This window comes from Dehalococcoidales bacterium (assembly GCA_041652735.1).
Taxonomy (GTDB): domain Bacteria; phylum Chloroflexota; class Dehalococcoidia; order Dehalococcoidales; family RBG-16-60-22; genus RBG-13-51-18.
On the sequence record JBAZGT010000004.1, the window covers coordinates 1 to 113,286 of the forward strand.

Here is a 113,286-nt window from a genome sequence, read left to right on the forward strand (position 1 = left end):
TATGGACTACTACAACAACCGACGTATCAAGATAAAGTTAAAGGGCTTGCCACCTGCTATTCACAGACAACAAGCCCTTTTTGCCCTATAATAAAAGTGTCTAGCTTTTGGGGGTCACTTCATCTCCCCGCCCCACTTTACAGCTTAGGATTTAGAGTTTTTTATCCCTGAGTCTTGTACCGGTTCGGCTTGAGTTTCAGCGCGGCGTTGCGCCTGGCTTCCGTGGTGGGTTTGCCCGTCACCGGGTGTTTGAAGTGGAAGGGATAGATATAGCCGGAGGGGTACTCGGTGTCGAACTCCGCCCACTCATCCGGGGAAAGCCGGGCGGGCGGCGCGGCGGGGGCGTCTTTCGCAGAGCTTTCCGGCGGCCCCTGCGGCGTTTTGCCGGAGGTATAGGCGTAGTGCATCAGCAGGCGCAGCTTGAGTATCTTCCAGACGCCGTCTTCCTTGACATAGTCCATCTCGTAGATGACGGCCATGTAAGCGGGGTCCAGGGGAAGGGTGGGGCGCGATAGAATCGTGCCGTAGCCGTACCACCGGCCGCAGGCTTTTTTGCCGTTGGGCTCGACGGTAATCACCGGCGATACCTGCATCACCATGTGCAGGAACTCCGGCGGCACATCGCGGCCCGGGTGAAAGTATTTCCGGATGCCCGCCTGCCCCTTATAGGTGCCCTCGACAAAGGTGCCGGAGACCTCTTCGCTCCTGGAAAAGCAGTCGACGATTTCTTCGCCCATCCAGTGCTCCAGGTAATAGCCGTAAGCGCACTGTAATTTCTTGATGTCCTCGATGTCCCGCAGCGTTTGCAGCTGCTTGTCTCTGGCTTTGACCTTTCGCTTGAGCGACTTTACCTCTTTTTCCAGTGCTTCCAGTCTGGATTCCACCGTCATGGCGTGTCTCCTTTGCTCAAAATATTCTTTATGCCTTCACGGTAGGGCTTCCCGATAATGCCCCGGTCCGTGATAATGGCGGTAATGTACTGGTGGGGGGTAACATCGAAGGCGGGGTTGAAAGCGCTGACGCCCTCCGGCGCGGTGGGGATGTCCTGGAAGCGGGTCACTTCCTCCGGGCGCCGCTCCTCGATGGGGATTTCCCCGCCGGTTTTCAGGGCGGGGTCGATGGTGGAAACAGGGGCGGCGATGTAGAAGGGGACTTTGTTTTCGTGCGCCAGCACCGCCAGCGTGTAGGTGCCGATCTTGTTGGCGGTATCCCCGTTGGCGGCGATGCGGTCCGCGCCGGTGATAACGCAGTCTATTTTCCCCAGTCGCAGGAAATGCCCCGCCATGGAGTCCGTAATCAGCGTTACCGGCACGCCGGCTTTTTGCAGTTCCCAGGCGGTCAGCCGCGCCCCCTGGAGCAGCGGGCGGGTCTCGGTGGCGATTACATGCAGCTTTTTACCCTGTTTAACGGCAGTAGTGATGATGCCCAGCGCGGTGCCTTCCCCGCCGGTGGCCAGCGGGCCGGTATTGCAGTGCGTCAGGACCGTCCAGCCGTCTGGCAGCAGCCCCGCCCCGGCCAGACTTAAGCGCCGGGTGGCTTCCGCTTCCTCCCGGTGGATTTTCACCGCTTCATCGGTCAAAGCTTTCTTGAGCCGGGCGGCGCTTTTAGCGCTGGAGGCGGCATTTTTCATGCGTTCCAGGGCGAAGAAGAGATTGCGGGCGGTGGGACGGGTGGCGGCAATAGCGTTGATAACGCCCTGGAGTTTTTTCAGGAAAACATCTCTATCCGCGGCGTCTATTTTCAACGCCCCCAGGGCGACGGCGTAGCCGCCGGCAATGCCGATGGCCGGCGCGCCGCGTATTTTAAGCTCCATGATGGCGGCGGCCACGGCGCGGTAGCTCTCCAGCTCCAGGTAGATTTCCTCGCCGGGGAGACGGGTCTGGTCGAGGATTCTGAGCCGGTCGCCGAGCCAGGCTATCGGCTGATAAGCCGCGTTAGCGGGTTTCGCCCCGCCGTTTTTCCCACTGCTCACGTTTTAGCTCCATCAACAGGAAGTTGTGGCTGTTGCGCTTGAGATGGCCGCAGGGTGTAAAGCCGCATTTGGTAAAGCACGCTTGCGCCCGCGTATTCCAGTCCAGCGTCTTTAGGTAGAGCCGGCCCAGGCCGGTATTATCGAAAATATGGTCCACCATGGTGTTTATCGCGTCGGCGCCGTAGCCTTTATTCCAGTAATCGCGGTCGCCGATCATAATGCCTACCTGCGCCTCGCTTTTCTTTTCATTGATGTCATAGCAGGTGCAGTTGCCGATGTGCTTGCCGTCCGGGGTCTCTATGGCCAGGGGGAAGCGGTAATTGTCCTGCTGGTGCAGCACGGAGGCGTAGTCCAGCAGGTAGATGGAAAAGGACATGATGAGCACGGAGGCGGCATCCAGCTTGGCCAGCTCGGGGTCCGATTGCCAGAGGTAATCGTTGCGGACGTCCGATAGCTTCTTTTCGCGGAGCCTGATTTTGCCGCCGGTAATGACGCTGCCGCGCAAGGGTTTGAGACCGGCAAGGGTATCGTTTTTACGCTGTTTCATACACAGGAAAGGCAGATAGCGGGAAAAGCTAATTTTCCTCTTGTCCTTCGTCATCTTCTTCACCACGCTCCCATATAGGTTCGGTGAAGTAGTCAATATACTCTTCCATGGCCTGGGCGGCTACCTGCTTGATTCTTTCCCCGGCTTCCACGGCCATTTTCGCCAGCTCGGCCAGGTCTATTTTCACGCCGATCATGCCGGATAACACTTTAAGCACCGCCAACGCCGCCATGGGATTGGGCACGCGGCTGGCATAAACGGGCACCTCGCCCAGCAGGCAGATGCCGTCGATTTCCCTTTCTTTAGCCACCCCCAGCAGCAGCCCGTTCAGCCCGGCTATTTGCAGGTTGCTGGCGCGTTCCAGGTTATAGGCGCGCAAATCAGTGGACACGAGGTGGCTGGTGGCCACGCCCCAGACCTTGGGCGGCTCCGTATGGTGGATGCGGGTGATGGCCGCGGCGCAGGTGTAAATGCGCTCCACCCCGAACCGCTGCCCCACGTCCAGGATGCAGTGGGCAAGCTCGTAGCCCTTGGCGGCCGGCTGGTCGTCCCCGATGAACAGTATCAGGTCCTGGCCGCCGGGGGCGTTCTTCCAGTAGAAGAAGTCGCTCTGGGGAAAATTGGGTTCCTCCACGACGTTTTCCCGCACCAGCACGCCGATGGGGTCGAAGAAATAGGACGGCTCCAGGTAGCCCAGCTCTTTGAAGGGGAGCTTGGCTTTCAAATAGTTGGCGATAATCATGGCCACGTTGCCGATGCCGGGCCAGGCGGCCAGGAGGTTGGGCGCTTTAAGCTTGGGCCGGGCGGTGACTTTAATAATGTCACTCATAATATTTTACCTCAAATGGCTTTTTCTCGTTATATTTTTACCAATAAATTTCAATACTTGATGTGATTACTGCAGCCGGTGTCCCCCAGAGGTTATATATATGACTCGAGGGTAAATAATAATAATCAACTAGTGACCTCCACCAACTATCATTTCTAACGTAATTTATGTTGATATCGTTTAGTTCAACAGCCCGGTACTCTTCCCCTTTTTTTACATACGCAATAGTGTCATTCGGATTGGTGCAATCAACGTATACCAATCCAAAATCTGTAGTAAGGAAAGCGTTTAAGGCATGACCTATGGGTTCGCCTTGAAACCAGAGTTGAACCTCTGCTGCGCGAATCCCTGCTGATTCGGCACGATTATGAAGGTCTTTAGAGAATTGCGAACAATCGTAAAAACCCTCAATATATATATGATTTTCAGTCTGGTCCTGCATAAGGAAAAACTTCAACTGAGCCCAGGTAGGATTTGTTGCGTTTGGATTGTCAACTAACACAACATCTGAACAATCCATACTGGCAGATAACGTAATTCCCAGACCTCCTAAGGTGCTTTGGGCTATTGTCAGCTGCTGTTGCGTCGTTGTTAAGTTGTATTGTAATTGGATCAATTCCAATTGAGAGGTATGTAGGGAATCCTTCGTCGTGTTGAGTTCCAGTTTTAAAGAGTCAAGTTCCTGCAATGCAGGCTGAAGTTGTGCTTCCGCAAAGGCAAGTTTAGTTAACATAGTATCAAGCTGTGTTGTCTTTGAATCAAGTTGTGCTTGTGTTGATAAAAGTTGTGTTTGTGTTGAGGAAAGAGTATTTTGCACGGAGGTTAATTCAGTATTTAAAGAATCCCGGTCGTTATTGATAATAACGCAATATATAATGACTCCTATCAGACTTAGTCCCAATGCAGTTAAGATATAAGTCTTCATCTTCTTCTCCCTCTCGTTCTACCCTCACTTAATACTCACAAGTGGTATCTGCAGATAACCACTTGTTATCTCCCTCGATGGGAGAGGGCCGGGGATGCAAAATCCCTCTCCGTCTCCCCCGTATCAAGTACGGGGCAGGCTCTTTAAGAAAGGGAGACGATAACCTGTACTAATTGAATGACTTGTCCCTCTTTCCTAAAGAGGGAGTAAGGGAGATTTATTCCCTTTTCCCCTCTGGATTCCCGCCCCCCGATTGTCATACGGGGCACGGCTGCGCGGGAATGACGTTTTTAATTACCCCTTACTTGACACCGATAGCCCCTGGCAGTAGAAGGGCGGGGTCTGTAAAAAGCCGCTGACCCAGCGCGTCTCGCTGCCGATGGCGGCTATGTCTTTGAACAGCCGGTACACGTTGCCGGAGACCATGGTGTCCTTCACCCTCCCCACGATTTTACCTTTTTCTATTTTATAGCCGAGCAGCACATTGCCGCTGAAATCCCCGCCCAGCATATTGCCCTGCCCCGCCCCCAGGAGCTGCTCGATGACCAGCCCCTCTTTGATATCGCTCACCATATCGTCGAAGGTGGTTTTGCCCGGCGTTACCACCAGAGCGCTGGCCGATGGGGCGGGCAGACCGCCGCGATTCCGGCTGCCGTTGCCGGTGCTCTTTTTGCCGGCCAGGGCCGCCGTCTGCAAGTCATACAGGAAATTTTTGACCGTGCCCTTGTTTACCAGCGGGGTGCGCTGGCTGGCCACGCCCTCATCGTCACAGGGGCGGCTGCCGGGCCGGTAGGCGGCCAGCGGGTCGTCCGTGAGGCTGAATTTTTTGTCAAAGACCGCCTTACCCAGCTTGCCGCCAAGGGGGGAAGCGCCTTCAAAGACGACCTTGCCGTTAAAGGCGGATAAAAGGGGCAGTATCAGGGCGCCGGCCACGCCGTTGGACGTAAAGATTACCGGCAGCGTTTTAGTGGGCGATTTCGCCCGTTCTTTGGCCATGTCCAGCTGCCGGAGCACCAGGTCCGTCACTTTATGAGGGTCGGATAAGGGGTGGCAGGAGCTATCGCCCTCCCCCACGAAAAGCATGTCCGTATCATTGACCAGGTTGCCTTCTATTTCCAGGCTGAAAAAGCTTTTTTTATATTCCGCCCGGCCTCCCCGCGAGTTAATGAGGCGGACGGTGATAATGCCGCGGCTGACGCCGCCCTCGCACATAATGCCGGGCGTGTGGCCGGTAACGGCGTCCACCATCTCCTGGCCGAGCGCTACCATATCTTTAATGGCTACGGCTTCCACCGCTTTATCATAAATATCTATGGCCGGGTATTTTAGCGCGCCGGGCAGCTGGAATTTGGCTTCCGTCCCGAAAGCGGCGGTCTCCACCGCGTCTTTTACCAGCCGCTGCGCGTCACAGTCGCCGGTGGTGGTGGCGTAGCCGGTACTGCCGTCCTTGATAATGCGCAGGGCGAGGCTGGTGGACTGGCTGGTCTGGAGCTGTTTGAGGCGGTTGGACTCGAACTTGACCTGCGTCTCTTCCGAGGAGACCTGATAGACTTCCGCTTCCGCGGCGACTTTTTTTGCCCGGTCCAGGATTTGTTCCATGTTATTTACCTCCGACCAGGCAATGACGGATGCGGATATGCGGGCTGCCGTTGGATACCGGCAGGGGGCTTTGCCCGCCCTTGCCGCAGCCGCCGCCCTGGTTCATATCCAGATCGTTGCCGATGGCGTCAATATTTTTCAAAGTGTTGAAAACGTTACCGCTCAGCATGATGGGGCGGATAGCCTCGGCGATTTTACCGTTGCGTATCATGTAGGCCTCGCCGGCGGAGAAGGTAAACATCTCCATGCTGGTCATGCCGCCGTACCATTTGCGGGCGTAAATGCCCTCTTTAATGTCCGCTATCATATCGTTAAAGGAAACGTTCCCCGGCTCGATATAGGTATTGGTCATGCGCACGATAGGCGGGTAGCGGTAGTTGATGGCGCGCGCGTTGCCGCTGGGTTTTTCATTCATTTTGGCGGCGGTCTCCCGCGAATGCAGTCGGCCGGCAAGCTTTCCCTCCCGGATGAGGTAGGTCTTCACCGAGCGCACACCCTCGTCGTCATATTTATAGCTGCCCCGCAGCCCCGCCGGGTCCGACGCCGAGTCCACGATATTAAGGTCCTCCCCGCCGAACTGCTTGCCCAGCTTCATTACCTCGCGCAGCTTATCGTTCTCGTAAACGAAGTCTGACTCCGAGAGGTGCCCGAAGGCTTCATGCGCGAAAACACCCGCCAGGATGGGGTCCAGCACCACCGTGTATTCGCCGCCTTTGGCCTGCGGCGCGGAAAGCAGCGCCACGGCGTTCTGCGCAATCTCCTTGGCCTGCTCGTGGAGCCCCTGTATCGCCTTATAGTTCCCCAGGCTGCCTACGCTGATGCTCACCTGCTGTACTTCACCGTCTTTAGCGGCGATGGCCGCCAGGTGCAGGGTGACATCCACCCTTTCCTGGGTGATGAAGCTGCCTTCCGAGTTCAAAAAGATGACTTTCTTGCGGCTGTCCGCGTAGCCGATGCTGGAGGTCTGGATCTGGGGGATGCTCCAGATGATTTCATTATATTCGTCCAGCAGGCGTTTCTTGGCCGCCAGCGGGATGTCCACCGGGTTATCCGTAACGCCGCCGGGGACATTATCCACCGCCGGCTCTACCGGCGCCAGTTGGCTTTTACCGCTACCGGCGTACCGCGCCTGCTCTATCGCCAGGGCAACGCGGTCGGGCAGTTTGTCCATCTCGTTGAAGCTGGTGAAGCCCCACCCCCCCTTAACTAAAGCCCTCACGTTCCCCCCGGAGGCGGTGGCGCGGCCGATAGATTCTATCCCCTTGCCGCGGAAAGTGATGTGGCTGGTCTGGCTTTCCTCGAAGCGGGCTTCCAGGTAGTCAGCGTTACGCTTCTTTAGTTCCGGAGCGAGGTCTCCGGCGGCAGCATCAATATCCGGCATAATAAATATCCTTTATGGGAGTGCTTACAATTAGCAAGTTTAACGGACATAAGGGGGAAAGTCAATTGATGCGGCAGGCGCGGCCGCCCTCATTTCTTGACACTCCCACGCCTGTTAGCTTAGAATATATAAGGTATTATTCTTCTCAGGTGGAACCCCATCCGCCTCATTTTAAAGTAAACAGGTACGCAATCCGCACCGTCCAAACAAACAGAGAGGAGATACAACCGTGACCTACAGTACTTTACTCTTCACCAAGAAAGACGGCATCGGCACCGTTTCCCTCAACCGCCCGGACAAGCTCAATGCCCTCAACAGCACCGTTTACACCGAGCTATATGATGTTTTTGAGTCCATTGAGAACGACGACGAAGTCAGGGCGGTTATCCTGACCGGCTCCGGCGAAAAGGCCTTCGCCGCCGGTTCCGATGTCGCCGAAATGCAGAACATGGGACCTCTGGAAATCCAGAAATTCATGGCCACCATCCGCAAGGCGTCAGATTTTATCTACGCGCTGACCAAGCCCACCATCGCCGTCATTCACGGCTACGCCCTGGGCGGCGGCAACGAGCTGGCCATGTGCTGCGACCTGCGCATCTGCTCGGAAAAAGCGCGGTTCGGCCAGCCGGAAATAAACCTGGGGCTTATCCCCGGCGCCGGCGGCACGCAGCGCCTGACCCGTCTCATCGGCGCGGCCAAGGCCAAGGAAATGATTTACACGGGAGACATGATCGACGCCGCCACCGCCCTCAGCCTGGGGCTGGTCAATAAAGTGGTGCCGCCGGAAAAGCTGATGGAAGAAGGCATGGCCATAGCCGCCAAGCTGGCAAGCAAGAGCGGCCCGGTACTGGCGGCGGCCAAGATGGCTATTAACACCGGCGTGGACACGGACATGGGCTCCGGCCTGAGCATGGAAATCAAGTGCAATGCCGTGTGCTTTGCCACCCACGACCGCAAAGAAGGCATGGACGCTTTCCTGGAAAAGAGGAAAGCCGTATTCACGAATAAATAGTGTAAAATACCTCTCCCTCAATGGGAGAAGGCAGGCTTGCCCTGAGAGAAATCGAAGGGATGAGGGTGAAAAAATCCCCCTCACCTGAATCCTCTCCCTCCAGGGGCGGGGAAATCATGCGTTCAATAATTGGTAAAGCCAATAAGGAGGTTTTTCAATCATGGCTATCAAAAAAGTATTTGTTATCGGGGCGGGGCAAATGGGTAACGGCATCGCGCAGGTGACTGCCCAGGCCGGCTACGACGTTATCATGTCCGATATCAAGGACGAGTTCGTCAAGAAGGGCATGGACACCATCAGCAAGAGCCTTGATAGGGGAGTCAAGAAGGGCACGATGACGGAAGCGGATAAAGCCGCCATCATGGCGCGCATCAAGACCACCACGGATAACAAAGATGCCAAAGACGCCGACCTGGTTGTCGAAGCGGCGCCGGAAATAATGGATTTAAAGAAAAGCATTTTCAAGCAGCTCGATACAATTTGTAAGCCGGACGCCATCCTGGCTTCCAATACTTCCTCCCTTCCCATTAGCGAAATCGCTACCGCAGTAAAAAATCCCGCAAGGTTCATTGGTATTCACTTTATGAACCCGGTGCCGGTAATGAAGGGCGTCGAGGTTATCATAGGCAAGAAGACCTCCGATGCTACCCTGGCAGCCGCCAAAGAATACATCCAGAAAATCGGCAAAGAGTCATGTGAAGCCCAGGACCACGCCGGATTTATCGTTTCCCGCCTGGTAGATGCATTGATGAACGAAGCTTTCTGGTGCATTATGGACGGCAACAAGCCGGCAGAAATAGACAAAGCCATCAAGTTCTGCCTTAATCACCCGATGGGCCCGCTGGAGCTGTGCGATTTAGCCGGTGCCGATACGGTACTGCACGGGCTGGAAACCATGAACGAAGAGTTCGGCGAGCGGCTTAAGCCCGCCCCGATTTTGGAAGACATGGTCAAGGCCGGGAAACTCGGCCGCAAGACCGGCAAAGGCTTTTACGACTATACCCAGAAATAGCCCGGTAAAACTCTGGTGAATATGGGGAAAACTGTGGAGAAAGCGGTAAAATCCAAGGGCTGGGACTGGTCCAAGGTATCCGGGGAGCACTTTAGCCGGACCGCGGACGAGTTCCTGCCCGTGGCCTTGAGGTGGCGGGAGCTTGGCAAGAAGACCGTCCTCGACCTCGGCTGCGGGAGAGGGCGTCATTCCCTGTTCCTGGCGGAAATGGGATTTGACGTCACCGCCACGGATATCTCTCCACAGGGCATAACCCAGTTGAAAGAGGAAGCGGGGAAAAGGGGGCTGGACGGGAAAATCAAGACACTCGTGTGCGACATGCTGGAGCTTCCCTTCCCGGCTAAATCGTTCGACGCGGTGCTGGCTTTCCTCTCCATCACCCACACGGATTACGCCGGACTGCAAAAAGCGATAGCCCGGGTGGCCGATATGCTTACGCCGTCCGGCCGGTTCTACGTGACCTTCAACTCCAAAAGCTCCGATGCTTTCAACCACCCGTCCAATAAAAAGATAGACAGCTACACTATCATCAAGCAACACGGTTTGGAGAAAGATATTCCCCATACCTACCTGGAGCGCGATGATATTATCAGTCTCCTGGCGGGCTTTGAAATCCTGAAGATGCAACAAATCCAGGACTACTACGATACCCGTATCAGCACCCACTTCTTCGTGGAAGCGGAAAAGAAAAACTGAAGCTTAAGCAGCTTTAAAATATTTAAATCTATACAAAAAAAGGAAGGAATAAAATGGCTAACGATAAAGATGTTGTAATTGTTGCAGCAGCAAGAACCCCGTTTGGCAGATTCGGCGGCTCACTCGCCAATATTGATTACTATGAGCTCGGCGCTATCCCCATGCGCGAGGTAATTAAGAGGGCCGGTGTTAAACCGAATGTAGTCAATGAAGTATTTTGGGGCGTGGGCGATACTTCCGCCTGCCGCGATCCCTTTACCCCCGTGGCCGGCCGCCAGTCCCTTATTAAAGCCGGGCTCCCGCATGAGACCGTCTCCATCTCCTTCGATATGGCCTGCGTCTCCGCCATGCACGCCGTGAAACTGGCCGCCATGGAAATGGCTGCCGGAGAGATCGAGTGCGCTATCGCCGGCGGCGCCACCTCCTTCGGCCAATCCCCGATGGTAGTACGCGGCCTGCGTTTCAGCGGCCACCGCATGGGCAATGTCACGATGGAAGACCCGCTCCTGGCCCTCGGCTACAAAGATTTTAACCCCGTCTCCGTGGATACGGATAATGTTGCCGCGGAATACGGCTTCACCCGCCAGGACCTGGATATCTTCGCGGCGCGCAGCCACCAGAATTATGCCAAGGCGTGGGATGCCGGTAAATTCAAAGATGAAATGATTCCGATGACTTTCCCGCAGCCCAAGGGTGAGCCCAAGATGCTGGATATTGATGAACAGTATCGCGCCGGTACCACCGTGGAAGGCCTGGCCAAATTAAAGCCCATCTATAATACCAAGATGATCACCGCCGGTAACGCCCCCGGACTTAACGACGGCGCTACCGCTATCCTGCTGATGACCCGCAAGAGAGCGAATGAATTGGGCTTGAAAGTCCTGGCCCAGGTCATCGCCTCCACCTCCGTCGCCATCAATGCCAGCCGCATGCCGGAAGGCCCTGGCATTTCGATGATCAAGGCGCTCGAAAAAGCCAAGCTGACATGGAATGATATGAAGATCATGGAAATCAATGAAGCTTTTGCCGCGGTACCGCTTGTTTCGATGAAGGTTGCTGCTAAAGGCGATGATAAACTCTACAAATCCCTTTACGATAAGATGAACCCGCTGGGTAGCGCTATTGCCATTGGGCATCCTAACACTGCCACCGGCGCCCGCATCATCATGAACCTGATGTATGAACTGCGGCGCATGGGTGGCGGCTATGCCATGGGCTCTCTCTGCGGCGGCCTTGCCCAGGCTGATGCCTGTATCATTAAGGTGGACTAACGGTATCATTCCTCTCCCCTGGGGGGAGGGGGAAACTAAAAACGGAATAGATGTCATGGTGAGCGAAGCGTGGCAATCCCTGATTTGAACTAAACCGATGATAGGGATTGCCGCGGCCTTCGGCCTCGCAATGACAGGTAAGAATAAAAAAAGGAGTAATGCATGGACGTAAAAAGCTTTTCTCTGAAAGGTAAAGTTGCCCTGGTGCTCGGTGGGGCGGGGGACCTCGGCAGAGCCATCGCCGAGACATATTCTCTCGCCGGCGCGGATGTCATTATCAGCAGTCGCAAACAGGAGAACCTGGACAAGGTAGCCGCAGAAATCAAAGCCAAATCCGGGAACAAAATCGTAGGTATCGCCGGGCACCTCGCCAAACTGGACACCGTCAAAGTGCTGGTGGACACCATCATGAAAGACTACGGACGCATCGATGTCGTCGTCAACAGCTCCGGCTCCAGTTTCATGGTACCGCTCACGGACGTCGAGGAATGGCAGTGGGACAACGTGATGAACGTCAACATCAAGGGGCCCTTCTTCCTGTGCAAACAGGTTGCCCCCATCATGAAAGAGCAGGGCGGCGGCAGCATTATCAATATCTCGTCCTACATGGGTATCCGCACGGAGGAAACGCTGGGCGTCTACTGCATCAGTAAAGCGGCGGTGCTCCACATGACCCGCGTCATGGCCAAGGAATGGGGCAAATGGAATATCCGCGTCAACTCCATCGCCCCCGCCTGGGTACACAGCCGCCTCTCCGAGCCGTTCCTGCAATTATCCGGCGTCAATGACCGGATGCTGAGCCAGACGGTGCTCGGGCGCTTCGGCGAGCCGGATGACGTCGCCGCGTTAGCCCTTTTCCTGGCTTCCGATGCCGGGAAGAACCAGACGGCCGGCTGCTTCCCGCTCGATTACGGGATGCTGACCTAAAGATAATATAGTGAGCCCTTCCCAAACATGTTTTTCTGGAGAAGGCTTCAGCCCGAGGCCAGAATCTATCATGGGGGGCAGAATACAGTGGATATTGTTGATTGGATTCCAGTCCTCGGGTATACTCGGACTAGAACCTGGGCTGGAACGACGTTAACATAATAATTAGGAGGCTTGATATGGCACTTCCATTAGCAGGTAAAGTTGTCATGGTAACCGGTGCCCGGCAGGGGCTGGGCAAGTCCATTTCCCTGGGCATGGCGGAAAAAGGGGCCGACCTGGTAATCTGTGACCGCGTCACGGATGACGGCAAGCTCGATGAGACCGCCAAAGAAATAGAGGCCCTGGGCCGCAAAACGCTGACCATGGGCGGGGACATCACCATCGAAGATGACGTCAACGCCGTCGTCAACAAATCTCTGGAGAAGTTCGGCAAGATAGACGTGCTGGTGAATAACGCCGGCGTCACCTCCCAGGACTCCTTCGAGAAAATGACCTACCGCCGGTGGCGTCTGATTCTCTCCGTCAACCTGGACGGCACCTATCTTTGTTCCAAGGTAGTCCTGCCGCACATGCAGGAAAAGAAAAGCGGCATGATTATCAACGTCTCGTCCATTCTCGCCAAGGAAATCCGCATGAACATAGCCTACGGCGTCACCAAGGCCGCCGTGGAGCGCTTTACGCTGGGTCTGGCGCGCGAGATGCGGCGGGAAGAGGGCATCGCCGTTACCTGCATCCGGCCTTACTTCGTCAAGACCGAGGTGGTCATGGGCTTCATGGAAGGGCATGACACCAGCAACTTCGAGGAGCCGGAAATCTGGCAGAAATACCCGGCGCTGATTGCCGCCAGCAAAGCGGCGGATGTCACCGGTAAAATCTGGGATAAGGCCGCCCTGGAAGAAAAATTCGGCAAAGTATAGTCGGTTTTACCAACACAATACATATGGAACGCCCCGGCTTAAACAGGCTGGGGCGTTTTTATTTGGCGGGGGACAGGTCGATAAGGTGTGCAAGCTAAGCGATCAGCTTGCCTATCAGTATAAACCGGCATCACTTTATGGGAATATCAATAAATTGTTAATTTTGTGAATAGCGCCGCCGGTTGTGATACAATCCTTTTCAGAGGCGTTTCAGGAGAGGATGAAAGCTAAAATGCTTAAAAAGTTGTGTTTTGTATTCGCCGCGGCGCTGATAGCGGCGGTCTTGCCGGGGTGCGGCGGCGGGGGCGATAAAATACAGCCGCCGGATTACGCGGACAATATCACGGAAACGATGCTTAAGGCATTGAATAACAATGATTACCAGAGCTATTGCCAGGCTTTTACCAATGTCATGAAACAGGCCACCACGGAGGAGTATTTCAATACCAACCGGACTTTCACGCTGAATAAAATAGGCAGATATGAATCCAAGAAAGTGTCCAGCGTATCCGAGAACGGCACCACCGCTACCGTCGTTTATAGCGCCAAATTTGTCAATGAGCCCGATGACGCCACGGTGCACATCGTTTTCGATACATCCGGGGATAATGTGGCGGTGTCCGCTTTCTGGATAGTGTCACCCAAGCTGTTCGAGCACTAGCGGGGATACTAGTACTTCTTTTTGGCGGCGCGCATCGCCGTGATAAAAGCCCCCACCCCCAGCAGCGCGGCCACCAGCAGCAGCACCCACCACCAGCTATTGAGGAAACCCTTGTTCGTTCCCGTAACATCCGGCAGTCCGGCGTTCACCTTGGTCGGCGTTAACGGAGCTTCAAAGGAAATGGTGCGGGTCTTGGCGTTATTGGAAAAATTGCTTTCCACCACCAAGTTATCTGAGTTGGCGAGCACGGTAATTTCGTGGTCGCCGGCGATGACTGTCCAGGTAAAGTCCGCGGTGACGATGGAGTCCATCTCAATCTCCGGGATGTCCGTGTAGCCGGCTTCCACGCCGTCTACGTACAGGGTCATGCGGGGCGCGACCGCCTTGGCGATGCCCTGGTTTTCCACCTTGGCGGTAATCGTTACCTCGTCGCCGATTTTTACGTCCAGCGGCGACCAGGTGATAGAGCGGATAATCAGGTCCGGCACGATGGTATCGAAGGTGAAAATGTCCTGGTTATTATCTTCATCCAGCTCTTCAACGTCATCGAAATAGTCCACGATAATAAAAGCCGAATGCGCGCCGGAAGAAAGAATGGTGGAAAAGGAATACTCGGCGGTCTCACCCGGCAGTATCGGCGGCATGTCCTCGGTGAAAGCGGGCGTGTCCTCGAAGTAGTATTTCAGCTGGCTGCTGCCGGCGGTACCGGTGCCGGCGTTCTTGACCGTGATGATACAGTGTATCTCGTTGCTGGCCAGCTCGTTGTTTGTTTCCCAGAAAAAGTCCTGCACTACCAGGTCCGGGGTCAGTGTGGCGAACTTCATCTCTTTATCGTTATTGACTTCATCGGACTCGATAACGGTATTATCGATATCCGCGGTGATTTTAAAGGTATGCGTGCCGGCCTCGGTTACCCAATCGAGCGATACATCATATGACGCCCCGATGCCGATCGGCGGCAGCTCCGTGGAATCCACCAGCGCGCCGTCAACATACAGGGTTGCCAGCGAGGGCTGCGTGACGCTCTTGCCCTGGTTTTTAATGGTGGCGATCACACTCACGGTATCGCCGACGGCGACGTCCAGCGGGGAAACGCCGATATCCAGGACGGTGAGGTCCGGCGGCGGCAGGCTGACTACCTTGGTATTGTTGTCCTCGTCTATTTCCAGTATCTGGTTATTGGCGTCTGCCACGATGTCAATCCGGTGCGGGCCGGCGGTAGCCACCCAGGTAAAGTGCTCCGTAACCGTGCTGCCGGGGTCCATCGACCCGATGTAGGTGAAGCCGGTCATTTCGCCGTCGACATAATACGCCAGCCGGGAAGCGCCGGCGCGTATCGAGCCGAGGTTCTGCACGATAATATCGAAGGTAACGGTGATGCCGTCCCCTATATCCAGCGGCGACCATGTAACCGTCCCGACAGCCAGGTCCGGCATGAACGGGACGATGGTACTGGACTGCTCATTGTTTTTCTCATTGCTCTCGGTAACGACCTTGGTATAGTCGGCCACGGCTTTGAAAATATGCCGGCCGTTCTGGGCCTGCCATTCGAAGACGGTATCGGTGATGTCTCCGCCCTCCGTGACGTAAACCAGGTCAGAGCCAACCAGGGTATCATCGATGTAGAACCCGACATGATACAGGCTGGCCTTGCCGCCGCCCTGGTTTTTTACGGAGACGGTGAAAACGACCGTTTCATCAACCGCCGGGTTCACCGGCAGCCAGGTAATGCTGTCAATCACCAGGTCCGCCTGTATAACGGGAACGGTCTTGGTCAGCATGTTGTTGGCTTCGTGGCTTTCCAGCAAAGCGCTATCGGAATCGGCGGCGACCATCACGGTAATGGCGCCGTATTCCGCCGTCCAGTCAAAGGTGCCGGTAACTTCCTCGCCGGCGTCCAGCGGCGGTATGGAGAGCGAGCCGCGGTAGACCCCGCCGACATGGTAGGCCGCCCGCGATGCCCCGGCGCCGCCGTTGCCCTGGTTCTTGATGGTTACGGTAAAGTGCACCACATCGCCCACGCCGGCATCCTGCGGCGTCCAGGTAATGTCTTTCACAATCAGGTCCGGGGCTGAGGTGGCGATAAGGGCGCTGAGCTCATTATTGGTCTCATCGCTTTCCACCACTTTTAAGGAATAGTCGATAACCAGCTTGATGCTGTGGGTATCGGCCAGGGCCGTCCAGGTGAAGGTAAGATAGCTGGTGCCGCCGGCCGCTATGGCGTTAACCGATATCGATGATACATACACATCGTCGATAAAATAGCCCAGGTAACAGGAATCCGCCTTGCCGCCGCCCTGGTTTTTCACCGCCACGATGAAGGTAACCTGGTCGTTGCGGGAGGGGTTTTCCGGTGTCCAGGTAACGGACTGGACTACCAGGTCCGGGGGCAAAGTGGTGAAAGGAAAAGTCTGCTCGTTATTGGTCTCGTCGCTTTCGGCGACGTAATTATCTTTATCAACTACAATCCGGATGGTGTGCTGACCATCGGAAGCAATCCAGTTGATGGTACGCGTCAGCGTCTCACCGGGATTGATGATATCAATGGACTGGGAGCCCCGGGAAATGCCGTCCACGTAAAAGAACAAATCGGTCAGGCTGGACCTGGAGGTGCCCTGGTTTTTAATGATTACGGAGAAGGCTACATTATCGCCCTTGGACGGATTTTGCGGCGACCAGGAGACCGACTGTATGGTCAGGTCCGGGGCGAGTATGGAAAAGTTGAACATCCTGGTATTATTCGTTTCGTTGGTCTCGGCGATGGCTGCATTGTAGTCCGCTACCGCCCGGATAACATGGGAGCCTTTAACCGCCGTCCAGTTGAAAGATACCAACCCGACCGCGCCCGGACCGATGGCAATAATGTCCTTGACGTCCAGCAGGGTATCGTCGATAAAACAGCCGACGTAGTTAATCCCGACGCCGTCAGCGCCCTGGTTCTTCACGGCGATGGTGATAGTTACGGCATCGCCGATGGTGGGGTCCTGGGGGGAAATGGAGATATCCTGAACGGTAAGGTCGATGCTTGCAGCGGCAGATACCCCGGGCGCCAAGAGGCCGAAGCCGTTGATGCCCAGGATAACCGCCAGTAATAGGATAAACGTCCTGGCTAATAGCGTCTTAGCGGTCCGGGGATAAGCGGACAAATGCAGTATCCTCCAATTCAGGCATATCGATATATTTAATTGTAAGATTTACGCAGATAAGAACCAATAGCCAATTAGTAGCATTACCGCAAATGATTTAGTACTAAGGGTTAGTACTCACATCAGGATTGAAGGTACGGGAAAGAAGGATAGCGGATACATGGCGGAACGCCGGGTCCAAGTTGAAAGGACGCCCGTCCGGCGGTTACTCTTTAACGATTGCCCAGGCGGGGCAGTGATTGTTGGTCAGGCACAGGCCGCAGTCGGTGCACTTTTCGGGGTCGATAACGTAGGTGGTCTCGCCCTCACTGATAGCGCCCACGGGGCACTCGAAGGCACAGCCGCCGCACTTGACGCAGAACTCCAGTATTTTATAAGTCATCGGGAATCTCTCATTCTTTCTAAGGCAAGACCGCAGGTACCGGACGCTAGTAGGTGAACATGGCGCTGGCAATCTCGGCCAGTTTCATCACCAGGCCGGGGATAATGCCCAGCAGCAGGACGCCCAGGCAGCAGATGACCAGCGCCGCTTTGGGGGCGATGGAGGAGGGTACCTTTTCCATCGAGGCCGCCTCCCCGAACCACATCACCTTGACCACGCGCAGGTAGTAGTAAGCGGAGATAACGCTGTTGATTACGGCGATGATAACCAGCCAGAGCAGGCCGTTGCTTACCGCCTGGCTGAAGATGTAGAACTTGGCCATGAAACCGGCGGCCGGCGGTATGCCGATGAGCGATATCAGGCACAGGGTCAAAGCCAGCGCCAGCAAAGGCGCCCGCTTGCCCAGCCCGGCGAAGTCCGCTATCCGGTCGCTGCCCAGTTTGCCGGTAATGGTAATCACGGCGATAAACGCCCCCAGGTTGGTCAGGGTATAGCTGACCAGGAAGAAGAGCACGCCCTTCTGCGCCATCATTACCCCGCCTATGTGGCTGGATTCCAGCCCGGTGAACACACCGGCGGCGGCCAGCCCCACCATGATATAGCCGGCCTGGGCGATGCTGGAGTAACCCAGCATCCGCTTGATGTTGGTCTGCGGTATGGCCGCCACGTTGCCGATAATCATGCTTAGAGCCGCCAGCGCCGCGAAGGTATAGCCCCAGTCATGGGCGGTGACCACGTGCGCGCTGAAGCAGGTCAGGAAGATGCGCAGGATAATGGCGAACCCCGCTGCCTTGCTCCCCACGGAAAGGAAGGCGGTGATGGGGGTGGGAGCGCCCTCATAGACATCCGGCACCCACATCTGGAAGGGGGCGGCGGCAATTTTAAAGCTGAAGCCGGCTATCAGCAGGGCGATGCCCATAAAGAGCGCCGGGCTATGGGCCGGGCTGCCGGCGGCCTGGGCGGTGATGGACTGGACGATGGCTATGAGCTGCGTCTGCCCGGTCACGCCGAAGACCAGCGTCATACCGTAGAGCAGCACCGCCGAGGCGATAGCCCCCAGCAGCAGGTACTTTAAGGCCGACTCCGTGCCCTTGTTGTCTTTAAGAAAGCCGGCCAGGATATACAAGGGGATGCTGGCCAGCTCCAGCGCCATAAAGAGTGAAATAAGGTCGATGGCCGAAGCCATGAGCATCATGCCCAGGACGGAAATCAGGATAAGGGCGTAGTATTCGCCCTGGAAGCGTTCGAACTTGACGGCGTAATCCGTGGAAGCCAGGATAACCAGGAAGGCGCTGCCCAGGAAAAGCACCTGGAAAAATACGGCGAAGTTATCCGCCGCCAGCATGTTGTTGAAGAAGGCGGGGTTGTTATCGCCCCACATCTTGATGGAGAACACCCCGGCCACGATAAGCCCGGCCAGGCTGACCCAGCGCAGCGCGTAGCCGCGGACTTTCCGGCTCACAAACAGGTCGAGCAGGATTACCAGTACCGCGGTAACCGCCAGGGCTATCTCCGGTATGAACAGCGATAAATTCAAGTACGGTTCTCCTTATTTACCTTTAGTCAGCCGCCTATGGCGTGCGTGTCTTGCTTTGCCCTTCGACAAGCTCAGAGTGAGCGGTTTTAAAAATGCTGCTCAAACCGCTCGTAATGAACCTGTCGGACCATGAGGTTATTTTTAACATTCCATCCTTTTAGCCGCCAATCATCCCCGCGATGGGGGAAATGCCCAGCTTGAAAACGTCCGTCAGGACGGCCGGGTAAAGCCCCACCAGCATTATCACCGCCACCAGCACGAACAGGTAAACCTTTTCCAGCTTATCGGCGTCTTTAACGCCGTTGTACTCCGCCTTCACCGGGCCGTAGAATGCCTGCTGGAGCATCCAGAGGATGTAACCGGCCGTAAGCACTACGCCGATGATGGCCACTATCGTATAAACGTTAAGGTGCGCCACAGCCGTGCTGGTATAGCTCCCCAGGAAGGTAATAAACTCGGCGGCGAAGCCGCTGGTGGTGGGGAGGCCTAAAGACGCCAGCCCGGCGATAACGAACACGGCGGCGATAACGGGTGTCTGCCGCGCCAGGCCGCCAAGCTTACGCAAATCACGGACTTCCACGTTATGGATGACCAGCCCGGCCAGGGCAAAGAGCAGCCCGGTGATGATGCCGTGGCTGAACATCTGCAAAGCGGCGCCGGTCATGCTCACCTGTCCCAGGGCGAAGATGCCCAGCAAAACGTAGCCCATGTGGCTGATGCTGGAATAGGCGATAAGCCGCTTGATGTCCGTCTGCATCAGGGTGATGGCGGCGCCGTAGATAATGCCGATGAGCGCCAGCACGATGAGAACCTGGGCGTACTGCTGCGCCTGGTCGGGGAACATACTCACGCAGAGCCGGAGGATGCCGTAACCGCCCATCTTGATTAACACGCCGGCCAGCATTACGCTCACGGCGGTGGGGGCATCGGTATGGGCGTCCGGCAGCCAGGTATGCAGCGGGAACATCGGCAGCTTCACGGCGAACCCGATAAACAGCAGCCAGAAAATAGCCGCCGCCGGCATGGCGCTCTGCATCATGCCCAGACCCTGGCTGGCGATGTCAACCATGTTCAGGCTGTGGGTGGTGAAATAAACGCATAAAATACCCGTTAGCATCAAGGCGCTGCCGAACAGGGTGTATATCACGTACTTGGTGGCGCTGTAGCCCCGCCGCCCCGAGCCCCAAATGGAAATCAGGAAGTACATGGGGATGACCTCGATTTCCCACATGATGAAGAACAGCAACAAATCCAGAGAAACGAACACGCCGATAATGCTGGTTTCCAGCAGCAGCAGCCAGGCGAAGAACTCGCGCGGGCGCGCGTGGACTTTCCAGGAAATCAGCACCGCCAGGAAGCCGAGGAAGGTGGTAAGCAGCAATAAAGGCATGCTCAGGCCGTCCACGCCCAGGTGGTAGTAAGCGTTCAGCGGGGCAATCCAGAGGTACTTTTCCTCGAACTGCATAAGGCCGGCCGCGGACGCCGAGCGGTCGAAGACGATAAAGAGCACCAGCGCGATAATAAACGGGATGGCCGTGAAGACCAGCGCCAGCCGCTTGATGAGCTTCTCGTCGGCGTTCTTGTATAACGCGATAACCGCCGCGCCCAGCGCCGGCAGGAAGAGTATGACTGACAGCCAGTTAAAGTCCAATTACGCTTACCTCAAAATCCCTCGGTTTTTATTCCCCAGCTTCTTTTTTGCAACTCACTCCCTTTTCTTGCCCCCTCGCTGTCAACGGAGAGGGGGACAGGGGGAGAGGTCATGCTATCCCCATAGCAGCACACCAATGGCGATAGCCACCAGCCCGATGCCGATGAACAGCCCGTAAAGCTGCAGTTGCCCCGTCTGCGCGCGCCGGATGGTATTGCCGCCCCCGGTAATGATTGCCCCGGCGCCGTTCACCGCGCCGTCGATGCCTTTTTCGTCGAACAGTTTGAAGCCGGTAAAGAGGTTCTTCATCAGTACCAGCTTCACGATGATGTTTTCATAAAGCTCGTCAAAGAAATACTTGCGGTATACCAGTTTATACAGCGGGCCGAATATCCGGCCGATAGATTCCGCCGTAACCCACTTCTTGAGGTAGACCGCGTACGCCCCGAAGATGCCCAGCAGCGCCACGATTAATGAAATCAGCGGCAGCGGCACCCCGTTCACGGTATGGGTGAATACTTTAAAGAAATTCAGGAAGCCCGCGCCGGACTCCACCTCGTGCCCGAAGAAGGTGCTGAAATTGCCGCCCACGTTCCACCAGCCGGCGCAAACCGCCAGCGCCGCCAGGAAAACCAGCGGCCCCACCATGACCCACGGCGACTCGTGGGTGTGGGAGTAGTCGTGCCCTTCCTCTTTAGCCCCGCCCCGGTATTCCCCGTGGAAAGTCATGAAGATGGCGCGGAACATATAGAAAGCGGTCAGGAACACGGTAATCATCGCCAGCCAGAAAAGCACCGGCTGGCTGGTAAACGCCGTGGCGAGGATTTCGTCCTTGCTCCAGAACCCGGCCAGCGGCCAGATGCCCGCCAGACTCAGGGAACCGATGAGGAAGGTGGCGTAGGTCCAGGGCATGGTCTTACGCAGACCGCCCATCTGCCGCATATCGAAGGTGCCGGTGGCGTGGTTGACGCTGCCCGACCCCATAAACAGGAGCGCTTTAAAGAAGGCGTGGGTGAAGAGGTGGAACATGCCCACCGCCACCGCCGCTTTAGCGATAATTACCATCTCTTCCGCCGTGGTATGCAGGTGCCCGCCGCTGATTTCTGCGGATACCGCCATGCCGGCGGCCCCCAGCCCCAGCATCATGTAGCCTATCTGGCTGATGGTGGAGTAGGCCAGCACGCGCTTGATATCGTTGGCTACCAGTCCCATGGTAGCGGCAAAGATGGCCGTAAAACCGCCGATAACGGCCACGATGGTAATGGCGTCATGGGAGAATACAAAGAGCGGCATGGTGCGCGCCACCAGGAAGACGCCGGCGCAGACCATCGTGGCGGAATGGATAAGGGCGGAGACGGGGGTGGGGCCTTCCATGGCGTCCGGCAGCCAGACATGAAGCGGGAACTGGGCGCTTTTGCCCACCGCCCCGCCGAATAGCCCGATACAGGCCCAGGTTAAAGCGGAGCCGCCCAGCACGCCGGTCACGGCCAGCGTGTGCAGCTGTAAAATATCGAAGGTCTGTGTGTTGAAATACAGTATTAAAATACCCGCCAGGAAACCGAAATCCCCGATGCGGGTGACGATAAAGGCTTTCTTGGCGGCGTCCGCGGCCGACTTCTTGTGGAACCAGAAACCGATGAGGAGATAGGAGCAAAGCCCCACCATCTCCCAGAACACGAAGGTAAAGAGCAGGTTATCAGAGAGCACCAGCCCCAGCATGGAGAAGGTGAACAGGGACATGTAGGTGTAATAGCGGTAGTAGCCGGCCTCGTCATGTTGCATGTAGCCCAGCGAGTATATCTGCACCATCAAAGAGACCACGGATACCACCACCGCCATCACGGCGGCCAGCTGGTCCATGATGATGCCCACGTGGAAATGGAAATTGCCGATAGCCAGCCAACTTACGTCCGGCACGGCTATTTCATGGCTGTCCGCGGACATCACGGATCCCAGCGCCCACACGGAGAACACCGCCGAAAGGCCTATCGCCAGGATGGTGACATAGCCGTAAATCTTTGATTTACGGTCGATAAACGGCCTCAGCAACAGCCCGTTGATGATAAAGGCGAACAGCGGCAGCAGCATGATAAGCCAGATTAGCTGGTGTGGTATCATAGCTTCCTCAGAATGTCCTCGATAACGTGTTTTTTATCCTGCGGCACCAGGACGGCATAGTCCGCTATCTCCTGCCCGATGGGCAGGCCTTCACGCGGCATGATGCGGGTGGGAATGCCTTCGCCCTCGAAGCATTCTTTCCACATTTCCGCCACGGCCAGCGACTGCGCCTTTTTAACTTCTATCCACATATATGTAATTTAAGTAGCAACTGACAAGTAACAAGTATCAAGGGGGAATAGGGGGGCGGGTTGTTACTTGTTTCTTGTTACTTTCCCTCTACATTCCTACCACATGATTGCCCAGGAACCACGGCCAGACCACGATGCCCAGGATAATTTTCCACCAGGCCAGCTGGGCAAAGCCGATAGTAAATAGCCAACCCGCGAACCAGAAAGCCCCCGCGAAACTGCCGGCATTCTTCATCGTTTTCTTCCTCCTCCTGGTTATTCGCTACCATTTCATCAGGTTGATATCATTGGTATCTATGCCGGAAAAGTGGCGGAAGATGGCGAACACTATCGCCAGCCCCACTGCCACCTCGGCGGCGGCCACCACCATCACGAAGATGGCGAAGACCTGGCCGGTCAAAAGCTGCGGTACCACGTAGCTGGAAAACGCTACCAGGCTGATGTTGACCGCGTTCAGCATAATCTCGATGCACATCAGGATTATCACGGCGTTACGCCGCGTCAGCGCGCCGTAGAGCCCGATGCAGAACAGCACCGCGGACAGCACCAGATAATGCGTCAGTCCTATCGTCACGCTACTTCTCCCTCGTAATCACGATGGCGCCCAGAATCGCCGCCAGCAGCAGCACCGCGCCTATCTCCACGGGTAAAATAAAACCGTTCTCGCTGAAAAGCCGGGACGCTAAAGGAGCAACGGTCGGTGATACGGGGTCGGCCGATGATATATGCCAGGGGGCGTCGGTGACCACATAGACCAGGATGCCCAGCAGCGCCGCGGCCACCACGGCGGCCGGTATCTCCAGCTTGTTCACCGGGTTGCCTTTCTGGACGTCCCGCGTCATCATGATGGCCAGAATAATCAGCACGGAAATGGCGCCTACATAGACCAGTATCTGCACGGCCGCCAGGAAGTCCGCGCTCAGGGTGATGTAAATGCCCGCCACGGCGATAAAGCAGAGTATCAGCGCCAGCGCGGCGCGGAAGATGTTGCGGATGAACAGCACGCCCAGCGCCGCCGCCACCATGACCACCGCCATTATCCAGAAAGCCGAGGCCAGTCCCATTACTGCTTCTTTCTCTTTTCCGTTATTTTATCCACCAGCAAAGTCTGCTCCGGCAGTTTAGCCGCGATATCCGGGTGGAAGTAGCCGCTGGCCGGGCGTTCCGGAGATTCCGCCAGGGCGTCGTCCTCCTGTACCAGGTCGGCGCGGCGGTATTTAGCCCGCTCGAAGCTGAAGCCCATGAAAAGGGCGTCGTAGGGGCAGGCCTCCACGCACAGGCCGCACTGGATACAGTAGCCGGTGTCCACCCGGTATTTGGTTACATTATATTTATTTTCCGCCGTATTGGCGGCGGTTACAATCTCGATAGCGCCCTGGGGGCAGGCCTTGGCGCAGGTGGCGCAGCCGGTGCACCGCTCCCGGCTCCAGATAAGCTCGTTGCCGCGGGTGCGGCGGGAAATATTCAGCCGCTGCTCCGGGTACTGGCTCACGGTGGGGTGGCGGAAAAGGTGCCGGATGGTGACCGTCATCCCCTTGAAAATACCCAGGCCGAAACGCTCAAACTTGAACACGGCCCCACCCCAGTCTAAAGAATTTGGACCATATCAGTACCAGCACGCCCATCACGGCGAAGTTGATGAATATCAGGAACCATGGCAAAGCGTCCGGCCAGGCCAGCACCTGGATGGCGGTGACGAAGAGGTTGATGATGGCCAGCGGGAAAAGGAACTTCCAGGCGAAGGCCATCAGCTGGTCGATGCGGACGCGGGGCAAAGTGGTGCGCGTCCATATCATCAGGAAAAAGACGGCGAAGGTCTTTAAAATAAACCAGAGCCAGGGCGGCAGCCAGGGGCCGCGCCAGCCGCTCAGGAAAATGGTGGTAATCACGGCGGACATGGCAATAGCCTCCGCGTATTCCACCAGGTAGAACATGGCGAACTTCATGCCGGAATACTCGGTCATGTACCCGGCCACCAGCTCCTGGTCGGCCTCAAAAAGGTCGAAGGGACTGCGGTTGATTTCCGCGCAGGCGGCGGCGAAGAAAAGCAGGAAGCCCAGCGGCTGCATTAAAATGAAGGGAATATCCTGTTTGGCGATAATATCGCTGATGGTCAGCGAGCCGGCGAACAGCACCACGCCGACGATGGCCAGCACCATAGGTATCTCGTAGCTGACCACGGCGGCCACGTTGCGCATGGCGCCCAGCAGCGAGTACTTGTTGCCGGAGCCCCACCCCGCCATGAAAACCCCCACCGTGCCGATGGAACTGACCGCCACGATGTATAAAATGCCGATATTGAGGTCGGCCAGGACCGCGCCGTTCATAATGGGCAGCACGGCCAGAATCATCAGCACCGGGGCGAAAGCCACGATAGGCGCGACGAAATGCACTATCTTGTCCGCGGCGGTGGGGACGATGTTTTCCTTGAGCAGCACCTTGACGGCGTCCGCCACCGGCTGCAAAAGACCGAAAGGCCCGGTGCGGTTGGGGCCGAGGCGCGACTGCATTCTGCCCATGCCGCGGCGTTCCAGGTAAATGGCGCCCATGACCATGGTCAGCAAAAAGCCGATGATGGCCACGCTGTAGAAGAGCCAGTGCCACCAGTAGCCGCCCGGCCAGTCCGCGGCTACCGCCGCCGCCGGCAGGCTGTTATTGGCCAGAACGTCAATGACAGTCACTATCTATCAACTTCTCCCATGGTAATATCGATGCTGCCGAAAATCAGGATAAGGTCGGCCACTTTCCAGCCCTTGACCATTTCCCGCAAAGCGGTGAGGTTTATCAGGCTGGTGGGCCGCACGTGGCAGCGGTAGGGCGCTATAGAGTTGTCCGACACGAGGTAATAGCCCAGCTCGCCCTTGGGCGACTCTATATGGGCGTAGGCGTCGCCGGCGGGGGGGCGGATAAGGTGGGGCACGTCCGCTTTCACGGCGCCGCCGGGTATTTGCGGCACGGCCTGCTCCAGGATACGCAGGCTCTGGCGCATCTCTTCTATCCTAACGCGGTAGCGGTCATAGCAGTCACCGGCCTCACCGGTGGGGATATCGAACTGGAAGCGGTCGTAAATGGAATAGGGGTCGTCCTTGCGCACGTCCCGCTTAACGCCGCTGGCGCGGGCGACGGGGCCGCTGATGCCGCAGTTGACGGCTATTTCTTTAGCAAGGATGCCTACGCCCTTGGCGCGGGCCAGCAGGATTTCATTCTGCTTAAGCAGGACTTCGTATTCCTCCACCCATTTCTTGAGTCGACTGATAATTTTTTTCAGCGCGGGCAGGAACTCCGCCGGGATGTCCTGGCTGACCCCGCCGATACGCATATAGTTATAGGTCAGGCGCTGGCCGCTGACCATGTCAAATAAATCTATAATTTTTTCCCGCTCGCGGAAGGCGTACATGAAGGGCGTGTAGTAAGCCCCGGCATCGTTCAGCATGGACCCCACGGCGATGCAGTGATTGGCCAGTCTTTGCAGCTCCGCCATGATAACGCGGATGTACTCGGCGCGCTCCGGGACTTTAATGCCCGCCAGCTTTTCCACCGCCAGGCAGTAGCCCAGGTTGTTGCTCATCGGGGAAATATAGTCCAGGCGGTCGGTGAGGGGGATAAAGCCGGTGTAGGTGCGCTCCTCCGCCAGCTTTTCCACGCCGCGGTGCAGATAGCCGAAAACCGGCTCGATGTCCAGGACGACTTCCCCGTCCAGCGTGCAGCGCATACGGAAAACGCCGTGCGTGCTGGGATGCACCGGCCCGAAGTTTAAAACAAAAGGCTCGGTATGGAGCGTCAACTCTTCGGTAGTCGTCACCCGTTAAAGTCCTTCCGCAAAGGATGCCCCGGGAAACCGTCCCAGAGAAAGATGCGCTTTAGGTTGGGGTGTCCCTCGAACTTGATGCCGAAAAGGTCGAAAATCTCCCGCTCCTGGAAGTCCGCCCCCTGCCACAAAGCGGTTACGGAGGGCAGGGTGGGGTTCTCCCGGTCATAGCAGCGGGCTTTAATCATCACGGAGCGGTTGGATTCCAGCGAGGTAAGCTGGTAAACCATCTCGAAATAGCTGTAATAGTCCACGGCGGTAACGTAGTTAAAATAGTCGAACTTCAGCCCCTCGCCGGTCTTGAGGTATTCCATCACGGCAAAAAGCGACTCGTTTTTGACCAGCGCGCCGTTAGCCCCGACCTCTTCCGCCGCGCCGGGGAACTTGGCGTTCAACGCCGCCGCGATTTCTCTGGCCGCCAGGGATGCCGTCACGGTCGGTCTCCCTTTCCGCCGCCGGGCAACTTTAATTTGGGCATTTCAGGGAGGTCCGGGACGGACTTGGACCTGGCGATTTTTTCCTGTATCTTGCGGATGCCGTAAATCAGGGCTTCCGGGCGGGGCGGGCAGCCGGGGACATAAACGTCCACCGGGACAATCTTGTTATAGCCCGGCACCACGGCGTAAGACGAGCGGAAAATACCGCCGCTGATGCCGCAGGCGCCCATGGCGATAACCCACTTTGGCTCCGGCATCTGGTCATAGATGCGCCGCACACTGGGAGCCAGCTTCCAGGTAAGCGTGCCGGCGGTAATCATGAGGTCGGCCTGGCGCGGGGAAGCGCGCAGGATTTCCATGCCGAAGCGGGACAAATCAAAACGCGGCCCTTCCGCCGCGATGAACTCGAAGGCGCAGCAGGCGGGGAAGCATATGCCCGTCCAGAGGGAGGAGCGCTTGGCCCAGTTGAGCACCCAGTCCACGGTGGTAAGCAGGACGTTGCGTTTCAGGTCCTCGTCCAGCCATGCAGCGGGGTCGGGGATGGGCTCGCGGGCGCCGGACTTGAGCTTCTGGATGACCTGCCCCTCGTGGCTGTCCAGCTCGGAAGCGGTGTAGATGTAATCTTTATCGCTGCTTATTTCCATTCCAGCGCCTTCTTCTTCCAGGCATAAAGATAGCCGACCAGTATGATAAACACCAGGATGAGCACGGCGTAAAGGCTGAAGGCGCCCAGCTCCCGGAGCTGTACCGCCCAGGGATAAAGGAATACCACCAGCACGTCAAGGGCTAAAAAGATGAGGGCGAAGAAGTAGTAGCGGAAATTGAACTGTACCCAGGTCTTGCCGATGGTCTCCATGCCGCACTCGAAAACGGAGTTTTTGACGGCGTTGGGGTGGTTGGGGTTGATTTTAAGCAGGCGCAGGATTATGGGGATAACGACCATCGTCAGGGAGAAGAGGACAGCCACGATAGAGAATAAACCTATTAATCCGTAACTGGCTAACATGATGTTTTAAATACCCGGCGGCGTTGGCCGGGCCGGAGCATGCGCAATACTCAGAAAATCAGCTTTGAGACACTGGTAAAGCATACCATAAATTTTTGAGGTAAAGCAAGACGGCCGCCGGAGGTTATTTCCCGCCACGCTCTACCTTGAGCAAAGTGTCTATTTCATCCAGGTGCATGTTGCGGTGGCGGGCGCGGACTAACACCTAAGTCACTTAATGCGTGTCAATCTCCGCCTTCAGGGCAGGGGGCGAAGCCTCTATTTCAGCCCGTACTTTTTGGCGATTTTTTCCAGGCCGGGCATGCACTTATCCAGCAGGGCATCGTCCACGCAATAGACCAGCCGGAAATAGCCGGGCGCGCCGAAAGCCACCCCGGGCACGGTCAGCACATGGTGCTCCCGCTGCAGCTCGTGCACGAAAGCCACGTCGTCCGGGATGGGGGTGCGAGGGAAGATATAGAAAGCCCCCTGCGGCTTGTTGACGGTGTAACCCATGCGCACCAGGTTGTCATAAATAAAGTCGCGGCGGCGCTGGTATTCGCCGACATGGATGGAAACGCCCTGGATATTGGTCACCACGTTCTGCATGAAAGCCGGGGCATTGATGAAGCCCAGCACCCGCGTGCAGAACACGAAGCCGGTTATCATGTCGTCGTGGTGCTCACAGTCCGGGTGCAAAGCCACGTAGCCGATGCGCTCCCCGGCGATGGACAAATCTTTAGAGTGGGAGGTGCAGACGATGCTGTGCCGGTGGAAGTTCAGCGGCGAGGGATATTTCAGGCCGTCGTAGATAATTCTCTTGTACGGCTCGTCACTGACGATGAATATCTCCGTACCGAACTCGGCCTCTTTTTTACGCAATATGGCCGCCATCCGCGTCAACAGGTCGGCGCTGTAGACCACGCCGGTGGGGTTATTGGGGGAGTTGATCAGGATGGCTTTCGTCTTCGGGTTGATGCTTTTTTCCAGCACATCCAGCCGCGGCAGGAAATTCTCATCGGTGGGGAGGGGTTTAACGACGCCGTCATGGTTTTCCACATAGTTAAAGTAGTCCACGAACCACGGGATGAACACGATGACCTCATCACCGGGGTCGAGGATGGTCTTGAAAGCCACGTTAATGGCGCCCGCCGCTCCCACGGACATGATAACGTCCTTCTCCGTGAGTTTGAGGCCGGTCTCTTTGGCAAGCTGGGCGGCCACGGCGGCGCGGGTGGCGGGATAGCCGGCGTTCTCCATATAGCCGTGCATCCCCGGGAAGGGCTCGTTCGCCAGGCGCTTGAGCTCGCGGCGGAACTCCGGCGGCGGCTCCATGATGGGATTGCCCAGGGAAAGGTCATAGACGTTCTCGGCGCCGAACTCCTTCTTCATGGCGATGCCTTCTTCGAACATGCGCCTGATCCATGACCCCACCTTCATGCCCTTTTTGACTCTAGCCGATACGGACACCTTCGATTTCCTTTCTGCCCGCCGCGAACGCCTTGAGGTTTATCTCGCGGATATTGTCCGCCATGCGCCGGCTGATGCTTTCCTGCCAGACGGCGATATCCAGCGGCGCGAAAACGGAAAAACAGCCGAGCATGAAGATGTTCAGCGTGCGGACATTGCCCAGAGCTTTCACTTTCCGGTTGCCGTCGATAAAATAAATCTTGTCCGTGCGCCGTTTTAACGCGGCGGCGATATCATCGTTGGAGGGGTACTTGACCTGCCCCAGCCCCACCGAAAGCGGCGGCTGCTCGTAATCGTTGATTATCACGATAGCGCCCGGCGCCAGATAATGGCTCCAGCGGGCGGCTTCCAGCTTTTCAAAGGCGAGCAGCAGGTCGGCCGTGCCTTCCTTTATCAGCGGCGAGTTCACTTTTTCCGCCAGGCGCACGTGGCTGACCACGCTGCCGCCGCGCTGCGCCATGCCCAGCGTGTCCGTCTTTTTCACGTCGAATCCGGCGGCTAAAGCCGTTTCCCCGATGATGTCGGAAGCCAGGACGACGCCCTGTCCCCCCACCCCGGTGATTAGTAAATCCATCTTTTTCACTTTAGTTTCTCCGCTCATGGTGAGCCTGTCGAACCATGAGGCTTTTCTAAGCTCACCCTTCGACAAGCTCAGGGTGAGCGGAATCATTGTCTTTTCCCCTTTTCGTTCCCGTGAAAACGGGAATCCAGACCTCACCCCCTTTAATTCCCCCTCTCCGTCGACGGAGAGGGGGTTAGGAGGAGAGGTAACTAAATTCCTATCGCCTTCTGCGGGCAGAGTTGCTGGCAGATGCCGCAGGCGTCACCGGCGCAGAGGGACGGCTCGATAAATACCTTGCCGTCCACGGTCTGGATGGCGCCGCAGCCCAGCTTGAGGCAGTAGCCGCACTGCACGCACTTTTCCGCGTCCACTTTCCGGGGATTGGCGCGCTTTTTCACCTGCATGGCGCAGGCGCCCCGCACGATAATGACGGACAGCACCGGCTGCGCCAGCGAGTCCCGCAAAGCGTCCCTTAAAGCCTTAACGTCGAAGGCGTTGACCACTTTTAAATCTTTCACGCCGATGCCCCGGCACAAGCTCTCGATATCCACGGCGTTGGTCGGCTCTCCCTGGGCGGAGATGCCGGTGCCGGGGTGCTCCTGGTGGCCGGTCATGGCAGTGGTGTGGTTGTCCAGTATCAAAATGGTGAAATGCCCGTCATTATAAACGGCGTCCACCAGCCCGGTAATGCCGGAATGCATAAAGGTGGAGTCGCCGATAACCGCCACCACCTTGCTCTTCACGCCGGCTTTTTCCATGCCCATCGCCTGCCCGATGCCCGCGCCCATGCAGGCGGTCGTGTCCAGGACGTTGAGGGGCGGGTAAGCGCCCAGCGTGTAGCAGCCGATGTCCCCGGTGATTATCAGCTTGGGCTCGGCGGGTCCTTTAGCTTCCAGCAGCTTATTGCGCTGCCCCAGGGTATTCAAAGTAAAGTAAATGCCGGTGTGGGGGCAGCCGGGACAGAGCAGGGGCGGGCGGCGGGGCAGTCCGTCAGCGGGGGACAGGATATCCGGTTTTTCCGTTTCCGGCAGCAGTCCGGCGCCGATGCCGCTTTCCGTGACGATGCGCGTGTTCAGCTCGCCCACCAGCGGGATAAACTCCTTGCCGGTTACCGGAATGCCCATCGACTTTATATTGTCCTGCAAAAACGGGTCCAGCTCCTCGATGACGATCAGCCGGTCAACGCTGGCCGCGAACTCTTTTATCATTTTTTCCGGCAGCGGCCAGGTCATGCCCAGCTTGAGGAAGGAGGCCTTGGGAAAGACCTCGCGGGCGTACTGGTAAGCAACGCCGCTGGTCACGATGCCCAGTTTCCGCCCGTTGCGGATTATTTTGTTCATGGGGAAGGTTTCTGCGTATTCCTTCAGCCTTAACAGGCGTTTTTCGATAAATGCGTGGCGGGGTAAAGCGTTGACCGGCAGCATCACGTATTTCTGTACGTTGAAGTGAAAGGCCGGACTGGCGTTTTTCACCGTCCGAACGCCCTTTGCGTCCACCACCGACTTCGAGTGCGCGATGCGGGTGGTGGTGCGGAAAAGGACGGGCGTATCGAACTCCTCACTGATATCGAAGGCGTAGCCCATGAGGTCGTAAACGTCCTGGCTGTCGCCCGGCTCCAGCATCGGCACCTTGGCCAGGCGGGCATAATGACGGTTGTCCTGCTCGTTCTGGGAGCTGTGTATCTGGGGGTCGTCGGCGCAGACTACCACCAGCCCCCCGATGATGCCCGTCATGGAGGCCGCCATAAAGGGGTCGCTGGCTACGTTCAGCCCCACGTGCTTCATGGAGACCATGGCGCGCACCCCGGTGTAAGCCGCCCCCATCCCCACCTCCATGGCTACCTTCTCGTTGGTGGACCACTCGGCGTAGATATCCTTGAAGCGGGAGAGGTTTTCCATTATCTCCGTGCTGGGCGTGCCGGGGTAGGCGGCCGCCAGTTGAATGCCGGCGTGGTAAGCGCCGAGGGCCAGGGCTTCATTACCGGAAAGCAGTTGCAAAGTCTTTGGTGTATTCATAAACGCATTTCACTAATGTTTTTAGTATATTATATCAGAAAGCGTAGAAAATATGCAATATAGTGCGCATCAAGACATATGTGAAATAGTTCACACTTTTAAATTTTACCATAGATACGAGGCCAGCTACAACGTCGCGCGGGGCTAATATGCCGCCGCTCATGGGGAAAAGGATTATGTGCCACAGTTGACATCTTTTATCCGGCATGTTATATTGCTAACTGAAAACCATTTTCAATTAGCAGGCTGAAATGTACTACACGCAGAAGAAAATAGAAAGCACTTTAAGGCAGCGCGGCTACAAGATAACGCCGCAGCGCCGCTCCGTTATTTCCGTGATTCTTAACGCGAGGGAGCACCTCACGCCCACGGCCATTCATGAAAAAGTCCACCGCGAGCACCCCTCGGTGGGGCTGGTGACCATTTACCGCACCCTGGAGATGCTGGCGGAGCTGGGGCTTATCTGTGAAACGCACGCCGGGGGTAGCTGCCGCAGCTATCTGATACGCCGCCCCGCCGGGCACCACCACCACCTGATTTGCTCGGACTGCGGCCGGGTCATAGACTTTACGGACTGCGGCCTAGGCGAGCTGGAGCGCCGGCTCAGCGCGGAGACCAGTTTCAAAATTAACGGCCATCTGCTAGAGTTCCTGGGACAGTGCCGGGAGTGCAGCCTGACCGCCGGCGCCGCCAAATAATTACCAAGACAAGAGAAAGGGATGAAGGGCAGCCTTCACACGGTAGCATCATGAACGTTCGGGGACATGGCATTTTTCACCAAAAGGGCCAGAATAGTAGCAAGATATGGGGCAGATTCGCGTTGTTTTTCGTACTCATTGTACTACTCCCTTTTACCACGCTGGCCTGTCAGCCGGGCGCCGGAACAAGTAACAGCGGCAAGAAATCTATCGTCGTTACCTATTCCGTCCTCGGCTCCATAGTTAAAGACCTGGTCGGTGATCAGGCCGATGTAACAGTCTCCATTCCCAACGGACTGGACCCGCATGAATGGGAGCCGTCCGCGAAAGACATCGAGGCAATCAACAAAGCCGACCTGGTGGTGGAAAACGGGATGGAGCTGGAGGGCGGCATGGAAAAGACGCTTCAAACCGCCAGGGACAACGGAGTCAGGTTTTTTACTGTGTCCAATCACATTACGGTGCGTCATGTCGGGACCGGAGAAGGAATTCCTTCCGGCGACCCCGACCAGGCAGTTGGCGCCGCTGACCCTCACATCTGGATGGACCCTTTAACCATGAAAAGTGTCGTCCAGGCGCTCGCTCCTGTGCTGACTCAAGAACTCAATCTGGATGTAACCGACCGGGCGGTGGAATTGGCAAGCCAGCTGGACAGCCTTAACGCCGAAGTGGCGCAGACGGTGGCCCAGGTACCCTTAAGCGAACGCAAACTCGTCACCGGACACGAGTCCATGGGATACTTTGCGCAGCGCTACGATTTCCAGCTTATCGGGGTAATCGTTCCCAGCCTATCTTCACAGGCGGAAGTATCAGCGGCAGACCTGGCGGCGCTAAAGACAGTCATCCGGGATAACCAGGTAAAGGCGATATTTACCGAGCTTGGCACATCGCCGGTCGTCGCCAAAGCCATCGGGGATGAAACGGGGATTAAGGTGATAGAGCTTACAACGCATGCGCTGCCGTCTGATGGTTCTTATTTTACATTCATGCGTGACCTCGCAGCGACCATCGTTAATGCATTAAAATAGAAATAGTCATGTTTTTAATAACGCCATTTTCCACCAATGCTTTCATGCTCCAGGCCCTTATCGCCGGAATTCTGGTTTCCATCGCCTGCGCGGTTGCCGGGACTTTCGTTATTTTACGCGGTCTGGCTTTTATCGGGGACGCGCTGGCGCACGGTGTATTGCCCGGCATCGCTTTAGCGATACTGTTAGGTTTCCCCGGTATCATCGGCGCGGCGATTGGCTCTGTGTTCATGATAGGCGGCATCACGCTGATTACGCAGAAGTCACGGCTGTCCTCTGATACGGCCATCGGGCTTTTATTTGTCGGGATGCTAGCGCTCGGCGTATTGATTGTTTCCCGCTCCAACTCATTCAGCGGCGACCTTACACGTATACTGTTTGGCGAGATTCTGGGTATCAGCAAGTCATCAATAGTTATTCAGTTTATCGCGACGATTGTTATCGCGGCGGTTGCTATCATCTGCGCCCGGCCTTTCCTGTTGCTGAGCTTTGACCCGGAACAGGCGGAGGTGGCCGGTTTTCCGGTGCGTCTTTATCACAACATCATGCTCTTCATGGTCGCGGCGACGGTAATCGTCTCTTTCCAGACGGTGGGCACGCTGCTCGTTTTCGGTTTGCTCATCGCCCCGGCCGGCGCCGGCGCCCTCTTGGCGCGGCGTATTGAAGTAATGATGGCCTGGGCCGCACTCTTCGGGGCATTATCAATGTATTCCGGCTTACTGATAAGCTATTATTTCAACCTGGCAGCCGGCGCTTCTATCATCATGGTGGCCATAATCATATTTTTTATCGTGTTTATTATAAAGAACATGGGCAGTCGGCGGGCCGTTATGCCGCAGGAGAAAGCCCATGACTAGCCGGGAAAAGATAGCGGCCGCACCGGCTCCTGCCGGGAATCTCCCGATGCAGGCGGAAAAACTGGATATAGGCTATTCCGGCGATGTGGTGGTGGCCGATATTAATTTTGGATTGAAACCCGGCGAAGCGCTCGGTCTCATCGGTACTAACGGCTGCGGTAAATCAACCCTCCTAAAAACAATAGTTGGACTGCTGCCGATGCTGGCGGGCCGGCTATCAGTCTTCGGTATGCCCCCCGGCGGCAATCACTCCCGGATTGCCTATCTCGGGCAGTTCCATTCTTCCGGGTTCGTCCTGCCGATACGGGCCATTGATGTCGTGCGCATGGGGCGCTTCCCTCTCCACGGATTATGGAGACGTATGAACCAGCAGGACGAAGAAATTGTGCTTGCGGCCATGCAGACCATGGGCGTCGCAAAACTGGCCGAATATCCGTTACGTTCACTTTCCGGCGGCCAGCAGCAGCGGGTCTATCTCGCCCAGGTACTGGCGCATCGGGCTGACCTCCTGGTCCTTGATGAGCCGGCCACGGGATTGGATGCCGGAGGAAAAGAGCTTTATTTAAGGGCAATTAGAGGAGAACTGCTCCGCGGGGCCGCCGTCGTCATGGCGACCCATGATATTCAAGAAGAAGCGGCGCTTTGCCGGCAGGTAATGCTGATGGCGCGGAAGGTGGTAGCTATAGGCACGCCGCAAGACGTACTGACGCCGGATGCCCTGCTGAAAACTTTCGGCATCGTAGTTACCGGGGATAAACGACTGCAGGTGATTGAAACCCATCACGGTCACGGCGGCTCCGAGCCGCCCGCTACAAAGTAAGAGTAAACGGACTTTTAGCGTAAATCTCTATCCATACGTACCCCGGAGAAAACTTTCCATCAGGCACGCTAACCATTGTGAAAATGCCCCCGGTCTCTTATACTCTATACTGAATGGGGACATTATGATGGATTCCACCCGGGATAAAGCCATAACCCAAACCGGCATCTTCAAAGTAAATGCCTTCGTGGCGGAGGGGTGTAAAGGCAATCCCGCCGGGGTATGCCTGTTGCCGCGGGCGCGGGAGGACGATTATTATATTAAAGTTGCCGTCAAAATGGCCGCTGCCGAGACGGCTTTTATTTATGAAGAAAATGATATTTACCGCCTGAGGTGGTTTACCCTCTCCGGCCGCGAGGTCGCCCTGTGCGGTCACGCCACTCTGGCCGCCGCCGGCATTTTGTGGGACAAGGGGTATGTTAGCCCGGAGAAAACAATCCGTTTTACCACCAAGAGCGGTATTTTAAAGGCGGCGCGGGACGGCGACTATATTACTTTGGACTTTCCCCGCCCTGAAATCACGGAAATAAAGAACCGGGAACAAGACATTAAGCAGGCTACGGGGCTTGCCCCGCTTTTTATCGGCCAGACCGCCTTTGATTACCTGGTGGTGGTCGGTTCGGAAGCCGCCGTAAAAGCCTATAAGCCGGATTTTGAGCAATTGAAGAAGCTGGACGGACGCGGTATCAGCATCACCGCCCGGGCCGCCGGCAGGGACTACGACTTTGTTTCCCGCTTCTTCGCGCCGTCTATCGGCATTAATGAAGACCCGGTAACCGGCTCCGCCCATTGCGCGCTGGCGGTTTACTGGGGCGGGGTATTGCGCAAATCAGGCATGCTGGGCTACCAGACATCACGGGAGGGGGGGATGGTCAGGGTTGACCTGCTTAAGGACAGGGTGCTGCTCGGCGGCAGAACTAAAGAGACTGCTATCCCGGCGGCGATGCGCCAATTGATTCTTTCCTGGTAGCGCCGCCGGATGCTTTAATGGGGGAAACTTATGTGGACGCGGGAGAGCCTGGGGCAACTCGTTAAGGAAAAGCTGTCGCGCTACCTGCTGGTGGTCGTCTCCAACCGCGAGCCGTACGTGCATACCCTGGCGGGCGATAAGATAACCTGGCATCAGCCCGTGGGCGGCCTCACCGAGGCGCTGGACCCCGTGCTGCGCTCTTCCGGCGGCACCTGGGTCGCCCAGGGCAGCGGGGACGCCGACCGCAAGGTGGTAGATGCCGCCGACCGCGTGGCCGTGCCGCCGGACCGGCCGGAATACACCCTGCGCCGGGTGTGGCTGACCCAGGAGGAAGTCAACGGCTACTACCTGGGCTTTGCCAACGAGGGGCTCTGGCCTTTATGCCACACCACCTCCGTGCCGCCGGTCTTCCGGGACGGCGACTGGCTCACCTATAAGAAAGTTAACCGGATTTTCGCCGATGCGGTCGCGCAGGAGATAGGCGGCCGGCGCGCTTTGGTGCTGGTGCAGGACTATCATTTCGCCCTGCTGGCCAGCTATATCCGGGCGCAAAACCCGGGGCTGACCATCGGCCAGTTCTGGCACATCCCTTGGCCTTCTTTTAAAGTGCTGCGCACCTGCCCCTGGTACGGGGAAATACTGGCGGGGCTGCTGGGCAACGATTTGCTCGGTTTCCACACGCCGTCTTACTGCCGTAATTTTAAAGAGTCGGTGGAGGATGCCGCGGTGAACGGCGCCACCGCGGTGGAAGCTTTCCCCATCAGCGTGGACTTCCGGAAAATTTCCGGCGATGCCGCCGCTCCCGAAGTAGAGCGGGAGATGGACAGCCTGCGTCGCGAGTTCAACCTGGAAGGCAAGTACGTCGGCATCGGCATGGACAGATTGGACTATACCAAGGGTATTCCGGAGCGACTCCAGGCGCTGGACAGGTTTCTGGAAGATAATTCCCGCTACCTCGGCCGGGTGGTCTTTATCCAGGCCGGTATGCCCAGCCGCACGCAGGTGGGGATTTACGAACAGTTGGACCGCCGCGTGGACGAACTTATCCGCGGCCTCAACCAGAAATACGGCACCGCTTCCTGGCAGCCGGTAATTCCTCTAATGCGGCAGCTTACGCCGGTCACCCTGAACGCTTTGCGGCGTCTGGCCCATTTCTGCGTGGTCAGCTCCCTGCATGACGGCATGAACCTGGTAGCCAAGGAATACGTTGCCGCCCGGACGGATGACGACGGCGTTTTGATATTGAGCAAGTTCACCGGCGCCGCCGAGGAGCTGGCGGAGGCCGTTTTCATCGACCCCCGCGTCATCGGGGAGTTTGCCGGTAAAATCAAAGAAGCCATCGAGATGCCGGAGGAGGAGCGGCGGCGCCGCATGTCCGCCCTGCGCCGGACGGTGGCGGAAAACAATATCTACAAGTGGGGAGCCTCCATGCTCTCCCGGCTGGCGGCCATCGCGGAGGAAAAATGAAACACCTTTTCAAAAAATGGGCTAACTTCGCGGCGGACCGCCGCGCGGCGTCTCATTTGCTGCTGCTGGCGGACTATGACGGCACCCTCACGCCGATAGTCGGAAAACCGGCGGATGCCGTCCTCTCCTCCAGCGTGAAAGACAAGCTGCAAACGCTGGCGGCCAGGTCGGACGTAAGCCTGGGGGTCATCAGCGGGCGGGAGCTGGCGGAAATAGCGTCGCTGGTGGGCATCAAGGGCATTTATTACGCCGGCAACCACGGGCTGGAAATGGAGGGGCCGGGGCTGGAATATACCGGCCCGGCCAAGTCCATCTTCATCGGGGTGGCCATGGCGGAGATGGCGGCAAAGATAGCCGCGGCCCTGGCGGATGTCCCCGGCATTATCATCCAGGACAAGGGCTTGAGCCTGAGCGTCCATTACCGGCTGGCGCCGGAAAGTGAAGAAGCGCGCATTGCTGGGGTAGTGCGGCAGGTGGCCGAGGGGTGGGTCAAGTCCCGGAAAATACAAATCTTCGGCATGAAAAAAGTCTGGGAAATCCGCCCGCTGCTGGACTGGGACAAAGGCAAAGCCGTGCAGTCCATCCAGAGTGAGATAATCAGGAAGCTAAAACCCGACCGCCTGCTGACCGTCTTTTTAGGCGATGACACCACCGATGAGGACGCTTTCAAGGTGCTCCGCCGCCCCTCCGGCTGGAGCGTTTTTGTGGGGGAGGGGGATAAAACTTCCGCCGCCGCATATTACCTGGTCTCACCCGCCGAGGTGGAAGAGTTCCTGTCCCGCCTTATTGAAATGAAGCTGTAGTCCGGCGGTAGTCCCGCTTACGGCTGTTCCCGCACCTGCCGCCGCCGCGGCCGCACCGTTTCCCCGCTTTTAACCTCGCTAAGGGGCAGCTCTTTGGCGGTGACGCCGGCGTAGATGATGCAGTTGCGCCCGATGGTAAAGTCGGCGGGGACAGTCGCCCCCTTGCCGATGATGGTCAGCCCGCTGTTCAGGATGGCGGGATGCAGACGGTTGGCACGGTAATCGTTCCCGGCGCCGATATGGCAGTCCGGCTCGATGGTAACCAGTTTGTCCAGTATGGCATGGTCGATGATGCTGTTCCGACCGATAACCGTGCCGTCCATGACGATGGAATCCTTGACGATGGCTCCCTCCGCCACCTGCACCCCCGGTGAAATGATGGAGTGCTCCACCCGCCCTTCAATCTTGCAACTGCTGGACAGCAGGCAATTGGTGACCACGGCGCCGTCCCCGATTTTGCTCGGCGGGCCTTCCGTGGCCCGGGTGTATATCGTCCAGTCTTTGTCCGCCAGGAAGGACTGAGAGATGGACATGATTTCCATGTTGGCCTGCCAGTAGCTTTCCAGCGTCCCTATGTCCCGCCAGTAGCCGTCGAATTGGAAGGCGAATATCCGGTTTTTAGCCACCAGCCGCGGCAGTACGTCCCGCCCGAAGTCATTACCCGTCCGCATATCCAGGCAATCGCGGAGGGTCTTGGTACTAAACAGGTAAACGCCCATGGAGACCAGGTTGCTATTCGGTTTTTTTACCTTTTCCTGGAAATGGGTGACCTGTGATTTCTCGTCGAGGCTGACCGTCCCGAAGCGGTGCAGCTCGTCGTCGGGCATGGGGGTAACGGCCAGGGTAACGTCCGCACCGTTTTGCCGGTGGAAATCCAGCATGGCGGCGTAGTCCATCTTGTAAACGTGGTCGCCGCTGAGAATCAGCACCTCGTCCATGTCTTCTTTTTCCATGCGGTCCAGGTTCTGGAAAACGGCGTCGGCGGTGCCTTTGTACCAGTCGCGGCCTTCTTCGCGGGCGAGATAAGGCTGGAGCAGCCGGATATTGCGGTCCGGGGCGTTCAGCCCCCACGGCGTGCCGATGCCGATATGCTCGGTCAGGGAGACGGGCTGGTACTGGGTAAGGACGATGATGTTGTGGACCTGGGAATTGACGCAGTTGCTGAGGGTAAAGTCTATTATCCGGTATTTCCCGGCAAAAGGTACCGCCGGCTTGGCACGGTCCTGAGACAGGATGCTCAAGCGTTCTCCCGTACCGCCGGCTAAAATAACGGCCAGTAACCTGCGCATGATAACTCTCTAGACATTGTACCCCAATTGGAGATTTTGTGTCATGTTACAGGTGACAAACCGCGGATTTTAAATATATCACAAATAATAACTGAAAATTAACTATTTCCCGCCGCTTTATTAGTGAGGCTGTTTATAATATAATTTAAGAACCGTTTAGAGGCGGGCCATAAGGCTGTCAGGAAAGATTGCGGCGCTGTGGCCTGCCGCGGCGGCAGCTTGATAAAAAAAGAGGGAAAGTTTGACCCTTCCAGGTAAGCCGATATTATACTTCGCTTACGCCAGTAATCTTAATAAAAAACAGATGCAGGAACGCTGCCCTGATGCCAGGCCGCGTTTTTCAGCGGTACTGCCCAACTATAAGCTGGTCTTTTGCGGCTGGTCCCGCCAGTGGCACGGCGGCGTGGCCAGCATAAAACCCTTCCGGGGGGAAAAGATACGCGGCGCGGTATATGAGGTGACGGATGCCTGCTTTAGAAAGCTGGACACTTATGAGGTGGGCTACACCCGCATGAACGTCACCGTCTTTGACGAGGACAACCAGCCGCACCTGACCGTGACCTACGTGAAATCCGGACAGCTTCAGGAAGCCCTGCCCTCGAAAGAATACGCCGCGGTCATCAAGCAGGGATACCGGGACTGGGGCGTGGGCTAGCCGTATTTTTTCATTTATTCGGTCGAATTTTCCCGTTTTACTTGTGTTACAATGTAAGCCGAGACAGCGCTTTTTGAACAGAGTGTAAAAAATGGGTAAAATCGGGCGGCCTTCCAACGACGAGGCCGGGAAACACCCGCTGCGCGGGCAATTGAACGGGGATGTGCCCTGGCTGAACGGCTGCGAGGAATACGCCAGGGACACCTGCCTGGACTGTCCCGTGCCGCTGGCGGAATGTCCCGCCGAACACCCCCGCCTCCACAAGGGCGGCCGGCCGCCGGGGAGCCGGAATAAAAACGGGGATTCCCCGGGGTAAGGAGTGATGAATGGCTGTATCTAAAAACTATGACGTCAAGGACCTGTCTTTAGCCGCCGGGGGGCGGCAGCGCATCGAGTGGGCTTACCGGGAGATGCCGGTCCTCAAGCTGATACGGGAAAGGTTCGCGGCGGAGAAGCCCCTCAAGGGCGTGCGCATTTCCGGCTGCCTGCATATCACCACGGAGACCGCCAACCTGGGGCTGACGCTCAAGGAGGGCGGGGCTGACCTGGTACTGTGCGCCTCCAATCCCCTCTCCACCCAGGACGACGTGGCGGCGGCGCTGGTGAAATACGGCATTCCCACCTACGCCATCAAGGGCGAGAACGGGGACACCTACTACAAACACATTCTCGCCGCGCTGGCGCATAAACCCAACCTCACTATTGACGACGGCGCGGACCTGGTGACCGTCATGCACACTAAAAAGAAAGAGCTGATTAAAAATGTCATCGGCGGCAGCGAGGAGACCACCACCGGCGTTATCCGCCTGCGCGCCATGGACAAGGACGGCACGCTGCAATACCCCATGGTGGCCGTCAATGACGCCGACACCAAGCACCTTTTCGACAATAGATACGGCACTGGCCAGAGCACGCTTGACGGCATTACCCGGGCTACCAACGTCCTTTGGGCGGGGAAAAAGGTGGTGGTCTGCGGCTACGGCTGGACCGGCCGCGGCGTGGCTATGCGCGCCCGGGGGATGGGCTCGCACGTTATCGTTATCGAGGTGGAGCCGGTACGCGCCCTGGAAGCCGTCATGGAAGGCTACCAGGTAATGCCGCTGCTGGAAGCCGCAAGAGTTGGGGATATCTTTATCACCGTGACCGGGGACAAAAACGTTATCGATAAAAAGCATTTCATGGCCATGAAAGACGGCGCTATCATGGCCAACAGCGGGCACTTTAACGCGGAGATCAATATCCCCGTGCTGGAGAAAATGAGCAAGGGCAAGCGCACCGTCCGGACCTACGTCGAGGAATATGCCATGCCGGACGGCCGCAAGCTCTATCTCCTCGGCGAGGGGCGGCTGATAAACCTGGCGGCGGCGGAGGGTCACCCGGCCAGCGTTATGGACATGAGCTTCGCCAACCAGGCGCTGTGCATGGAGTACCTGGTGCAAAACAAAGGCAAGCTGGCGGTGAAAGTCCACAACGTGCCGGAGGATATAGATAAAGAGGTGGCCCGTCTCAAGCTGAAAGCGATGGGCGTGGCCATAGACAAACTAACCGCCGAGCAGAAAAAGTATTTAACCAGCTGGAATGAAGGGACATAAAATCTCGACCCGTATATAATAACCATCCCGACGAAAGTCGGGATCCAGGTAGTCAGAGATAGCGTAATTTACGCCTAAACAGTAAAAGGCAGAGTCACTGGATTCCGGTTTTCACCGGAATGGTAGAGATTTTTGAAAAGAATATGATGTAGCATTCCTCCCCCTTGATGAAAGAGGTCAGGTGAGGGTGGAATTGGGGTAACTCGATGAGATTGCTTCGTCATCTCTTCGTGACTCCTCGCCATGACAATTTAAAACGGAGGCAAAGTTAATGAACAGTTTTTCCGCGGCATCCAAGTATTTATTCACCTCGGAGTCCGTCACCGAAGGGCACCCGGATAAAATCTGCGACCAGGTGGCGGACGCTATCCTGGACGTGATTATGGAGAAAGACCCTTACGGCCGGGTAGCCTGTGAGGTGGCAACTACCACCGGCCTGGTTATCGTTTTGGGGGAAATCACCACCAAATGCTATGTTGATGTTCCCAACATCGTAAAGAATGTCGTGCGCGATATCGGTTATACCCGCCCGGAATACGGCTTCGATGACCGGTCCGTGGGCGTTTTAGCGTCGATTAAAGAGCAGTCGCCGGATATTGACATGGGCGTCAGCAAGTCGCTGGAAGCTAAAGAGACCACCGGCATCAGCCACCTCGACGAAATCGGCGCGGGCGACCAGGGTATGATGGTGGGCTTTGCCTGCAACGAGACGCCGGAGTTGATGCCCCTCTCCACCTCCCTCGCCCACAAGCTTTGCCGCTGCCTGGCGGCAGTCAGAAAGAACGGGACGCTCAAGTACCTCCGCCCGGACGGCAAGAGCCAGGTGACAGTGGAATACCATAACGGCGTCCCCAGGCGCATCGATAACATCGTCATCGGCGCCCAGCACGACCCTGATATCACCCACGAGCAGATTGAGCGGGACATCATCAAACATGTCATTAAAGAGGTGGTGCCGGCTGAATACCTGGATGCGGACACCAGATATTACGTTAATGCCACGGGGCGGTTCGTCATCGGCGGGCCGGTATCGGATACCGGCTGTACCGGGCGCAAGATAATCGTGGACACTTACGGAGGGGTGGCGCGCCACGGCGGCGGTTCTTTCTCCGGCAAGGACCCCACCAAGGTGGACCGCTCGGCGGCGTACATGACGCGCTACATCGCCAAGAACGTGGTGGCCGCCGGGCTGGCGGACCGGATTGAAATACAGGTGGCTTACGTCATCGGCAAGGCGCACCCGCTTTCCGTTTCCGTCGAGACTTTCGATACCGCCAAGGTGGACAACCAGGTCATCCTGGACCTGATTAACAAGCACTTCGACCTGCGCCCCGGCGCCATAATAGAGTACTTTAAACTGCGCCGCCCCATCTACCGCCAGACCGCCGCTTATGGGCACTTCGGGCGGACGGACATAGACCTGCCCTGGGAAGCCACAGACAAGGCGGAGGTGTTGAAGGAGGAGGGATTTGGGGGTTAGGAGAAATTAAAAATCAGAAATCAAATCTCAAAGATACAAACAAAAACGAAAAAGTGGTGTGAAATCTCTTTCGTCCCCCTATATTAATGGGGGATTTTATACACTAGCCTTCCCGCCTCCTTGGAAAGAGGACTTTTACAAGGGGTGGAAATGTGGACAAAAGTAAAGCTGTAAAAGTATTAGTGGATAATATTTGTATTAGGCTATCATTATTCGCTAAGCAAATAGAAAAAGTAACTTCTGATCCGAATCTTAAAATAATTGGATTTCATGAATGGCTATTATTTCTTATCCACCATATAGATTATTTAGCATTTAGTAAAGGTTTAGAGGAGAACCAAAGATATTTAGTACGAGAAGAGATTTTTCGGAATTTATTAGAAAGGGATATTTTGCCTCCAAAAGTAGAAAGTGAAATGATTGATAGAGGAGAGAAACCAAGTATACGTTCGCTTGGTGGAGATAACCCGGTTATTATTTTTTCTTTGATGAAATCATTTCGCCAAGAAGCAAACGAGCGAGATGAATATTACAGTACTTGTACAACACTTGTTGGGAAATATCCATTAGATGAAAGAGGTTTTGTTAACAAACTAATAAATAATATAGTAATGAGTTCTGGTTGCGGCAGGAATTTCCTAAATGAAATACTTATAACGGATATAGCAGTTTCATTATTGTTGAACAAAAAACTAGCTAAAGAAGACATGAAAGCTCTTGATACATTCAAAGATTAGCGAATATCTTTATCTCCCTCGCCGTAAACGGAGAGGGAAAAAAGGTAAGGTCGCGTCAATTGTATCTTGTGCTATAATATATTTGCTTGAAACAGTCCCTTACCGGAGCGTGAAATGGAAACTTTGAAATTCGTATATTATCAGGAAGACGATATGTGGATTGGCTGGCTGGAAGAATTTCCCGATTATCGCACCCAGGGCGCCAGTCTTGACGATTTAAAAGAACATCTCAAAGACTTATTCCAGGACCTTAGCACCGGCAAGATTCCGCGCGCTCGTCGTCATGGTGAGCTGTTAGTTGGATGAAACGCGTTGACCTTATCAAAAAAATCGAGCGTCTGGGTTGTGTACTGATACGTCATGGAGCCAAACATGACTGGTACCAAAACCCCGAAACTAAAATCTCGCAGCCCGTCCCGAGACACCGTGAAATAATCGAAAGTCTCGCCAAATATATTCTTAAAAAACTCGGCGCTTAAGAGGGGCGCAGCCCCTTTGCCATATCCTCCCCCTCAATGCGGGTGGAGAGGGGGATAAAGGGGGAGATGTCCAGTGAAACCAAATCCTATCAAATTCGGCACGGACGGCTGGCGCGCTATTATCGCGGAGGACTTTACCTTTGAGAACGTACGCTACTGCGCCCAGGGCGTGGCGGACTACTTAAAACAGTCGAAGCTGGCGGGCAAGGGCATCGTCATCGGCTATGATACCCGCTTTGACTCGGAGGACTTTGCCGCGGCCGCCGCGGAGGTGATTGCCGGCAGCGGCATTAAGGTTTACCTCGCCCCCAAAGCCGTCCCCACCCCGGTGGTAAGCTACGGCGTCCTCGCCAAGCAGGCCGGCGGCGCTATCGTCATTACCGCCAGCCATAATCCGGGCATCTGGAACGGCTTCAAAATCAAGGACGAGCATGGTTCCAGCGCCTCCGATGATATTACCTCTAAAGTAGTGGGCTATATCAACAAGGCCTATGACGCCGGTAAAGTGAGCCGCCTGGCCCTGGCTGACGCCAAGAAGCAGGGACTGGTGATAGAGTCGGACCTGGATACCGCCTATTATGAGCAAATCGCCCGGCTGGTCGATATCGATAGCCTGAAGCGCGCCGATCTCAAGCTGGTCATCGACCCCATGTACGGGGCGGGGGCGGGGTATTTGAAAGACATCCTGGGCGGCGGCGCTATCCGGCTGACGGAGATTCACGGCCAGCGCAACCCCCTTTTCCCCGGTCTCCGCCCGGAGCCGATACTCCCCAACGTTGACGAGCTGGCCGCGGTGGTCAAAGCGCAAAAAGCCGGCGCCGGCCTGGCCACCGACGGTGACGCCGACCGCATGGGCATCGTGGATGAAAAGGGGAATTTCGTCACCCAGCTCCAGGTGTTCGCCCTGCTCTGCCTCTATCTATTGGAAGTCCGCGGCGAGCGCGGCGCCATTATCAAGACAATCACTACCACCAGCCTGACTTACCGCCTCGGGGAGATTTTCCAGGTACCGGTCTATGAGACGGCGGTAGGGTTTAAATACGTCGCCCCCATGATGCGCTCCAAGAACGCCCTTATCGGCGGGGAGGAAAGCGGCGGCTACGGCTTCCGCGGGCATGTCCTGGAAAGGGACGGCGTCCTGGCCAACCTCTATTTCCTGGACCTGATGGTGCGCACCGGCAAAAAGCCCTCGGAGCTTATTGAATACCTGTATAGTCGGGTAGGGCCGCACCATTACCGGCGGGTGGATATCACCTTCCCGGAAAGCCAGCGGCAGGCCATTATCCAGCGGGTGCGGGACAACCCGCCGCAGACTATCGATAACGTTAAGGTGGTAAAAACAGACACCACGGAGGGGTTCCGCTTTTTCCTGGCGGACAATACCTGGCTGCTCATCCGGTTCTCCGGCACGGAGCCCCTGCTGCGGATTTACGCGGAAACGGACTCGCCGGAGCGGGCGGAAAAGCTGCTGGAAATCGGCCGGAAAATGGCGGGAGTGTAATTATTGCCAGCCCGCCGGAACGCTCATGGGGAGTATGTCGGACCATCGCGCGGGCGGGTCATTGCGAGGAGCGAAGCGGCAATCTCTATCGACGTGATACCGATGGTTGCGCCTCGTTTGCAACAACCTTTAGCGACATCAAAAGAAGGCGGTAGTGCAAATGTCTGATATCAACCTCGATGACGTAAAAATTTACGCGAAGAACGACCCCGACGGCATGCTGGCGCGCATTAAGGAATTGCCCCTGCAAATCAAGCAGGCTTGGCAGTCCGCCATGTCTTTCCCCCTCCCCCCGGATTATAAAAACGTAAATAAAGTGGTGGTGCTGGGCATGGGCGGCTCGGCCATCGGCGGTGACCTGGTGCGCAGCCTGGCGCAGGCGGAAGCCGGGGTGCCGGTCATCGTCCACCGGGACTACGGCCTGCCCGCTTACGTGGATGATAAAACGCTGCTGATAGCCTCCAGCTATTCCGGCAACACGGAGGAGACGCTCTCCGGCTTTGAACCGGCGCTGAAGACGGGCGCCAAAAAGCTGGCGATGACCACCGGCGGCAAGCTGGAGCAGATGGCGCAGGCTAATCATATTCCGGTTTTCAAGATAGAATACCAGGCCCAGCCGCGGGCGGCCCTCGGCTACAGCTTTATCCCCACCCTGGCCGTGATGCAGCGGCTTGGCTTCATCAGTGATAAGTCGGCGGACGTGGCGGAAACGGTAAAGGTGCTGGAAAACCTCGCCTCAAAACTGGAGGAAAAGTCGCTGGAAAAGTCCAATCCCGCCAAGCAGGTGGCGCGGCGGCTTTACGGGCATTTGCCGGTGGTCTACGGCGCGGGCATCGCCTCCGAGGCGGCACATCGCTGGAAGACCCAGCTCAACGAAAACAGCAAGGCCTGGGCTTTTTACGAGGCCTTCCCGGAGCTCAACCACAACGCCACGGTCGGTTTCCCGCTGCCCAAAGAAGTGGCGTCCAAGATACGGGTTGTCTTGTTGCGCTCGCCGCTGTTCAACCAGCGCATCAAGCTCCGCTACGAGGTGACCTGCGAGCTTCTCAAGCAGTCCGGCGTGGCTTATGAGTTCGTGGATGGGGAGGGGCAAAGCGCCCTGGCGCAGATGGTCAGCCTGGTGATGTTCGGGGACTTTGCCAGCTACTACCTGGCTATTTTATATCAGGTGGACCCGTCCCCGGTTAAGGTTATTTCATATCTAAAGGACAAATTGGCCAGGGGGTAGGGATGGAGCTGAAGGGCAAGCGCGTAACCATACGCCCGGTAACGGAAACGGATATCCCCGTTATTCACCGGTGGTGGAACGACCCCGTGGTCATGCGTGAAGTCCGCGCTGAAAAACTCAAGCCCTCCCTGGAGATGGTCCGCAAGCACTGGGCCGCCTGGCAAAATCCCGGCCCCCGGGACTTCCATATGTTCATCATCTGCCTGGGCGGTAAACCCATCGGGGAAATCGGCTACCGCTGTACCGACTCGGACACGCAGACGTTCTCCCTGGACATAAAAATAGGGGAGACTGATTTATGGGGTCGGGGACTGGCCGCCGCGGCCAACCGACTTTTTATCGACTGGCTTTTTAACGGGCTGCATGCCCGGCGCCTTACCGTAGAACCCGGCGACTGGAATCAGCGCAGCATCCGCCTGGCGCAAAAGTGCGGCTTTAAGGAAATCCGGCGCGAGGCATCCCCGGCCAACGCGTTTTTCGATGGTGGGGTGGGGGTCACCATGCAGCTGGATAGGGATTAACTTCTCTTCAGTGAGGCGGCGGAACGCCGCCGGACTGTTTACTCACCGGCGAGGCTTCTTTTTCATGCCCTTTCACCTTCAAAAAGAAGGTCAGCACCAGACCTACCAGCAAGATGAAGAAACCTATCAAAAATGCCTCGGCGATAGAGGAGGCCAGCGCCCGGTGCAGGGTGTCCATAACCTGGTCGAACACCGAGGCATCCAGTCCCGGCTGGGTAAGCATTTCTTTGAGCTGGGCCTGCGCCTCGGGGCTGACCAGCGCCTGGGGATTATGGGCCATGGCGATAATACTATCCATCGGCACGGCATCCTTGACGGCTGCCGGAATCTGGTTGATAAAAGCCGAGAAAAACCGGTTATTCATTATCGACCCTAAAACGGCCAGGCCGACGGCCCCGCCGAAGGAGCGGATGAAGGTGTTGGAAGAAGTAGCCACCCCGAGCATGCTATATGGTACGGTGTTCTGAATGGCGAGCGTATAGACCGGGAAGGAAATGCCCATGCCGAACCCGGTAATGACCACGCCGGTCATCACCTGCCAGTAATGCGATGCGGGGCTGAGGCGGCTGAGGGTGAACATCCCCGCACAAATCAAGGACATGGAAATGATACCCAGTATCCGGTAATGCACCTTGGGTGTGGACATCAGGCGTCCCGTGATGATGCCGGAAATCATCACGGCTATTGATTGCGGTATCTGCATGTTACCGCTGGCCGTCGCGGAAGCCCCCAGCACCCCCTGGAAGAAAAGCGGCACGAAGATTATCGACCCGAACATGCCCATCCCCACCAGGAAAGATACCAGGTTGGATATAGCTACAATCCGGTTCTTCATCATGGACAGGGGAATGATAGGCTCCGGCGAACGCATTTCAAAAAAGATGAACAGGCCCAGCATCAACGCGGCGAAAGCAAACATCCCGATTATCTGGGGGGAACCCCAGGCGTAGGTCACGCCGCCCCAGGACAAAGCCAACATCGCCGGGACAATCGTCAGCACCAGGGTAATCAGCCCCGGGATATCTATGGAATGCTTCAGACTATCCGCTTTGAATTTGGGGAAGAATTTGATAAAGGCCAGGACTACGAACACTCCCAGGGGTACGTTGATGAAAAACACCCAGTGCCAGGAGAGATTATCCGTCAGGAGGCCGCCGGTGCTCGGCCCGATGACCGAGGCAAAGCTGAAAACCGCGGTCATCAGCCCCTGGTATTTTCCCCGCTCCCGCGGCGGGAAGATATCCGCGATGACCGTGAAGGCATTGGTCATCATTACCCCGCCGCCGATGCCCTGGAGGCCGCGGAAAATAATCAGCTGGGTCATGTTCTGGGCGAAGCCGCAGGCCAGCGAGAACGCCACGAAAATGCCGATGCCGATTACATAAAAAGTCTTGCGGCCGTACATATCGGAGAGTTTGCCCACTATCGGCACGGTCACGGCCGAGGTAATCATGTATATGGAGGTTACCCAGGTGTACTGGCTGAAACCGCTGAGGTCGGCGATGATGCGCGGCATCGCCGTGCCGACTATGGTCTGGTCCAGGGCGCTTAGTAACATGGCCAGCATGACGCCGGCCATGGTCCAGCGTACCTGGCTCTTGGTAAATGTGTAGGCGTGCTCCGGGGCGGAAAGGCCGCTATTTTGCATTGTCTTTAGATATCCATTCTGTCTTGCCCGGGTCCTGGTTGGGTTTACCGCGGCTGCCCAGCTTGGGGCCGATTTCCTTAAGCTTACTTAATGATACGGCCAGCTCTTCCAGCTCTTTTTCGGTCAGGTAGGCAAGCATGATTCTGACATTGTTTTTTAAAAATTCGTCACATCGTTTAAAGGTCTCTTTGCCCTTGGGGGTTAATATCACATCGGTAATCCGGCGGTCATTGATGTTGGCGGCCTTCTCCACCAGTCCGGCTTTGACCATCTGGTTCAATAAATAGGTCATCTGCGGCTTGGGAATCAGGAAGGTATTCGCGATTTCTGAAATAGGCAATATATTCTCGTTGAGCAGCGCCATGATGCCGATGTGCAGACGTGAAATGTGGATGTCGCCTTCGATATCCGGCGGGTCTATCTTCATCAATTTCTTGTGAATTACCGGAATAGCGTAAAACAGATTCTCAACGATATTTTCGATGGTATCCTGGGTATTCATGAAAGATTTATCCGGATAAGACGGAATAGTTACTAATGTTAACTATTATAGCGTAAATAGCTATAAATGGCAATAGCGGATAACCGGTTCCGTCTAGATTTTGCGTATTTTCCGTACCCCGCTCCCTAGAGCAGCCTCAGCCCGTATTCCACCAGGCTCCTGGCCTTGGATTTGCCGCTGCCCACGTATTTATCCAGCTCCTGCCAGAATTTCCGGCTGTGATTGTGCAGTCGGGTGTGGACCAGCTCGTGCAGGATGACATAATCAAATAGCTCCGGAGGCAGGGCTATCAGCTTGATATTGAGGCTGATATTGCCCTTGCCGGAGCAGCTGCCCCAGCGCGTCCGCTGGTTACGGATGGATACCTTGCCGAACTTGAATCCGTGCTGCTGCGCCAGCAGCCGCAAGCGGGCGGTGATTTGCTGCCTGGCCGCCGCTTTGTCTATGGTGGAAAAAGCATCCTGGGAAGCCTTCTTTTGCTCTTCATAAGTCTGGATTTTGGTCAGGTGCTTCTTTATCCATTGCTTCTTGGTATTGACAAAGTCCAGCGCCGCGGTGAAAGAGGTGTGCCGCGGCACGGCCACCCTCACGCCTTGGCCGGGGCGTACGGAAATGACGATGCGCCGGGCGCGGGCGCTGGGCTGCAACAGCACCGCGCCGATGCCCTCTACCTGTACCGTCCGGGAATCAGCCATTATAAATATATTTTACCCGTTTTCCACCGCGCGAATAAAGGAAAGCTTGGGCGTGGGTGGGGGTAAAACAGGGGATTTTATTCTCCGGCGAACCGGGGCGCCGGGAGTTCCGCCCCGCTTTTCCTGGTAAGCATCCTGGCCAGGATGATGATGGTTATATAAAAAAAGTAGGTCCACAGGCTGCGCCAGGCAAAGAAGAAGGGCAGCACCGCCAGTACCAGCGCGGTATCCGGGTAGCGCCGGCAGTACTTCCAGTACCAGACGATGGCCCCGGCGAACGCCGTCACTTCCATGATGGTGAAAGGCAGCGCCGACCGTACATTTAGTACCCCGCCCGTCACGAAGGAGATAAGCCCCACCCCGATGGGGAACATCGGCTGCGCCATGGGGGCAGTCAGGGATTTCAGCCAGAGCGCCGGGTCCCGGACGATGAAGTAGCCGTTAGCTGCCAGGAATATCGCGGCGATAATCCCGGTGGCCGCGGCGGCGTACCTGGCGCCTGATGTACGCCATATCAGGATAAGGTAAAAAGGCAGGAAGAACCAGGCCGTTTGCTTGGTGGCCACCGCCACGCCCATGAAGATAGCGGAAAGCCAGTCGTTCTCCCCCAGGGTAATCCAGGCGATGAGCAGGAACGGGAAGATGAGGCTGCCGGTCTCGCCGATACTCATGCTATTCCACAGTTCCAGGCTGATAAGCACTATGCCGATGAAGAAAAGACGCCTCCCGGCGGGCACCCGCCAGGCCACGTAAACCAGCCCGGCGACGATGTAGATAAAGTATATCCACCTGATATCTTTGATGCCGATAGACAGGAACGGCGTCAGCAGCAGAAAAGAGCCGGACGGGTAACAGACGTGCGACTCTATTTCCGGGGGCGGCGCGGAGGGGTGCTGTAATGCCGCGTTCCATACGTCCTTAAGCTGCTGTGGGGTGGGGTAGGGGAATACGTCCGCCAGCCGCCCCTTTTGCAGCGGCGTAATGCGGTCGTAGGAGCCGTTGTATTTTATGAAAGCGGTGACGATATTCGCCGCGGCGTAGGGGTTCTGGCCGTCGAGCAGGTTTTCCGCGGCCTGCTGACTCAGCGCCGTGCCGTCATTGTACTGGAAGCCGTGCTGCATCTGCTCCAGTGACTTGGAGAAGTCATTGCTGGCGCCGCTCTTGGTATAGCCGGGCGCAAAAAGCCCCAGCACGAACAGCTCCCCCACCCCCGTCGCCAGCACGATCACCAGGATAATCATCGCCCCCCGCCTCAGCCCCCCGTAATGGCGCCGGACGCCCATATCCGTTTCCGGCGTCACGATGAGGAACATCACCCAGAACCAGAGCAACCACAGGACCATGCCCCCCAGCCAGAAGGCCGCTTTATTGGCGGCAAACCCCACCCCGGAAATGGCGCAGGCAATCAGCTGGATGGCGATGGCAAAGGGGAAGAGCGTAACCCGCGGCGTTACGTCGGGAGGGAAAAAGGTAAACCCTTTCTTCGCGTTATTCGAAGGAGTTAAGCTGTTTTCCATGGCCGACTCTCAAATGGTTCGTTCCCATTTTAAGACGGAAGCCTGAAAGATTCAATACGGCGCCGGGCGGCGCTGTTTTCCGGGCAACAAAAAGCGCCGGGTTCCTGACATTATCAGAGAAATACCGGCGCTTATTATCGCTAAAATTGTTCCTTTAACGCTTGGTGTACTGCGGCGCTTTGCGGGCCCGTTTGAGTCCGGGCTTCTTGCGTTCCTTGGCGCGGGCGTCCCGGGTGAGCAGCCCGTTCTGCCGTAGGACCGGCTTGAAGCGCTCATCGGCGCGGACCAGGGCGCGGGAAATACCGTGGGAGATGGCGCCGCTCTGGCCGGTGACGCCGCCGCCCGCCGTCTTGATGACCGCGTTGTATTTGCCGACGCTCTCGGTGGCGATGAACGGCTGGTTGATGACCCGCTGGTGCTCCAGGGAGGGGAAGCGCTCTTCCAGCGGCTTGCCGTCAATGATAATGGCGCCGTTCCCGGCCATCAGTTTTACCTGCGCTACCGCCGTCTTGCGGCGGCCTGTCCCGTGAAAATAGCTCTGTTTATCCATATCAGCCCAATCCCTTTATTTTGATTCCTTTACTTTTTCGGTTTTCGCCTTCGGCGCGTTGGGATAGTCCGCTCCGGCATAGACCCGGAGTTTCTTGTACATCTGTGCGCCCAGGCGGGTGTGGGGGAGCATCCCTTTAACGGCGTACTCAATGGGCCGAACGGGGAACTTGTCCATCATCTTGCCCAGGGTGATGCTCTTGAAACCGCCTGGGTAGTTGGAGTGGCGGTAATAAGTCTTCTGTTCCATTTTCTTGCCGGTCACGCGCACCTTGGCCGCGTTGATGACGATGACGAAGTCCCCGGTATCCAGCGTGGGCGTGTAGATGGGCTTATGTTTGCCCATCAGCAGCCGGGCTATCTGGATGGAGAGCCTCCCCAGGGTCTTGTCCGCGGCGTCGATGACGTGTGTTTCACGTTTGAAATCGACCGGTCTGGCGCTGTATGTTTTCATTTTTTATCTCCCTCGAAGGGACGAGGATAGGTTATCTTTACCAGGCATAATCCCTGTGCCGGCGCCGTTGGCCCGGCCAGTCCGGGCGTAGCGGATTCAATCATGCTGTAAAATTCATCTACCGTCATTTTACCCTGTCCCACCTTGATTAAAGAACCTGCCGTATTGCGTACCTGATGGGTTAAGAAGGCGTTGGCCGTAATGTCGAAGTACACCAACTCCCCATCCTGTGTTATTGCCGCTTTAAATACATCCCTTACGGTGCGTTTTTGCCGGGCCGTTTCCGCGCTGGCTACGAAAGAGGCGAAGTCGTGCCTTCCGATAAGCCCCCGGCAGGCCGCCTGCATCGCCGCGATGTCCAGGTCTCCGCTCACTTTGTAAGAGCGCCCCTGCCGCAGCGGCGAGCGCGCCGGACTGTTCAGTATCGTGTACCGGTATTCCCGGCTCACCGCGCGCCGCCTGACATCAAAGGCTTCCGCCGTTTGGTAGGCCCGCTGCACCGCGATACACGCCGGTAAATAGTGGTTCATGCCGTCGATATAGGACTTGAGGGGCAGGGGGTTGGCGGTATCGAAGCAGACCACCTGTCCCGCGGCGTGAACACCGGCATCCGTCCGGCTGGCCGTTTTAATTCTTATCCTTTCCCTGGTTAGTTTATATAGCGCTTTTTCTATTTCTCCCTGGATTGTAGGAGCATTGGCCTGCAACTGGGAGCCGTGGTAATCAGTGCCGTCATATTCAATAATTAAAATAATCCTGGTGCCTGCATCAGAGCCTGCCACCATTTTCCCCCGGATGGCCGCTAGACCAGCTCCAGCTGGGCCATGGGCGCATTATCCCCGAGGCGCGGCGACAGCTTGGTCAGGCGGGTATAGCCGCCGGGGCGCTCCTTGTAGCGCGGGCCGAGCTCGGAAAATACCTTATCGGCCACTTTCTTATCCAGGATGAAAGCCAGCGCCTGGCGGTAGGAATGCAGGCCGCTTTGCTTGCCCAGGGTAATCATCTTTTCCGCCATGCCGCGCACTTCCTTGGCTTTAGCCTCGGTGGTGACGATTTTCTCATGCTTCAGCAAAGCGGTGACCAGGTTGCGGTACAGCGCCCTGCGGTGGCCGGAATCCCGGCCCAGTCTTCTGCCAGCTACATTATGCCTCATGTTAATGGTTCTCCGTGTTAAAGGTTATTCCTCGTCAGACTCATCATCTTCAGCGTCCGCCTTGACGGCCGCCTTCTTCTTCTTGGTCTTGGCCTTGGGTTCTTCTTCCTCGGCCGCGGGCGTCTCCGCCTCTGCCTCTACCTCTGCCTCAAAATCTTCATTCTTGGGGTTCAGGGAAAGCCCGATGGCGGTAAGCCGGTCCTCTATTTCCTGGAAAGACTTCTGCCCGAAGTTGCGCAGCTTGAGCAACTCTTTGGTGCCCTTGCCGATAAGCTCGCCGACGGTGGAGATGTTGCTGCGGCGCAGGCAGTTCATGGTGCGTACCGAGAGGTCCAGCTGCTCTACGGGCATGTTGAATTTCTCATCCGGGATGGCCAGGCGGATGGCGCGCTCCTCGTCCTTCATCTGGGAAATCTTGACGTATTCCACGAAGGGCGTAAGCTGCTCTATCAGTATGCCGGCGGCCTGGCTGATGGTATCAACCGGCAGCATGGTGCCGTCCGTCCAGATATCGACGCGGAGCCGCTCTCGGCTGGTCTCCCGGCCGAGGTGGGTGGGCTCCACCACGTAATTGACCTTGCGGATGGGGGTGAAAATAGCGTCCACGGGGATAGTGCCTACCGGCGTGGTATCCGTGGACTCGGCGCTGCGGAAGCCCATGCCTGTTTCCACGTCCAGCTCCACGTAGAGGCGGGACTTGGGATTATTCAGGGTAATCAGGCACAGGTCCGGGTTGGTAATTTCAAAGTCCGCGGAAGGCTTGATATCGGAAGCGCAAACGCGCCCCTCCCCCTGCGCCTCCAGCACCAGTGTGCCGCCGCGGTCGGACAGGGGCTTGAGTCTTAATTCCTTGATATTAAAGAGGAACTCCATGACGTCCTCTTTGGCGTTAGGGATAACGGTGAACTCGTGCTGGACGCCTTCGATTCTTACCTGGGTGACCGCCGCCCCCGGAAGGTAGCCAAGCAACACGCGGCGCAAAGAATTACCAAGGGTAACGCCGAAGCCTTTTTCCAGCGGTTCGGCGATAAACCTGCCGAAGTTTTCCGCCTGTTCGGTACATTCAATTTTTGGGACTAATAGTCCAGCCATTGAATTATCTCCTTTTAGTAATACTACCGCGAGTAGTACTCAATGACGGCTTTGCCGTCGAACTTGGCATCGACCTGGTCAGGCGTAGGCAGGGCGATAACCTGCCCCACCATGTTCTGACGGTCAAGGCTCAGCCAGCTGAGGACGGTCTTGGCTTCGATGTTCTCCGCCAGCAGCTTGTAATACTCGGTTTTCTGACTGCCTTCGCGCCAGCTGATGGTATCCCCTTCTTTGACGAAGGCGGAAGGGATATCCGCTTTCTTGCCGTTCAGCAGGATATGCCCGTGCATCACGAGCTGACGCGCCTGGGGGCGGGAATCCGCGAAGCCGAGGCGGTAAACCACATTATCGAGTCGCCTTTCCAGCAGTACCAGCAGGGTCTCGCCGGTGATGCCGGGCAGTTTCTCAGCGATATTGAAGGTCTTTTTAAACTGTTTCTCCAGCGTGCCGTAAGTGTAGCGTGCCTTCTGCTTTTCACGCAACTGCAGGCCGCGGTCGGAAAAACGCCGCCGCCGGCGGTTGGTGGAAGCCTGGCCGGGCGCTTTGGGACGTTTGTCAACGGCGCACTTGGGTGTAAAGCAGCGCGCGCCTTTAAGTAGAAGTTTTTCACCATTACGCCGGCATAAACGGCATACTGCTCCTGTATATCTTGCCATACTATTCCCCTTTTAAACCCTTCTCCGCTTGGGAGGCCGGCAGCCGGCGTGCGGGATGGGCGTAATGTCCTTAATCCCGGTGATGTAAAGGCCGGAGCCCTGTAAAGAGCGGATGGCCGCCTCGCGGCCGCTGCCCGGGCCTTTCACAAAAACCTCTACCTGCCGCAACCCGTGTACCATCGCCTTGCGGGCGGCGTCCCGCGCCGCCATCTGGGCCGCGTAGGGCGTGCCCTTGCGGGAGCCCTTGAAACCGGCCGTGCCGGAGCTTCCCCAGCCCAGGGCATTACCCTGCGGGTCAGTCAGCGTTACGATGGTATTATTAAAGCTGGACTGTACATAAGCCCGTCCGGCAGGTACGACTTTACGTTCCCGCCGCCTGACTTTAATTTTCCTTTTCTGTGGCACCCTGTCCTCCTTGTACCGTTCTCATCCGGACTATTTCTTGGTAGATCCGCGCTTCTGACCGCGGCCGGCAACTGTCTTGCGCTTACCTTTCCTGGTACGGGCGTTGGTGCGCGTTCTCTGGCCCCTGGCCGGTAAGCCGTGGCGGTGGCGCAGCCCGCGGTAGCTGCCTATCTCGATAAGGCGTTTGACGTTCAGGTTTACCTCTTTGCGCAGGTCGCCTTCCACCCGGAACTGTTTATCGATGATTTCACGTATTTTGTTTACCTCGGCCTCGGTGAGGTCTTTCACCTTGGTCTCCGGGGCGATTTCCGCCTGCTCGAGGATTTTATAGCTCAAAGCCGGGCCGATGCCGTAAATATAACCCAGGGAGACCCAGGCTTGTTTGTTGACCGGAATATCAATACCAGAAATACGCGGCATATGCTACCTCCTTACCCCTGCCTCTGTTTGTGCTTGGGGTTATCGCAGATAATCCTGACCACGCCGTGGCGTTTGATTACCTTGCATTTTTCACATCTTACTTTGACTGAAGCTTTTACTTTCATGTAATTCAAACCTTTAAATTATTTGAGCCGGTAGGTGATTCTACCACGTTTCAGGTCGTATGGCGATAGCTCTATCAGCACCTTGTCCCCGGGGAGCACCCTGATGTAGTGCATCCTTATCTTGCCCGAGATATGCGCCAGCACCTCGTGCTTATTGGGCAGCTGCACGCGGAACATGGCATTGGGCAGCGCTTCAACGACCGTTCCTTCAACTTCGATGGCTTCTTTTTTAGCCATAAGTCCCCCAAGTCAATACCTCCGGTTCATTATCATCAACGGCTATGGTATGTTCAAAATGAGCGGAAAGACTGCCGTCCGCGGTGAGGACGGTCCACTGGTCTTCCGCCACGCGCGTGTGCCAATCGCCCGCGTTAAGCATGGGCTCCACCGCCAGCGTCATGCCCTTTTTCAGCACCGGCCCGGTGCCCGGCTTGAGTCCGTAAGGCGGCTCGGTGGAGTTGGGAATCTGCGGGTCTTCATGCATCTTCCGTCCGATGCCGTGCCCGGTGTATTCCCGCACCAGCGAATAGCCGCGCGACTCCGCGCAGTCCTGAATGGCCGCCGATACATCTCCCAGCCTCGCCCCGGCTTTAGCGGCGGCGATGCCTTTTTCCAGCGAAGCCCTGGTGGCTTCCATCAAACGGCTGGCTTCCGGGCTGACCTCGCCGACCGGTACGGTCACGGCGGCGTCGCCGTGGAAGCCGTGATATATCGCCCCGAAGTCCAGGGAAACTATGTCCCCGTCTTTCAGGACGCGTGTGCCGGGAATGCCGTGGACGATCTCATCGTTCACGGATACGCAGACAGTGGCCGGGTAGCCGCGGTAGCCTTTAAAGGAAGACTCCGCCCCCAGCCGCTTCAGCTCCTTGGCGGCGATGGTATCCAGCTCTTTAGTGTTCATACCCGGTTTCATCTGTTTGGTCAGCGTCCTTAATATTTCCGCGACAATCTGGCCGGATTGCCGCATTACGGCTATTTCCTGTTCTGACTTAATTTCAATTCCCATGATATGATTTCGCTTAACCCAGCGCGGTCATTATTTTCCGGTGTACCGCTTCCGGCCCGCCTTCACTGACAACCTCCAGCAGCTTGCCTGCTTTTTTATAATACGCAATCAGCGGGGAAGTCTCTTTGTTATATACCTCCAGCCGCTTCTTAATCGTCTCCGTGTTATCATCGGCGCGCTGGTAAAGCTCTCCGCCGCAGCGGTCGCACTTGCCCTTCACCTTGGGCGGGTTGTCCACCTCGTGGTAGGGGGCCTGGCAGTTGCGGCAAACCCAGCGTCCGCCCAGCCTCCGCAGCACCTCTTCCTTGTTTACCACGATGTTTACCACCTTATCGATAGTCCGGGACTTCTGCGTCATCGCTTTGTCCAGGGCTTTGGCCTGCTCTATGTTCCTGGGGAAGCCGTCAAAAATAGCGCCGTTGGCGCAATCCGGGGCGGACAGCCTCTCCAGCACCATCTGGATGGTTATCTCGTCCGGGACCAGCTGTCCCTTTTCCATGTAGACCTTGGCTTTCTTGCCCAGCTCCGTTTGCTGCTGGAGCGCCTTGCGGAAAAGGTCGCCGGATGCTACCTGCACCAGCTTCAATTTCTCCGCCAGCATTACTGCCTGCGTCCCTTTCCCCGCGCCGGGGGCTCCCAGGAGAACAATATACACTTTTACTCCTATTTTATAAAGCCTTCATAGCGCCGCATTACCAGCTGCGCTTCCAGTTGTTTCATCGTATCCAGTACCACACCCACCACAATCAGCATGCCCAGACTGGAAAGCTGGATTTGCTGTACGTTGGTTATGGTACGCGCCAGGAAGGGCATTATCGCCACGAATGCCAGGAACAAGGCCCCCGCCCAGGTGATACGGTTGATGACGCCGCTGATATAGGTGGCGGTGTTCTTGCCGGGGCGGATACCGGGGATAAAGCCCCCCTGTTTTTGCAGCGTGCCGGGTAGGTCCTGCTGCTGATAGGTAATTATAGTATAAAAGAAGGTAAATGCGATAGATAAAACGAAATAGAAAATCCAGTAAAAAGCGCCCACCGGTAAATCCGTATTCGGGTTGAACCACCGGACTATCTGGTGCGCGAACCCGCTGCCGTGGTCGAAATAGCTGGCTACCACCCCTGGGAACAGCACGATGGACATGGAAAAGATTAGCGGTATCATGCCGGAGGAATTAACGCGCATGGGGATATGGGTGCTGCCGGACTGCCGGTACATGCGGCCGCCGCGGAGCACACTGCGGGCATACTGCACCGGTACGCGGCGGTGCGCCTCGGTAAAGATGACGATGAGGATGATGGTCACCAGCACGATGGCGATGTAGACCAGCAGCCCCATGATATTGCTCTTGGCCAGGAAGCCCTCTCGTATCAGGGACGGGTAGCCGGCCACGATGCCGCCGAAGATGATAATGGAGATGCCGTTGCCGATGCCGTATTCCGTAATCAACTCGCCCAGCCAGACCAGGAAGAGCGTGCCGGCGATTAGTGACATGACGATGGTGGCGGTGAGCAGGGGTACGTTAACCCCGGCGGGCAGGTTGGAGAAATCAACGGCACCGGCGCGCTGTAAAATAACCAGTTGCCCGTAGCCGGAAAGACCGGCCAGCGGCACCGTCAGCCAGTGGGTAATCATATTTATCTTGTTCTTGCCGGATTCCCCTTCCTGTGAAAGCGCCTGGAGGCGGGGAATAACGGGCACCAGTAATATAATAACGATTGACGCGGTAATATACGGGTAAACGCCCATGGAGGCCACGCTGAACTGCTTCATGGCGCCGCCGCTGAAAAGGTCCAGCATACCCAGCAGCGCGTTGCTCTCGAAGAGATTTTTCAGCGCTTCCGGGTTCAGGCCCGGCAGAGGCACATGGGAAATAAACCGGAAGACCACCAGAATGCCCACGGTGATGAGGATGCGCCGCCGCAGGTCCGGCAGGCTGAAGGCATCTATCATCGCCTGGAGTAGTCTGGGTCTACTCGACTTTTGCCGCATCGGCTACCTCCTCAGCTTTGCCGCCGGCGGCCTCTATCTTGGCTTTGGCGGAGGCTGAAAATTTATCCGCTTTCACGGTCAGCGGGCGGTCCAGGGCGCCGTCGGCCAGGACTTTAACCGGGTTGGCCAGCGTCTTGATAATGCCGGCCGCCAGCATTTGCGCTGCGGCTACTTCGCTGCCGGCCTCAAACCGGTTAAGTTCGCCCAAACTGACCAGGTTGTATTCAATCTTAAAAATGTTGGTAAAACCGCGTTTGCGGGGCAGCCTCTTGATTAAGGGGAGCTGACCGCCCTCGAACCCGGGACGTACTTTATTATTGCCGGCGCGGGCTTTCTGGCCCTTGCAGCCGCGTCCGGAAAAGGTGCCGTGACCGCTGCCGGTGCCGCGGCCCACGCGCTTGGCGGGATGCCGGGAACCCGGCGCCGGGGCGATATTATTTTGTTTCACCAAGGTCTTCCTCCACTTTAACCAGGTGTCTCACCTTGTTAATCATGCCGCGCAGCGAGTTTGAATCTTCACGGACCACGCTCTGATTAAGGCGATGAAAACCCAGGGTTGTAATCGTTTTACGCTGGCTTTCGTCGTAGCCGATGCTGCTTTTAATCCAGGTAATGCGTATCTTACTCACGGGCGGACGCCTCCCCGGTGGTTATTCCCGCCTTGCGTTTGGCCAGTTCCTCTTTAGGGTTCTTCAGTTCGGTCAGGGCGTAAATGGTAGCCCGGGCGACATTGATATGGTTTGAGTTGCCGAGCGACTTGGTTAAAATGTCCTTCACGCCGCAGGCCTCCAGCACGGCACGGATGCTGCCCCCGGCGATGACGCCGGTGCCGGGCACGGCGGGCTTTAACATGACCGTGGCCGCCCCGTAGTTTACCGTGATTTCATGCGGAATGGTGCTGCCGGCCAGGGGCACTTTAATCAGGTTCTTGCGCGCCTGGGCGCCGCCCTTGCTGATGGCGGTGGGGACTTCATTGGCCTTGCCAATGCCCACGCCCACGTGCCCTTCGCCGTCACCGGTGACCACCAAAGCGCTGAAACGGAGGCGCTTGCCCCCTTTCATCACCTTGGCCACGCGGTTGACGTTAATCAGCTTATCATTAAGGTTCAGATCCGCTGCATCAATGCGACTTAGTGGTTGCTTCATCAGACCCCATATCCTCTCTTAGAACTTGAGCCCGCCTTTACGGGCTGCTTCTGCCAGGGCCTTGACGCGGCCGTGGTATTTGAATCCGCCGCGGTCGAAAGCCACAAGGCTGATTCCTTTTTCCGCGGCGCGCTTCGCCAGTAATGTGCCTACCAACTCCGCCTCGCTGGTTTTGTTCTTTTTCTTGGTATCCTTCTTAACATCGGCATCAAGAGTGGAGGCGGCGGCCAGCGTCCGTCCCTGTAAATCATCGATTACCTGGGCGTAAATATGGTTCAGGCTGCGGAAAATGCAGAGGCGCGGACGGGTTTCCGTGCCGGCTATCTTCTCCCTGACCCTGCTGTGTCTCCTGATGCGTGATTCCCTGGTATAAGATTTAGTCATTTTTATTTCCTGCCAACCACCTTACCGGCCTTGCCGGGTTTAAGATGTACTTTTTCTCCCGCGTACCTGATGCCCTTGCCTTTGTAGTGGTCCGGCACGCGCAGGGCACGGATTTCCGCGGCCATTTCACCCACGTCTTCTTTATTGATACCGCTCACCTTTATCTTGGTGGTCCCTTCCAGGGAAAGGGTCAGCCCGGGTTTGGGCACCACTTCCACCTGGTGGGAATAGCCGAGACGCAGGTTGAGTTTCTCCCCGGTTTTCTCGGCGCGGTAGCCCACCCCCACTATTTCCAGGTTCTTCTCAAAGCCCTTGGAAACGCCCTGCACCATATTCGCCAGCAGGGTGCGGGTAAGCCCGTGAAAGGCGCGGTGTTTCTTGGCATCGCTGGGGCGGCTGACCGTAATGGTGCTGTTTTCCAGTTTGATGCCCATTTCCGCGGGCAGGGAACGCTTAAGCTCCCCCTTGGGACCTTTCACCGTGACGGTGCTGCCGGCGATGTTGACCGTCACCCCGGACGGTACGGCTATCGGCAATTTTCCTATTCTAGACATAAATATCACTCCAAGTGGTGTTTACCAGATGTAACATAAAAGCTCACCGCCGGAGCCCTGGCGCCAGGCTTGCTGCCCGGTGCGGAGGCCCTTGGAGGTGGAAAGGATGGCGATGCCCAGCCCCCCGTAAACGCGCGGTATCTCTTTCTTCTGCACGTACAGGCGGAGCCCGGGTTTGCTCATGCGCTTCAGGCCGGAGATGGCCGGCTTGTTATTTTCCATGTAGCGCAGCTGCACTTTTATCTCCCGGTGGGGCTTACCCTTGACTACCTCGTAGTCGGTAATAAAGCCTTCCTCTTTCAGGATATTAGCTATAGCCAGCTTAATCTTGGAAGCGGGTACCAGGACACTATCGTGCCTTACCATGATGGCATTTCTTATACGGGTCAACATATCAGCAATTGGGTCTGTCACTGTCACACCTACCATTATTACTTTAGCTTACCAGCTGGATTTTCTTACGCCAGGGAGTTGCGCATCAAGAGCCAAGTGCCTGAAACATATCCGGCAGATGCCGAATTTGCGTATGTAAGCCCGGGGCCGTCCGCAGATCTTGCACCGGTTGTGCTTGCGCACCGCGAACTTGGGCTTGCGCTGTGATTTCAGAATCATTGATTTCTTAGCCATGATTAATCCTCTCCCTCCTTCGCGAAGGGCATGCCCAGCAGCTCCAGCAGGCGTTTGCCGTCCTCGTCGTTCCTGGCGGTGGTTACGATTGATATTTCCATGCCGCGTATCTTGTCAACCTTGTCATACTCTATTTCCGGGAACAGGATTTGCTCTTTGAGCCCCAGCGTGTAGTTGCCGCGGCCGTCGAAAGCCTCCCCGGAAACTCCCTGGAACTCGTGCATGCGGGGGAGCACCGCGTTGACCAGCTTATCGAAGAAAGCCCACATGCGCTCGCCGCGTAAAGTCACCTTGAGGCCGATGGGCATCCCCTGCCGCAGCTTGAAATTGGCGATGGACTTGCGCGAGCGGGTGGTCAGGGCGTGCTGCCCGGCGATAGCCACCAGGTCCGCCTCCGCCGCTTCCAGACTCTTGGCGTTGGCGATAGCCTCGCCCATGCCTATATTGAGCACTATTTTCTCCATGCGGGGCACCTGCATCACGTTATCGTAGCCGCAGAGCTCCTGCAAACGGGAAACTACTTCTTTGGTGTATTTTTCTTTTAATCTGGCCATTAGTCTATCACCTCATGGCAGACGCGGCATACCCTTACGCGGCGGCCGTCTTCCAGCTTCTGCGCGCCTACGCGCGCGGGCTTGCTGCACTTGCTGCACAGGTACATTACCTTGGAGACGTGCAGGGGCGCTTCGATATCGATAATGCCGGCCTGCCGGGCGGCTCCCTTGGCTTTGGAGTGCTTCTTTACGAAATTCAAGCCTTCAACGATAATTTTCTGCTGCTGCGGGTAGGCAAAGCGGACCTTGCCTTTTTTCCCTTTGTCCTTGCCCGCGATAACGAGCACGGTATCGTCTTTTTGTATCTTCATAATTATCTCTGCCTTTTATAATACCTCCGGCGCCAGCGAGACAATTTTGGTATACTGCTTGTCTCTCAGTTCCCTGGCTACCGGGCCGAAAATGCGGGTGCCCTTGGGGTTGTTCTTATCGCTCAGGATAACCGCCGCGTTTTCATCGAATTTAATGTAAGAGCCGTCCGGCCGGCGGAAAGGGTAGACGGTACGCACTACCACCGCCCGTACCACGTCGCCCTTCTTGGTGGCGGCATTGGGGGTGGCTTTCTTTACCGAGGCCACGATGGTATCGCCGAGATAGGCGTACCGGCGCCGGGTGCCGCCCAGGACGTTGATGCACATTATCTCACGTGCCCCGGAGTTATCGGCTACCTTGAGTCTGGAATTCATCTGAATCATGTTAGTCCCACCAATATCCTAGTTCGTTATTTCTTCCGGCTTGATTTCCGCCACTTCGCCTTTGGTTACTATCTCAATAACGCGCCATCTCTTCAGTTTGGAGAGCGGGCGGGTCTCCTCGATTTTCACGGTATCGCCAATCTTGCTTATCTTGTTTTCATCATGAGCGTAGTATTTAACCACCCGGCGGATGATCTTCTTATATAGCGGGTGACGCCGGGGCGTATCCACGGCAACGACCACGGTCTTGTTCATGATATCGCTGACTACTTTACCGTACCTGGTCTTGCGTTTTATTTCCATAGTATCCAATCCTACCTTATCCCCAGTTGTCTTTCCGCGATGATGGTCTTGATGCGGGCAACCTTCCGTCTGACCCGCCGGACCTCGCGGTGATTTACGAGCTGCTTGGTGGAGAGGCGAAAGCGCAGGTTGAACAGCTCCTGGTGGGTGTCTTCCAGCAGCTTCGCCAGGTCTTCCGTGCTTAATTCTCTTACATCCTTAACTTTAGACGCCATGGCTCCCTACTTTGCCACCTCATCCGCGCCGGTGGCGAGACTTTCTTTATAGACGAAACGCGTTTTCAAGGGCAATTTGTGGGCGGCGAGGCGGATGGCATCCTTGGCCACCTTTTCCCCCACGCCGGACATTTCAAACATGACTCTCCCGGCCTTAACGACTGCCACCCAGTGGTCCGGCAGTCCCTTGCCGCTGCCCATACGGGTTTCCGCGGGCTTCTTGGTCACGGGCTTGTCCGGGAAAATGCGTATCCACACCTGGCCGCCGCGGCGGATATGGCGGGTAATGGCGCGGCGTGCCGCCTCTATCTGGGCGCTGGTTAGCCAGGCGGACTCCATTGCCTGGAGCCCGTATTCCCCAAAGCTCACGGTATTGCCGGCATGGGCTTTACCGCGGCGGGAGCCCCGTTGTGATTTCCGGTATTTTACACGCTTGGGCTGATCCATGCTATTCCTCTTCCTTGTGCTTAGTTACCCCGGATTTCCTGGTGGTCCTGGCCGGGGGTTCCGGAGTTTCCGGGATTTCCGCGGCGGGCCTGGCGGCTTTCTTGGCCTTGGGTTTGGCCTCTTCTTCCGCTTCCGCCTCGGCGGGTTTAACGGCTTTCTTTACCTTGGGTTTGGCGGCTTTTTCTTCCGCTTCAGGGGCAGCCGCTTTAGTTGCTTTAGCTGCCTTGGCCGGTTTTTCTTCGGCCTTGGCTACGGCTGCTGCCAGTTTTTCTCCGACGATGGAAACGTGGCCGGCTTTAGGCGCCCGGCCGGACTTTTCTTCCGCGGCGGGCGCGGCTTTTACTGCTTTGGCCGGTTTTTCCTCGGCGGCAGGGGCGGGGGCTGCTTTAGCGGCGGCCTCCGCCGGTTTTTCCGCGGCGGTATCCGCGGCGGCTTCCGCCGGTTTTTCTTCAGGCTCGGCCGTCTTGATTTCCGGCAGCACCTGTCCTTTATATATCCATACTTTTACCCCGATGCGCCCCAGCGTGGTGTGCGCCTCGGTGAAACCGTAATCGATATCAGCTCTCAAAGTGTGCAGCGGCACCTGGCCCTCGTGCATGGTCTGGCGGCGGGCTATTTCCGCGTTGGCCAGGCGGCCGGCGGCGCTCACTTTAACGCCCTTGGCGCCGGACTGCAATGACCGGAAAATGGCCTGTTTCATGGCGCGCCGGTAGGCTACGCGGCGCTCTATCTGTTCCGCCACGGAACGCGCCACCAGGTAGGCGTCCATCTCCGGCTGGCGGATTTCCTGGATGTTCAGCCTCACCTTTTTGCTGATGAGCGCTTCAAGGTTCTGGCGCATTTCATCCACGCGCGAACCGCCCCGGCCGATGACGATGCCGGGTCTGGCGGTATGCAAAGTGATAGTTACATCTTTGGCCTGGCGGTCGATTTCTACCAGTGAGATGCCGGCTTCCGGGTACTTGTTTTTGATGTATTGCCGGAGCTTGTTATCCTCCTGGATAAATTCGGCATAGTGAGCCTCACTATACCATTTCGACTGCCAGTCTTTGATGACTCCAAGTCTGAATCCTATGGGGTGTACTTTATGACCCAATTAGCCCTCCTGCTCTGCAACTATCACGGTGACGTGGCTGGAATTCTTATGTAAGGGGCTGGCCCGCCCCCTCGACCGCGCCCGGAAGCGGCGCATGCTGCGCGCGACATCTACATTAATCTTGACCACTATGAGGTCCGCGGGGTCCATCTGAAAGTTGTTTTCCGCATTAGCCACGGCGGAACGTACCACCTTGGCGATAAGCCTCGCCTTGGGTGACGGAGCGTAGCGCAGCAGGTTCAGCGCTTCGTCAACTCTCTTGCCCCGCACCATGTCCACCAGTGGCCGCATCTTGCTGGCGGGCATGCCGGTGTCTTTAGCTATAGCTTTTACTTCCACTTTAATTCACCTTATCCCAGGTTACTCTTTATCTGACTTGGTCCCGTGCCCTCTGAAGGTGCGGGTAGGGGCAAACTCGCCGAGTTTATGGCCGACCATGTTTTCGTTGATATAGATGGGCACATGCCGGCGGCCGTCATGCACGCCGATTGTTAAACCCACCATCTGCGGTAAAATCGTAGAGCGCCTCGCCCAGGTCTTGATTACGGTTTTCTTGCCGGAGCGTATCGCGGCGTCTACGTGTTTTTCCAGCTTTTCATCAACTGCCGGTCCCTTTTTAGTAGATCTTGACATGTTCCCTCTTTAACCGCCTATTTGCCTCTGCGTTTTACAATCAATTTATCGGATGCCTTCGGCTTGCGGGTCTTGTAGCCGAGGGCCGGTTTGCCCCACGGTGTCTTGGGTCCAGGCATACCGATGGGGGAGCGGCCTTCGCCGCCGCCATGGGGATGGTCGCGGGGGCTCATTACCGAGCCTCTAACGGTGGGACGCCAGCCCATGTGCCGCTTGCGCCCGGCCTTGCCCAGGCTGATATTCTGGTGCTCCAGGTTCCCGATTTGCCCCACGGTGGCGATGCACTCGCTCAGGATGCGGCGGATTTCGCCGGAGGGGAGGCGGATAAGGACGTTATCGCCTTCCTTGACCATCAGCTGGGCGGAGCCGCCGGCGCTGCGCACCATCTGGCCGCCGCGCCCTTTCTGTACCTCGATGTTATGTATCTCGATGCCGGTGGGCATCAGTTTCATGGGCATGGAGTTGCCCGGTTTAATTTCTGCGTTGTTGCCGGACATCACCGTATCGCCGACATTCAGGCCGACCGGCGCGATGATGTAGCGCTTTTCCCCGTCCACGTAGTAGATGAGGGCGATGCGCGCCGAGCGGTTGGGGTCGTACTCGATGGAGGCAACCTTGCCGGGGATATCGAACTTGTCCCGCTTGAAATCTATAATGCGCAGTTTGCGCTTTTCGCCGCCGCCGCGGTGGCGCACGGTGATTTTGCCGCGGTTGTTGCGCCCGGCTTTGCTTTTCTTGGCCACAGTCAGCGATTTCTCCGGCTTGCTCCTGGTAATCTCGTCGAAGGTATAGCTGCTCTGGTTGCGCCGGCCGGGAGAGGTCGGACGATATATTTTTATAGCCACCTGGCTTCCCCTTTCATACTATACGCCTTCAAAGTACTCTATTTTGTCCCCCGCCTTGAGGGTGACGATTGCTTTTTTCCAGGGCAAAGTGTGCACCATCCGGCGTCCCATTCGCTTGGTCTTGCCGCGCACGGTGACCACGTTGACTCCCATGACCGTGACTTTGAACGCTTTTTCCACCGCCTGTTTTATCATCAGCTTGTTGGCCCCGTCAGCGATTTCAAAGACGTATTTATTCAAATCCTGCAATGCCGTGCTTTTTTCCGTAATCAGCGGACGGCGCAGCACCTCATAAAGATGCATTATTCGCCCCCTTTGGCTGCCCCGTTGTCCCAGAGCTTTTCCGCGACGCGAACGGCCGCCTCGGTCATGAGCAGCGTCTTGTGTGACATGATATCTATAACATTCAATACGCTGGCCGGCATGGTGGTGACGGCCGGGATGTTGCGGGCTGACTTTACCACGTTTGCCTCCGTCGCGGGGGTGACGATGAGGGCGGAGGACTCTATGCCCAGTGCATTCAGCACGTTTATCATATTTTTGGTCTTGACCTCGGTGAAGTCAAAAGCGTCCAGCACTTTCAAATCGCCTTCGCCGGCTTTGGAGGAAAGGAGGCAGCGCAGGGCTAAACGGCGCATTTTCTTGGGTGTATCCTGGCGGTAGTCCCGCGGGTGGGGCCCGAAAGCCACGCCGCCGCCGCGGCGGGTAGGGGATTTCTTGCTGCCGGCGCGGGCGTTGCCGGTGCCCTTCTGCCGGTAAAGCTTCTTGGTGCTGCCGTTGATCATGCCGCGGGTCTTGCTGGCCGCCGTGCCCTGGCGGGCGTTGGCCTGCAAACCGACCATTACCTGGTGGACGACCGTCTCATTGAACGGCACGCCGAAAACGGCATCGCTTATATCTATTTTCCGGACTTCTTCACCGGCAATGTTAAAAACTGGAACCTGCACCTTACTTTTTCTCCCTCTTCGTCTTTTGTATCAGCACCAGTCCGTTGGTCATGCCCGGCACCGCCCCTTTAATCAGCAAAAGATTGCGGGCGGGGTCGGATTCCAGCACCTCCAGGTTGCTCACGGTGACGCGTGCGCTGCCCATGTGTCCCGCCATGCGCAGTCCCTTATACACGCGCCCGGGGCTGGTATTGGAGCCGACGGAGCCGGGGGCGCGCCACCGGTCGGACTGGCCGTGGGTTTTGGGACCGCCGTTGAAATGGTAGCGCTTTACGCCGCCGGCGAACCCTTTACCCTTGCTTATGCCGCATACATCGACGATGTCTCCGGCTTTGAACAGGCTGACGTCTATTTTCTGCCCGGCCTCAACCTTGGGGCCGTTTTCCAGGCGGAACTCCCGCATGTAGCGGAACTTGACCGTCTCTTTTTCCTTGGCTTTGCTCTTCTTGGCGGCGGTCTTGTTCTTCTTCACCTCGCCAAAGCCGAGCTGCGCGGCTACGTAACCGTCTTTCTCCATGGTCTTGACCTGCACCACGGTGCAGGGCCCGGCCTGGATGGCGGTTACGGCTTCGGTCTTGCCGCCCTTGCCGTAGATCTGGGTCATGCCCAGTTTTTTACCTAAAATTCCTTCAGTCATAATGCCACCAATCAAATTAAAGCTTGATATCTATTTCCACGCCGGACGGCAGGTTCAGCTTGGTCAGCGCATCGATAGTTTTGGAAGTAGTCTCGATGATATCTATCAGGCGCTTGTGCGTCCGTATCTCGAACTGCTCCTGGGAGTCTTTATCGATGAAAGGGGAGCGGATAACGCTGAACTTCTGGATAGTGGTCGGCAGCGGTACCGGTCCCACGGCCACCGCGCCGGTGCTTTCCACCGCTTCCAGAATTTGCCGTGCCGATAGGTCCACCACCTTGTGGTCATAGCCCTTGAGTTTGATGCGGATTTTCTGTTTAGCCATTTTTCTTGCCTACAGCCTTTTCTAAAATCTCGTCCGTCATGTTAGACGGCAGTTGCTCGTAACTGTTGAATTCCAGCGAGTGGGTGGCCCGCCCCTGCGTTAAGGAGCGCAGGCCGGTGGCGTAGCCGAATGATTCCGCCAGGGGGATGAGGCAGTGGATGATGAAAGTATCTCCCTGAGGGTCTATTTTGCCTATACGCCCGCGCCGTGAGTTCAGGTCGCCGATAATATCGCCCAGGAACTGTTCCGGCGTCACCACTTCCAGTTTCATAATGGGTTCCAGCAAAATCGGTCTGGCTTTCCTCACGCCTTCGCGGACGGCCAGCGAGCCAGCCATTTTGAAAGCCATTTCCGATGAGTCTACGTCATGGTAGCTGCCGTCATAAAGGGTGGCTTTGACATCCACCACCGGGTAGCCGGCCAGTACGCCGGTTTCCATCGCTTCTTTAATGCCGGCCTTGACCGGGTTGATGTACTGCCGCGGTATGGTGGCGCCCTTGATGGCATCCACGAACTCGAAGCCCTTGCCGCGCGGCTGCGGCTCGAAAGCCACGTTGACCACGCCGTACTGGCCGTGGCCGCCGCTCTGGCGGACGAACCTGCCTTCCGCTTTTACCGGCATGGTGATGGTCTCTTTATAGGCCACGCGCGGGTTGCCTACCTTCACGCCCACGTTAAATTCGCGGATGAGCCGTGAAGTAATGACTTCCAGGTGCAGCTCGCCCATGCCGGAGACTACCGTCTGGCCGGTCTCCTCGTTAAAGTTCACCTTGAAAGTGGGGTCTTCTTCCGTCAGTTTCTGTAAAGCTTCGCCGAGTTTATCCTGGTCGGCCCGGGTCTTGGGCTCGACGGCGATGGAAATAACAGGTTCGGGGAAGCGGATGGATTCGAGTAGGATGGACTGGGCTGTTTCACAGAGGGTATCGCCGGTGAAGGTATTTTTAAGTCCGAGGGTGGCAACGATGGAGCCGGTATCAGCGGAGGTAATGTCCTCGCGATGATTGGCGTGCATCAAGAGAAGGCGGCCAATGCGTTCCGGCCTTTCGCGGGTCGGATTGAACACCTGAGCGCCCACCTTAACCTTACCGGAATAGACTCTAAAATAAACGAGCCGGCCCACGAAGGGGTCGGTCACGACTTTAAATGCCAGGGCGGAGAAGGGAGCGTCATCGCTGGCTTCACGGGTAATTTTCTCTTCGGTCTTGGGGTTGGTCCCGTCCACCGGCGGCACATCCAGCGGGGAGGGCAGGTAATCGACGATAGCGTCGAGCAGGAGCTGGATACCCATGTTGCGCAGGGCGCTGCCGCAGATAACGGGCACGCCTTTGATGGCCAGGGTTACGCGCCGTAAAGCCTGTTTCAGCTCCGCGGACTCTACTTTTTTGCCTTCCACGAAGGCAATCATCATCGCGTCGTCATGCTCGGCTAATTTGGCAATCAGGTGCTGCCGGGCTTCTTCCACGCGCTCTTTTTCTTCTTCCGGTACGGGCATTTCTTCCCGCGGCGTATCGGGGTCGCCGGAGAAGCGCCACGCCTTGTTTTCCACCAGGTCCACCACGCCGTGATAGCGGTCTTCGGCGCCCAGTGGGTAATGTATGGGGAGCGGGGTGGCTAAAAGGCGCGTTTCAATCATGGAGATGGTGCGGGTGAAACTCGCGCCGATGCGGTCCATTTTATTGATATAGCAGATGCGCGGCACCTTGTACCTGTCCGCCTGGCGCCAGACTGTTTCGCTCTGCGCTTCCACGCCGGAAACAGCATCGAAGACGACTACCCCGCCGTCCAGGACGCGCAGGCTGCGCTCTACTTCCGCGGTGAAATCAACGTGTCCGGGAGTATCTATAATATTGATGCGGTGGTCCAGCCAGTAGCAGGTGGTAGCCGCCGCCGTGATGGTAATGCCGCGTTCCCTTTCCTGGTCCATCCAGTCCATGACGGCCGTGCCTTCATGCACCTCGCCCAGTTTATAGGTCTTGCCCGTATGATAAAGTATCCTCTCGGTGACGGTGGTCTTGCCGGCATCGATGTGGGCGATGATACCTATATTGCGAATGTCTTCCAGAGGAAATTCCCGGGGCACTTTTTTATCTCCCGCCATCTGATTATTTACGTTAATACCTGTGTTAGTTACCAAATCCTCTACCACCTGTAATGGGCAAAGGCACGGTTAGCCTCGGCCATTTTATGCGTGTCTTCACGCTTCTTAATCGTGTTTCCCTGTCCCTGGAAGGCCTCGGACAACTCATCAGCCAGTTTTTCATTCATCGCCTTGCCTTTTCTTGACCGGGCGGATGCAATCAGCCAGGTGAGGGCAAGGAACAGACCGCGGTCCGGGGCGACTTCCACCGGGACCTGGTACGTAGCGCCGCCGACACGCCGCGGTTTTACCTGGAGGAGGGGGGTAACGTTCTTAACCGCCTGTTCCAGCGCCGCCGCCGGGTCCTTGGAGACGTGCTGTCCCAGTTTCTCCAGTGCATTGTAAACGATGTTTTCCGCCGTTCTTTTCTTACCGCGCTCCATTACTTTAATAATAAGCTGCGATACCGTAACGCTGCGGTACTTGGCATCCGGAACGATTTCTCTTTTTACTGATCTAGCTCTTCTCGCCATTATAATCCCTCGTATTAGGCTTAGGCCTCAGCGGCTTTGGCTTTAGCTTTCTTGGCGCCGTATTTACTGCGGCCCTGCTTGCGGTTCTGTACGCCGGTGGTATCCATGGTCCCCCGGATGATGTGATAGCGGACGCCGGGTAGGTCCGGGACGCGGCCGCCGCGGATAAGTACGACCGAGTGTTCCTGGAGCTCGTGGCCCTCGCCGGGGATATAAGCGGTGACCTCGATATGGTTAGTCAGCCTTACCTTGGCTATCTTGCGCAAAGCGGAATTAGGTTTCTTGGGGGTGGTGGTCTTTACCTGGATGCAAACGCCGCGTTTCTGCGGGGAACTTTTACCCTGCAATACACGGTTTTTCAGTGAGTTATAGGTGAACGTGAGTGCCGGCGTTTTGTCCTTGGTGGTTGCCTTGCGCCGCCCTTTGCGGACCAGCTGATTTATTGTTGGCATTATTCTTTTTCTTTACCCCCTAACAATTACAATGGATGGGCTCGGCCCATCCATTACGAATTCTTGTAATGTGATAGAGAGAGGTTTGTAAGCTCAATCTATCTACGTTTACTGAATTCCTAGCACCAAACATTTAATGTAACACATCATGGCACTGTCTGTCAATATCTTTGCTAGGTAACTTGGGGATACGTTTCTCAAGGCCTGCAACGGCGGCGGAACGGGGCGCATTTCAAGGTGGAGGAGGGGAGGTTAAAGGCTGTCCAGCGCCTTGTTGGCCAGGGCGTCCGCGGCGGCATTCTGGGCGCGCGGTATGTGGCTAATACTGAAGCTTTCCAGCGATCCTATCAGCTTCACCGCTTCCTGGTACAGGGGGCGGAGGGCGGCGTTTTTTATCTTGTAGAGTCCGTTGAGTTGTTTCACCATTAGCTCGGAGTCGGACTTCACCGTCACCTGCCTGGCGCCCAGGGAGATGGCTTTTTCCAGACCGGCGATGATGGCGCGGTATTCCGCCTGGTTGTTGGTGGTAGGGCCGAGGCGGCGGGAAACGGTGGCGGCGATATGGCCCGTCTCGTCTTTAATGACCACCCCTATAGCCGCCGGCCCCGGGTTGCCCCGCGCCGCGCCGTCCGTATATATCGTGACTTTGTTGATGCTCAATTTAGCTTTCAGGCAATAAACAGGATGCGACCGCAGCTGCCGCACAGTATCGGCTGGCCGCTGCGGGCTCTCTGGAGGGCGCTGGCGGAAAGGGAGATGCGGCAGGTTTGGCAGATGCCCTGTTCCACCCTGGCTACCGCCTGTTTCTTCTGCTGGCGGACTTTTTCATAAAGGGCTACGGCGGCGTCATCTATCTGTTCCACCAGCTGGCGGCGCTTTTCCCGCAGGCCAGACAGGACTTTCTTGAGCAGCTCGATGTCCGCGGCCAGTTGGGTCTGCTGTTTGCCCCACTCATCCTCCAGTCCGGCGTAGTCCTTGATAAGGGCGGTAACCTGCTGTTCGGTTTCTTCCACCTGTTCGATGATATCCAGCACCTTGTTTTCCAGGGGGTCGTTCAAATTTTTAAGGTTGGTTATCTCGTGCTGGAGGTTGGAAAGCTCTTTGGGGTTTTTTATCGTGCCGCCGTAAAGCTGCTTTTCCGCGGCCTCGATTTTGCTCAGGATATCGTCCACCTGCCCCTCGGTATCGCGCCGGGCGTGCTTAAGGTCGGCCAAACGCTTTTGCGCCGCGTCCAGCGTGCTTTGCGCCGCGTCCAGCGTGTCCCTTCTCCCCAGCTGGCCGGTCTTCAGCACCAGCGTCTGTGACGTGGACTCGATATCATTATCGAACTCCTGGAGTTCATAAAGTTGTTTGGTAATGGGCATAGCCTTCTCCGTGCCTATTCTATAACGGGAGGATGATAATAGCAACCGGAGGAAAAACAATATTGCCATATGGTATATGTGGTGCTCTCGTATTGCATTAGGCATGTAGTCAAGGTAAAATTACAGCAATGAAAATAGTTAAAGTTACCCTCGCCGCTAAAAGCTATGAGATACGGGTGGGGAGCGGGATAATGGCGGACGCCGGTCTGTGGCTTAAGGAACAGGGACTGGCCGGTAAAGCGGTAATCATCACGGACAGCAACGTGGGGCCGCTTTACGCCGCAGCGCTGGGAAAAAGCCTGGCTGGAGCCGGATTCAAAGTAACGGTTATCCTGATACCCGCCGGGGAAGAGCAAAAGACATTAGCTGTTGCCGGTCTGCTTTATAAAAAACTCGCGGCTAACTACGCGGAGAGAAGCACGTCCGTGCTGGCGCTGGGGGGTGGGGTAGTCGGCGATCTCGCCGGTTTTGTGGCCGCCACCTATATGCGCGGGGTGCCCCTGGTTCAGCTGCCTACCACTCTCCTGGCGATGGTGGACAGCAGCGTGGGGGGCAAGACCGCCGTTGACCACGGCCAGATGAAAAACATCGTCGGCGCATTCTACCAGCCGCGACTGGTTATCGCGGATATCGATACGTTAAAAACTCTCCCCCAAAAAGAGCTGAGCAACGGTCTGGCGGAGGTTATCAAGGCAGCGGCGATATTCGACGAAGATTTTTTCCGGTTCCTGGAAGAGCATATGGGGCAGGCCATGGCCTTTGCCCCAGACGTTTTGGAGGAAATCGTTATCCGGAGTATTTCACATAAAGCGGAAATCGTGGGCCGCGACGAAAAAGAGTCCGGCGAGCGCATTCTCCTGAACTACGGGCATACCGTCGGTCACGCCGTCGAGGCGGTCTCCGGCTTTACCCTGAAGCACGGGCAGGCGGTGGCGCTGGGCATGCTGGCGGAAAACCGCATCGCGGTAAAAATGGGTATGCTTTCGGAAGGAGACGCCGCCCGGATTGAAACGTTAATCAGGCAGGCCGGTTTGCCGTTTATTTTGCCGAATTTTACGGAAGCGGAAAAAGAAAAGGTGCTGGAATTCATCAAACATGATAAAAAAGTCTTGAACGACCGTGTCCGGTTCGTGCTGCTTGAAGGCATCGGCCGTTCGGTAGTATCGGATGCCGTTGGACCGGGACTGGTTAAGGAGGTACTCTTTGGCCGGGGAAAGACCTAAAATTTGCGCCGTCATTACTAGCGATGATATTACCGCCGTGAGCCGGGCGGAGACCGCCGTCGACCTCTGGGAGGTGCGTATCGACCTTATCGGCAAGGGGTGGCGGGAGATAGCGGGGACACTGAAAAAGCCCTGGATAGCCTGTAACCGCCGGGTGGAGGAGGGGGGCAAATGGCAGGACGGCGAGCCGCGGCGCATCGAGGAGCTTTTAAGCGCCCTGGAACTGGGGGCGGATACTATTGATATCGAGCTGGCCACGCCGGGGGTGGAAACAATCGTTCAGCAAATCAAGGAGCGCGCCGAATGCCTCGTTTCCTGCCACAACCTGGAGGAAACACCGCCGCTGGACCGCCTGAAGCAGATCGTCATCAACCAGCTGGCGGCCGGGGCGGATATCTGTAAGGTCGTGACCGCGGCGCGCTGCTTTAGGGATAACCTGGAGATGCTGCAGCTCATCACGGACTTCCAAAACGTGCAAATCAGCGCCTTCGCCACGGGTGCGGCCGGGCAGCTTTCCAGGGTGCTTTGCCCGCTGGCCGGCGGCTGCTTTACCTACGCGTCTCTGGGCGAGGGAAAAGAGTCGGCGGAGGGGCAGGTAACGGTGGGAGAGCTGCGGAAAATTTACGCCATACTCGAGGGCAGCGCGGACGACTGGAGTGACGTTCAGGTAGACCTATGATTGACGCGGCGAAGATGGTAAATATCTCCGGTAAGACCCGCATCTGCGCCCTCATCGGCGACCCCGTGGAGCACAGCATGTCCCCGGTTATGCACAACGCCTGCTATCAAAAGCTGGGGCTGGACTACGCTTATATCCCCTTCCGCGTCAGGCCGGAGGCGCTGTCTCAAGCGGTGGCGGGCCTGCGGGCTTTAAACGTCAGGGGTTTCAACGTCACCATCCCGCATAAAGTGGCCGTGATACCGCTGCTGGACGGCCTCGACCCTCTGGCGGAGAAAATAGGGGCGGTCAATACCGTGGTGAATACGGACGGCAGGCTGTGGGGCTTTAACACGGACGCCGAGGGATTTTTGCAGTCGTTGCTGGCCGCCGGCATCAAGCCGGAGGGAAAAAAGATAACGGTGGTGGGGGCGGGCGGGGCCTCCCGCGCCGTCAGCTATATCTTGGCGCAACACGGCGCCCGTATCACCATTGTTAACCGGAAACAGGAGCTGGACTGGGCGGAAAACATCGCCGCGTTGTTAAGGGCGGATTTCCCGCGGGAAGTGCGAGTTTACGAGCTGGCACAGCTGGCCGAAGCGTTACATAGCGCCGACCTGCTGGTTAACGCCACCAGCGTGGGCATGAGCCCGAACCCTGATGCCGCCCCGGTCCCGGCCGAACTGTTAGCTGGAATCCCGGCGGTATTTGATATCGTGTATAATCCGCTGGAAACGCGGCTGCTCCGGGAAGCCGGAGCAGCAGGCGCTAAAACGGTGGGCGGCATAGACATGCTGGCCTGGCAGGGCGCCTTGGCCTTTGAGAAGTGGACGGGGCAAAAAGCGCCTCTGGACTTAATGCGGGACGAAGCTATTAAAATGCTAGGCGAAACAAAAAACTAGCCTGTCACCATTATACACTGGTTTGCACAAGCATCCTCTCCCTTTACGAAAGGGAGAGTTAGTGAGGGTTTTTAGCAATAGTGAAAACAAGCGTAGCCTTAATCGGCTTTATGGGGACCGGTAAAACGGCGGTGGGCCGGCGGCTGGCGGACAAGCTCGGCAGGGAGTTCGTGGAGCTGGACGCCCTTATCGAGCAGCGGGCCGGCAAGCCCATCCCGGAGATATTCCGCCAGGACGGCGAGATACGCTTCCGCGAGCTGGAAATAGAGGTGACGCGGGACATCACCGGCAGGAAAAACGCGGTCATCGCCTGCGGCGGCGGCCTCGTCCTCAATAAAATAAACGTTGACCGTTTGCGGCGGGAGTGTGTTATAGTGTGCCTGGAGGCGTCGCCGTCGGTTATATTAAAGCGGACTTCCGCGGATAAAGACGGCCGGCCGCTTTTAGCCGTGGCTGACCGGGCGCGGCAGATAAAAGAGCTTTTGGCGTTCCGCCGGCCTTACTACTGCCGGGCGGCGGAAATTACCGTAGATACCTCAAGAATGAACATTGACGCGGTAGCGGATAAAATTATCGGGATGATAAATGAACATGAAAGCAACGGTTGACATAAGCGAGGTCAAGGGTAAAGTGTCCGTCCCTTCCTCCAAGAGCCTGACCATACGCGCTCTGATGTGCGCCGCTTTGAGCCGGGGGGAAAGCGAGATATCCAATCCCCTGGTCAGCGATGATACCAATGCCGCCGCCGCCGTGCTGGAGAAAATAGGGGTGGGGATAGTTAAAGATAACAACGTATGGCGGGTGTCCGGCGGTAAACTCCGCATGCCGGTAGGGGATATCGACTGCGGCGAGTCCGCGACGACGATGCGCTTTCTTACCGCTATTATCGCGCTGGTGCCGGGGGAGCACCGCCTGGTGGGCGGCCCCATGCTTACCAAAAGGCCGATACGCCCGCTGGTGGAAGCCCTGGCCAGGCTGGGCGTTAAGGGCGCCACCGCCGGCAAGACCACCCCTCCGGTGACCATTACCGGGGGTACTTTCACCGGGGGCGCCACGCTGATTGAAGGCAATGTCAGCTCCCAGTACATTTCGGCGCTGCTCCTTCTGGCGCCGTTTTCCAAGACGGCCACCAGCATCAAGCTGACCACCCCCCTCACCTCCCGTCCCTACGTGCTCATGACGATCTGGTGCCTCAAGCAGTTTGGTATCAACGTCACCGTAGGGGCGAACCGGTTCCTGGTCAAACGCCAGCGCTACCAGCCGGCTAAAGTGAATGTGGAAGGTGACTGGTCCACGGCGTCCTATTTTCTGGCGCTCGGGGCTATTTCTGAAGAGGGTATTCAGATAGAAAACCTCAAGACCGCCAGCTTCCAGGGCGACCGCGTGATGCTGGATTTCCTGCGCGGCATGGGGGCGGCGGTGCGTGTTTCCGGGGATACCGTTACCGTCAGCCGCAATCGACTCCGCGCTATCAATGCCGACCTTTCCGACTGTATTGATTTGCTGCCGACTCTGGCCGTGCTGGCCGCCCTGGCGGAAGGGCAGAGCGTGTTCGTCGGCGTGGGCCGCGCCCGCATTAAGGAGTCGAACCGCGTGGCGGCGGTCAAGGACGGCCTGCTTAAAATGGGCGTTAACGTTGTCGAGCAGGGCGACCGGCTGGCCATCACCGGACTGAAAATAGCCAAAAAGCCCGTTATGGAAGATGAAGAAGACGCCGGCGAGACCTCCCCGGCCCAACCCGGAGCCGCGGCTACGCCGCCAAAAGAGCCGGTAGTAATTGATAGCTACGGCGACCACCGTATCGCCATGGCTTTCGCGGTACTGGGGGCGTCGCTGGGGGGTATTACCATAGACGGCGCCGAGTGCGTCACCAAGACCTTTCCCGGTTTCTGGGAAGCATTCGCCGGCATAGGGGGTAAAATAAGGAAACATGAGTAACAGCATCGGCAAATTATTTACCATCACCAGCTTCGGGGAGAGCCACGGTAAAGCGGTGGGGATAATCGTTGACGGCTGTCCGGCCGGCCTGCCGCTGGCTGAGGCGGATATCCAGCCGGATCTGGACCGGCGGCGTTCCGGCGGCGGCGCGGCTGCCACGGCGCGGCGGGAAAATGATAAAGCTGAAATCCTCTCCGGCGTCAGCGGCGGTTTCACTACCGGCGCGCCGCTCTGTATGCTGGTACGCAATGAAGATGTTGATTCCTCCGCCTACGATAAATTGGGGGCTGAACTCCGCCCCGGCCACGCGGACTACACCGCTTACCTGAAATACGGCGGCTTTAATGATAAACGCGGCGGGGGCCGGTTTTCCGGTCGCATTACCGCCTCTTTCGTTATGGCGGGTGCCGTCGCTAAAAAGCTGCTGGGCACTATCGGCGTGGAAATCGCCGCCCATACGGTGGAGATTGGCGGGATTCCGGCCAAAGCGGTCGATTATAAAGAGATAAAGAAGCTTTCGTCGGCCGACCCCCTTTGCTGCGCCGACCCCGCGGCGTCAAAGCAGATGCAGGCGCATATTATTAAAACGAAAGAGGCCGGGGACAGCCTGGGCGGCATTATCGAGGGCGTCGCTTTAGGCCTGCCGGCGGGCCTGGGCGGGCCGGTCTTTGATAGCCTGGACGGTGACCTGGCTAAAGCCCTGTTTGCCATCCCGGCCGTCAAAGGGGTGGCGTTCGGGGCGGGGTTTGCTTCCGCCCGCCTGAAGGGGTCGGAAAATAATGACGCTTTTATGATGAAAGACGGTAAAATTATTACCGGGACCAATAACGCCGGGGGGATTTTGGGGGGCATCAGCACCGGCATGCCGCTGGTGGTCAGGGTCGCCGTCAAGCCCACGCCCTCCATCGCTCTGGAGCAGGCGACGGTGGATATCGCGGCCATGCAGGAGACCACCATTAAAGTGGGCGGGCGGCATGACGCCTGCATCGTTCCCCGCGCGGTAGTGGTGGTGGAAGCCATGATGGCGGTCACGCTGTGCGACTTCTCCCTGCGGGCGGGAATAATGTCGAGAGTGTTGAAATGAACATTGATGAATTAAGGAAGAAAATCGACGCCATAGACGCGCAGATAGTGGCGCTTATCTCCGAGCGGCAAAACGTCTCCAGAGAAATCGGTAAGGGCAAGAACAAGACCAGCCGCCTTATCGAGGACCGGGAGCGGGAGCTGCGCGTGCTCAAACACGTGCGGGAGCTGGCGCGGGATAACAAGATAAGCCCGGCGGATATAGAGGTAATTTACCAGCAAATCATCACCGCCAGCAAGAAGATACAGGGGGTGGCGGTGGCTTTCCAGGGCGAGCCGGGAGCTTACTCGGAGGAAGCGGCGGTTCGCTTTTTCGGCAAGTCCACCAAGGGTATTCCTTACGAAGGCCTCGATGGGGTCTTCGATGCGGTGGAGCGGGGGGATGCCCCTTTCGCTATGGTGCCGGTGGAAAACTCGCTGGAGGGCAGCATCACCCGGGCTTATGACCTGCTCCTGGACTCGCCGCTGATGGTCTGCGGGGAGACGGAGCTGCGCATCAGCCACTGCCTGATTGCCCTGGAAGGCGCGGGACTGGACACTATCAAGTACGTTTATTCCCACCCCCAGGCGCTGGGGCAGAGTCGCAGCTTTTTAAAAAAGCTAAACGCGGAAATCGTGCCCGCCTCGGATACGGCCGGCAGCGTCCGCATGATTAAGGAGGCGGGCAGGCTGGACTGCGCCGCCGTCGCCTCCGCCAGGGCCGCCGAGCTTTACGGCCTGAAGATACTGGCCAAAGAGATTGAAGATAACCCCCATAACTTTACCCGGTTCTTCGTCCTGTCTAAAGAGGACTCCCCGCCCACCGGCAACGATAAAACATCTATCGTGTTCTCCCTCAAGCACAAGCCGGGCGCGCTGTACGATTGCCTTCGGGAGTTTGCCGCTCGCAAGGTCAACCTCTCCAAGCTGGAATCCCGCCCCACCCGCCACCAGCCTTGGGAATACAATTTCTATATGGATTTCTCCGGCCACCGCGAGCAAAAAGAGGTGACGGAAGCGCTCCAGGCGCTGGAAGAGCACGCGGTTTTCGTCAAGATATTGGGGTCTTACCCTAGGGCAAGGTAACAGAAAATAAAAGTCGATAACACATGAGTTGTCATTCCCGACCTGATCGGGAATCCAGTAGTGGGGAAAAGGGGTTTGGGAAAATCCCCCTTAATCCCCCTTTTTCAAAGTGGGACAATGTATTGTTTATTAATATTGTCATAAGAAGACCTCGCTGGATACCCCTCAGCTTTGCTGTGGGGTATCCAGCGAGGTTCGCCGCAAGGCGAACAGAGTAGTTTGTAGGGAGAAGAAAGAAGATGGTATAAAGGTGGGGTGGGGATAAGACGGACAAAACACGCGGTCTACGAACTGAAATATCACCTGGTATGGGTGCCGAAATACCGAGCGAAAGTGTTGGGGGTGGCACAAAGGCGATATCTGAAAAAGCTGTTCGAGGAAATCGCCGAGGAATATGAATTTCAAATAGACACGATGGAAGTGATGGAAGACCATGTACACGTGTTTATCGAAGTACCACCGTCGTATAGCCCTGCGAGAGTGGTACAGATCATGAAAAGTATATCGGCGAAAGAGTTATACAACAAATATCCGGAGTTAAGGAAGAAGATGTGGAGTGGGGCAATATGGGGGGAGGGATACTTCGCGAGAAGCGTGGGTGATGTAGTGACATCGGATGTGATAAGAAGATATATCAAATATCAACAAGACGAGGACAAACCTAGTCAATCAAAGATGTTTTAACGATGCCCCAGAAGCCCCCCAGCTTGCTGGGGGGTAAGTCACTCCAGCGAAAGCTGGAATCCATCTGTGGGTAACCTCTATTATCTCCCTGTAACCTTTTCTCTGTAATTCCCCACTATATAGTGTGAGCGCCGTGACGGGTGTGACTTTGGCGGAAAAAACGGATACGGAACTGGTGGCGCTGGCGCGCTGCGGTGATAAGGACGCTTTCGGGCTGCTGGCGGAGCGTTACCAGACTGTCGCCCGGCGTTTCGCCCTGCGGCTTATCCGGAACGAGGATGCCGCGCAGGACCTGGCGCAGGAGGCGATGCTCCAGGCCTATCTTTCGCTTGATAGCCTCCGCGACCCCTCCCGTTTCAAGAGCTGGCTCTGCGGCATCGTGTTGAATGTAAGCCGGAGCCGCCTGCGGGAACAGAAAGTCGCCTTTTTCTCGCTGGAAGCAATTATAGAAGGTCTTTCGTTCTTCCCCGCCCCTTTTGCCGCTCCGGAATTAACGCCGGAAAAGCTCGCCGAGGAAAAGGAGCAGTACGATGCCGTCCTGAACGCGGTCAGTTCTCTGCCTCCCCCGGACCGGGATATTCTTTCTCTGTTCTACTACGCGCAGTTGAGCCTGCAAGAAATTATGAAAATACTGAATATACCGGCAGGTACCACTAAAGTACGCCTGCACCGCGCCCGAAAAAGACTTAAGACAGTGCTGCAAGAGCATTACCCGGAAATAATGCCATTAGAAAAGAGGAGGAAAATCATGGTCAAAGTTACTATCGCCGATGTGGTTAAAGTGGAACGAAAGGAAGGGCAGCCACAGCTCGCTGAACAGTATGTTGTCCTGCTTTATGACGAAGCGGGCAGGCGCGTGCTGCCTATCTGGGTAGGCCCCTTCGAGGGAGAGTCTATTGCGATAGGGTTGAGTGATTTTGCCACGCCCCGGCCGTTAACGCACAATTTTTACTCCAGCCTTCTTCAAGCCATCAACGCGAAAGTAACAGAGGTATGTGTCGTGGCGTTGAAAAAAGATACTTTCTACGCGGTGGTTAAAATGCGTTGCGGTAAAAAAACGGTCGAGGTTGACGCGCGCCCGAGCGATGGCATCGCTCTTGCGGTCCTTAACGATGTTCCTATCTTTGTCGCTGAAGAAGTATTAAAGACCGGCGGGGGCATTATTCCGGAGGCCGTGAAAGGTTCACCGAACCGCAAAGGACTGGAAAAAATCATTAAAGGCTTAGGAGAACTGCAGCGTCAACATCAAGCCAATCTGAATCAATACTTGAAACAATACCATGAAAGGTCTCCAGAAGATATTGCCAGAGAAAAAGAGGCAACTATCGCCGCTATGTTTCAATAAACGGTGAACATCAGCGGCTGTTTCAGGTCCGGGGCCGGGGGAATGAATTCCGGCGGGCGCACTATCTCGAACGTCAGCGCTTTATGCTTGCAGCCGATGACGCAGACGCCGCAGCCCAGGCACTTTTCCGCGTTGATGGACGCCTTGGGCTTTTTGGAGCCGGGCGCCGACTTCATTTCTATCGCGCCGAAGGGGCAGCGCTTGAGGCAGGTCCGGCAGCCCTTGCATAGCTCCAGGTTTACCGATGGCCGGAACCGGCTGGGCGCGCTAACCTCATTGACATGTCCGGACTCCAGCGCCGGCTCGAAGGTGGAGCAGCAGTCCGGGCAGCAGTTGCAGATAACCCCGGAAAGGGAGGCGTTATTGCCGGGTTGGTTATGCACCAGCCCCGCCTCCTCCGCTTCGTCACAGATGGCAATCGCTTCCTCGACGCCGATGGCTTTCATACGCCCGCCCCGCCCCGTTTCATAGTCCACCATGCTGCCGAAGTGCAGGCAGTTGACCAGCGGCTTGCCGCACCGCTCGTAGATGCGGCGGCAGTCGCACGGCACCACCCCTATTTTTCCCGCCCGCGCCAGCATCTCCGCGATGTTCTCGTACCAAAGCACCTGTTCGGGCTTGATTTCCGGGTTGGCGGCTATCGCTTTACGCGCCGGTATCACCCGGAGCAGCGGCCGGCCGGTCATTTCATACAGCTTGAGCCAGCCGTGTATCTCGGCGAAGGGGGAGGACAGATAGCGCTCGTCGCGGCGGCGGTGCTCTATCATGCCGGGATGCGTGTATTCCTCACCGCTGAACATGACGCGGGCTTTAAGCTGGTGGGCGTCCATCCAGGCCAGGTACTGCGTCTTGCCCCGGAAAAGCAGCCCGCGCCGCGCCAGGTTGTCCATCTTGGCGGCGGCTGTTTCTTCCTTCAGGCCGAGGATTTGCGCTGTTTCCGAAGGCGTCTTGGGCTTGTCCAGCGCCAGCAGGTATTTCCCTTCCTCCGGCGTCAGCAGCATCGTCAGTAATTCCATGAAATGCGCGTCGCCGGTCAGCCGGTACTTTTCCGCCAGCTTATCATAAACAGCATTATTGGTTGACATAATCACTCCGCGCTAGATTTTGCGACTATTTTACTTCGTAAGAAGCGAAGATAAAATCGAGGTCGGACTGTAAAGCGGCCAGCTTTTCCGCCGGGAAAAGCTTTTCATCCACATCGAGCATCAGCTTGGTTTCCCCGCGCGCCATCCCCACGATGTGCGCCCGCAGGCACTCCTTTTCCTTCATGGTAAAGATGAGTGTGGCGCGGGTGATGAAGGAGGCGGACTCATCCGGCAGGGTGTAGGTCTCCAGCTTGTTTTCGCCCAGCGCCGCCCCCTGCTTCAGCGTAAAGTCCCTTATCTCCGCGTAAAGCAGTTCCGGGCTGACTTCCGTGTAGGTTTTCTTGATTTGCATATTCTGTCTCCCTATCCGGCTACATCATAGAGCTTTACCCTGATTTGTTCAAGTTGAGGTAAAAGAAGAAAGGTTAATAGTCAACAGTTATCAGTTGAAAGTTGCCGTTGTCATTCCAGCGAAGGCTGGAATCCACCATTGGCTAATAAGTGAGACGGATTATTCTAAGCAAAATAACCACAATAGCCCGTCATTCCCGCTCACCCTGAGCTTGTCGAAGGGGAAAGCGGGAATCCATTGGTGGGGAAAAGGGGTAGTGGATTTCAAAAACCCTTTAATATCCCTTTGCAAAAGGGGGAATAAGGGGGATTTATTTGCTACATCTCCCGCAGGCTGACTAGGAACTCCGCGTTGGTCTTGGTCTTGCGCATGCGTTCCAGCACCCGTTCCGTCGCCTCCACGAAGTTATTGGAGTCGGACGCGATGATGCCCACCATGCGCCGCAGCAGCCATACCTGTTTCAGGGTCTCCTCGCCCAGCAGCAGCTCCTCGCGGCGGGTGCCGGAGCGCTGGATGTCCATGGCGGGGAAGATGCGCCGCTCGGAAAGCCGGCGGTCTAGATGCAGCTCCATGTTGCCGGTGCCCTTGAACTCTTCGTAGATAAGGTCGTCCATGCGGGAGCCGGTATCGATAAGGCAGGTGGCGATAATCGTTAAGCTGCCCCCCTCCGCCGTATTCCGCGCCGCCCCGAAGAAGCGTTTGGCGGGGTGCAGAGCGGCGGGGTCGATGCCGCCGGAAAGCGTGCGGCCGCTGGAGGGCATGGCCAGGTTGTAGGCGCGGGTCAGGCGGGTGATGCCGTCCAGCAAAATCACCACGTCCTTGCCGCTTTCCACCAGGCGCTTGGACCTTTCCAGCGCCAGCTCGGCCACGCGGGTCTGGTTCTCCACCATCTCGTCGAAGGTGGCGGCGATAACCTCGCCCCTCACCGAGCGTTTCATGTCCGTGACTTCCTCCGGCCGCTCGCCGATGAGGCAGACTATCAGGTGAATATCTTCATAGGTGGTGGAAATGGAGTTGGCTATGGACTTGAGCAGCAGCGTTTTACCGGCCTTGGGTGGCGATACGATAAGGCCGCGCTGGCCCCGCCCTATGGGCGCGGTGATGTTGATGAGGCGGGTGGAAAGCTCGCTGGGGGAGTGTTCCAGGTTGATGAGTCTGTCCGGGAAGGTGGGGGTAAGGGAGCCGAAGGGCTGGCGGTTCTTGGCCAGCTCCGGGTCCAGGCTGTTGATGGCCACCACCTGGAGCAGGCTGAAATACTTTTCGTTGCTCTTGGGCGGGCGACCCTGCCCCGTGACCATGTCCCCGTTGCGCAGGGAGAAACGCCGGATTTGCGATGGCGAAATATAGACGTCCGTCTGGCTGGGCAGCAGCGTTTCCTGCCGCAGGAAGCCGTAGCCGTCCGCCATGATTTCCAGGATGCCGCTGCAGAAGATGTTGCCCTGTTCTTCCGTGTGCGTCTCCAGCAGCCGCATGACGATGTCGTGTTTTTTCAGGGTGGCGGGCGTGGCTATGCCCTTCTCCTTGGCCATCTCCATCAGCTCTTCCTTGGTCTTGCTCTCCAGGTCCGCTATACTCAGGTTGGTATTCGGCGTTCCGTTGGTGCTCGGGGTTCCATTCATGTTCATGTTGCCACCTCACTCGGTCCCATCTCCCCGGGGGGAAGGGTTCATACGTCCTTTCTCGTCAGCCTATTTTTTGGCTACGCTTTTCCAGTCGGCTAAAAAGCGCTTTATGCCGGAATCGGTCATGGGGTGCTGTATCATCTGCATCAGCACGGCGTAAGGGATAGTTGCCACCTCCGCCCCGGCCATGGCGGCGTAGGTAACATGCATGGTATGGCGGATGCTCGCGGCGATAACCTCCGTATCCAGCTCCGGGTAGTTGTCCAGTATGGATATGGTGTCTTCCACCACCTGCATGCCGTCCTGTCCTGCGTCATCCAGCCTGCCTATGAAAATACTCACGTAAGTGGCCCCCGACAGCGCCCCCAGCAGCGCCTGGTTGGCGGAAAAACACAGGGTCATGTTGATTTTAATACCCTCTTTGCTCAGGGCGGAGGTAGCCTCCAGCCCGGCGGGGGTGATGGGAATCTTTATGTTGACATTGGGCGCCCAGGTAGCTTTGACCCGGGCTTCTTTGATAATGTCCGCGGCCGTCTCGGAGAGCACCTCCACGGAAACGGGGCCGCTGATAATGGAGCAAATCTGCTTGGTCACGGACTCGTAGTCGGCCGTGGTCTCTTTAGCCAGCAGGGAGGGGTTGGTGGTCACCCCGCTGATAATGCCCAGTTTGGCGGCTTGCTTGATTTGTTCGATATTGGCGGTATCCAGGAAAATCTGCATGGGGTATACCTCCTTAAGCGGTAGCCATGGGCAGATGGGGCTGTGCCCCTTCCCTTAAAACGTCCTTGGCTACGTTAATAAACTCGCGGAAAAGGGGCTGGGGACGGCCGGGGCGGGAGAGGAACTCCGGGTGGAACTGGGAGCCCAGCATCCAGGGGTGGTCTTTCAGCTCGCTTATTTCCACCAGGTTGCCGTCCGGTGAAATGCCGCTGAACACCATCCCCGCTTCCTGTAATGCCTCGCGGTACTTGTTATTGAGCTCCAGGCGGTGGCGGTGCCGCTCCAGGACGACGGCCTGGCCGTAAGCTTTGTGGGCCAGGCTCCCTTCGAGCAACTGGCAGGGGTAGTTGCCCAGCCGCATGGTGGCGCCCTTGGTCAGGGTCGTCTTTTGGTCCAGCATATAATCTATAACCGGGTAAGCGGTATTGGGATTGAACTCGGTGGAGTTGGGTTCGTCGGAATGGAAAACATGCCGGGCGAACTCGATAACCATCACCTGCATGCCCAGGCACAGGCCGAAGTAAGGCACTTTGTTTAAGCGGGCGTATTTGGCCGCTTTGACCATGCCCTCGATGCCCCTTATCCCGAACCCCCCCGGCACGATAATGCCCTGGGCGGTGCGCAGCAGCGTATCGGCCTCGGTCTTGTCCAGGTCTTCCGAGTGCACCCAGAAAAGGTCTAAAGCCCGGTCGTTATGCAGGGCGGCGTGGTACAGCGCCTCCCGCACGGAATAGTAGGCGTCGTTAAGCTCCACGTATTTGCCCACCAGCGCGATGCGTACCGGCTCGCGGGGGGTTTTAATATGGTCCACCAAAGCCTGCCAGGGGCGGAGTTCGGCGGGGGATGTTGTCAGCCCCAGCTTGTCCACTATCTGCTGCCCCAGCCCGCAATTTTCCAGGATGAGCGGTATTTCGTAAATGGTCTTGACGGTGGGCAGGGGAATCACGGCTTCCTTGCTTACGTCACAGAACAGGGATATCTTGTCGCGGAGGTTTTCCGCTATTTCGTAGTCGCTCCGGCATACTATGACATCCGGCTGGATGCCTATACGCCGCAGCTCGTTAACGCTGTGCTGGGTGGGCTTGGTCTTGAGCTCTCCGGTGGAGTTGAGGTAGGGCAGGAAGGTAACGTGTATATAGAGGACGTTATTGCGTCCCACGTCGTTGCGCATCTGGCGGATGGCTTCCAGGAAGGGCTGGCCTTCGATATCGCCCACCGTCCCCCCCACCTCAATGAGGATGACCTCCGCCCCGGATTTATCGGCCAGCTTGTTAAACCGACTTTTTATCTCGTTGGTGAGATGGGGAACAATCTGGATGGTGCCGCCCAGGAAATCGCCCCGCCGCTCCCGGTTGATAATCGTGCTGTAAATTTGACCGGAGGTGGTGTTGGAGTCCGCCGTGCATTCGATGTCGATAAAACGCTCGTAGTTGCCCAGGTCGAGGTCGGTCTCCGCGCCGTCTTTGGTCACGAAGACCTCGCCGTGCTGGTAGGGGGACATGGTACCGGGGTCGACATTGAGATAGGGGTCGAGCTTCTGCACGGCTACGGTGATGCCGCGGCTTTTCAAGATAGTGCCGATGGAGGCGACGGTGATACCTTTCCCTACGGAACTGACCACGCCGCCGGTTACAAAGATATACTTAGGCATAACTAATAATTATAAAAACTCCGGAATAAATCCGTTTTTGTACCGGGAAATATAAGCTGGGAAAATCCGAGTCCGGTAACACAGTGCCTCTGGAAATAGTATTTTACCGCATTTAGTAAAAGGGATACACTGTTTCAACAAGTGGGGGTTTCTCTTTATTATAAGAACGGGTATAGGGTTTGTCAAGGGGAATCCAGCCAAAATGCGCCGCTTTAGCCCGGCCGCCACGCCCCGAGCCTGGACTAGGCCGGTTGATAGCTGTGGTTCCGCTTGAGAAAGGACATCACCTGCCGGTTGGGCTTTTCCCCCGCCTCCGCCAGTATATGCCCCGCCTTTTTAAAGGTCACCAGTTTGCACCCTTTTATCCGTGACGCTATCAGCCTGGCGTTTTCCACCGGCATCGCCGCGTCCTCCTCCCCGCCCATGACCAGCGTCGGCGCTTTGATATCCGGCAGCCGGTCGTAAACGTTGAAGCAGTCCGCCGCCTGGGCCTGGCGTAAAGCGGCATAGGCCGGCTCGGACGCTTTTATCATGTTCTCCATTATCATCCTGGCGGTGTCCGGGTTGCGCTCGATGTACGATTGCGTGACGCACAGGCACAGGGTTTCCAGCCCCAGCTCTTCCGGGGTCATTTTCTGCCGCTCTTCGGGCCCGAACCTCCGGGAGGGCTTGGGCAGTTTGCAGTACCGGCCGCCGCAGGTGGTGCAGATAAGCACCAGTTTTTTTACCCTCTCCGGGTAGTCCAGGGCGAACTGCTGGGCTATCATGCCCCCCATGGACTGTCCGTAAATGTACGCCGACCTTACTCTGATGGCGTCCAGCAACCCGGCCAGGTCGTCCGCCATCATCTTGATGGAATAGGGTATGTCCGGCTTGTCCGTCTTGCCCGCCCCCCGGTTATCATAAAGGACCACCCGGAAATCATTGATGAAATAGGGCGCCACTACCGTGTAGCCCTCCGTGGTGGCGCTGGCGCCGCAAATCATTACCAGCGGTTCACCGTGGCCGTGGATTTCATAGTAGACGTTGATATCTCCCACTCTCACTTTGGGCATAAAAATTTCCTCTCCTGTGCGGCGGCTTAGTGCCGGGGAAGTATTTTGTATTTTTTCAGGGCAAGCGTTGGTTAGGTCGGGGGCGGTTTATCCGCCGGCGGCGGCGCGCCGCTTGGCGGCGACTCCGGTGTTTTGGTGATGCTTATCTTGAAATCTTTTTTAATGGCGCTGACGATGGCGGCCAGGGCGAAGGAAATCAAAGTGAGCCAGTACCCCGGCAGATAGTTTAGCTGAATCATGCCCGCCGTTCCGGTGCCCATCAGGCTGTCAGTGTTATTGAAGTCATTGCCCAGCTTTATTTTCAGGGCGATTAACAGGCCGATGCCGGCCAGCCCGGACAGGATGCGCAGGAGAAACGCCAGTTCCCCGGTAAATAAAGAAACGAGCAGTCCCACTCCGGCGGCAATCAGCGCCCACATCGCCAGGGGTTCGCTTTGCGGGGGGGTGTCCGTGTACTCCCCCGGCACGTTATAGACGCCGCGGACCATGTCCAGTCCTGACGCGGAGGCTACGTTAGTGCCCATGCAGCTGACATTTACCCAGGGCATCAGGAAGAAAATGATAGCCAGGAGAAAGATACCCAGGGCGATTTTCCTCGTCACCCGCTTCTCCTTTAGCAAAGTTAGCTAGTACTATAACAGAAATATAGCTGTATTTCAATAAGTAAAACCGGTATTTTGGTGGATATTTTAAGTACTGGCTCCAATTGACACTATTTCCTCTCCATTGTAGACTTAATTAGTACTTTCCCCCGCTCTAAGGAGTTTGTTTTATGAGTTTCTTAAGCCAGACCGACCCCGAAATCTTCCACACTATCGATTGCGAAGCCAAACGGCAGAAAGAAATCGTCAATATGATAGCGTCGGAGAACTACACCAGCCCGGCGGTGCTTGAAGCGCTGGGTTCCTTCCTCACTTACAAGTACGCTGAAGGCTATCCCGGCCATCGCTATTACCGCGGCTGTGAGAACATGGATACCATCGAGACCGTGGCTATACAGCGCGCGCAGGAGCTTTTCAAGGCGGAGCACGCCAACGTCCAGCCGCACTCCGGCTCGCAGGCCAACATGGCGGCTTACTTCGCTTTACTGAACTACGGGGATACTGTTATGGCCATGGACCTCGCTCACGGCGGACACCTGACCCACGGCTCGCCGGTAACGTTTTCCGGCAAGTCCTATAACTTCGTTCCATACCACGTGAACAAAGAAACGGAGCGCATAGATTTCCCGGAGGTGGAGCGGCTGGCGAAAGAATGCCAACCCAAATTAATCGTAGCCGGGTACACCGCCTACCCCCGGACGATTGATTTTGAACGATTCCGCCGCATCGCGGACTCCGTCGGCGCTAAGCTGATGGTGGATATAGCCCATATTGCCGGGCTGGTGGCGGCCGGCGTTCATCCCACGCCTGTCCCCTATGCGGACGTGGTCACGATGACCACCCACAAGACCCTGCGCGGCCCCAGCGGTGGCCTGATACTGTGTAAAGCGGCGCTGGCTAAAGCGGTGGACTCCGGGGTATTTCCACAGGCGCAGGGTAAACCGCTGATGCACGTGGTGGCCGCCAAGGCCGTGGCGCTTAAGGAGGCCATGGAGCCGTCCTTCACGGCCTACCAGAAAAAGGTGCTGGAAAACGCCCGCGCCCTGGCTGACGAATTGCAGAAGCTCGGCCTGCGGCTGGTATCCGGCGGCACGGACAATCACCTGGTGCTGGTGGACCTTTCCGCCACCGGCGTCACTGGCAAGGACGCGGCCAAAGCCCTGGATAATGCGGGCATCGTCACCAACAAGAATGAGATACCTTTTGATACCCGCCCGCCCGCTATCACCAGCGGCATCCGGCTGGGTACGCCCGGCGTGACCACGCGCGGCATGGGCAAAGAGGAAATGATAGCTATCGCGCGCCTGGTGGTCAAACTGATAAAAAACATCAGCGATGAAGCGGTCAGCCAGCAGGTAAAACAGGAAATTAAAGAAATAAGTCGCCGTTTCCCGGTGCCCGGTATTGATTAACCGGGGCGAAGAGGAAAATATGAAAAACGGACAAAACAGCGTTCTGGGCGCCATCGGCAATACGCCGCTGGTAGAACTGGTAAACCTGAACGGTAAGTCCGGGGTGAAGATTTTTGCCAAGCTGGAAGGCAATAACCCCGGCGGTTCCATCAAGGACCGCCCCGCCTATTACATGATAAAAAAGGCGGAAGAGTCCGGCGAGCTTACCCGGGACAAAACTATAATCGAGCCCACCTCCGGCAACACCGGCATCGCCATCGCCATGATCGGCGCCGCCAAGGGCTATAAGGTAAAGCTTTTCATGCCGGAATGTGTCAGCGTGGAGCGGCAGCTTATCTTGCAGGCTTTCGGCGCCGAGGTAGTTCTCACGCCGGCCAAGGAAGCCGTGGACGGCTCCATCCGCAGGGCGCACCAGGCCCTGGACGCGGAGCCGGGCAAGTACTACATGCCCAACCAGTTCGATAACCCCAATAACGTACTAGCGCATTATGAGACCACCGGCCCGGAGATTTTCCGCCAGACCGGGGGCAGGTTGGACGCCTTCGTCTGCGCCATGGGCACCACCGGCACGCTGATGGGCACCGGCAAGTACCTTAAGGAAAAAATCCCCGGCATAAAAATCGTGGGCATCGAGCCCACGGTCGGGCATACCATCCAGGGACTGAAAAACCTGACGGAAAGCCAGGTGCCGGGCATCTACAATCCCAAAGGCTTTGATGAAAAGGTGACGGTGGAGGACGGTGACGCTTTCGAGATGGCGCGCCTGCTGGCGGTGCGGGAGGGGCTTTTCACCGGCATGTCCAGCGGGGCGGCGGTGGCGGGCGCTATGAAAGTCGCGGCCGCCATGAAAAAGGGCAATATCGCGGTGATACTCCCGGACCGCGGCGACCGCTATCTGAGCACCACCCTGTTCCGCTCCATCTGCGCCAAGTGTCCGCCGTAGAAATCTGTTCCCTGCTATTGTCATGGGAGTGCAGAGCGGGAGGGGTTCTACCTGAAGGGGGCGCAGGGGTGAGGTTGTCTTTTCAAGCGCTCATGGTGAGCCTGCCGAACCATAGCGGCGCCGGGCTTTTCGGACAATGTCCGGGTGAGCGTAAATATAATATTCCTGAATACATACTGGCTTGCCTCATAATTGGTTGTTAGATGCAGCACACTGAAGCATATATTGATATTGAGACCACCGGCCTATCCTACGGTTCCAGCGAGATTACCGTGGTCGGCATCTACATCTGCCGCGGGAATGATGATGAGTTCGTCCAGTTCATCGGCAAGGACATCTCCGCCGCCGCCATCATGGAAACGCTGGAAGGCGTGGATATCCTCTACAGCTATAACGGCAGCCGCTTTGACCTGCCTTTCATCAGGTCGCATTACGGCATAAATCTGGAGACTTCCTTCCGCCACCGCGACCTGATGTATGACTGCTGGGATAAAAAGCTGCACGGCGGCCTCAAGGGCGTGGAAAAACAGCTGGGCATTGGCCGCAACTTGCCGGACATGAACGGTCTGGAAGCGGTAAAGCTCTGGTGGAAGTACGTGGACTCCTTCGACCTTGATGCGCTCAACAAGCTCTGCGAGTACAATAAGGAAGACGTTATCAACCTCAAGACTTTGCGGGATATGCTGCTCTAGGTTTGTTGTCGCTCCCTGATTCCCGGTACCTATTCCCTAATCCCTCCCCTTTAGTGCTATAATAAAAACTGCGGAAACCTGATATTTGGAAGGAGATTAAGGACTAATGGATGAGCTAAAGGTATTCAGCGGCAATGCCCACCCGGCGTTGACTAGGGCGATAACCGAGTATTTGGGCATACCGCTGGGCAATTGCGAGGTCATGGAGTTCAGCAACGAAAATACCTTCGTGCGCGTCCTGGAAAACGTCAGGGAAAGGGATATCTTTATCGTTCAGCCCATCTCCTCCCCGGTGAACAGCCACCTCATGGAGCTGCTCATCATGATCGACGCCATGAAAAGGGCGTCCGCCAAACGCATCACCGCGGTGATACCCTATTACGCTTACGGCCGCAGTGATAAAAAAGACCAGCCCCGCGTCCCCATTACCGCCCGCCTGGTGGCTGACCTGCTTACCGTGGCCGGCGCCAACCGCGTGCTCACCGTGGACCTGCACAAGGCGCAGATTCAGGGATTCTTCAATATCCCCGTGGATGAGCTTACCGCCTTTTATTTATTGAGCGACTATTTTATTCAAAAGAAGTTCAAGAACCTGGTTATCGTGGCTATGGACTTCGGCATTACCAAGCAGGCGCGGGACATCGGCGAAAGGATGGGCGTGCCGCTGGCCATTATGGAAAAGCGGCGCATCGGCAATGAGGACCGCACCGAGACGCTCAACGTCATCGGTGACGTTAAAGGCAAGACCGCCCTCATTGTGGACGAGGAGATTGACACGGCCGGCTCCCTGGTGGGCGTGGTGGACGCTTTGCTGGAGCGGGGGGCTAAAGAGGTGTACGCTTGCTCTACCCATCCCATACTCTCCGGCCCGGCGGTCAAACGCATCGCGGAATGCCAGGTTAAAGAGCTGGTGGTTACGGATACCGTGCCCGTCCCCCAGGAAAAAAGAATAGACAAAATCAAGGTCCTGCCCATCGCGCCGCTGCTGGGCGAGGCCATACGCCGCATCAATACGGGTCAGTCCGTGGGGGCGATGTTTGAAAAGTAGCCAGAAACTGGTGGAAGTCTATCACGCCGGCAATGAGATGGAGGCGCAGGTCATCAAGGGCCTCCTGGAAAGCTTTGATATACCCTGTGTCTTCAGGTCCAACGCCGCTCCCTCCGTGCACCTCTTTACCATGGACGGCATGGGGGAGGTAAAAGTGATGGTGCTGGAATCCCAGGCGGCAAAAGCCCGGGAGTTGATTTCCAATGGCGAACCGGAGGTGGTGGAGGACGAAGAAACACCTGATAATTAAAACCATCCTCCTCTTTTCCTAAAGGTGGATTGAAGGGGTTTTTTAGACAAATCTATCGTCCCTCTCCCTGCAAGCGGGGAGAGGGATAAGAGGGAAAGGGGTTCGTACACTATCATCCTCTCCCCTTCGTAAGGGGAGAGTTAGAGAGGGAATTAAGATAAGGGTAGCACCATGCCTAAATTTTTTGGCCTGTTCGATTCTAACGAAAAAGAGATTAAGCGACTCAAATCCTACATCGACCGCACTAATGAGCTTGAACCCGAATATCAAAAGCTCACGGATGAAGAGCTGAAGGCTAAAACAGCGGAGTTCAAAGCCAGGGTAAAAGAGGCCGGGGCCGGCGTACAATCTAAAGTGGAAGAGGCCCGGCAGGAGCTTCAGGAAGCCCAGGAATGTCTCGCCAAAGCCACCTGGGAAGATGCCAGGGATGAGGCGGATAACCAGTGCAAGCGCGCCCGGGAAAAAGTCGACCAGGTAGAAAAAGAGCGTCAGAAACTGGAGCGCGAAGCTCTCAATGATATCCTCCCGGAGGCTTTCGCCGCGGTAAGGGAAGCCGCCCGGCGCGCTATCGGCCAGCGGCACTATGACGTGCAGCTTTACGGCGGCGTCACCCTGCACCTCGGTAAAATCGCCGAGATGCGCACCGGCGAGGGTAAAACGCTGGTCGCCACCCTTCCCCTTTACCTCAACTCCCTGACCGGCCGCGGCGCCCACCTGGCTACCGTGAACGACTACCTGGCGCGGCGCGACCCCTACTGGATGGGACCCATCTTCCACGCCCTGGGCGTCAGCGTGGCCAGCATCTACCCCATGCAAAAGCCGGATGAGCAGATGCCGTCCCGTATCTTCGACCCCGCTCATGATTCGGGGGATGAAAAAGACCCCTGGCGCCATTTCCGCCCCGTCTCCCGCAAGGAAGCCTATGAAGCGGATATCACCTACGGCACTTCGGCGGAGTTTGGCTTTGATTTCCTGCGTGATAACATGGTGTCGGACTTGTCCCAGTGCGTCCAGCGCTCTAGTCTCTATTACTGCATCGTGGACGAGGTGGACAACCTGCTCATTGATGAAGCCCGCACCCCCCTCATCATCAGCGCCCCGGATACGGAGTCCGGGTTGCTCTACCAGAAGTTCGCCGCCCTGGTCACCCGCCTCAAGCGGGACGAGGACTATGAAATCAAGGAAAAAGAGCAGAGCGCCGACCTTAATGAGAACGGCTGGGACCGCGTGGAAATGATGCTCAAGCGGGACGGGCTGCTCAAAAGCGGCGATTCGCTTTATAACAACGGCACCCTGATGCACCACCTGCGCAACGCCCTTAGCGCCAAGGAGTTTTACAAGCGGGACCAGCGCTATGTCGTGGAAAACGGCGAGGTCATCATCGTTGACGAGTTTACCGGCCGCAAGATGTACGGTCGCCGCTATTCGGAGGGGCTGCACCAGGCCATCGAGGCTAAGGAGCACATCAAGGTACAGCAGGAGACCAGGACCTACGCCACCGTCACCATTCAGAACTACTTCCGCATGTATGAAAAGCTCGGCGGCATGACCGGTACCGCCGCCACGGAAGCGGAAGAGTTCTTTAAGATTTATAAGCTGGAAGTTACTGAGATTCCCACCAACAAACCCATGATAAGAGAAGACCTCCCGGACCAGATTTACAAGACGGAGGAAGGCAAGTACCGGGCGGTGGCTGAAGAAATTAAAGAGCTGCATGAAAAAGGCGTGCCGGTGCTGGTGGGTACGGTATCTATCGAGAACTCCGTCCGCCTGAGTGATATACTCAAGCGGCAGGGCATTACCTGCCAGGTGCTGAATGCCAAGGAGCATACCCGGGAGGCGGCTATCGTGTCCCGCGCCGGGGAAATGGGAGCGGTAACCGTCGCCACCAACATGGCCGGCCGCGGCGTGGATATTATCCTGGGCGGCGCTCAGGACGGCGTCAGCCAGGACGAGTGGCAAAAGAAGCATGACAAGGTCATCGAGCTGGGCGGTCTCCACATTATCGGTACGGAGCGTCACGAGGCCCGGCGTATTGATAACCAGCTCAGGGGCCGCGCCGGGCGCCAGGGCGACCCCGGCAGCACGCGGTTCTATATATCGCTGGAGGATGATATCATGCGCCGGTTCGGCGGCGACCGCATGAAAACGGTCATGGGCTGGGTGGGCCTGGATGATGAAACGCCCATCGAGAATAAGATGATTACCAACATGATAACCGATGTTCAAAAGCGCGTCGAGGGTTATCACTTTGACGTGCGTAAAAACCTCGTGGAATACGACGACGTCGTGAACACGCAGCGCGGGCTGATTTACCAGGAAAGACGCAAGATTCTAAGCGATGCGGACCTAAAAAGCAATATCCTGGATATGGTCAGGAAAGAGCTGTCTGGTATTGTCGCCTCCCATAATGCCAATCGTACTGAAGATGAAAATGCTGGCGCCCCCGCTTTGCTGACGGAAATCAACCGCATTATCCCCCTCCCCGCGGACCTCACCCCCCAGGCCGTCGCCGGTATGAGCGGCAAGGAGCTTGAGCAGAAGTTCTGTGAAATCGCCGAAGCCGCTTATGATAGCCGTGAAGCCCAGATGGGCGCGGACAAGATGCGTCTGGTGGAGCGGCTGGTCATGCTCCAGATAATCGACCGTTTGTGGGTGGAACTTCTAACGGAAATGGATCGTATGCGCCTCCAGGCGAGTCTGGATACGATGCGTCAAATGCGTTCCGCGGATTCTTATAAAATGATAGGCAGCGAAAAATTTAATGAGCTGAAAGCCGCTTTCCAGCAAGATGTCGCCGGCATGATATTCCACGTCAGCATCACGGAAAAGCACCAGGCCAAAGCCCCGCAGTCGCCCATGGAGAAAGCGGGTATCGGGAGCAAGGGTGACAGCAATCCCGCCGCCAATTCCGGCAGCCGCAAAGTAGGCCGCAACGAGCCCTGCCCCTGCGGCAGCGGCAAGAAATACAAGCACTGCCACGGCAAATAATAATGCCTGTCATCCTGAGCCGGAGCCGAAGGGGTGAGGGTGAAACAAACCGTCTTCCCTTCCCCGTTTCCCCCTCTCTGTCAACGGAGAGGGGGATTAAGAGGGAAAGGTCGGCGGCGGGGTTGGGGGAAAAACTAAAAACTGAGAACTAAAAACTAGCAACTGGGAACTCTATTATGACCAACGCTGAAATCGCTGCCGTCTTTTCGGACATCGCCGTCAGGCTGAGGCTAAAAAAGGGAGAAAACATCTTTAAAATCCGGGCGTATGAAAAAGTGGCCGCGTCCATCCTTGAGCTTCAGGAGCCGGTCGCTAAACTGGCGGCGGAGGGGCGGCTTAAAGAAATACCGGGGGCGGGAGATGCTATCGTGAAAAAACTTACCGAGCTGGTCGCCACCGGCCGGCTCGCTTTCTATGAAAAGCTCAAGGCGGAAGGGCCGGTCGCCGCACCGGGTTAGGTCGCGTTATGGCACAGGATGAGAGCAGGCTGGTTGCTGCGGAAACCGTCACGGCGGGTGACGCCGAGGCTATCGCTTATCTCAAGGAGGCCATCGCCCGCGGCCGGCACTGGTATCCCGCTCTGCTCGGCGCTATCGGGCTGTGGGCCAGCGCCCGGGAAGACTTCGATGGCCGCGCTTACGTTTACCTTATCGATGGGGAGGCTTTCGACTGGCTTCTGCTGGCGGAGCGCCTCTGCGGGACGGTAGCGGAGTTCATCCCGGAAAACGAAAAGGAAAGCCTCCTCTTCCGCGGCGTGCCTCCTATCGACCTCGACGGCGCGGTGGTGCGCGAGCTTATCGGCGATAAGAAATTCGGGCAGTACCTCAACTATTTCTACGGCGTCACCGTGGAGGAAACGCTTTTGCTGGCGGTGCAGGCGGAGATTGACAAGGAAAGACACGGGCTGGGCCTGGTCAACCAGAGCCGGGCGGCGGATGAGGTCTACCGGCGCGTTTATGATATGGACAAAGAAACGCTGTTAAAGCAGTTCCGGCAGGAAAAGAAACACTCGCAGCGCAGTTCCACCACCATCGCGGAAATGAAGGAGTTCACCTACTGGCTGTTCAAGTATCGCCTCAAACGCTGTGAGAAAGCCAGGATCGCCAGCGATACCAAGAAAGCGCTGGACTACCTGAAGCGCCAGTGGCGGCATAAAGGAGCCTCCGCCATCCTCGGCGGCGACTTAACACCCGCCGTCGCGGACTAAGCACCTAGCTCTTGAGGGAAAGAGGTGCCTGGAGTCTTGAACAATGGCTTGTACCATCATCCTCTCCCTTTGAAAAAATCCCGGTTCTCTTTGGTCATACGGGACACCGCATGAGGAACGAATCGGAAGGAGAGTTAGGGAGGGATTTCTTCACGCCTTGCCCCTTTTGTCCCGCTCATGTTGAGCCCGTCGAACCATGAGTTTACCGGAGGGAACCTTAACGGCGGTAATTATCCGTTCTCAAAGTTGTCATTCCGGCGCAGCCGTGCCCCGTATGACAATCGGGGGCTGGAATCTACGTTATGCCTTATGTCTTCTCTCCCCCGTCATTCCCGGCCTTAATAACACCATCTCCAAATTTCATCAATCAATCGTCCTTCTCCCTGCCAGCGGGGAGAAGGACGAGAGGAAAAGGAGTAAGTACCCCCCCCTTATATTTTGGGGTCTTGGCGTCTCCCTTTGAAAAAGGGCCTGCCCTGAGTAAAGCGAATGGGGAGATACGAGAGGGATTTTCCCCTTTTCCCCCACTAATAATGCTCCCTTACTCGTTCGTCGTGCCTTCCGGCGCGCGTACCATCAAAACCGGTATGTTGGCCCCGTGTAGCACCTTGTCCGTAATACTCCCGAAGGCGAGCCGTCGCAGGCCGGAACGGCCGTGGGTGGACATCGCTATCAGGTCCGCCTTAACCTCCTCGGACGCCTTTAAAATCTCGTCGGCCGCGTTCCCGGAGCTGACGATGGTATTGACACTGACGCCGGGCTTTTTAATAGTCTCGCCCACCTTTGCCAGGTAGTCCGCCACTCTTTGCTTGATGAGTGCCAGCTCTTCCTCCGTGTAGGAGACCGGCGCGCTCGCTTCCCCCACCACCACCCAGTGCCGCAGCAGGGTGATTATCCCGATGAGCGTGATATCTACCTTGGAACCGCGGGCGAGTTTATCCACCAGCTGGCTGATTACCGGCAGCGCCGCCTCGCCGACTTTTGAGCCGTCCAGGGGGACCAGGACTCTCTCGAACATAGCCTCACCTCCTATAGTCCGGATATCTGGAGCTTCAGTTTCTCCAGTTTTTCGCTAAGAGTATATAGCCTCTGTTGTTCCTTTTCAATCACCGCCGGCGGGGCTTTGGTCAGGAAAGACTGGTCTTTTAGTCTGGCCTCCAGCCTGCCCGCCTCGGCCTGGGTCTGTTCCATGTCCTTTTCTATCCTTTTTCTCTCCGCGTCCGGGTCGAACATGCTGGCCATCGGGATGACCACGGTGGCCCCGGCCAGCGCCAGCACTACCGTATTGTCCCCGGCCTTTTCCTGCGGCTCCCCCGCCGGGAATGTTACCGGATTAGCCCGCGCCAGCGTTTTCACGGCGTCGCTGTAGGCGGAGACGGCCGCCGGCCCGGCGGCGGGGGTATAGATTTTGGCTTCAATCCAGCGGGTGCTCTCTACTTTATACTGCGCCCGCACGTTGCGGATGTTGCGGACTATTTCCATCACGGCGTCTATTTCCGCCTCGGCGTCTTTGTCGTAGGCGGCTTCATCGGCGGTGGGGTAGGGCGCAATCATAATCGACTCGCCATCGATTCCGCGCATGTGCTTTTTCAGGTGCTGCCAGAGCTCCTCGGTGAGGAAGGGCATGAAGGGGTGGAGCAGGCGCAGGGAGTTTTCCAGGACGTGCGCCAGCACCGGCAGGGGCGTATTGTCCCCCGCTTGCAGCCGTATCTTGGCCAGCTCGATATACCAGTCGCAGTACTCGCCCCAGATGAAATCGTGCAGCTGCCGCTGCGCCTCGCCGAACTGGTAGTCCTCCATCAGCCCGGTCACCGCCGCGATGTTGCGGTTGAGCCGGGATAGAATCCAGCGGTCGGCCGCGGTAAGCCCGGCGCGGTCGATTTCCCGCGTAACCGGCGCTTCCGGTGTGAAGCTCCGTATCACGAAGCGGGCGGCGTTCCACAGCTTGTTGGCGAAGTTGCGGCTGGCCTCCATCTTGTCCGTGGACAGGCGGGAATCATTGCCGGGGGAAGTGCCGGTGGTCAGGGCGAAGCGTAAAGCGTCCGTGCCGTATTTTCCCATCATCTCCAGCGGGTCCACCACGTTGCCCTTGGACTTGCTCATCTTGGAGCCGGTTTCGTCCCGTATCAGCCCGTGCAGGTAAACCGTATGGAAGGGTATTTCGCCCGTGTCCTCGATGCCCAGCATAATCATCCGCGCCACCCAGAAAAAGAGGATGTCGTACCCGGTCTCCAGCACGGATGTCGGGTAGAAATATTTAAAGTCCTCGGTCTCGTCCGGCCAGCCCAGTGTGGAATGCGGCCACAGCCCGCTGCTGAACCAGGTATCCAGCGTGTCCGGGTCCTGCTCTATTTTCTTCGAGCCGCACTTGGTGCAGGCGGCGGGGGTGTCCACGGCTACGGTCAACTCGCCGCAGTCTTTGCAGTACCATATCGGGATGCGGTGCCCCCACCAGAGCTGGCGGCTGATGCACCAGTCCCGGATGTTCTCCATCCAGTTGAGATACACCTTGGTGAAGCGGTCCGGCAGTATCTTGATGCGCCCGTCCTTGACAGCCTCGATGGCCGGCTTGGCCAGCGGCTCTATTTTCACGAACCATTGCCGGCTGGCAATCGGCTCGACGACCGTTTTACAGCGGTCGCAGTGCCCCACCGCGTGGCTGTAGTCCTCGATTTTCACCAGTTGCCCGGCCTGTTCCAGGTCGGCCACGATGGCTTTGCGGCAGGCGTACCGGTCCAGTCCTTTGTAGGGGCCGGCGTTCTCGTTCATGGTGACGTCGTTATTCAGGATGTTAATCAGCGGCAGGTTCTGGCGCTGCGCTACCTCGAAGTCCACCGGGTCGTGCGCCGGGGTAATCTTTACCGCGCCAGTGCCGAACTCCGTGCTGACGGCCTCGTCCGCCACGATGGGTATCTCCCGGTTGACGAAGGGCAGCCTTACCTTCTTGCCCGCCATCCCCGTAAAGCGCTCGTCTTTGGGGTTGACCGCCACCGCCGTATCCCCCAGTATCGTTTCCGGGCGGGTGGTGGCCACGGTTATCCACTGGTCTTTCTCTCCCACGACGGCGTAGCGTACGTACCACAAATGCCCGTTGAGGTCTCTGTGGTCTACTTCGAGGTCGGATAGCGCCGTGCCGCACCGCGGGCACCAGTTGATGATGCGCTCCCCGCGGTAAATCAGGCCTTTATCATAAAGTCGCTTGAAGGCCGTCCGCACTGCCCGGCTGGACTGTTCGTCCATGGTGTAGCGCTCTCTTGACCAGTCGCAGGAGATGCCCAGCTTCATATGCTGCTGCGTGATGGTCGCGCGACTTTCCGTTGTCCACTGGTACATGCGTTCGAGGAACTTTTCCCGGCCCAGCTTATGCCGGTCGGTGCCCTCTTTGGCGATTAGCCTTTCCACTACCACCTGCGCCGCGATGCTGGCATGGTCCACCCCCGGCAGCCAGAGGGTGGGGTCTCCCTTCATGCGGTGCCAGCGTATCATCAGGTCTTCCAGCGCCGATACCAGCGCGTGGCCGATGTGCAGCATGCCGGTCAGGTTGGGCGGCGGCATGATGATGACGAAAGGCTTTTTGCTCTTGTCTATTTTAGGCGTGAAGTAGCCCTTATCCATCCAGAACTTGTACCACTTCTCCTCCGCCCTGCCCGGCTCGTAAGCCTTGGGCATTTCCTGCTGTGTTTCCGGTGTGTCGGTCATTGAAGTCTCTTTCTGTTCTATCAGTTAGTATGTCATTCCCGCGAAGGCGGGAATCCAGTTGACTATTACTGTCCTATTATATCAGGATACAGGTCTTTCCATTCCGGATTTCTTTCTTCTATTATTCTTAATTTCCAGGTTCTTTTCCATTTCTTTAACTGTTTTTCCCGGTTCAGGGCAGCATCTATATTATTGGTTTCTTCAAAATATACCAGCTGGTGGTCTTTGTACTTTTTAGTGAAACCATTGGCGATTCTCTCCCTATGTTAGCCCACACGCCGCACTAAATCATTGGTTACACCGATATATAAAGTACCGTTTCTCCGGCTGGCAAGTATATACACATAGTATGAATTCATCGAGTTGTCTGGATACCTGCCTTCGCAGGTATGACAATCTTATTTAGTCCGGTATCAGCCTTTTACCCAAGCTGACCACCTCATCCCTTTTATACCCGATGCGCTCGTAAAAACCAAGGGCTTCCGTATTGGGAGCGAGTACCTGTAAATTAAGTTTGGGGCATCCTAGTGCCAAAAGTTTCTCCTCCAGCGTCGCCATCATCTGTTTGCCCAGCCCCTGCATACGGTATTCCGGGTCCACCCCCAGGTAGTTTACCCAGCCGCGGTGGCCCTCGTAGCCGCCCATGGCCGCGGCCACCACTTTACTATCAATTATACCAATTAAGAAGAGCTCCGGGTGGACTTTCAGCTTTCTTTGGATGTCTTTTTGCGGGTTATTGTTGGGCCGGACCAGCCCGCAACGTCGCCATAAAGAGATTACAGCGACTTCATGTTCCGGCGAATAGGGTTGGATTTGCATATGAAGTTTATAAATCCCTCTCTAACTCTCCCTTTTCCAAAGGGAGAGGATGGTAATACAAACCGTTGTTAGTTCGGTATAAGCTAGCCAGTTGCCCCTCTTTGAAAAAGAGGGGCCAGGGGAGATTTCCCTTCCGGTCTTTATTTTACAAAATCGGTTATTCTTTCCCCTTTAAAGGGGGGCTAAGGAGGATATTCCCTTCCCCCTTCCCCCTAATCTCTAATCTCTAATCTCTAATCTCTAATCTCTAATCTCTCCCTCCCTAATCCCCCCACCCTGTCCAGTATCCTCTCCGCCGCCTCCCGTTTGCTCATCAGCGGCAGCTCCTCCGCTTTCCCCTTTTTGTCTATAATCACTATTCTGTTCGTGTCCGCGTCGAAGCCGCTGTCCGCTTTGGTAATGTCGTTGGCCACTATCATGTCCAGCTTTTTACTTGCCAGCTTCTTCCTGGCGTTGGCTACCAGGTTCTCGCTCTCGGCGGCAAAACCCACTTTAATAAAGTCCCCCTTGACCTCGCTCAGGATATCCGGCGTCTTCACCAGCTTCAGGGTCAGGTTGCCGGCGCTCTCTTTTTTAATCTTGGCCTTGGCGGTGATTTCCGGCTGGTAGTCCGCTACCGCCGCCGCCATAATCAGCACGTCCGCTTGCTTCACCGCAATAGTAACGGCTTTCTTCATCGCCGCGGCCGTGTCCGCCTGTATCACGGTCATACCGCCGGGCTCCGGCAGGGCGGTGGCGGCCGTTATCAAGGTGACGTTAGCCCCCCGGTCCCGCGCCGCCTCGGCCAGGGCGTAGCCCATCTTGCCGGACGAGCGGTTGCCGATATGCCGCACCGGGTCTATCGGTTCCCTGGTGCCGCCGGCGGTGACCACTATCCTCTTGCCCGCCAGGTCTTTCTGCTGCCCCAGCACTTTTTCTATTACCCCGATAATTGTAGCTGTATCCGGCAGGCGTCCTTTGCCTGTTTTCCCGGAAGCCAGCCGCCCGTACTCCGGCTCGATAAAGGTAAAGCCGCGCGCTTTCAGGGCCGCCACGTTTTTCTGCGTGACGGCGTTGCGGTACATGTTGTCGTTCATGGCCGGGCAGACGATGACCGGCGACTCCGTGGCGAGCACCACCGTGCCTAGCATGTTGTCCGCGATGCCCGTCGCCAGCCGCGCTATGGTGTTGGCGGTGGCCGGGGCGATAACCACGGCGTCCGCCGCCTCCGCTAAAGCCACGTGCTCCACGCTCCACTCGGAGGCCAGCTCGAACATATCCGTCACCACCGGCCGGCGCGTAATATTGCGCAGGGTGAGGGGGGTAATGAACCTGGTGGCGGCCTCGGTCATCACCACTTCCACTTTGGCCCCGGCCTGCGTCAGCTTGCTGGCCAGGTCGGCCGCTTTATAGGCGGCGATGCCGCCGGTAATCCCCAGCACGATGGTCTTTCCGTTTAACATAATATTTAGGGGTGAGGGATTAGGGGCAAGGGGTAAGGGGTGGAAAAAGAATTACTTATTCCCCTGTGCTCTTAGTCCTCTGCCCTTCTCCTTTATTCTTTTTATCAAAGTGGCCAGCATCTTTTGTATTTCCTGGTCTGTCTCCAGCAATTCATCAGCTGTTTCAGGTTGCATCAATGCCGCGTCCTTCAATACGTTTAGCCAGTTGTCCGCTTCATTAGCTGAACCGTAGGCAATTTGTAGAAATCGGACATATTCTTTCCCTTCGTTTCTGCCGTAACCTTCGGCGATATTCGCGCCGATAGATGTTATTGCCCGGAGTAGCTGTCTTATTATAATATCACTGGCGTATGACCGTTTTATTGATTCACTAGCTTTAATAGTCCTCAACGTAAGAGCATGAGCTTTCTGCCATACAATAAGTCCCTTGTAATTCATTATTCTATCCCTTCCCCCTAATCTCTACCCCCTAATCTCTAATCCCTATTCTTTATTCATATCATGTATGGCTTTAATCCCTATCAGCGTCAGGTCGGGATTGACTTTATCTATGGTCTTGGACTCTTTGGCGATAATCCCCGCGTACCCCCCGGTGGCCACCACCATCGCCTTTTCCCCCAGCTCTTCCCGTATCCTCCCCACGATGCCGTCGATAAGCCCCGCCCACCCGAAGATGATGCCGGACTGCATGGCGGAAACGGTGTTGGGCCCGATGGCCTTTTTCGGCCGCACCAGCTCCACGCGCGGCAGGGCGGCGGTGCGCGTATACAGCGCCTCGGCGGAGATGCCTATCCCCGGCGCTATCACGCCCCCCAGGTAATCGCCGTCGCGGGAAACGGTGGCGAAAGCCGTGGCCGTCCCCAGCGCCACCACGATTACCGGCGGCTTGTAGAGCTTCAGCGCGGCGGCCGCGTTGGCGATAAGGTCGGAGCCTATTTCCCGCGGGTTCTCGTAGCGGATGCGCACCCCCGTCTTGACGCCCGGCCCCACCACCAGCGACTTCACACTAAAATACTTCAGCATCAGTTCGTGGAAAATGGTCAGCAGCGGCGGCACCACGCAGCTTATTGCCCCCTCGGTGATTTCCTCCGGCGCTATTTTCTGGTGGCGCAGCAGGTCCAGCAGCATGATGCCGTATTCGTCCGCCATGCGGTGCACGCCGGTGGAGATGCGCCAGTTGGCGCGGAGTTTGTCACCGTCGAACAGTCCTATCTTGATGTTGGTGTTGGCTATGTCAAAAACCAGCAGCATATTGCACCCCCGTTCCACCGCTGTGTTTCAGTCGGTTCATGACCGCCGGCAGTGCCGGCAGCAAATCGGAAGCGAGCACCCCGGCCTCGCCTATTTCTGTTCTTAGTTGTTCGCCGGCGGCGCTGTGTAAATAAACGCCTAGCGAAGCGGCGTCGTAAAGGTTGAGCCCCTGTGCCGCCAGCCCGGTGATGACCCCCGCCAGCACATCGCCCGTCCCCGCCGCCGCCAGCACGGGATTGGCGAAAGGGCTGACCCGGCAGCGCCCGTCCGCCGCGGCGATGACCGTAAAAGCCCCCTTGAGCACCACCGTTTTCCCCCACAGGGCGGCGAACTTGCGGGCGGTATTGAGACGGTCCGCCTGCACTTTTTCTATGGATAGATTGCCGAGCCTGGCCATCTCGCCGGGGTGGGGGGTCAGTATGGTGTTGTCCGGTATCTTTTGCCACCACTCCGGTATCCCGGCCAGTATATTCAGGGCGTCCGCGTCCAGCACCAGCGGCGGCAGCCCCGGTTTGAAAAGCAGTGAGGCTATAAATTCCGCCGATGACGGGTCCTGCGCGATGCCGCACCCGGCCAGCAGGACGTTATATTTGGCGTACTCGTGGCGTATGATGTCCGCCGCCTCTACCGCCACCACGCCCCGCCTGGTCTCCGGCAAGGGCAGGTAGGTGGCTTCGGCCAGCCGTGAGGCTACTACCGACTGCACGGTGCCGGTGGCGGCCAGCGTTACCAGCCCCGCCCCGGCGCGCAGCGCCCCGCCGCAGGCTAAATAGGCGGCGCCGGTGTAGTTTATAGACCCCGCTATTATCAGCGCCTTGCCGAAGGTGCCCTTATTGGCGTGGCGCGGGCGTGCGGGCAGCGCCCCGGCGGCCCATCCCGCCGTGAGCAGCTCGGTATGGATATTGTCCGCCAGAGAAGCCGCGATGCCGATATCCGCAATCTTAATTAGTCCCGCCCTGTCCGCCCCGGGGAAACAGAACAGCCCCGGCTTGGGAAAAGCCAGCGTCACCGTCAGGTCGGCGGCGGGGCAGGCGGGGTCGATGGCGCCGTTGTCCGCGTCCATGCCGGACGGCAAATCCACGGCAATTATTTTAAATCCCCGATTTATTTTAACGGAATTCACTCTTTCCAGCGTTTGCTTGAAGATGCCCTCCAGCGGGCGCATCCTGCCCGTGCCCAGCAGGGCGTCTATCACGCCGGTGGCGTTGTCCAGCAGTGCATCGAGTTTGACCGAGTTTTTATCATGTTCCGCCTCGATGCAGGTCACGCCGCTTTCTTTTACCAGTTGTAGATTGGCGTCATTGGCGGGACGGGCGCTGCAAAGATAGACGGATACTTTAGCCCCCCACCCGTGCAGGTAGCGCGCCGCCACCAGGCCGTCCCCACCGTTATTCCCCGCCCCTATAAGGCACAGGATGTGCTGTTTTTTCACGCCGCCCAGGAAGTCCCGCGTCTCTTCCGCCACCGCCCGGCCGGCGTTTTCCATTAGCAGGCTGGTGGGCGTGCCCAGGCGGGCGCACTCTTTATCAATATCCCTCATTTGCGCGGCGGTTACTATTTTCATCAGGGTTATGTTTACTCCGTTGAATTGAGTGTAGCAATAATCGTGATTACGGTCAAGGGATTAGCCTTGATTTCCGGCGTTAGTTGGTATGCATGTTGATTATGCAATCTTTCAGGGTATCGGCGTCCCCCTTTAAATAAGTCGCAGATTCCGTATCAGTGAAGAATCGGAAGGAGACAAAAGAGAAAAATTGGTAATCCTGCTATCTATCGTCCCTCTCCCTGCCGGCGGGGAGAGGGAAAAGAGGGAAAGGGGTTAGCAGACAATACCCCTTCCTTCTTCCCCCCCCCCTAAACTTAACATAAATCAATAAACAACTCCTGGGGATTTGAAGCAGACTTGTCATAAAACAATAAAACAATTCCCCAAAGCTGTTTACGTACGACATTTCCGGGAAATTTTAAAAAATAATCCGGGTCCTAGAACCTGTTCTTGTGTATCACGTCCCGGAGGGCTTTCTTGGGCACGTGCCGCACGTTCTTGTCGTCGACATAGATATTAGTAGAATCTCCGGCCACATCCGTTACCGGAGTCTCGTCCGGGTAGCCCATCGCTATCACCAGGGCTATATCGTAGTCCTCCGGTATATCCAGGATGAGCTTGAGCTCTTTTTCGTTGAACATCAGTATCGGGCAGCAGCCCAGGCCCTGCTCCAGCGCGGTCAGTATGACATTCTCCGCCGCCATCCCCGCGTCCATCAGCGTCACGCGCCGCCGGTTCCCGTCGCCCTCCTTCGCTTTGTTTATCAGGATGAGGGTATACGCTTTAGGGGTCTGGGTGGGGGCGGGGCCGCCCTTGTCCGGCGGCAGCTTGGCCGACCCGCCGATGTGCTCGAAGACGCCGGGCAGCACCCCGGCGTCGTTGATGACGATGTACTCGCAGAGCTGCTGGTTACGGCCGCTGGGGGCCAGTCGCGCAGCGTCGATGCACTTTTCCAGGACGGCGTCCGGGATGGCTTTATCTTGGAAGCGGCGGATAGACCGCCGTTTGGTGGTGGCTTCATAAACGTTCATGGTGAGACCTCCGCATATATACTGAACACCCTAATTCTCGGCCATGCCGGCGAGTTTTTCAAGTCGGCGCAGCATGGCCGCCCAGTGGGTGCCGCGCCAGTAAACGCGGCGGCAGGCGGGGCACGCCACGTACTTGCTCTGCGTTTGAAAAACGTGCGGCGGCACCCGGTCTTTGACCTCCGCCGGAGAAATATCAACCAGGGGCTCGTTGCATTCCAGGCAAAGCGTAAAGGGGTGCGCTTGCTCTTTTAGGTTGAACCCGCTGACCACCTGCCGCATCTGCTCTTCCGGCTTTTCCGTCTGGAACAGGATGACCTTGAGCCTTCCGGTCACGGCCGCCCTGCGCTTGATAATACCGGTGTCCCGTGTCAGCAGAATCCTGTCTTCCGCCAGCGCCTGCCGCACCATTTCCCCGTCGTCCTCCCCGGTGAAAAATGCGCTGTCGTAGCCCATCATGCGCAGCCATCGCGCCAGCTTGCCCACGTTGTGGTCGACGATGAATTTCAGCTCGCTGATGGCTGGCCTCCCAAAGAGAACTCAAGACTGAAGGGTGTGATGAAAGCTACGCCTTTTCGGACATGGTGAAAGGGTTATAGCTGGTGGCGTAGTCGTAGGCGTCGACGCCCTCTTTACGTTTCAGCCAGTTGACGATGCCGTAGGTGGCGGGCGTCAGTACGGTCTCGATAACCACCTTGGCTATCCAGTGGTTCAATATGGTGGAAGGGACGAAAAGGGGGGTGCCGATGAACGCCAGCGTTAGAAACACGCCGCTGTCCAGCCCCTCCCCCACGATGGTAGAGCCGATAGTCCGGCTCCACAGCCAGCGCCCCTTGGTCAGTATTTTCATCCGGGAGAGGATATAGGAGTTGGTGAACTCTCCCACCAGGTAGCCGCTGAAAGACGCCGCCAGTATGCGCGGCGTGTGTCCCAGTATCGTCTCGTACTGCTCCTGCCACTGCCAGAAAGAGGCCGCCGGCAATATCTGCGCTATCCAGGCGAAGAACACGAAAATCAGGTTGCAGCCGAAGCCCAGCCAGATAACCCGCCGCGCTGTTTTGTAGCCGTAGACCTCGGTCAAAATGTCCCCGAAGATGTAGCTTAAAGGGAAAACGATAACCGCTGCCGGCAGCGCTGCCGGGCCGAAGTTGACGAATTTGATGACGACGGTGTTGGCGGTAATCAGGCAGGTGATATATATACCGATGATGATTACCATGCGGTAGGAGATTTTCATCGGCTATATCCAGCGGCGTTTGCGGAAGAAAATAAGCATGACCACGGCGATGACGGCCATGACGATGATTATTGTGATAAATGTGGTCAGGCCGCCTTCTTCAATGCCTCCGGGAGTAAAGACGTTCATGCCGTAAATGCTGGAAATTGTCAGGAAAGGCAGCAGAATGGTGGAAAAGATGGTGAGGATGCGCATCACCCGGTTAAGGCGGTCGGTGCTTAAAACAACATCGGTATCCTTGAATACCTCGATTATCTCCTTGCATTCGTCCAGGGTATTGCATATCCGGTTCATGTGGTCCATGAGGTCGTTAAAGTACGCGGTGACGTCCGTTTTGCTGAAACGCTTCAGCTTGTTTTCCATCTCCGTGAACAGATCGCGGGTGGGGAACATGACCGCCCGCTGCGTAATGATGTCCCGGCGCAGGATGCTCAGTTCCTTGGCTGCCTCAATGTCCTCGTCGAATACGGCGTCTTCCACGTCCTCCATCAGGTTCAGGATTTTATCCAGGACGGGCAGGTAGGAGTCTATGGCGCGGTCCAGTATCCGGTAGAGCAGGAAGCCGGAGCCGTTGACCATGTATTCGTTGCGGGCGTCTTCGTTGGCCTGGCAATCGCGGAAAAGCGCCATCAGGGTTTTCATTACCGCGGTATTGACCGTAACGATGTACTTGTCCCCGATGAAAGCCGACCATTGTCTCTTGGAGGCGATGCGGGTCTCTTTGTGGTAGAAGGGGAAGTGAAAGATGAAGAAAATGTAGCCGGGATAGCTGTCTATTTTGGATACCTGGCGGCGGCTGAGGCAGTCGTCCAGGGTCAGCTCGTGGAAATGATAGTTGTCCGCCAGCCAGTCCATTTCCGCCTGCGTGGCAGTCTCGATATTGACCCAGGTCAAATCCTCCCAGGTGAGGATATCGATATCCAGTTTTTCAAGTGCCGGTTCTTGCAGGAGCCCCTTTTTCTTGGCGCTGTCTCTGTTCCAGTTGAATATCTTAGCCATGACCGCGACCTCTTAAACCGGGCTGTTGTTTTATTTTAACATAATATATGGAGTTAAGGAATACCCTGTTAGCACTAAAAAAACGGTGGATTGGTAAGCAATAAGTACGATGGGGACAGCCTTGGCGATTTCAGCAGCTCTATTGTCCCACTTTGAAAAAGGGGGATAAAGGGGGATTTTCGTAAGAGTCTCACGTTCGCCCAAATGTTATCAGGGTTCTCTAAGAAAGACAGGGGGAATTACTGGAATCCCTCTCCCTTTACCAAAGGGAGGCGATAGCCTTTTTACATTTGCTTTTAACGAAAAAGCAGCTCTATTGTCCCACTTTGAAAAAGGGGGACTAAAGGGGATTTTTTCAATGTAAAAACAGCGGGCCGGGGCCTGCCGTTTTTCAGTAAACCCCGGCGCCGCATTATGAGCCTGGAGGGGAAAAGGGGAGGATAGCTACTTTCTTTCCAGGATTACCGCCATGCCCTGCCCCCCGCCGATGCAGAGGGTGGCCAGGCCGAAGTGCAGGTTGTGCCGCTTCATTTCGTTCATCAGGGAGATGATGATGCGGGTGCCGGTGCAGCCGATGGGATGCCCCAGCGAGATGCCGCCGCCGTACAGGTTGGTCTTGCTCATGTCGATATCCAGCTCGCGGATACAGCCGATGGACTGTGAGGCGAAAGCCTCGTTCAACTCGATGTAGTCGATGTCCTTGAGCGTCAGCCCGGCCAGCTTGAGGGCTTTGCGGGTGGCGGGAATAACGCCCAGGCCCATGTAGGCCGGGTCCACGCCGCCGGTGGCGTAAGCTTTAACGGAAACGATGGGTTTCACGCCCAGCTCCTTGGCTTTGTTGGCGGACATTACCAAGACCGCGGCGCCGGCATCGGTAATCGCTGATGCGTTGCCCGCGGTCACGCCGCCGTCCGCTTTGAACACGGTGGGCAGCTTGCCCAGCGCTTCCAGGGAGGTCTCCCGGGGGTGCTCGTCCACTTCAAACGCCTTGGTCTCTCTCTTGATTTTAATGTCTACCGGCACGATTTCATCCTTGAAAATGCCGTTCTTGATAGCCGCCAGGGCGCGGTTATTGCTTTCCAGCGCGAACGCGTCCTGCTCCTGGCGGGAAATGCCGTACTTGGTGGCGATGTTTTCCGCGGTCATGCCCATGTGGTAGTTGTAAAACGTTTCCCACAGGCCGTCGAAGACCATGCCGTCCACCATCTCGGCGTTGAACATGCGGGCGCCCCAGCGGGCTTTGGGCATGAAATAGGGGACGGAGCTCATGTTTTCCATGCCTCCGGCAATAACCACCTCGGCGTCGCCGGCTTTGATGGACTGCGCGGCCAGGGCCACGGCCTTCATGCCGGACGCGCATACTTTATTGACGGTAAAGGCGTTGACTTCCTTGGGGACGCCGGCGTAAATAGCGGCCTGGCGCGCGGGGTTCTGCCCCTGCCCGGCCTGGATCACGTTGCCGAAGATGACCTCGTCCACCTGGACGCCCTGCAATGAGCTATCCCAGTTAGCGTATTTCTTTTCCAGGTCGGTCAGTCCCTGGTCCTTGAGCGATTCCGGCCCGTAGCTGGCGTCGCCCTTGGGCTTGAGCCCAGCCTTCTTCATGGCGCCCTGGATAACCGTGCTGCCCAGCTTTACCGCCGAGACATCCTGCAGGGCTCCCCCGAAGTTGCCGATGGCCGTCCTGGCTCCGCTTACTATTACTGCTTCACTCATATCGTTGTTCTCCTTTATTTTATTTGTCATTCCAGCGCAAGCTGGAATCCAGGGAAGGGGTATGGGGAGGTCTGGACTCTGGCTTCCGCCAGCATGACGCCCGTGACTTTAGAAGATGAATAGTCCTGCGCCGCCGCTGACCTCTATGGCTTCACCGGTTATATAGCTGGCCCCCTCGGAGGCCAGGAAGACGACCACGTTGCTGATTTCCTGCGGCGTGCCGGCGCGGCGTATCGCTATGCTCTTGGCGATGCGCTCCTGGAACTCCGGCGTCACTTCATGGAAAGCCCCGCCGTCCACTATCCCCAGCACCACCGCGTTGCAGGTCACGCCCTTGCGGGCGGTCTCCAGCGCCACCGTCTTGGTCAGGCCTATAAGCCCGGATTTGGTGGCGGCATAGCTGCACTGTCCCGCGCCGCCCATGGTCCCGGCGATGGAGGAAACATTAATGATGCGTCCCCACCCCCGCTCCGTCATGCCCGGCAGGCAGCGCTTTATCGTGTTGAAGGGACCGGTCAGGTTGACATTTAAATCGTGAACCCAGTCCTCGGCCTTCATTTTGACGATGGTCACCGCCCGCACTATGCCGTCGGCGGCGTTGTTCACCAGGACGTCCACTGGCCCCAGCGTTTTTTCCACGGAGGCTACGCCGGCTTCCACCTCTTCGGCATTGGCCACATCCATCTTGAGTGCCATCGCCTGTTTCCCTTTTTTAACTATTTGCGCCACCACGTCCTTGGCTTTTTCCATGTGATTGTGCGCGACTACGGCTACCTTGTACCCGGCATCGGCTAGGG

128 protein-coding genes and 1 pseudogene (1 of these 129 only partly in view) are annotated in these 113,286 nt (G+C 56.8%); 39 read left to right on the forward strand and 90 right to left on the reverse strand.

What is annotated here, in order from left to right:
- Positions 1–161: 161 nt before the first annotated feature.
- The 7 genes from WC370_02225 to WC370_02255 form a co-directional block, all read right to left on the reverse strand.
- Entirely contained in the window at positions 162–890 is a 729-nt protein-coding gene (locus WC370_02225) for a nuclear transport factor 2 family protein (protein MFA5308285.1), read from the reverse strand.
- Positions 887–1,972 carry an S-methyl-5-thioribose-1-phosphate isomerase gene (gene mtnA / locus WC370_02230; GenBank protein MFA5308286.1) on the reverse strand — a complete coding sequence of 362 codons (1,086 nt, stop codon included), beginning with the start codon at positions 1,970–1,972 and terminating at the stop codon, positions 887–889. The genes WC370_02225 and mtnA overlap by 4 nt, the downstream gene beginning before the upstream one ends.
- Complete coding sequence (locus WC370_02235) at positions 1,935–2,573, reverse strand: GNAT family protein (protein ID MFA5308287.1); 639 nt, start codon at positions 2,571–2,573, stop codon at positions 1,935–1,937. Before WC370_02235 ends, mtnA begins: the two co-directional genes overlap by 38 nt.
- Positions 2,548–3,348, reverse strand: coding sequence for a PAC2 family protein (locus tag WC370_02240; GenBank protein ID MFA5308288.1), 801 nt, complete (start codon positions 3,346–3,348; stop codon positions 2,548–2,550). The genes WC370_02235 and WC370_02240 overlap by 26 nt, the downstream gene beginning before the upstream one ends.
- A gap of 37 nt (positions 3,349–3,385) precedes the next feature.
- Complete coding sequence (locus WC370_02245) at positions 3,386–4,273, reverse strand: hypothetical protein (protein ID MFA5308289.1); 888 nt, start codon at positions 4,271–4,273, stop codon at positions 3,386–3,388.
- 294 nt (positions 4,274–4,567) lie between these two features.
- A complete protein-coding gene (locus WC370_02250) occupies positions 4,568–5,872 on the reverse strand; it encodes a TldD/PmbA family protein (protein MFA5308290.1) in 1,305 nt (434 codons plus the stop codon).
- A 1-nt stretch (position 5,873) separates the two neighbouring features.
- Positions 5,874–7,253, reverse strand: coding sequence for a TldD/PmbA family protein (locus tag WC370_02255; protein ID MFA5308291.1), 1,380 nt, complete (start codon positions 7,251–7,253; stop codon positions 5,874–5,876).
- A 229-nt stretch (positions 7,254–7,482) separates the two neighbouring features.
- Here WC370_02255 and WC370_02260 point away from each other — a divergent pair, with 229 nt between their 5' ends.
- From WC370_02260 to WC370_02290, 7 genes are all read left to right on the forward strand, one after another.
- Positions 7,483–8,265, forward strand: a complete 783-nt coding sequence (locus tag WC370_02260) for an enoyl-CoA hydratase-related protein (GenBank protein ID MFA5308292.1) — start codon at positions 7,483–7,485, stop codon at positions 8,263–8,265.
- A gap of 160 nt (positions 8,266–8,425) precedes the next feature.
- Positions 8,426–9,277 carry a 3-hydroxyacyl-CoA dehydrogenase NAD-binding domain-containing protein gene (locus tag WC370_02265; GenBank protein MFA5308293.1) on the forward strand — a complete coding sequence of 284 codons (852 nt, stop codon included), beginning with the start codon at positions 8,426–8,428 and terminating at the stop codon, positions 9,275–9,277.
- Positions 9,278–9,310: 33 nt separating this feature from the next.
- Entirely contained in the window at positions 9,311–9,973 is a 663-nt protein-coding gene (locus WC370_02270) for a class I SAM-dependent methyltransferase (GenBank protein ID MFA5308294.1), read from the forward strand.
- A 53-nt stretch (positions 9,974–10,026) separates the two neighbouring features.
- Complete coding sequence (locus WC370_02275; protein ID MFA5308295.1) at positions 10,027–11,244, forward strand: thiolase family protein; 1,218 nt, start codon at positions 10,027–10,029, stop codon at positions 11,242–11,244.
- Between the two features lie 162 nt (positions 11,245–11,406).
- The gene (locus WC370_02280; GenBank protein ID MFA5308296.1) at positions 11,407–12,171 is read left to right on the forward strand and encodes an SDR family oxidoreductase; all 765 of its coding nucleotides are present in this window, start codon (positions 11,407–11,409) and stop codon (positions 12,169–12,171) included.
- Positions 12,172–12,350: 179 nt separating this feature from the next.
- Entirely contained in the window at positions 12,351–13,091 is a 741-nt protein-coding gene (locus WC370_02285) for an SDR family oxidoreductase (protein ID MFA5308297.1), read from the forward strand.
- Between the two features lie 232 nt (positions 13,092–13,323).
- On the forward strand, positions 13,324–13,752 hold the full coding sequence (locus tag WC370_02290) for a DUF3887 domain-containing protein (GenBank protein ID MFA5308298.1): 429 nt from the start codon (positions 13,324–13,326) through the stop codon (positions 13,750–13,752).
- Positions 13,753–13,760: 8 nt separating this feature from the next.
- Here WC370_02290 and WC370_02295 read toward each other — a convergent pair whose 3' ends face one another.
- The 18 genes from WC370_02295 to iorA form a co-directional block, all read right to left on the reverse strand.
- Positions 13,761–16,898, reverse strand: a complete 3,138-nt coding sequence (locus tag WC370_02295) for a CARDB domain-containing protein (protein MFA5308299.1) — start codon at positions 16,896–16,898, stop codon at positions 13,761–13,763.
- Positions 16,899–17,103: 205 nt separating this feature from the next.
- On the reverse strand, positions 17,104–17,280 hold the full coding sequence (locus WC370_02300) for a 4Fe-4S binding protein (GenBank protein ID MFA5308300.1): 177 nt from the start codon (positions 17,278–17,280) through the stop codon (positions 17,104–17,106).
- Positions 17,281–17,326: 46 nt separating this feature from the next.
- On the reverse strand, positions 17,327–18,817 hold the full coding sequence (locus tag WC370_02305) for an NADH-quinone oxidoreductase subunit N (protein MFA5308301.1): 1,491 nt from the start codon (positions 18,815–18,817) through the stop codon (positions 17,327–17,329).
- A 157-nt stretch (positions 18,818–18,974) separates the two neighbouring features.
- Positions 18,975–20,468 (reverse strand): NADH-quinone oxidoreductase subunit M, encoded by a 1,494-nt coding sequence (locus tag WC370_02310; protein ID MFA5308302.1) that lies wholly within the window; start codon positions 20,466–20,468, stop codon positions 18,975–18,977.
- Positions 20,469–20,582: 114 nt separating this feature from the next.
- Positions 20,583–22,586 (reverse strand): proton-conducting transporter membrane subunit, encoded by a 2,004-nt coding sequence (locus tag WC370_02315; GenBank protein ID MFA5308303.1) that lies wholly within the window; start codon positions 22,584–22,586, stop codon positions 20,583–20,585.
- Positions 22,583–22,777, reverse strand: coding sequence for a hypothetical protein (locus WC370_02320; protein ID MFA5308304.1), 195 nt, complete (start codon positions 22,775–22,777; stop codon positions 22,583–22,585). The genes WC370_02315 and WC370_02320 overlap by 4 nt, the downstream gene beginning before the upstream one ends.
- Positions 22,778–22,865: 88 nt before the next feature.
- Positions 22,866–23,012: a hypothetical protein gene (locus WC370_02325; protein MFA5308305.1), complete on the reverse strand. Its 147-nt coding sequence runs from the start codon at positions 23,010–23,012 to the stop codon at positions 22,866–22,868.
- A gap of 27 nt (positions 23,013–23,039) precedes the next feature.
- A complete protein-coding gene (gene nuoK / locus WC370_02330) occupies positions 23,040–23,351 on the reverse strand; it encodes an NADH-quinone oxidoreductase subunit NuoK (GenBank protein MFA5308306.1) in 312 nt (103 codons plus the stop codon).
- A gap of 1 nt (position 23,352) precedes the next feature.
- Complete coding sequence (locus WC370_02335) at positions 23,353–23,841, reverse strand: NADH-quinone oxidoreductase subunit J (protein ID MFA5308307.1); 489 nt, start codon at positions 23,839–23,841, stop codon at positions 23,353–23,355.
- Entirely contained in the window at positions 23,841–24,350 is a 510-nt protein-coding gene (locus WC370_02340) for an NADH-quinone oxidoreductase subunit I (protein ID MFA5308308.1), read from the reverse strand. The genes WC370_02335 and WC370_02340 overlap by 1 nt, the downstream gene beginning before the upstream one ends.
- A complete protein-coding gene (gene nuoH, locus WC370_02345) occupies positions 24,337–25,425 on the reverse strand; it encodes an NADH-quinone oxidoreductase subunit NuoH (protein MFA5308309.1) in 1,089 nt (362 codons plus the stop codon). Before nuoH ends, WC370_02340 begins: the two co-directional genes overlap by 14 nt.
- 32 nt (positions 25,426–25,457) lie before the next feature.
- Positions 25,458–26,579: an NADH-quinone oxidoreductase subunit D gene (locus tag WC370_02350; protein ID MFA5308310.1), complete on the reverse strand. Its 1,122-nt coding sequence runs from the start codon at positions 26,577–26,579 to the stop codon at positions 25,458–25,460.
- On the reverse strand, positions 26,576–27,019 hold the full coding sequence (locus WC370_02355) for an NADH-quinone oxidoreductase subunit C (GenBank protein MFA5308311.1): 444 nt from the start codon (positions 27,017–27,019) through the stop codon (positions 26,576–26,578). Before WC370_02355 ends, WC370_02350 begins: the two co-directional genes overlap by 4 nt.
- On the reverse strand, positions 27,016–27,666 hold the full coding sequence (locus WC370_02360; GenBank protein MFA5308312.1) for an NADH-quinone oxidoreductase subunit B family protein: 651 nt from the start codon (positions 27,664–27,666) through the stop codon (positions 27,016–27,018). Before WC370_02360 ends, WC370_02355 begins: the two co-directional genes overlap by 4 nt.
- A complete protein-coding gene (locus WC370_02365) occupies positions 27,657–28,028 on the reverse strand; it encodes an NADH-quinone oxidoreductase subunit A (GenBank protein ID MFA5308313.1) in 372 nt (123 codons plus the stop codon). The genes WC370_02360 and WC370_02365 overlap by 10 nt, the downstream gene beginning before the upstream one ends.
- A 258-nt stretch (positions 28,029–28,286) precedes the next feature.
- Positions 28,287–29,477 carry a pyridoxal phosphate-dependent aminotransferase gene (locus WC370_02370; protein MFA5308314.1) on the reverse strand — a complete coding sequence of 397 codons (1,191 nt, stop codon included), beginning with the start codon at positions 29,475–29,477 and terminating at the stop codon, positions 28,287–28,289.
- Positions 29,461–30,051: an indolepyruvate oxidoreductase subunit beta gene (locus WC370_02375; protein MFA5308315.1), complete on the reverse strand. Its 591-nt coding sequence runs from the start codon at positions 30,049–30,051 to the stop codon at positions 29,461–29,463. Before WC370_02375 ends, WC370_02370 begins: the two co-directional genes overlap by 17 nt.
- Before the next feature lie 197 nt (positions 30,052–30,248).
- The gene (iorA, locus tag WC370_02380; protein ID MFA5308316.1) at positions 30,249–32,054 is read right to left on the reverse strand and encodes an indolepyruvate ferredoxin oxidoreductase subunit alpha; all 1,806 of its coding nucleotides are present in this window, start codon (positions 32,052–32,054) and stop codon (positions 30,249–30,251) included.
- A gap of 251 nt (positions 32,055–32,305) precedes the next feature.
- Between iorA and WC370_02385 the strand changes: the two genes are divergently transcribed.
- The 7 genes from WC370_02385 (at position 32,306) to otsB (ending at position 38,697) form a co-directional block, all read left to right on the forward strand.
- Positions 32,306–32,752 (forward strand): Fur family transcriptional regulator, encoded by a 447-nt coding sequence (locus WC370_02385; GenBank protein ID MFA5308317.1) that lies wholly within the window; start codon positions 32,306–32,308, stop codon positions 32,750–32,752.
- 122 nt (positions 32,753–32,874) lie between these two features.
- Entirely contained in the window at positions 32,875–33,780 is a 906-nt protein-coding gene (locus tag WC370_02390) for a metal ABC transporter substrate-binding protein (protein ID MFA5308318.1), read from the forward strand.
- Positions 33,781–33,788: 8 nt separating this feature from the next.
- A complete protein-coding gene (locus tag WC370_02395) occupies positions 33,789–34,637 on the forward strand; it encodes a metal ABC transporter permease (protein ID MFA5308319.1) in 849 nt (282 codons plus the stop codon).
- Positions 34,630–35,457: a metal ABC transporter ATP-binding protein gene (locus WC370_02400; protein MFA5308320.1), complete on the forward strand. Its 828-nt coding sequence runs from the start codon at positions 34,630–34,632 to the stop codon at positions 35,455–35,457. The genes WC370_02395 and WC370_02400 overlap by 8 nt, the downstream gene beginning before the upstream one ends.
- 124 nt (positions 35,458–35,581) lie before the next feature.
- The gene (locus WC370_02405; GenBank protein MFA5308321.1) at positions 35,582–36,427 is read left to right on the forward strand and encodes a PhzF family phenazine biosynthesis protein; all 846 of its coding nucleotides are present in this window, start codon (positions 35,582–35,584) and stop codon (positions 36,425–36,427) included.
- A 30-nt stretch (positions 36,428–36,457) separates the two neighbouring features.
- Positions 36,458–37,894, forward strand: coding sequence for a trehalose-6-phosphate synthase (locus WC370_02410; protein MFA5308322.1), 1,437 nt, complete (start codon positions 36,458–36,460; stop codon positions 37,892–37,894).
- Positions 37,891–38,697: a trehalose-phosphatase gene (otsB, locus tag WC370_02415; GenBank protein MFA5308323.1), complete on the forward strand. Its 807-nt coding sequence runs from the start codon at positions 37,891–37,893 to the stop codon at positions 38,695–38,697. The genes WC370_02410 and otsB overlap by 4 nt, the downstream gene beginning before the upstream one ends.
- Before the next feature lie 17 nt (positions 38,698–38,714).
- Here the strand turns inward: otsB and WC370_02420 are convergent, their stop codons facing one another.
- Positions 38,715–39,986, reverse strand: coding sequence for a sugar phosphate nucleotidyltransferase (locus tag WC370_02420; protein MFA5308324.1), 1,272 nt, complete (start codon positions 39,984–39,986; stop codon positions 38,715–38,717).
- Positions 39,987–40,227: 241 nt separating this feature from the next.
- On the opposite strand from WC370_02420, the gene WC370_02425 reads away from it, so the two are divergent.
- From WC370_02425 to WC370_02465, 9 genes are all read left to right on the forward strand, one after another.
- Complete coding sequence (locus WC370_02425) at positions 40,228–40,641, forward strand: gamma-glutamylcyclotransferase family protein (protein MFA5308325.1); 414 nt, start codon at positions 40,228–40,230, stop codon at positions 40,639–40,641.
- Between the two features lie 91 nt (positions 40,642–40,732).
- A complete protein-coding gene (locus tag WC370_02430; protein MFA5308326.1) occupies positions 40,733–40,957 on the forward strand; it encodes a hypothetical protein in 225 nt (74 codons plus the stop codon).
- Between the two features lie 10 nt (positions 40,958–40,967).
- On the forward strand, positions 40,968–42,233 hold the full coding sequence (gene ahcY, locus WC370_02435) for an adenosylhomocysteinase (GenBank protein ID MFA5308327.1): 1,266 nt from the start codon (positions 40,968–40,970) through the stop codon (positions 42,231–42,233).
- A gap of 271 nt (positions 42,234–42,504) precedes the next feature.
- Entirely contained in the window at positions 42,505–43,713 is a 1,209-nt protein-coding gene (metK, locus tag WC370_02440) for a methionine adenosyltransferase (GenBank protein ID MFA5308328.1), read from the forward strand.
- A gap of 152 nt (positions 43,714–43,865) precedes the next feature.
- Positions 43,866–44,450, forward strand: a complete 585-nt coding sequence (locus tag WC370_02445; GenBank protein ID MFA5308329.1) for a hypothetical protein — start codon at positions 43,866–43,868, stop codon at positions 44,448–44,450.
- 114 nt (positions 44,451–44,564) lie between these two features.
- Positions 44,565–44,756 carry a hypothetical protein gene (locus tag WC370_02450; GenBank protein MFA5308330.1) on the forward strand — a complete coding sequence of 64 codons (192 nt, stop codon included), beginning with the start codon at positions 44,565–44,567 and terminating at the stop codon, positions 44,754–44,756.
- Between the two features lie 246 nt (positions 44,757–45,002).
- Positions 45,003–46,430, forward strand: a complete 1,428-nt coding sequence (locus WC370_02455; GenBank protein ID MFA5308331.1) for a phosphoglucomutase/phosphomannomutase family protein — start codon at positions 45,003–45,005, stop codon at positions 46,428–46,430.
- 160 nt (positions 46,431–46,590) lie between these two features.
- Positions 46,591–47,658 carry a bifunctional phosphoglucose/phosphomannose isomerase gene (locus tag WC370_02460; protein ID MFA5308332.1) on the forward strand — a complete coding sequence of 356 codons (1,068 nt, stop codon included), beginning with the start codon at positions 46,591–46,593 and terminating at the stop codon, positions 47,656–47,658.
- 2 nt (positions 47,659–47,660) lie between these two features.
- Positions 47,661–48,179, forward strand: coding sequence for a GNAT family N-acetyltransferase (locus WC370_02465; protein MFA5308333.1), 519 nt, complete (start codon positions 47,661–47,663; stop codon positions 48,177–48,179).
- A 7-nt stretch (positions 48,180–48,186) separates the two neighbouring features.
- Here WC370_02465 and WC370_02470 read toward each other — a convergent pair whose 3' ends face one another.
- From WC370_02470 to WC370_02680, 43 genes and pseudogenes are all read right to left on the reverse strand, one after another.
- A complete protein-coding gene (locus tag WC370_02470) occupies positions 48,187–49,827 on the reverse strand; it encodes an MDR family MFS transporter (GenBank protein ID MFA5308334.1) in 1,641 nt (546 codons plus the stop codon).
- Positions 49,817–50,329 carry a MarR family transcriptional regulator gene (locus WC370_02475; GenBank protein ID MFA5308335.1) on the reverse strand — a complete coding sequence of 171 codons (513 nt, stop codon included), beginning with the start codon at positions 50,327–50,329 and terminating at the stop codon, positions 49,817–49,819. The genes WC370_02470 and WC370_02475 overlap by 11 nt, the downstream gene beginning before the upstream one ends.
- A gap of 125 nt (positions 50,330–50,454) precedes the next feature.
- Positions 50,455–51,024 carry a M48 family metallopeptidase gene (locus WC370_02480; GenBank protein MFA5308336.1) on the reverse strand — a complete coding sequence of 190 codons (570 nt, stop codon included), beginning with the start codon at positions 51,022–51,024 and terminating at the stop codon, positions 50,455–50,457.
- Positions 51,025–51,101: 77 nt separating this feature from the next.
- Positions 51,102–52,541, reverse strand: a complete 1,440-nt coding sequence (locus tag WC370_02485) for a glycosyltransferase 87 family protein (GenBank protein MFA5308337.1) — start codon at positions 52,539–52,541, stop codon at positions 51,102–51,104.
- A gap of 154 nt (positions 52,542–52,695) precedes the next feature.
- The gene (gene rpsI / locus WC370_02490; GenBank protein MFA5308338.1) at positions 52,696–53,091 is read right to left on the reverse strand and encodes a 30S ribosomal protein S9; all 396 of its coding nucleotides are present in this window, start codon (positions 53,089–53,091) and stop codon (positions 52,696–52,698) included.
- Positions 53,092–53,106: 15 nt separating this feature from the next.
- Positions 53,107–53,544 carry a 50S ribosomal protein L13 gene (rplM, locus tag WC370_02495; GenBank protein MFA5308339.1) on the reverse strand — a complete coding sequence of 146 codons (438 nt, stop codon included), beginning with the start codon at positions 53,542–53,544 and terminating at the stop codon, positions 53,107–53,109.
- Positions 53,541–54,326: a tRNA pseudouridine(38-40) synthase TruA gene (truA, locus tag WC370_02500; GenBank protein MFA5308340.1), complete on the reverse strand. Its 786-nt coding sequence runs from the start codon at positions 54,324–54,326 to the stop codon at positions 53,541–53,543. Before truA ends, rplM begins: the two co-directional genes overlap by 4 nt.
- Positions 54,327–54,346: 20 nt before the next feature.
- The gene (rplQ, locus tag WC370_02505) at positions 54,347–54,697 is read right to left on the reverse strand and encodes a 50S ribosomal protein L17 (protein ID MFA5308341.1); all 351 of its coding nucleotides are present in this window, start codon (positions 54,695–54,697) and stop codon (positions 54,347–54,349) included.
- 24 nt (positions 54,698–54,721) lie between these two features.
- Positions 54,722–55,789 carry a DNA-directed RNA polymerase subunit alpha gene (locus WC370_02510; GenBank protein MFA5308342.1) on the reverse strand — a complete coding sequence of 356 codons (1,068 nt, stop codon included), beginning with the start codon at positions 55,787–55,789 and terminating at the stop codon, positions 54,722–54,724.
- Positions 55,790–55,812: 23 nt separating this feature from the next.
- The gene (rpsD, locus tag WC370_02515; GenBank protein ID MFA5308343.1) at positions 55,813–56,445 is read right to left on the reverse strand and encodes a 30S ribosomal protein S4; all 633 of its coding nucleotides are present in this window, start codon (positions 56,443–56,445) and stop codon (positions 55,813–55,815) included.
- Positions 56,446–56,457: 12 nt separating this feature from the next.
- The gene (gene rpsK, locus WC370_02520; GenBank protein MFA5308344.1) at positions 56,458–56,850 is read right to left on the reverse strand and encodes a 30S ribosomal protein S11; all 393 of its coding nucleotides are present in this window, start codon (positions 56,848–56,850) and stop codon (positions 56,458–56,460) included.
- A gap of 30 nt (positions 56,851–56,880) precedes the next feature.
- Entirely contained in the window at positions 56,881–57,270 is a 390-nt protein-coding gene (gene rpsM / locus WC370_02525; protein MFA5308345.1) for a 30S ribosomal protein S13, read from the reverse strand.
- 11 nt (positions 57,271–57,281) lie between these two features.
- On the reverse strand, positions 57,282–57,395 hold the full coding sequence (gene rpmJ / locus WC370_02530; GenBank protein ID MFA5308346.1) for a 50S ribosomal protein L36: 114 nt from the start codon (positions 57,393–57,395) through the stop codon (positions 57,282–57,284).
- A gap of 18 nt (positions 57,396–57,413) precedes the next feature.
- The gene (gene infA, locus WC370_02535; GenBank protein ID MFA5308347.1) at positions 57,414–57,632 is read right to left on the reverse strand and encodes a translation initiation factor IF-1; all 219 of its coding nucleotides are present in this window, start codon (positions 57,630–57,632) and stop codon (positions 57,414–57,416) included.
- Positions 57,625–58,401, reverse strand: coding sequence for a type I methionyl aminopeptidase (gene map, locus WC370_02540; GenBank protein ID MFA5308348.1), 777 nt, complete (start codon positions 58,399–58,401; stop codon positions 57,625–57,627). Before map ends, infA begins: the two co-directional genes overlap by 8 nt.
- Before the next feature lie 13 nt (positions 58,402–58,414).
- On the reverse strand, positions 58,415–59,056 hold the full coding sequence (locus tag WC370_02545) for an adenylate kinase (protein MFA5308349.1): 642 nt from the start codon (positions 59,054–59,056) through the stop codon (positions 58,415–58,417).
- Between the two features lie 8 nt (positions 59,057–59,064).
- The gene (secY, locus tag WC370_02550) at positions 59,065–60,390 is read right to left on the reverse strand and encodes a preprotein translocase subunit SecY (GenBank protein MFA5308350.1); all 1,326 of its coding nucleotides are present in this window, start codon (positions 60,388–60,390) and stop codon (positions 59,065–59,067) included.
- Positions 60,371–60,838 (reverse strand): 50S ribosomal protein L15, encoded by a 468-nt coding sequence (gene rplO / locus WC370_02555; protein MFA5308351.1) that lies wholly within the window; start codon positions 60,836–60,838, stop codon positions 60,371–60,373. Before rplO ends, secY begins: the two co-directional genes overlap by 20 nt.
- The gene (rpmD, locus tag WC370_02560) at positions 60,825–61,019 is read right to left on the reverse strand and encodes a 50S ribosomal protein L30 (GenBank protein ID MFA5308352.1); all 195 of its coding nucleotides are present in this window, start codon (positions 61,017–61,019) and stop codon (positions 60,825–60,827) included. Before rpmD ends, rplO begins: the two co-directional genes overlap by 14 nt.
- The gene (rpsE, locus tag WC370_02565; GenBank protein ID MFA5308353.1) at positions 61,012–61,536 is read right to left on the reverse strand and encodes a 30S ribosomal protein S5; all 525 of its coding nucleotides are present in this window, start codon (positions 61,534–61,536) and stop codon (positions 61,012–61,014) included. The genes rpmD and rpsE overlap by 8 nt, the downstream gene beginning before the upstream one ends.
- Positions 61,537–61,554: 18 nt before the next feature.
- Positions 61,555–61,920 (reverse strand): 50S ribosomal protein L18, encoded by a 366-nt coding sequence (gene rplR, locus WC370_02570; GenBank protein ID MFA5308354.1) that lies wholly within the window; start codon positions 61,918–61,920, stop codon positions 61,555–61,557.
- Between the two features lie 2 nt (positions 61,921–61,922).
- The gene (gene rplF / locus WC370_02575; GenBank protein ID MFA5308355.1) at positions 61,923–62,474 is read right to left on the reverse strand and encodes a 50S ribosomal protein L6; all 552 of its coding nucleotides are present in this window, start codon (positions 62,472–62,474) and stop codon (positions 61,923–61,925) included.
- A 21-nt stretch (positions 62,475–62,495) separates the two neighbouring features.
- A complete protein-coding gene (rpsH, locus tag WC370_02580) occupies positions 62,496–62,894 on the reverse strand; it encodes a 30S ribosomal protein S8 (GenBank protein MFA5308356.1) in 399 nt (132 codons plus the stop codon).
- A gap of 21 nt (positions 62,895–62,915) precedes the next feature.
- The gene (locus tag WC370_02585; protein MFA5308357.1) at positions 62,916–63,101 is read right to left on the reverse strand and encodes a type Z 30S ribosomal protein S14; all 186 of its coding nucleotides are present in this window, start codon (positions 63,099–63,101) and stop codon (positions 62,916–62,918) included.
- A 2-nt stretch (positions 63,102–63,103) separates the two neighbouring features.
- The gene (gene rplE / locus WC370_02590) at positions 63,104–63,655 is read right to left on the reverse strand and encodes a 50S ribosomal protein L5 (protein ID MFA5308358.1); all 552 of its coding nucleotides are present in this window, start codon (positions 63,653–63,655) and stop codon (positions 63,104–63,106) included.
- Positions 63,655–63,966, reverse strand: coding sequence for a 50S ribosomal protein L24 (rplX, locus tag WC370_02595; GenBank protein ID MFA5308359.1), 312 nt, complete (start codon positions 63,964–63,966; stop codon positions 63,655–63,657). Before rplX ends, rplE begins: the two co-directional genes overlap by 1 nt.
- Before the next feature lie 15 nt (positions 63,967–63,981).
- Positions 63,982–64,350 (reverse strand): 50S ribosomal protein L14, encoded by a 369-nt coding sequence (gene rplN / locus WC370_02600; GenBank protein ID MFA5308360.1) that lies wholly within the window; start codon positions 64,348–64,350, stop codon positions 63,982–63,984.
- Positions 64,351–64,368: 18 nt separating this feature from the next.
- Positions 64,369–64,653: a 30S ribosomal protein S17 gene (gene rpsQ, locus WC370_02605; protein ID MFA5308361.1), complete on the reverse strand. Its 285-nt coding sequence runs from the start codon at positions 64,651–64,653 to the stop codon at positions 64,369–64,371.
- A gap of 11 nt (positions 64,654–64,664) precedes the next feature.
- On the reverse strand, positions 64,665–64,868 hold the full coding sequence (gene rpmC / locus WC370_02610) for a 50S ribosomal protein L29 (GenBank protein MFA5308362.1): 204 nt from the start codon (positions 64,866–64,868) through the stop codon (positions 64,665–64,667).
- A gap of 6 nt (positions 64,869–64,874) precedes the next feature.
- Positions 64,875–65,315: a 50S ribosomal protein L16 gene (gene rplP / locus WC370_02615; protein ID MFA5308363.1), complete on the reverse strand. Its 441-nt coding sequence runs from the start codon at positions 65,313–65,315 to the stop codon at positions 64,875–64,877.
- A gap of 472 nt (positions 65,316–65,787) precedes the next feature.
- Positions 65,788–66,411: pseudogene (gene rpsC / locus WC370_02620) on the reverse strand (30S ribosomal protein S3).
- Positions 66,412–66,750, reverse strand: a complete 339-nt coding sequence (gene rplV / locus WC370_02625) for a 50S ribosomal protein L22 (GenBank protein ID MFA5308364.1) — start codon at positions 66,748–66,750, stop codon at positions 66,412–66,414.
- A 21-nt stretch (positions 66,751–66,771) separates the two neighbouring features.
- Positions 66,772–67,044 carry a 30S ribosomal protein S19 gene (rpsS, locus tag WC370_02630; protein ID MFA5308365.1) on the reverse strand — a complete coding sequence of 91 codons (273 nt, stop codon included), beginning with the start codon at positions 67,042–67,044 and terminating at the stop codon, positions 66,772–66,774.
- 17 nt (positions 67,045–67,061) lie between these two features.
- Positions 67,062–67,889: a 50S ribosomal protein L2 gene (rplB, locus tag WC370_02635; protein MFA5308366.1), complete on the reverse strand. Its 828-nt coding sequence runs from the start codon at positions 67,887–67,889 to the stop codon at positions 67,062–67,064.
- An 18-nt stretch (positions 67,890–67,907) separates the two neighbouring features.
- Positions 67,908–68,192 (reverse strand): 50S ribosomal protein L23, encoded by a 285-nt coding sequence (gene rplW, locus WC370_02640; protein MFA5308367.1) that lies wholly within the window; start codon positions 68,190–68,192, stop codon positions 67,908–67,910.
- On the reverse strand, positions 68,192–68,836 hold the full coding sequence (gene rplD / locus WC370_02645; protein MFA5308368.1) for a 50S ribosomal protein L4: 645 nt from the start codon (positions 68,834–68,836) through the stop codon (positions 68,192–68,194). Before rplD ends, rplW begins: the two co-directional genes overlap by 1 nt.
- A gap of 1 nt (position 68,837) precedes the next feature.
- Positions 68,838–69,473: a 50S ribosomal protein L3 gene (rplC, locus tag WC370_02650; protein MFA5308369.1), complete on the reverse strand. Its 636-nt coding sequence runs from the start codon at positions 69,471–69,473 to the stop codon at positions 68,838–68,840.
- A 16-nt stretch (positions 69,474–69,489) separates the two neighbouring features.
- Positions 69,490–69,798 carry a 30S ribosomal protein S10 gene (rpsJ, locus tag WC370_02655; protein MFA5308370.1) on the reverse strand — a complete coding sequence of 103 codons (309 nt, stop codon included), beginning with the start codon at positions 69,796–69,798 and terminating at the stop codon, positions 69,490–69,492.
- The gene (gene fusA, locus WC370_02660; protein ID MFA5308371.1) at positions 69,791–71,896 is read right to left on the reverse strand and encodes an elongation factor G; all 2,106 of its coding nucleotides are present in this window, start codon (positions 71,894–71,896) and stop codon (positions 69,791–69,793) included. The genes rpsJ and fusA overlap by 8 nt, the downstream gene beginning before the upstream one ends.
- Before the next feature lie 41 nt (positions 71,897–71,937).
- On the reverse strand, positions 71,938–72,408 hold the full coding sequence (gene rpsG / locus WC370_02665) for a 30S ribosomal protein S7 (protein MFA5308372.1): 471 nt from the start codon (positions 72,406–72,408) through the stop codon (positions 71,938–71,940).
- A 20-nt stretch (positions 72,409–72,428) separates the two neighbouring features.
- Positions 72,429–72,860: a 30S ribosomal protein S12 gene (gene rpsL / locus WC370_02670; GenBank protein ID MFA5308373.1), complete on the reverse strand. Its 432-nt coding sequence runs from the start codon at positions 72,858–72,860 to the stop codon at positions 72,429–72,431.
- 252 nt (positions 72,861–73,112) lie between these two features.
- Entirely contained in the window at positions 73,113–73,520 is a 408-nt protein-coding gene (locus tag WC370_02675; GenBank protein MFA5308374.1) for a ribonuclease HI family protein, read from the reverse strand.
- A gap of 8 nt (positions 73,521–73,528) precedes the next feature.
- A complete protein-coding gene (locus WC370_02680; GenBank protein MFA5308375.1) occupies positions 73,529–74,224 on the reverse strand; it encodes a hypothetical protein in 696 nt (231 codons plus the stop codon).
- A 128-nt stretch (positions 74,225–74,352) separates the two neighbouring features.
- On the opposite strand from WC370_02680, the gene aroB reads away from it, so the two are divergent.
- The 8 genes from aroB (at position 74,353) to WC370_02720 (ending at position 83,122) form a co-directional block, all read left to right on the forward strand.
- Entirely contained in the window at positions 74,353–75,447 is a 1,095-nt protein-coding gene (gene aroB / locus WC370_02685) for a 3-dehydroquinate synthase (protein MFA5308376.1), read from the forward strand.
- On the forward strand, positions 75,428–76,126 hold the full coding sequence (locus WC370_02690; GenBank protein MFA5308377.1) for a type I 3-dehydroquinate dehydratase: 699 nt from the start codon (positions 75,428–75,430) through the stop codon (positions 76,124–76,126). The genes aroB and WC370_02690 overlap by 20 nt, the downstream gene beginning before the upstream one ends.
- The gene (locus WC370_02695) at positions 76,123–77,007 is read left to right on the forward strand and encodes a shikimate dehydrogenase (protein MFA5308378.1); all 885 of its coding nucleotides are present in this window, start codon (positions 76,123–76,125) and stop codon (positions 77,005–77,007) included. Before WC370_02690 ends, WC370_02695 begins: the two co-directional genes overlap by 4 nt.
- An 80-nt stretch (positions 77,008–77,087) precedes the next feature.
- Positions 77,088–77,615: a shikimate kinase gene (locus WC370_02700; GenBank protein MFA5308379.1), complete on the forward strand. Its 528-nt coding sequence runs from the start codon at positions 77,088–77,090 to the stop codon at positions 77,613–77,615.
- On the forward strand, positions 77,599–78,945 hold the full coding sequence (gene aroA / locus WC370_02705; GenBank protein MFA5308380.1) for a 3-phosphoshikimate 1-carboxyvinyltransferase: 1,347 nt from the start codon (positions 77,599–77,601) through the stop codon (positions 78,943–78,945). Before WC370_02700 ends, aroA begins: the two co-directional genes overlap by 17 nt.
- Positions 78,938–80,029, forward strand: coding sequence for a chorismate synthase (aroC, locus tag WC370_02710; protein ID MFA5308381.1), 1,092 nt, complete (start codon positions 78,938–78,940; stop codon positions 80,027–80,029). Before aroA ends, aroC begins: the two co-directional genes overlap by 8 nt.
- Positions 80,026–81,093: a prephenate dehydratase gene (gene pheA, locus WC370_02715; GenBank protein MFA5308382.1), complete on the forward strand. Its 1,068-nt coding sequence runs from the start codon at positions 80,026–80,028 to the stop codon at positions 81,091–81,093. The genes aroC and pheA overlap by 4 nt, the downstream gene beginning before the upstream one ends.
- A gap of 832 nt (positions 81,094–81,925) precedes the next feature.
- Positions 81,926–83,122 carry a bifunctional nuclease domain-containing protein gene (locus WC370_02720; GenBank protein MFA5308383.1) on the forward strand — a complete coding sequence of 399 codons (1,197 nt, stop codon included), beginning with the start codon at positions 81,926–81,928 and terminating at the stop codon, positions 83,120–83,122.
- Here WC370_02720 and WC370_02725 read toward each other — a convergent pair.
- The 7 genes from WC370_02725 to WC370_02755 all read right to left on the reverse strand — a co-directional run bounded on the left by WC370_02725 (position 83,116) and on the right by WC370_02755 (position 90,209).
- Complete coding sequence (locus WC370_02725) at positions 83,116–84,207, reverse strand: 4Fe-4S binding protein (GenBank protein MFA5308384.1); 1,092 nt, start codon at positions 84,205–84,207, stop codon at positions 83,116–83,118. The genes WC370_02720 and WC370_02725 overlap by 7 nt on opposite strands.
- Positions 84,208–84,232: 25 nt before the next feature.
- Entirely contained in the window at positions 84,233–84,559 is a 327-nt protein-coding gene (locus WC370_02730; GenBank protein ID MFA5308385.1) for a hypothetical protein, read from the reverse strand.
- 317 nt (positions 84,560–84,876) lie between these two features.
- On the reverse strand, positions 84,877–86,136 hold the full coding sequence (gene rho / locus WC370_02735) for a transcription termination factor Rho (protein ID MFA5308386.1): 1,260 nt from the start codon (positions 86,134–86,136) through the stop codon (positions 84,877–84,879).
- A gap of 111 nt (positions 86,137–86,247) precedes the next feature.
- Positions 86,248–86,901, reverse strand: a complete 654-nt coding sequence (gene fsa / locus WC370_02740) for a fructose-6-phosphate aldolase (protein ID MFA5308387.1) — start codon at positions 86,899–86,901, stop codon at positions 86,248–86,250.
- A 13-nt stretch (positions 86,902–86,914) separates the two neighbouring features.
- Positions 86,915–88,552 carry a CTP synthase gene (locus WC370_02745; GenBank protein ID MFA5308388.1) on the reverse strand — a complete coding sequence of 546 codons (1,638 nt, stop codon included), beginning with the start codon at positions 88,550–88,552 and terminating at the stop codon, positions 86,915–86,917.
- A 242-nt stretch (positions 88,553–88,794) separates the two neighbouring features.
- Positions 88,795–89,607, reverse strand: a complete 813-nt coding sequence (locus WC370_02750) for an alpha/beta fold hydrolase (protein ID MFA5308389.1) — start codon at positions 89,605–89,607, stop codon at positions 88,795–88,797.
- Between the two features lie 71 nt (positions 89,608–89,678).
- Positions 89,679–90,209: a hypothetical protein gene (locus WC370_02755; protein ID MFA5308390.1), complete on the reverse strand. Its 531-nt coding sequence runs from the start codon at positions 90,207–90,209 to the stop codon at positions 89,679–89,681.
- 170 nt (positions 90,210–90,379) lie between these two features.
- Here WC370_02755 and glyA point away from each other — a divergent pair, with 170 nt between their 5' ends.
- From glyA to WC370_02795, 8 genes are all read left to right on the forward strand, one after another.
- Positions 90,380–91,621 carry a serine hydroxymethyltransferase gene (gene glyA, locus WC370_02760; GenBank protein MFA5308391.1) on the forward strand — a complete coding sequence of 414 codons (1,242 nt, stop codon included), beginning with the start codon at positions 90,380–90,382 and terminating at the stop codon, positions 91,619–91,621.
- Positions 91,622–91,640: 19 nt separating this feature from the next.
- On the forward strand, positions 91,641–92,564 hold the full coding sequence (locus tag WC370_02765; GenBank protein ID MFA5308392.1) for a cysteine synthase family protein: 924 nt from the start codon (positions 91,641–91,643) through the stop codon (positions 92,562–92,564).
- Between the two features lie 203 nt (positions 92,565–92,767).
- Positions 92,768–93,256, forward strand: a complete 489-nt coding sequence (locus WC370_02770) for a ribonuclease H-like domain-containing protein (protein ID MFA5308393.1) — start codon at positions 92,768–92,770, stop codon at positions 93,254–93,256.
- Positions 93,257–93,362: 106 nt separating this feature from the next.
- The gene (locus WC370_02775) at positions 93,363–94,304 is read left to right on the forward strand and encodes a ribose-phosphate pyrophosphokinase (protein ID MFA5308394.1); all 942 of its coding nucleotides are present in this window, start codon (positions 93,363–93,365) and stop codon (positions 94,302–94,304) included.
- Positions 94,294–94,554, forward strand: coding sequence for a DUF2007 domain-containing protein (locus WC370_02780; GenBank protein ID MFA5308395.1), 261 nt, complete (start codon positions 94,294–94,296; stop codon positions 94,552–94,554). Before WC370_02775 ends, WC370_02780 begins: the two co-directional genes overlap by 11 nt.
- A 171-nt stretch (positions 94,555–94,725) precedes the next feature.
- Positions 94,726–97,545 (forward strand): preprotein translocase subunit SecA, encoded by a 2,820-nt coding sequence (gene secA / locus WC370_02785; protein MFA5308396.1) that lies wholly within the window; start codon positions 94,726–94,728, stop codon positions 97,543–97,545.
- A gap of 176 nt (positions 97,546–97,721) precedes the next feature.
- Positions 97,722–98,003, forward strand: a complete 282-nt coding sequence (locus WC370_02790) for a hypothetical protein (GenBank protein MFA5308397.1) — start codon at positions 97,722–97,724, stop codon at positions 98,001–98,003.
- 8 nt (positions 98,004–98,011) lie between these two features.
- Positions 98,012–98,752, forward strand: coding sequence for a hypothetical protein (locus tag WC370_02795; protein MFA5308398.1), 741 nt, complete (start codon positions 98,012–98,014; stop codon positions 98,750–98,752).
- A gap of 541 nt (positions 98,753–99,293) precedes the next feature.
- Here the strand turns inward: WC370_02795 and WC370_02800 are convergent.
- The 14 genes from WC370_02800 to WC370_02865 form a co-directional block, all read right to left on the reverse strand.
- Positions 99,294–99,770 (reverse strand): universal stress protein, encoded by a 477-nt coding sequence (locus tag WC370_02800; GenBank protein ID MFA5308399.1) that lies wholly within the window; start codon positions 99,768–99,770, stop codon positions 99,294–99,296.
- Between the two features lie 11 nt (positions 99,771–99,781).
- Complete coding sequence (locus tag WC370_02805; protein MFA5308400.1) at positions 99,782–102,451, reverse strand: valine--tRNA ligase; 2,670 nt, start codon at positions 102,449–102,451, stop codon at positions 99,782–99,784.
- Between the two features lie 266 nt (positions 102,452–102,717).
- Positions 102,718–102,810, reverse strand: a complete 93-nt coding sequence (locus WC370_02810; protein ID MFA5308401.1) for a GIY-YIG nuclease family protein — start codon at positions 102,808–102,810, stop codon at positions 102,718–102,720.
- Between the two features lie 43 nt (positions 102,811–102,853).
- On the reverse strand, positions 102,854–103,270 hold the full coding sequence (locus tag WC370_02815; protein ID MFA5308402.1) for a GNAT family acetyltransferase: 417 nt from the start codon (positions 103,268–103,270) through the stop codon (positions 102,854–102,856).
- Between the two features lie 233 nt (positions 103,271–103,503).
- On the reverse strand, positions 103,504–104,712 hold the full coding sequence (gene coaBC / locus WC370_02820) for a bifunctional phosphopantothenoylcysteine decarboxylase/phosphopantothenate--cysteine ligase CoaBC (GenBank protein MFA5308403.1): 1,209 nt from the start codon (positions 104,710–104,712) through the stop codon (positions 103,504–103,506).
- A gap of 51 nt (positions 104,713–104,763) precedes the next feature.
- Complete coding sequence (locus tag WC370_02825) at positions 104,764–105,150, reverse strand: four helix bundle protein (protein ID MFA5308404.1); 387 nt, start codon at positions 105,148–105,150, stop codon at positions 104,764–104,766.
- Between the two features lie 45 nt (positions 105,151–105,195).
- On the reverse strand, positions 105,196–105,963 hold the full coding sequence (locus tag WC370_02830; GenBank protein ID MFA5308405.1) for a type III pantothenate kinase: 768 nt from the start codon (positions 105,961–105,963) through the stop codon (positions 105,196–105,198).
- The gene (locus WC370_02835) at positions 105,947–107,527 is read right to left on the reverse strand and encodes an NAD(P)H-hydrate dehydratase (protein ID MFA5308406.1); all 1,581 of its coding nucleotides are present in this window, start codon (positions 107,525–107,527) and stop codon (positions 105,947–105,949) included. Before WC370_02835 ends, WC370_02830 begins: the two co-directional genes overlap by 17 nt.
- A gap of 419 nt (positions 107,528–107,946) precedes the next feature.
- The gene (locus WC370_02840; protein MFA5308407.1) at positions 107,947–108,540 is read right to left on the reverse strand and encodes a nitroreductase family protein; all 594 of its coding nucleotides are present in this window, start codon (positions 108,538–108,540) and stop codon (positions 107,947–107,949) included.
- 30 nt (positions 108,541–108,570) lie between these two features.
- Complete coding sequence (locus WC370_02845; GenBank protein MFA5308408.1) at positions 108,571–109,056, reverse strand: Mut7-C RNAse domain-containing protein; 486 nt, start codon at positions 109,054–109,056, stop codon at positions 108,571–108,573.
- Between the two features lie 46 nt (positions 109,057–109,102).
- A complete protein-coding gene (locus WC370_02850) occupies positions 109,103–109,774 on the reverse strand; it encodes a queuosine precursor transporter (protein MFA5308409.1) in 672 nt (223 codons plus the stop codon).
- 3 nt (positions 109,775–109,777) lie between these two features.
- A complete protein-coding gene (locus WC370_02855; GenBank protein ID MFA5308410.1) occupies positions 109,778–110,773 on the reverse strand; it encodes a magnesium transporter CorA family protein in 996 nt (331 codons plus the stop codon).
- Positions 110,774–111,217: 444 nt separating this feature from the next.
- Positions 111,218–112,489 carry an acetyl-CoA C-acetyltransferase gene (locus WC370_02860; GenBank protein ID MFA5308411.1) on the reverse strand — a complete coding sequence of 424 codons (1,272 nt, stop codon included), beginning with the start codon at positions 112,487–112,489 and terminating at the stop codon, positions 111,218–111,220.
- 108 nt (positions 112,490–112,597) lie between these two features.
- Positions 112,598–113,286: the 3' portion of an SDR family NAD(P)-dependent oxidoreductase gene (locus tag WC370_02865; protein ID MFA5308412.1), read on the reverse strand. The gene runs 70 nt beyond the window's last position; only the last 689 of its 759 coding nucleotides appear in the window; the start codon falls outside the window, past its right edge; its stop codon occupies positions 112,598–112,600.

Coding starts and splice junctions, on each gene's coding strand:
- WC370_02225 (MFA5308285.1), bottom strand. CDS start 890: ATGACGGTGGAATCCAGACTGGAAGCACTGGAAAAAGAGGTAAAGTCG.
- WC370_02235 (MFA5308287.1), bottom strand. CDS start 2,573: ATGACGAAGGACAAGAGGAAAATTAGCTTTTCCCGCTATCTGCCTTTC.
- WC370_02240 (MFA5308288.1), bottom strand. CDS start 3,348: ATGAGTGACATTATTAAAGTCACCGCCCGGCCCAAGCTTAAAGCGCCC.
- WC370_02245 (MFA5308289.1), bottom strand. CDS start 4,273: ATGAAGACTTATATCTTAACTGCATTGGGACTAAGTCTGATAGGAGTC.
- WC370_02250 (MFA5308290.1), bottom strand. CDS start 5,872: ATGGAACAAATCCTGGACCGGGCAAAAAAAGTCGCCGCGGAAGCGGAA.
- WC370_02255 (MFA5308291.1), bottom strand. CDS start 7,253: ATGCCGGATATTGATGCTGCCGCCGGAGACCTCGCTCCGGAACTAAAG.
- WC370_02265 (MFA5308293.1), top strand. CDS start 8,426: ATGGCTATCAAAAAAGTATTTGTTATCGGGGCGGGGCAAATGGGTAAC.
- WC370_02275 (MFA5308295.1), top strand. CDS start 10,027: ATGGCTAACGATAAAGATGTTGTAATTGTTGCAGCAGCAAGAACCCCG.
- WC370_02280 (MFA5308296.1), top strand. CDS start 11,407: ATGGACGTAAAAAGCTTTTCTCTGAAAGGTAAAGTTGCCCTGGTGCTC.
- WC370_02285 (MFA5308297.1), top strand. CDS start 12,351: ATGGCACTTCCATTAGCAGGTAAAGTTGTCATGGTAACCGGTGCCCGG.
- WC370_02290 (MFA5308298.1), top strand. CDS start 13,324: ATGCTTAAAAAGTTGTGTTTTGTATTCGCCGCGGCGCTGATAGCGGCG.
- WC370_02300 (MFA5308300.1), bottom strand. CDS start 17,280: ATGACTTATAAAATACTGGAGTTCTGCGTCAAGTGCGGCGGCTGTGCC.
- WC370_02315 (MFA5308303.1), bottom strand. CDS start 22,586: ATGATACCACACCAGCTAATCTGGCTTATCATGCTGCTGCCGCTGTTC.
- WC370_02320 (MFA5308304.1), bottom strand. CDS start 22,777: ATGTGGATAGAAGTTAAAAAGGCGCAGTCGCTGGCCGTGGCGGAAATG.
- WC370_02325 (MFA5308305.1), bottom strand. CDS start 23,012: ATGAAGAATGCCGGCAGTTTCGCGGGGGCTTTCTGGTTCGCGGGTTGG.
- WC370_02335 (MFA5308307.1), bottom strand. CDS start 23,841: ATGGGACTGGCCTCGGCTTTCTGGATAATGGCGGTGGTCATGGTGGCG.
- WC370_02360 (MFA5308312.1), bottom strand. CDS start 27,666: ATGGAAATAAGCAGCGATAAAGATTACATCTACACCGCTTCCGAGCTG.
- WC370_02365 (MFA5308313.1), bottom strand. CDS start 28,028: ATGTTAGCCAGTTACGGATTAATAGGTTTATTCTCTATCGTGGCTGTC.
- WC370_02375 (MFA5308315.1), bottom strand. CDS start 30,051: ATGGATTTACTAATCACCGGGGTGGGGGGACAGGGCGTCGTCCTGGCT.
- iorA (MFA5308316.1), bottom strand. CDS start 32,054: ATGAATACACCAAAGACTTTGCAACTGCTTTCCGGTAATGAAGCCCTG.
- WC370_02385 (MFA5308317.1), top strand. CDS start 32,306: ATGTACTACACGCAGAAGAAAATAGAAAGCACTTTAAGGCAGCGCGGC.
- WC370_02395 (MFA5308319.1), top strand. CDS start 33,789: ATGTTTTTAATAACGCCATTTTCCACCAATGCTTTCATGCTCCAGGCC.
- WC370_02400 (MFA5308320.1), top strand. CDS start 34,630: ATGACTAGCCGGGAAAAGATAGCGGCCGCACCGGCTCCTGCCGGGAAT.
- WC370_02405 (MFA5308321.1), top strand. CDS start 35,582: ATGATGGATTCCACCCGGGATAAAGCCATAACCCAAACCGGCATCTTC.
- WC370_02410 (MFA5308322.1), top strand. CDS start 36,458: ATGTGGACGCGGGAGAGCCTGGGGCAACTCGTTAAGGAAAAGCTGTCG.
- otsB (MFA5308323.1), top strand. CDS start 37,891: ATGAAACACCTTTTCAAAAAATGGGCTAACTTCGCGGCGGACCGCCGC.
- WC370_02420 (MFA5308324.1), bottom strand. CDS start 39,986: ATGCGCAGGTTACTGGCCGTTATTTTAGCCGGCGGTACGGGAGAACGC.
- WC370_02430 (MFA5308326.1), top strand. CDS start 40,733: ATGGGTAAAATCGGGCGGCCTTCCAACGACGAGGCCGGGAAACACCCG.
- ahcY (MFA5308327.1), top strand. CDS start 40,968: ATGGCTGTATCTAAAAACTATGACGTCAAGGACCTGTCTTTAGCCGCC.
- metK (MFA5308328.1), top strand. CDS start 42,505: ATGAACAGTTTTTCCGCGGCATCCAAGTATTTATTCACCTCGGAGTCC.
- WC370_02450 (MFA5308330.1), top strand. CDS start 44,565: ATGGAAACTTTGAAATTCGTATATTATCAGGAAGACGATATGTGGATT.
- WC370_02460 (MFA5308332.1), top strand. CDS start 46,591: ATGTCTGATATCAACCTCGATGACGTAAAAATTTACGCGAAGAACGAC.
- WC370_02465 (MFA5308333.1), top strand. CDS start 47,661: ATGGAGCTGAAGGGCAAGCGCGTAACCATACGCCCGGTAACGGAAACG.
- WC370_02470 (MFA5308334.1), bottom strand. CDS start 49,827: ATGCAAAATAGCGGCCTTTCCGCCCCGGAGCACGCCTACACATTTACC.
- WC370_02475 (MFA5308335.1), bottom strand. CDS start 50,329: ATGAATACCCAGGATACCATCGAAAATATCGTTGAGAATCTGTTTTAC.
- WC370_02480 (MFA5308336.1), bottom strand. CDS start 51,024: ATGGCTGATTCCCGGACGGTACAGGTAGAGGGCATCGGCGCGGTGCTG.
- WC370_02485 (MFA5308337.1), bottom strand. CDS start 52,541: ATGGAAAACAGCTTAACTCCTTCGAATAACGCGAAGAAAGGGTTTACC.
- rpsI (MFA5308338.1), bottom strand. CDS start 53,091: ATGGATAAACAGAGCTATTTTCACGGGACAGGCCGCCGCAAGACGGCG.
- rplM (MFA5308339.1), bottom strand. CDS start 53,544: ATGAAAACATACAGCGCCAGACCGGTCGATTTCAAACGTGAAACACAC.
- rplQ (MFA5308341.1), bottom strand. CDS start 54,697: ATGAGGCATAATGTAGCTGGCAGAAGACTGGGCCGGGATTCCGGCCAC.
- WC370_02510 (MFA5308342.1), bottom strand. CDS start 55,789: ATGGCTGGACTATTAGTCCCAAAAATTGAATGTACCGAACAGGCGGAA.
- rpsD (MFA5308343.1), bottom strand. CDS start 56,445: ATGGCAAGATATACAGGAGCAGTATGCCGTTTATGCCGGCGTAATGGT.
- rpsM (MFA5308345.1), bottom strand. CDS start 57,270: ATGCCGCGTATTTCTGGTATTGATATTCCGGTCAACAAACAAGCCTGG.
- rpmJ (MFA5308346.1), bottom strand. CDS start 57,395: ATGAAAGTAAAAGCTTCAGTCAAAGTAAGATGTGAAAAATGCAAGGTA.
- infA (MFA5308347.1), bottom strand. CDS start 57,632: ATGGCTAAAAAAGAAGCCATCGAAGTTGAAGGAACGGTCGTTGAAGCG.
- map (MFA5308348.1), bottom strand. CDS start 58,401: ATGGGAATTGAAATTAAGTCAGAACAGGAAATAGCCGTAATGCGGCAA.
- secY (MFA5308350.1), bottom strand. CDS start 60,390: ATGCGGCAAAAGTCGAGTAGACCCAGACTACTCCAGGCGATGATAGAT.
- rpsE (MFA5308353.1), bottom strand. CDS start 61,536: ATGAAGCAACCACTAAGTCGCATTGATGCAGCGGATCTGAACCTTAAT.
- rplR (MFA5308354.1), bottom strand. CDS start 61,920: ATGACTAAATCTTATACCAGGGAATCACGCATCAGGAGACACAGCAGG.
- rplF (MFA5308355.1), bottom strand. CDS start 62,474: ATGTCTAGAATAGGAAAATTGCCGATAGCCGTACCGTCCGGGGTGACG.
- WC370_02585 (MFA5308357.1), bottom strand. CDS start 63,101: ATGGCTAAGAAATCAATGATTCTGAAATCACAGCGCAAGCCCAAGTTC.
- rplE (MFA5308358.1), bottom strand. CDS start 63,655: ATGGCCAGATTAAAAGAAAAATACACCAAAGAAGTAGTTTCCCGTTTG.
- rplX (MFA5308359.1), bottom strand. CDS start 63,966: ATGAAGATACAAAAAGACGATACCGTGCTCGTTATCGCGGGCAAGGAC.
- rplN (MFA5308360.1), bottom strand. CDS start 64,350: ATGATTCAGATGAATTCCAGACTCAAGGTAGCCGATAACTCCGGGGCA.
- rpsQ (MFA5308361.1), bottom strand. CDS start 64,653: ATGGAAATAAAACGCAAGACCAGGTACGGTAAAGTAGTCAGCGATATC.
- rpmC (MFA5308362.1), bottom strand. CDS start 64,868: ATGGCGTCTAAAGTTAAGGATGTAAGAGAATTAAGCACGGAAGACCTG.
- rplP (MFA5308363.1), bottom strand. CDS start 65,315: ATGGATCAGCCCAAGCGTGTAAAATACCGGAAATCACAACGGGGCTCC.
- rpsS (MFA5308365.1), bottom strand. CDS start 67,044: ATGTCAAGATCTACTAAAAAGGGACCGGCAGTTGATGAAAAGCTGGAA.
- rplW (MFA5308367.1), bottom strand. CDS start 68,192: ATGCATCTTTATGAGGTGCTGCGCCGTCCGCTGATTACGGAAAAAAGC.
- rplC (MFA5308369.1), bottom strand. CDS start 69,473: ATGACTGAAGGAATTTTAGGTAAAAAACTGGGCATGACCCAGATCTAC.
- rpsJ (MFA5308370.1), bottom strand. CDS start 69,798: ATGGCTAAACAGAAAATCCGCATCAAACTCAAGGGCTATGACCACAAG.
- fusA (MFA5308371.1), bottom strand. CDS start 71,896: ATGGCGGGAGATAAAAAAGTGCCCCGGGAATTTCCTCTGGAAGACATT.
- rpsG (MFA5308372.1), bottom strand. CDS start 72,408: ATGGCGAGAAGAGCTAGATCAGTAAAAAGAGAAATCGTTCCGGATGCC.
- rpsL (MFA5308373.1), bottom strand. CDS start 72,860: ATGCCAACAATAAATCAGCTGGTCCGCAAAGGGCGGCGCAAGGCAACC.
- WC370_02680 (MFA5308375.1), bottom strand. CDS start 74,224: ATGCCCATTACCAAACAACTTTATGAACTCCAGGAGTTCGATAATGAT.
- aroB (MFA5308376.1), top strand. CDS start 74,353: ATGAAAATAGTTAAAGTTACCCTCGCCGCTAAAAGCTATGAGATACGG.
- WC370_02695 (MFA5308378.1), top strand. CDS start 76,123: ATGATTGACGCGGCGAAGATGGTAAATATCTCCGGTAAGACCCGCATC.
- aroA (MFA5308380.1), top strand. CDS start 77,599: ATGAAAGCAACGGTTGACATAAGCGAGGTCAAGGGTAAAGTGTCCGTC.
- aroC (MFA5308381.1), top strand. CDS start 78,938: ATGAGTAACAGCATCGGCAAATTATTTACCATCACCAGCTTCGGGGAG.
- pheA (MFA5308382.1), top strand. CDS start 80,026: ATGAACATTGATGAATTAAGGAAGAAAATCGACGCCATAGACGCGCAG.
- WC370_02725 (MFA5308384.1), bottom strand. CDS start 84,207: ATGTCAACCAATAATGCTGTTTATGATAAGCTGGCGGAAAAGTACCGG.
- WC370_02730 (MFA5308385.1), bottom strand. CDS start 84,559: ATGCAAATCAAGAAAACCTACACGGAAGTCAGCCCGGAACTGCTTTAC.
- fsa (MFA5308387.1), bottom strand. CDS start 86,901: ATGCAGATTTTCCTGGATACCGCCAATATCGAACAAATCAAGCAAGCC.
- WC370_02745 (MFA5308388.1), bottom strand. CDS start 88,552: ATGCCTAAGTATATCTTTGTAACCGGCGGCGTGGTCAGTTCCGTAGGG.
- WC370_02750 (MFA5308389.1), bottom strand. CDS start 89,607: ATGCCCAAAGTGAGAGTGGGAGATATCAACGTCTACTATGAAATCCAC.
- glyA (MFA5308391.1), top strand. CDS start 90,380: ATGAGTTTCTTAAGCCAGACCGACCCCGAAATCTTCCACACTATCGAT.
- WC370_02765 (MFA5308392.1), top strand. CDS start 91,641: ATGAAAAACGGACAAAACAGCGTTCTGGGCGCCATCGGCAATACGCCG.
- WC370_02770 (MFA5308393.1), top strand. CDS start 92,768: ATGCAGCACACTGAAGCATATATTGATATTGAGACCACCGGCCTATCC.
- WC370_02775 (MFA5308394.1), top strand. CDS start 93,363: ATGGATGAGCTAAAGGTATTCAGCGGCAATGCCCACCCGGCGTTGACT.
- secA (MFA5308396.1), top strand. CDS start 94,726: ATGCCTAAATTTTTTGGCCTGTTCGATTCTAACGAAAAAGAGATTAAG.
- WC370_02790 (MFA5308397.1), top strand. CDS start 97,722: ATGACCAACGCTGAAATCGCTGCCGTCTTTTCGGACATCGCCGTCAGG.
- WC370_02795 (MFA5308398.1), top strand. CDS start 98,012: ATGGCACAGGATGAGAGCAGGCTGGTTGCTGCGGAAACCGTCACGGCG.
- WC370_02800 (MFA5308399.1), bottom strand. CDS start 99,770: ATGTTCGAGAGAGTCCTGGTCCCCCTGGACGGCTCAAAAGTCGGCGAG.
- WC370_02805 (MFA5308400.1), bottom strand. CDS start 102,451: ATGACCGACACACCGGAAACACAGCAGGAAATGCCCAAGGCTTACGAG.
- WC370_02810 (MFA5308401.1), bottom strand. CDS start 102,810: ATGAATTCATACTATGTGTATATACTTGCCAGCCGGAGAAACGGTACT.
- WC370_02815 (MFA5308402.1), bottom strand. CDS start 103,270: ATGCAAATCCAACCCTATTCGCCGGAACATGAAGTCGCTGTAATCTCT.
- coaBC (MFA5308403.1), bottom strand. CDS start 104,712: ATGTTAAACGGAAAGACCATCGTGCTGGGGATTACCGGCGGCATCGCC.
- WC370_02825 (MFA5308404.1), bottom strand. CDS start 105,150: ATGAATTACAAGGGACTTATTGTATGGCAGAAAGCTCATGCTCTTACG.
- WC370_02830 (MFA5308405.1), bottom strand. CDS start 105,963: ATGCTGCTGGTTTTTGACATAGCCAACACCAACATCAAGATAGGACTG.
- WC370_02835 (MFA5308406.1), bottom strand. CDS start 107,527: ATGAAAATAGTAACCGCCGCGCAAATGAGGGATATTGATAAAGAGTGC.
- WC370_02840 (MFA5308407.1), bottom strand. CDS start 108,540: ATGAACGTTTATGAAGCCACCACCAAACGGCGGTCTATCCGCCGCTTC.
- WC370_02850 (MFA5308409.1), bottom strand. CDS start 109,774: ATGAAAATCTCCTACCGCATGGTAATCATCATCGGTATATATATCACC.
- WC370_02855 (MFA5308410.1), bottom strand. CDS start 110,773: ATGGCTAAGATATTCAACTGGAACAGAGACAGCGCCAAGAAAAAGGGG.
- WC370_02860 (MFA5308411.1), bottom strand. CDS start 112,489: ATGAGTGAAGCAGTAATAGTAAGCGGAGCCAGGACGGCCATCGGCAAC.